Here is a 99,490-nt window from a genome sequence, read left to right on the forward strand (position 1 = left end):
GAAAGTATTCAATGCGGAAGAAGTTATCACTATTGATGAGTTTACCTTTAACGGGGATTCCATCGATATCCGTATGCCTATTTTTGAGGGGCATATTTCGGGTACTTATTCTGCAAATGAGATAACCGGTGAGTTTATTGAAGAGAGTAAAGGGCGAAAGGTCCCTTTTAGGGCCACTTATGGTACTCAGGATCGTTTTGAGGCAGAAAAGGATGCAGCGGTTAATATTTCGGGCATTTGGGAAACTTATTTTAAGGTAAATACTGAAGATGAGTATCCTGCAAAAGGTATTTTTATGCAGAACGGAAACAAGGTTAAAGGAACTTTTAGGACCAAAACAGGGGATTACCGCTATTTGGACGGCGTTGTTACCGGGGACAGTATGAAATTATCCGCTTTTGATGGTTCGCACGTGTTTTTATTTTTGGCCCAAGTGACCGATAGTACTTTGGATGGTAAATTTTATTCGGGCAAACATGCTGTCCAAGAATTTATGGGAGCTAGAAATGAAGCTTTTGAACTTCCAGATTCCGACGACCTCACTTATTTGCGTGAAGGGTATGAGAAGTTCGATTTTTCCTTTCCAAATTCAGACGGAGAGATTGTGAATTTGGACGACCCTATGTTCGATGACAAGGTTGTGCTGGTCCAAATTATGGGAACCTGGTGCACCAATTGTTTGGACGAAACACGGTTTTATGTGGATTTTATCAAAAACAATCCGGATTTGGATTTGCAATTTGTGGGATTGGCGTTCGAATACGCAAAAACCCAGGAGAAAGCCTTTGAGGGCATAAAAAGACTCAAGGAAAGAGAGGAGGTGCCTTATCCAATCCTTTTGGCACAATACGGAACATCTAACAAGCAAAAGGCCAACGAAAAACTGCCGATGCTGAACCATATCCTTTCTTATCCTACTACAATTTATATTGATAAAACCGGGGAAGTCCGCAAAATACACACGGGCTTTAATGGGCCGGCAACGGGTGATAAGTTTGTCGAATTTAAAAAGGAGTTCAATAAAGTAATCAAAGTGTTGACCTCTGAAGCGCCTGAAACTGAGAGCTAGTCAAATAGTGTGGACTGCCACTGCGTTATTCGGTTATTTTGTTGTAAGAAGCCGGAGGTCGGAAGCTTGATGTCCGAAGCACGATGTCTTGACTCTTGAACTTGATACTTGGGTTTGAACTTTTTTGTGCAATTTGAATCCAACCCTTTACCATTCATTTTTCTATCAAACTAGAGATTTTTCACTATCCCCTTCGATTGCGCTCAGGATGACAGTTCGAAATGACACAAAGCTTATTCGCGAAAATCAGTGAAATTAGTGTCAGAGGTTACAGAAGATGCTAGGCCTTTAGAGTTAGAGCTTCAGTTAATGAGTTATTCGGTTACCGCTACGCCTATTATTTTGTTGTCGGAAGTTTTGAGCTTGAGCTTGCACTTGAGAAAGTCAGAAGTCGGAAGCACGAAGTCGGGAGTCTGGAGTTTTGTTGTTTGTTGTTTGGTGTTTGGAATTTGGAATTTGGAATTGGGCACTTGTTATTTGCGTTTGCTCTTGAACTTGACACTTGAGCTTGCGCTTGATAAGGACATTAAATAATCGTGGACTTGCCCAAATCGATGTTCTCATCATTCATAAGGGTATCATCTTCAATATCCACAATATTATGGGCAATAAAGTCCCCAACTTGATTGGTTCCGTATTGACTGTTTTCCCTTAAATCGGGAGTAACGATTCCTTTCTTCAAAGACTTATCCACCGCCTTTTTTACCGCCCAAGCCTCTTCGTTCAGTCCAAAATGCTCCAACAGCATAGCCGCGGAAAGTATAGAGGCAATCGGGTTGGCAATATCTTTACCTTTGGCCTGTGGATAAGAACCGTGAATAGGTTCGAACAACGCATTTTCCTCACCAACAGAAGCTGAAGCCAACAATCCGATAGAACCACCAATAACGCTACCTTCATCAGAAATAATGTCCCCGAACATATTCTCCGTTAAAATAACATCAAACTGTTTGGGGTTGAGTATGATCTGCATGGCAGCATTGTCCACGAACAAAAAATCCAACGCCACTTCCGGATAACTTTCACCGATTCGTGTAACAACTTTGCGCCAAAGCCTTGAAGATTCCAAAACATTGGCCTTATCTACCAAAGTAAGCTTCTTTTTACGACCCTTTGCGGCCTTAAAAGCCAAATGGGCAATACGGCTTATTTCTTCTTCGGAGTATTCACAAAGGTCAGAGGCTTTTGTGCCTTCTTCATTCAATTTTTTCTCCCCAAAATAGATTCCTCCGGTGAGTTCACGGTAGATTACAAAATCAGTTCCATTGATCACTTTCTTTTTTAGAGGGGATTTATCCAACAAAGTTGGATGCGAAAGTATAGGTCTAATGTTGGCAAACAGCCCAAGTGCTTTGCGCAATTGAAGTAAACCTTGTTCGGGCCTAACTTTTGCATCGGGGTCGTTATCGTATTTTGGGTCACCAATAGCGCCAAAAAGCACGGCATCCGACTCTTGACATAATTTTAAGGTAGTATCGGGCAGTGGAGTCCCATTTTTGTCTATAGCAATGGCACCAATAGGAGCTTCTTTAAAAATAAAATGGTGATTAAAGGTCTCTTCAACGGCATTTAGGCATTTTACCGACTGGGCCAACACTTCGGGTCCAACACCATCTCCAGCTAGCAATGCGATTTTCAATATCATATGACAGTTACCATGATTTAAGCCAAGCTCTTCATTCCGATATTGCTGGTTTCAACAATCTCGTGGATGTCCTCATCCAAAATTTCTTTTTTAACGTCGGCGTACTTCAAAAAGTTTTGGTATACCGTATCCAATTGAAGTTTTGTGAGTTCGTAACCTACATTTTTGGCACGGTAAGCCAATGCTGCGCGTCCACTTCTTGCAGTCAATACAATGGAAGATTCGCTGACCCCAACATCTTTAGGATCAATGATCTCGTAGGTTTCCCGGCGTTTGATCACCCCATCTTGGTGAATACCGGAACTGTGTGCAAATGCATTGGAGCCCACAATTGCTTTGTTGGGCTGTACGGGCATGCCCATTTTTTGAGAAACCATGGTACTGGTGTCCCAAAGTAGTTTGCTGTTGATGTTGGTATCCAAATTCAAGTGCGGATGTTGTCTCATTATCATTACAACCTCCTCCAAAGAAGTGTTCCCAGCTCTTTCGCCTATACCATTGATAGTACATTCAATTTGTCGTGCTCCGTTGATTACGCCTGCAATTGAATTTGCTGTGGCCAAACCAAGATCGTTATGGCAGTGACAGGAAAGAATGGCTTTATCAATGCCTGTTACGTTTTCTTTCAAGTATTTCATTTTGGCACCATACTCTTCTGGAAGGCAATATCCTGTAGTATCGGGAATGTTAAGTACGGTTGCTCCGGCTTTAATTACCGCTTCGCAGATTCTCGCTAAAAACTCATTGTCGGTACGGCCGGCATCCTCTGCATAGAACTCAACATCCTCTACAAAGGTTTTGGCATAAGCCACGGCATCAACGGCACGCTCAATAATTTTATCTTGGGTTGAGTTGAATTTATATTTGATATGCGACTCGGAAGTTCCGATTCCCGTGTGTATTCTAGGTCTTTTGGCATCTTTGATGGCTTCGGAGGCTACTTCGATGTCTTTTTTTACGGCACGGGTCAATCCGCAGACCGTTGCATTTTTGACCAATTTGGCAATTTCGTTCACCGATTTGAAATCACCGGGACTGGATATGGGAAACCCTGCTTCGATCACATCAACTCCGAGTTCATCCAATCGTTCGGCAATGATTAATTTTTGCTTGGTATCCAGTTTGCAACCTGGTACCTGTTCCCCATCCCTTAGTGTTGTGTCAAAAATTTCTACCTTATCTTTACCCATTATCTCAACCTGTTTTTTACTATGGCTAACGAAAGTAGTAAAGGAAGGCTGAAGACGAAAAACAGCTGGGAGCATGTTACAACGTTAAACTGCTTTTGGTGTGGTTTAAATAACTGAAAAACAATAGTTTAAACAATATTTTTTACGATGACAAATGCCCACAAGGACGCTTTGTTTGTACTGATAAAATCGCTTTCCAAATCAGAAAAGCGGCAATTTAAACTCTATGTTGGCCGATTGGGGGTCAATACGGACGCTAAATTTTTGGCGCTGTTTAATTTATTGGATAAGATGCGGAAGTACGATGAGCGTCAAATTTTGGACAGTGGCATTGTCAAAAAATCACAGCTTTCCAATCTAAAGGCACATTTATACAAGCAAGTTTTGGTGAGTTTACGCTTGAATCCCGTGAACCAAAATGTCCGGATTCAAATTAGGGAACAACTGGATTTTGCCACCATCCTTTATCAAAAGGGACTTTACAAACAAAGCTTGAAGATTTTGGAGAAGGCGAAAAGCTTCGCCATTGAGAATGAAGAAAAGAATGTGGCGTATGAAATCGTGGAACTGGAAAAGGTGATTGAAACCCAATACATTACCCGAAGTATTCCGGATAGGGCGGATGAACTTGCGGTTGAAGCCAAAGAACTTTCTGCACTAAACGTAATGACAAGCAAGCTTTCCAATCTTTCGTTGCAGCTGTATGGAATGATGTTGAAAGTGGGATATGTGAGAAGTGATGAGGATCTTCAAAAAGTAAAGAGTTATTTTGACGAGCATTTGCCCAAATATGATATTGAAAAGTTGGGTTTCCGTGAAAAATTATGGCTGTACAAAGCACATCTATGGTACAGTCTGTTGATTCAGGACTTTTTGTCAGCCTATAAATACGCCAGTAAATGGGTGGACCTTTTCTACGAAAACAAACATATGATTCCGCTGAACCCTGTGTTCTTTTTAAAGGGCAATCATTACTTGTTGGAGTCGCTTTTCTTTGTAAAATACGCATCGCAGTTTAGGGAAACCTTGGAGCGATTGGAGGATCAGGTGCAAGACCCTAAGTTTCCCAAAAATGACAACATAAGCTCATTGGCCTTTCTGTATATCAACACAAACAAATTGAACCTTCACTTTTTGGAGGGAACTTTTGACAAGGGCATTTATTTGGTGAATATTATCGAGTACGGCATTAAAAAACACCGACAACAAATAGATGAACATCATGTAATGTTGCTCTATTATAAAATTGCTTGTCTATATTTTGGTAACGGTGACAACAAAAATTGTATCGCTTACCTCAAAAAAATTATTTCCAACAAAAAATTAAAGATGCGCGAGGATTTAATGTGTTTTGCAAGGGTGTTGAGCCTTGTGGCACATTATGAAGCGGGAATGGATTATCATTTGGAAGTACAGCTTAAGAGCACGTACAAGTTCTTGCTGAAAATGAACGATTTGCACGAGGTTCAGAAAGAAATGATTAAGTTTCTAAGAAACCTTGGAAACATTTACCCTACCGATTTAAAAGGGGAGTTCCAAAAGTTGTACAATGAGTTAAAGAAATACGAGAACCATCCTTACGAGAAAAGGGCATTCTTGTATTTGGATATTCTTTCGTGGTTGGAAAGCCACTTGCAGAACAAGCCCGTAGGACAGATAATCAGGGAAAAAGCCTTGACAATTACTCGCTAGCACAGGCGCTCCAGACGGGGTCTTCAGGTGGAGGCGCCAAAAATGACATGGGTTCTTTTTGCACGGGGTGTACAATTTCCAAACTTCTAGCATGTAGGTGGATGCCGCCATCCTTGTTACTGCGGTCGGCACCGTATTTTAAATCCCCTTTAATGGTACAACCTATGGCTGCCAATTGCGCCCTAATTTGATGGTGCCTGCCCGTTTTCAAATCAATTTCCAGCAAGAAATAATTATCCAGTTTTTTTATGATTTTGTAGTCCAGCTCGGCCTTTTTGCTATTCGGAACCTCTTTGTTGTGTGCATAGGACTTGTTTTGCTTTGGGTTGCGCACCAACCAATGAACTAAAGTTCCGCTTTCCTGTGGAGGTGCATTTTTAACGACCGCCCAATACATTTTTTTGGTTTCCCCTTGGGCAAACATTTTGTTGAGTCGGGGCAGGGCTTTGGATGTTTTGGCGAAAAGCACAATTCCTGATGTAGGACGGTCCAATCGATGCACTACACCCAAATACACATTTCCAGGCTTGTTGTATTTCTCTTTAAGATATTGTTTTACCACTTCGCTGAGGGGATCGTCGCCTGTTTTATCTCCTTGAACAATATCGCCTACGCGTTTATTGACCACAATTAAGTGGTTGTCCTCATAGAGTACTTGAAGATTCGATGGATTTGAATGTAGGGAATTGGTAATTGACAATTGATTATTGTTAATTAATACGATTCTTCGTCATTGGGGAAATCTTGACTTTTCACATCATCCACATATTGGGAAACGGCTTTGCTCATTTCATCGTACAGATTCAAATATCTTCTCAAGAACCTGGGGTGGAACTCGTGGGTCATCCCCAACATATCGTGGACCACCAGCACCTGTCCGTCCACATGGTTTCCTGCACCGATTCCAATAATGGGAATGGAAACGCTTTCTGCTACCTCTTTGGCCAATTTTGCTGGAATTTTTTCCAAAACAATGGCAAAACAGCCCAATTCTTCCAATAATTTGGCATCAGACTTTAGTTTTTCGGCCTCTTCTTCTTCTTTTGCACGAACCGTATAGGTGCCAAATTTATAGATGGATTGCGGGGTAAGCCCCAAGTGGCCCATCACAGGAATTCCCGCCTCCAAAATTCGGCTGATGGATATTTTAATTTCCTCCCCACCTTCAACTTTTACAGCATGTGCGCCACTTTCTTTCATAATTCGGATGGCGGAGCGCAAAGCTTCCTTAGAGTCACCTTGGTAGCTCCCAAAGGGAATGTCCACCACAACTAAAGCCCTTTTTGCGGCCCTGACTACGGAGGTGGCGTGGTAAATCATTTGATCTAGGGTGATGGGCAAAGTGGTTTCGTGTCCTGCCATTACGTTACTGGCGGAATCTCCCACCAAAATGGCATCCACATTGGCACCATCCACAATTTTGGCCATGGAATAATCGTAAGAGGTGAGCATACTGATTTTCTCACCGGTCTTTTTCATTTCCACCAACGATTTTACCGTTACCCTTTTATATTCTTTTTTAGCTGTAGACATCGTAATTTTATTTGATGGCTAAAAGTAAGCAGATTTGTTTAATTTAGGCTTCAATCAAAAAACTAATACCATGAGAAAACTGTTAAGTTGCGTAGTATTTTTTGCTTTGGGTGTGTTTGGATATGCTCAAGGCCCAAATCCTTCAAATGAAGAAGCCAAAGAACAAGTTAAACAGGTGGTCGAAACTTTTTTTGAAGGTTTCCACAAGCAAGATTCAACCATCATAAAAAGTACCGTGGCCAACGAAATCGTGCTTCAAACCACGGGAAGAAACCCCGAAGGCAAGACACTTTTTAAGACGGAAGAGTTTTCAAAATTTTTAAAATCAATTGTTGGCATACCTGAAACCACCAAGTTTGAGGAAAAACTTACTTCTTTCTCCATTCAGGTGGACAGAACTATGGCCAATGCCTGGGTAGGATACGAATTTTGGTTGAACGGGGAGTTCAGTCACTGTGGCATTAATTCCTTTCAGCTCATCAATTTTGATGGAGAATGGAAAATCATCTACCTGATCGATACCAGGGGCAAGGAAGGTTGTATGGATTAACAATCACTCAAAAATACGCCTACGGCAAGTCCTCCTTCAGAGGTTTCTTTGTATTTGGAGCTCATGTCCTTTGCGGTTTCCCACATGGTGTTTACCACTTTGTCCAACGGTACCTTTACTTCACTTGGGTCGGTATCCAATGCCAGTTCTGCCGCGTTTATGGCTTTAATGGCCCCCATGGCGTTACGTTCTATGCAGGGTACTTGAACCAAACCACCGATAGGGTCACAAGTCAAACCTAAGTGATGCTCCATGGCAATTTCGGCAGCAATCAATACTTGTTCGGGAGAACCACCCATAAGTTCGGTGAGCCCCGCAGCGGCCATGGCCGATGACACACCGATTTCCGCTTGGCAGCCACCCATGGCCGCGGAAATGGTAGCTCCTTTTTTAAAGATGCTTCCCACTTCGCTGGCAACCAACAAAAATTGTTTTACATCATCAAAATTGGCATCGTGGTTTTCAATGACCATATAATACATTAAAACTGCGGGGATAACCCCTGCGCTACCGTTGGTTGGAGCAGTAACCACTCGACCCAAGGAAGCATTCACTTCATTAACGCTGAGTGCAAAACAGCTTACCCATTTAATGATTTGTCGGAATTTAACTTCAGTATCCCGGATGCTCTCCAACCATTCCTGCGGATTGGAGTAGGGGACGTCCCCTTTAAGTTTTTGATGCATTTCAAAAGCCCGCCGCTTTACGTTTAAACCGCCCGGTAGTTTACCTTCGGTGTGGCAGCCAACGTACATGCATTCCAGCATGGTCTTCCAAATGCGGGCAATACCTTCATCAATTTGAGCTTCGGTTCGCAGCGACAGCTCGTTTTCCATCACAATTTGAGAGATGGACTTGTTTTGGGCATTACAGTGTTGAAGTAGTTCATTTCCAGTTCTTACAGGGTGTGGAAATGTTTTAAAGGTCTCTTTGTTTTCTTTGGCATGAACGAGTTCTTCTTTAACCACAAATCCACCACCAATGGAGTAGTAGGTTTCGGAGATTGTTTCTCCGTTGGTCAGTTCGGCTTCAAACCGCATACCGTTGGCATGAAAAGGAAGGAACTCTTTCTTGAACACAATGTCATTCATAAAACTGAACGGAATCTCTCGCTTTCCACCAAAATTGAGTTTGTTTTCGACCTTGACGCCGTCTATTCTTCCTGAAATACTGTCAATGTCAACAGTTTCAGGGTCAGTGCCCAACAATCCCATTACCACTGCAATATCGGTGGCGTGTCCTTTTCCCGTGAGGCAAAGCGACCCGTACAAATACGCCTTAATGGATTGGACATCATCAAAAACCGCTTGTTCCTCAAGCTCAGCTATCCAACGTTCGGCGGCACGCCAAGGGCCCAAGGTGTGGGAGCTGGAAGGCCCAACACCGATCTTAAGCATATCAAACAAACTTATGCACTCCATAAACTCAATTTACAGTCTCAAATATAGGAAGCTAAACGGGATATAATGCGAATATTTATATATCCAAATAGTTTTTTCAAAATTGATTAGAATACCTGCAATTTTTACTGAGATTTTGAAAGGTTTTGATGATTGTATGACAGCTTGTCATATTCTTGGTCGTGGCATAATCATTGACATTTTAAGAGCGAAACGAAAACGAATTTTTAAACAGATATAACTTTAGATACGATGAGCAAGATTATAGGTATAGACTTAGGTACGACCAACTCCTGCGTCTCTGTAATGGAAGGTAACGAACCTGTGGTAATTCCAAATGCCGAGGGTAAACGTACCACTCCATCGATGATTGCATTTGTTGAAGGTGGGGAAATCAAGGTCGGCGACCCTGCAAAAAGACAAGCCGTGACCAACCCTCACAAAACAATTTATTCCATTAAGCGATTTATGGGTAACAAGTACTCGGAATCCAGCAAGGAAGCCAAAAGGGTTCCTTACAAAGTGGTAAAGGGAGACAACGACACTCCTAGAGTGGATGTTGACGGACGTATGTACACACCCCAAGAACTTTCAGCGATGATTCTTCAGAAAATGAAGAAGACTGCTGAGGATTATTTGGGACAAGATGTAACCAGAGCGGTAATTACAGTTCCAGCATATTTTAACGATTCACAAAGACAGGCCACCAAAGAAGCTGGTGAAATTGCAGGTCTAACCGTGGAACGTATCATTAACGAGCCAACAGCCGCATCTTTGGCATATGGACTCGATAAAAAAGATACCGAGCAAAAAATAGTGGTGTTTGACTTTGGTGGCGGTACACACGATGTTTCCATTCTTGAATTGGGTGACGGTGTGTTTGAAGTATTGGCCACAGATGGTGATACCCATTTAGGTGGTGACGATGTTGACCAAAAAATTATTGATTGGTTGGCCGAAGAGTTCAAGAAAGATGAAGATATGGACCTTCGTGAAGACCCAATGGCGCTCCAGCGTTTAAGGGAAGCTGCAGAAAAGGCCAAAATCGAGTTGTCTTCTTCTGGACAGACAGAAATCAATTTGCCTTACGTAACAGCAACGTCTTCAGGACCAAAACACTTGGTAAGGACATTGTCACGCTCCAAATTTGAGCAATTGATTGCCGATTTGGTAAAAAGAACAATCGAGCCTTGTGAAAAGGCATTGAAGTCTGCAGGACTTTCCAAAAGCGATATCGACGAGATTATCTTGGTAGGTGGTTCTACCCGTATCCCTGCGGTACAGGAAGCCGTTGAGAAATTCTTCGGCAAAAAACCATCCAAAGGAGTAAACCCAGATGAGGTTGTGGCCATTGGTGCCGCTATTCAGGGTGGTGTATTGACTGGAGATGTAAAAGACGTGCTCTTGTTGGATGTTACCCCACTTTCTTTGGGTATCGAAACTATGGGAAGCGTGTTCACTAAATTGATTGAGGCGAACACCACCATCCCAACCAAGAAATCACAGGTGTTCTCCACTGCGGCTGACAATCAACCATCGGTTGAAATTCATGTGTTGCAAGGGGAAAGACCTATGGCAGCGGATAACAAGACCATTGGTAGGTTCCACTTAGACGGTATTCCACCAGCACCAAGAGGTACGCCTCAAATTGAAGTAACCTTCGATATTGATGCCAACGGTATCATCAAGGTTTCTGCGACTGATAAAGCCACTGGCAAATCGCAAGACATCCGAATCGAGGCATCTTCTGGATTGACGGAAGAAGAAATCGAAAAGATGAAAGCGGAAGCTGAGGCCAATGCCGAGGCGGATAAGAAAGCCAAGGAAACTGCTGATAAGTTGAACGAGGCCGACGCCATGATCTTCCAAACTGAAAAGCAATTGAGCGAGTTCGGCGATAAATTGTCCGACGACAAGAAAAAGCCGATTGAAGATGCTTTGGAAGAGTTGAAGAAGGCTTTTGAAGGCAAAGACCTAGCGGTTATTGAGCCTGCTTTGGAAAAAATCAACGAAGCTTGGAAAGTAGCTTCCGAAGAAATGTACAAAGCACAAGCTGAAGCACAAGGCGGCGCTGCAGGAGCAGGAGCTGCTGGAGGAGACGCAACCGGTGGCGATAGCGCTGGAAAGGGAGCCTCTGAAGGAGACAACGTGGAAGACGTAGACTTCGAAGAAGTCAAGTAGCTCGTCCAGAGCGAAGTCGAAGGATAGACTTCGAAGAAGTGAAATAAGCTTACATAATTTATATAAATAGAAAAACCCTGACGATTTCGTCAGGGTTTTTTGTTTGTCGAAGTTTCCGGTTTAAGCCGCATTCAATTGCTGCATCTCCATCTCTTTGAGCTTGCGCAAAGCTTCGGATTTTGAATTCACGTTCAGCTTTACATAAATGTTCTGAATGTGGAAGTTGACTGCGCTGGGAGTCACAAAAAGCTTGTCAGCAATCATTTTATAGGTAAACCCTTGGGTAAGGAGTTCAATGATTTCGTTTTCCTTTTTCGAGAACACCTCAAAAGACTTTGTTTGGAAAGAACCGATGATTTTTTTGGCTACATCCAGTTCCAAAGCAATGCCGTGTTGGTTAAGCGTGTCCAAAGCATTGAACAATCTGTCTTTGGTCATTGGTTTAATCAGGTAGCCGCTAGCTCCTTTTTTAAAGGCTTCTTTAATGAGTTTGAAGTCGTTTTTTTGGCTCATAACCAATACCTTTAGGTCTTTGTTTTTACGATAAAAGTACTCAAGACCGTCAATGCCCGAAATTCCATTGAGCATGGCCTCGCAGATGATAATATCCGGATGGGAACGTCCAAAATTGGACAACAAGCCTTGAACCGAACTGAAAGTGCCGAGAAGTTCGTAAATTTCGTTTTCCTCAAAATACTGCTTGTAAATGCCGCCGATAGCATCATCATTGTCGATAATGGCAATTTTTAATGGTTTTTTTTCCATGATAAGAAAGATTAGGGGGATTAATACTGTTACATAATGTATAGTAGGTTAAGTTTTAGGACACAATGTCCTGCTCCACATTATTGAAGTTGGGATAAACAAATGGAAAACCATTGCTTTGCGCCTTGGAGCAAAAACAATCACAGATCCATTCAAGTTTACTTCAAAAACGGGTGTAATCCCTAAAGGGATTGAGTGCTATAATTTGTGTTTAGTTGAGGTGTTGCCTCATCAAAAAAGTAAGGTAAAAAGAGGTTTTGGGACGCCTTTTTTTCGAGTGTTGTAGTTCTTGTTCATGACATAATAGATTTGGGATTGTATTATTTCAAGAGTTAAATTAGAATTTTTTAACAATCGAGAGTAATTTTTGTAGTTATTTTCGTTCAAATGCACTTCCTGAAAATTCGATTTGCTTGAAATTGAGAAGGGTAGGAGCTGCCTTTTAAATTCTAAATAATTGTATTTCAGCTTTTTGCATAAAAAAATAGGATGCCGTCCCATCAGCATCCTATTCTTGGTGTAAATCGGTCAGATTGAAATAATACAACCCGCTTTCTATGATAGTCTGTCAGTTTCCCCCTGTCTTTCTTATCATTGCCATGAGTGTTTCTAAGTTCGGCTATGAAACAACATCATAAGACACTTTTCAGGTTTTTTTGACCGATTCAATAAATAGTTGGTAATCAGTTATTATTCTTCGTCTTGAAAAGAAGTATCCACATATTCGTAAGTAGCTTCATTCATAACGGTTTGGAGTTCTGCATCGTTCTTGGCAACATCGTTATACTGATCCTGCTTCTTTGAACGTCCATAAGCAACAGTATATTGTGATATGGTGTTGTTGAATCCTCTGTTGGATACCACGAAGCCCATTTTTTTCTCTGGACTCAATTGAATGGCGTACTCATCGCTATTGCTGTTGATGTGTGCACCAAGGTTAACAGATGTGGTAAGCGTGTTCTGGACCACTTGAGAAGCATAAAGGTCCAATCCGCCATATCCACCTCTTCCTTCGGAGGCAAAGAACAATAGGGTTTCGTTGTATATGCTAGGGTAAAGCTCGTCTTCTTTGGTGTTTACCTTTGGTCCAAGATTTTTAGATACACCAAGGCTCCCATCTGCAGCGATATCGGCTACATAAATGTCGTATTTTCCAAAAGTTCCCTTCATGTTGGATGCAAAGAACAAGCGAGATCCATCGGCAGTAACTGTTGGGTGTTTGGCCGAATAATATTTTGGACATACATCCAATTTCGTAATATTGGTCCATTCGCCATTTACTTTCTCGGCACGGTAAACATGGTACACCAATTCTTTTTTGGAGAACACACCATAAAGGGGCTTTTCGTAAACACCCTTACTAAAGTATGCCGTTTTTCCGTCTTCGGTAATGGACATGTTTGGTTCGTATCCATCAATAGAGGAAACACTACCATTCATAGTGTCGTTGATTATTTTTTCATTAGCCTGTGCAAAAGTAGGTTGACTGGCTAGTATTGTTCCTGAAACAAGTAGACTGTAAATAATAGATCGTGTCATGATGTATAGATTTGGGGGTTAATACATTACAAAGGTCAAAAACAATTGGAGCGAATACTTATCAATTTTTCACAGGTTTTTACTTTTAACGACGAAAAAGTGTATTTCAACGAATATTTTTTCGACGTTTAACACATCTAAATCATTTAAAATGCGTTTGAACGTTCTTTTGTGTGTTTTAACGGGCTGATTTAATTATTGAAATAAAGGTCAATTTTGTCAGCATAAAGGTTTTGTATATGTATTTTGATGGTATCCACGATATTTTTTGCATTTTAAATCATACAAATTGAATTAACTTCGCTTTTTTTGATAAATACCTTCTATTATTTGGAAGCTATTTTCATAAACTTTTTAAAGTAACCCCAAACCTAGATAGTCCCTCCATTGAATATTACCATTGAAAATATCATCTTAATCGGTTCTGTACTCTTACTGATCAGTATTTTGGCTGGTAAAACGAGTTATCGTTTTGGTGTACCCACCCTTTTGTTGTTTTTGACCATAGGGATGCTTGCGGGGTCGGACGGTATAGGTGGTATTTATTTTGACAACCCAAGAATCGCACAGTTTATCGGCGTGGTCTCCCTAAACTTCATTCTTTTCTCAGGAGGGCTGGACACAAACTGGCAATCGGTAAAACCCGTACTTCGAGAAGGAATTGCACTTTCAACCCTAGGTGTACTGCTTACGGCGGTGGGTCTGGGGTACTTTGTTTATTTGGTTACCGACTTTGGCCTTTATGAAAGTTTGTTGTTAGGTGCCATTGTATCATCTACAGATGCTGCTGCGGTTTTTTCTATTTTAAGGGGTAAGAATCTGGCTTTAAAAAAGAACTTAAGGCCCACCCTGGAACTTGAGAGTGGAAGTAACGACCCCATGGCCTATGTACTTACCATTGCTTTTTTGACGCTTGTGCAGTTCCCCGAAAAAAACATTTTGTCCGTTTTGCCCATGTTTTTTATGCAAATGGCCATTGGCGGGGGTGCCGGTTTTCTTTTCGGAAAGCTGAGTAAGGTCATGATCAATAGAATCAAGCTGGATTTTGAGGGACTTTACCCCGTGCTTACCATAGCCCTAATGTTCATTACCTTTTCCGCAACGGATTTTATAGGAGGCAATGGTTTCTTGGCCATTTATATATGTTCGGTTTACTTGGGCAATCAAAATTTGATTCACAAGAAAACCATTATGCGAATGTTTGATGGCTTGGCTTGGTTAATGCAAATTGTACTTTTCCTAACATTGGGATTGTTGGTATTTCCCACTCAAATTGTTCCTTATATGGGAATAGGTTTGTTAATATCTTTAGTTCTGATTTTTGTCGCCCGTCCGTTGGCGGTTTTTATCTCCCTTATGCCATTTAGGATGAAGCTGAGGCGAAGGTTCTACATTTCCTGGGTAGGTTTGCGTGGAGCAGTACCCATTGTGTTTGCCACCTATCCGCTTTTGGCGGGGATAGAAAAGGCCAACATTATATTCAATATTGTGTTTTTTGTCTCTTTGACCTCGGTACTGATTCAAGGGAGCACGTTGTCCATTGTGGCAAAATGGTTGCATGTTGGGCTGCCCGAAAGTGCCAAGCCCCTTTCACCAACAGACGAACTGTTGTCCGAACATCCCAAAGCGATCATGAAGGAAATTACGATTGGGGAATCGTGCCCGGCCACGGGGGAAAAAATCGTAAACCTGAACTTTCCCAAAAAAGCGATTATTGCCATGATAGTGCGTGATGGCAATTACATTACCCCAAATGGGTTAACAGAGATAAAGGCAAACGATAAATTGGTGGTACTTACGGACAAACCAGAGATCTTGGAGAAAGTTTACGCATCACTCTCATTGTCCAAATCTGAAGCTTTGGATGGCATCGAGGATTGATTTTTTTTTCTTTGCACTGCATAGCATTTATAGTTTTTATTTTGAAGATCTATTAATTGTATTAAATTTGCAGCTTCAAAAAATGGGCAAGACCTCAGTTACATATCATTTTGTATTGCCAGTGGCGACTCCGCCCTAAAGCATCTCCCTTATTGGACATTATCGTCCAAAGCATTTCAGTATAATATTTTTTACCTCATACGGTTTTGACCGTTTGGTCTTGACCATCATCCACAATCATTATGAAACAATATTTAAAACTATTTGATTTTTCACAGAAAGTAAACTATAAGACCGAGGTGCTTTCAGGGCTTACCGTTGCCATAGCCTTGGTTCCCGAAGCTGTAGCCTTTGCCTTAATTGCAGGCTTGTCACCCTTGGTCGGGCTGTACGCCGCTTTTGTCATGGGATTGGTGACCTCTATTTTTGGTGGTAGGCCAGGGATGATCTCTGGGGCAACAGGTGCCGTTGCAGTAGTCATTGTTGCTTTGGCAAGTAGTCACGGAGTAGAATATGTGTTTGCCACAGTGGTACTGGCGGGTATCCTTCAAGTCCTTGCCGGGACTTTGAGGCTGGGTACGTTAATGCGATTGGTGCCATTACCTGTGGTATATGGTTTTGTAAATGGTCTGGCCATCATCATCTTCATGTCACAATTGGATCAGTTCAAGGATCCCTCAGGTAATTGGCTCACAGGCAATGCACTGTACATTATTTTGGGACTTGTGGTTTTGACCATGCTAATCATCTGGGGGCTGCCCAAGATCACGAAGGCATTCCCGGCATCCTTGGCCGCTATTTTGGTGGTTTTTGGTATTGTGGTCGCTTTTGGGATAGATACCAAGACGGTTGGGGACATTGCATCCATAAAAGGTGGATTCCCCCCGTTCCATATCCCTGAAATTCCCTTCACATTGGAAACCTTGACGCTTATTTTTCCCTATGCGGCCATTGTGGCCGGTGTTGGTTTGATAGAAAGTTTGCTGACCTTGGAACTCATCGACGAGATTACCGAGACCAGGGGACGTACCAACAAAGAAGCTGCTGCACAAGGGGTGGCGAATATCGCCTCTGGACTGTTCTCTGGAATGGGCGGATGTGCCATGTTGGGACAAAGTTTGATCAACATATCCAACGGTGCGCGTGCTCGACTATCCGGAATTGTTGCTTCAGTAGCACTGCTTATCTTTATCATGTTCGGCGCACCCTTGATAGAAAAATTGCCCATGGCCGCCTTGACCGGGCTAATGATAATGGTGGCCATCGGAACGTTTGAGTGGGTAAGCTTTAAAGTGCTCGATAAATACCCCAAATCGGATATCATCGTCATGGTCATCGTGATACTTGTAACGGTATTTTTGCACAACTTGGCACTTGCCGTTTTAATCGGGGTCGTGATATCTGCTTTGGTCTATGCCTGGGGCAACGCCAAGCGCATCCGTGCCAGAAAGCGAATCGACGAAAAGGGCATCAAGCATTACGAAATTTATGGACCCCTGTTCTTTGGTTCCATAAAAATGTTCAATGAAAAGTTCGACGTGCTCAACGACCCCAAGGAAATCATCATCGACTTTAGGGAAAGCCGTATTGTGGATATGTCCGCAATCGAGGCGGTGAACAAGCTTACCGAACGGTACCACAAGGTGGACAAAAAGGTATATATTACCAATCTATCGAGCGCGAGCCATAAGCTCTTGATCAAAGCAGACAAGATGATCAATGTCAATGTCTTGGAATAACCCGTGGGTGGATGTTATAAACAATAAGAGTGTGAACGATGCAGCTCTTAGGGAGGCCGAACGTCGCTAAAGAAAGCTGAAATTGGTACTGGGCAAGGTCAACAAAACGGATTTTGGCATTTGCCGTATATGCAGGCGGCCCTCTCCCGATGGCCGCCTTATGATTCGTTCTGAGAATGTACTCTGCGTAAAGTGAGCTGTATAAACTTACCCGATTTTTGTTCCATTTTTCGCTTTCCTTTCCGGTTGGATCAGCGTTACCTCCCCATTTTCGCCAACACCTCCTAAAACAAGACATTCACTCATTATGTTGGCAATTTGTTTAGGGGGAAAGTTGACCACGGCCACTACTTGTTTTCCTATAAGTTCGTCAGGGGTGTATAGCTTTGTGACCTGCGCAGAGGTTTTTCTTTTGCCGATGTCGCCAAAATCGATGATCATTTTATAGGCAGGATTTCTCGCTTCCTGAAAAATTTCAGCTTCAATAATGGTTCCTATTCGCATCTCTACTTTTGTAAAGTCACTCCAAGATAGATTGTAGGGTGTTTTCTTGTCCACTTTCAAATAATTTTATCCCAAAAGTAAAAACGACAGGGTCAAGAGTACTACAAATCAGTATAATTTTTATTGAGAGGAATATGCGAACGGTGCAGCCAAACCAAAATCACACAGCAAACAAAAGTAATCCATGCGAGAAGGAACAATGTGCCTCCATCGTTTTGGACAACCACCCCTAATTTTGTAAAATGCGAAAAAATGGCACCGCCCATAATACCAATACCCAACAACGCGCCCAGCCATGTGGTTTTAGGAACAAGAATAAGAATGGCCACTACAAGTTCCAATATGCCCAAGCCTATTCGTCCCCAAGGCTCTAGTCCCAATGTTTTAAAAATATAAACGGATTCGGGGGCTGCGGAAAACTTATAAAATAAGGTCTGTAATAAGATAACTGCAGGGATAATTCTCAAAATTGTAGTTGCTATGGACTTAATTGTCATAATATTATTGATTGGTTTATTTGATGAATTGGTCGTTGTTTTATCGTTTAAATAACCTTTATCTAAGAAGTATGGGGAAGTGAGGGGCAACTTTTAAAGGCAGGAATTAGAAATACTTTCTTTTAAAAAGTTAATTTTATCGGTATGAAATATTTGCTCAGAGCCTTAATATTGCTCGTATTTTTTTTGATGTCCTGCTCGCAGGAAGCATGGTTGACAGGCACTTTAAACATGACCGATGGAACCGATTGGAAGCCGATGGTGTATTTGGTTCAACCTGAAAAATTTAATGAACTCGCCCAAAGTTTTACAGCCAAAATCTTGGATTCGGCCAAAGTAAATGGCAAAGGCCAATTTCAATTTGTGAATTCGCCTGGATTTCAAGAACCAGTATTGCTGAAAGTCGTGGTCCAAAGAAAAAACGAAAAGTTTCCCAATAGGTTGATCAACCAAAACCCTGAAACAGATAATTATTTTCCATTGGTTTACGAACCCAATGCTAAAATTAAAATAGATGCAGCTATGGCTAGTTTTCAAAGTTCTTTTTCCTTGGAGCAGCCGTCCCAGGCAAATAAAGCCATGCTGCAATTAAGGGACAAGCGAATGGCCGCTTTTAAAAAGTATTTAAAAGGGAAAGCAAGCAAACATAACATTGATGACAATTTATTGGAGCGCGAAAAAAATCTCCGTTCTTATCAAGAAGAGTTAATCCATTTTTCGGATTCCACTGAAGAATTATTACCAGCTTTGATGGCCTTGCGGTGGGCAAGTCCCGAAGGGGATTATGAACGCATTGCTGAATCTGTTTATGCACAGGCCCAAAAATGGAATGTCATATTCCCTGAACATGATTGGGTAAGGGAACTTGTTTCCGTGACCGATAAAGGAGAGCTTCCCATTTTGATCGGAGACACAATTACTGATTTACAATTCCCTATGCATAATGGGGAAAATGTTTCATTGCAAGAACTGATCAATGGTAAGAAATTAATTCTGTTGGATGTTTGGGCATCTTGGTGTGCTCCATGCAGGGTGGAGAACCGAGATATTTTGGTGCCCCTTTGGGAAAGATATAACTCCCAAAATCTTCAGATTGTTGCTTATGCTTTGGAAAGCAGCAAAAAAGCATGGGAAAATGCCATTGAGAAGGACGGAGCCCACCGATGGTTGCATGCTTCTCATTTGGAGGGCGATCAAAATCCTTTTATGGATGCATTGCGTTTAAAAACGATTCCGGCTAATTTTCTACTGGATGAAGAGGGCAGGGTACTGGCAAAAAACCTTCATGGGAAGGATTTGATTGATTTTGTGGACGATTATATGGAGAAGAATTAAACTATCAATCTTTTAGATTGACTTTTTTTAAAATAAAAAACCCCGATAATTATCGGGGCTCTTCTGTAATTAAATCTAGAATTTATTAGTTGCCACCATCGGTAGAACCATCATCAGTATTTTCACCTTCGGTAGCTTCAGGATCCACTTCCAATACAAAATCTTGAGTGGTAATGTTGGCAGCATCAACCTGTACATCCAATGTGTCGCTTGCCAAATAACCATCAAGCTCAGCTACTACTTTGTACATACCGGCCTTAAGTCCAAGGATGGCATAGTTGCCATCTACATCGGTAAAGGAGGTTGTATTCAAGGTATCTGCAGCAATTACAGAGATTTGGGCGCCTTCCAAGGCAACTGACGCTTCTTCTTCAACGGTACTTACATTACCAGAAAGTGTACCCGAAGTAGATAGGTTACTTGCTTTGATCACTGGGGTAAAATTGAATCCGTTGATTCCTGCTGGCGTGCTAATGTCACCTTTGGCAACAAAGGATTGACTTACATCAAAATCCAACAACAAATCGGAAGAAAGGCCACCGGCAACCGTGATAGCTGGGTCAACAAAAACCTTTATTCCAGAGGCGTCACCACTAGGAACTTTTAAATCGTAAACGGTTCCATCGGTCAAAACCACATTTACTCCCTTTACATAAATACGAATTAGGTCGTAGGACCCTGTGGGAACATTTATCTCCGCCAATTTTTCTGTTAATCCATTGGTAAGTTCCAAAAGGTTTACTTCAATTTCTTCTTCCATTAGTGTAATGAAAGGAGAACCATCGTCGTCATCGGCATCATCATCATCATCATCAGAGTTGTCATCATCATCAGAGTTGTCATCTGAGTTATCGTCGGAACTATTGTCTGAATCATCTTCAGAATCATCGTTCATATCATCGGAATCGTCGTCATCGCCGTCCACTAGGCGAGCTTCAACTTTATAAACGGTTACATTGGCCTCGGCCATTAGTTCGTAGGGAAAAGGAGCATCTGTTAATTGTACCGATAATGTACCGGTACTTTCAGCATTTCCTGATCCTTGACCTTCACCATCTGAGCAGCCCATTATAATCAGGGCCAGCGTCATTAGTAAACTAAAAATTAACTTTGTTCTCATAGTATGGGGTTTTTAAATTTTTCAGGGCATAACTATCCCTGTTCTGATTTTATATGTATAAAACAACCAAAGGTTAAAAAACCCTACTTTTTAATGAAAAAAAATTTTTTATCGATAAAAGGCACTTAAAAACCTTATGAGAAATGCTTTATTCTGCAACATTAATTTTTGTAGATAAAGTTGGGAGCTTGTTGATATTGAAAGGTGGTATCGGTCAAAATTTCCATTTCCTTTGTTTCCCAATTCATCAAACCAATATGAAACTGTTGTTCATCATCAAAAAGTTCCATGGCCAGCCATTTACCATCTGGGCTCCAATCATGCCATCCTTCGTTCTCGCTATTTTCTGTCAATTTCCATGTTTTATTGCCATCTAAGCTCACGGCATATAAACTGTACTTTCCGTTTTGCTTGCTTTGATAAGAAATGAAGTTTTCTGTAGGGTGTAATTTTGGGGCTCCCGCTCTGTAATCAAACTTTCCTGCAGTGGTGTCCTTTTGGGGGTAATGGGTCAATTGTTTAAGGTTTTGGCCGTCTTCATCTATAATATATAGTTCCTCATCAAAACCATCAATATGTTTTTCCACAGCTTTGCCGCCCCTAAACACTATTTGCTTTCCATCATTAACGAACAAAGGGTCTGCGGCAAAAGGTAAACCGGTATCCAACCGATTGATGATTTTCCCATTTCTGTCAAGAATATAAAATGTGGATTCGGTAATCAGTTTTGGCTTTACAATGAGTTCATCTCCATCTTTTCTAGAGCTCATCCAGCTATCGGCCAATTCCAAATCACTGACTTTCTTTGGATTTTCTCCTTTAAAATTGCTTTTGTACAAAAAGTAGCAACGCTTGCAGGCGCCTCTATCAGAAATAAAATACAAAGTGTCCTCGTAAGAATAATAGGTCCACTCTACATTATAAAGGTCTGTGATGTTTTTTTTGTTGGAACCATCAAGATTCATCGAGTAAACCTCGTAATTATCAATATCAACATCCCTTAAAACATTGTAAACCAGCCCCAATTCTTGTGGGGAAGTGTCCTTTTTTGAATTACAGGACAGCAGTAACACTAGAATTCCGAGAATAGTAACTCCTTTACCCATGATGAAATTAGTTTGTTTGAAGTTTTTACAGGGTTGAATTTACTAAACTCTTAGAATTTTTAAAATAATGTTTGACCTTATGCTCTAGCGCTACCGTAGTATTTCTTTTTTAACCAGAATGAAACCTTTACCAATAAAATGAGCGCAGGTACCTCTACCAATGGACCGATTACCCCTGCAAAGGCCTGTCCTGAATTTAAACCAAATACGGCAATGGCAACCGCAATGGCCAATTCAAAATTGTTTCCCGCAGCGGTGAACGCCACTGAAGCCGTTTTGTCGTATTCGGCACCCATGGCTTTGGTGGTGAAAAATCCGATAATGAACATCAAGGCAAAATAAATCAATAACGGCACGGCTATGATCAAAACGTCCATGGGGATCTCAACGATCAATTCGCCTTTTAACGAAAACATTACAACAATCGTAAACAATAGGGCAATCAATGTAATAGGAGAAATGGCAGGGATAAACTTTTCCGTATACCAAGCCTCACCTTTTAGCTTCACCAGAATTTGTCGACTCAAAATTCCCATTAAAAATGGAATTCCAAGATAAATAGCTACGCTCTCGGCAATGGTGGCGATGGAAATATCGACTATGGCTCCTTCAAATCCAAAATAGGGTGGGAGTACGGTGATGAAAATCCAAGCGTAAAAGCTATAGGCAAATACTTGAAAAACACTGTTCAACGCCACCAATCCTGCACCATATTCACTGCTGCCTTCGGCCAAATCGTTCCAAACCAAAACCATAGCGATGCATCGAGCCAGACCGATTAAAATAAGCCCAACCATATATTCAGGATAATCCCGTAAAAAGATGATGGCCAGCGCAAACATTAAAATCGGACCTACAATCCAATTCAAAAAGAGAGAAATGGAGAGAATTTTGGTGTTTTTGAACACTTTTGGCAACAGGGAGTATTTCACCTTCGCCAAAGGCGGGTACATCATTAAAATTAATCCAATGGCAATGGGAATATTGGTTGTTCCACTGCTGAAGGAGTTGACAAAATCGGGAAAACTTGGAAAAAAGTAACCGATTCCAACCCCAAATATCATCGCCACAAAAATCCAAAGGGTCAAGTTTCTATCTAAAAAGCTCAATTTTTTGGTTGCCATTACTTTTTTATTTGGGAAAAGACATAAAACATTTCGGTAGCGATTTGTTTGCTTCGCTCGCTGTACTTTTCAGCTTGTTGGGATGTGCCGTCAAACGCTTTGGGGTCTTCGTAAGTGATTGGAATCCGTTTTTCGGCTCCGGGCACAAACGGACACCCTTCGTCAGCCTGAGAGCAGGTCATAATGGCTGCAAAGTCTGATTTTGGGTTGAAATCATCATCCATTCTTTTGGAAAAACCTATTACTGCATGTTCGTTCTCTGAAAATTTAATACTGTATACTGGATTATTTCCTCCGGAAAGTGTTTTCACCTCAAACCCTGTATTTGTTAAGGTTTCCGCCACCATCGGAAATAGGGCCGTAGCTTCTGTTCCGCCAGAATAGCAATTCACGTTTTTCACGTTAAAATGATGTGCCATAGTTTGCGCCCAGATTTGAGATAAATGGCTTCTTCGGGAATTGTGTGTGCAGATAAAGTTGATGTGAATGGATTCGCCATCATTTACCTTGGCCTGAATATAATCAACAAGCTGTGACAAGGTTTGTTTTCGCTCCGCCGTTATGGATTGCGTATCCAAATTGGAGACAAAATCGGTCAATGCTTTAAAAAGTGCCATATTGTTTTGGTTGCTATAAATTTATAGAAGCTCCCCTCTCCAATCTCCCCAAGGGGAGAAGTTTCCCTCCTTTGGAGGGATTAAGGGAGGACTTGATACAGGATGCGACAAAGATTTTTCTTTCTTTAAACCTATGGACCTCAAGTCCAGAGTGTTTTAGTAGGATTAGCAGCATCCGCTACCTGGGGTGCAGCATTCAGAACTTTGTAATTCGGACAATTTTGCTTTGGGCTTTTCGTCCGGCACACCACATTTGTCCTTGGCCAAGCAATCCGTTTGTTTGGTGGTCAATAAAAAGTTGGTTCCGTCAAAATCAAGAGAAAACTTCTCAATCGTCCGCCCTTGGTACTCCACTTCAACTTCTAAATTGTCAATATCCAAGGTTTTTTGGGATAGGTCAATAATGTGCGCCAATTTTTCAGGATGAAGTCTATGGTCGTAATCGTTGGCATTCCAAAGTTGAAAATTCACTACTTCTTCATTACGGACAGTACCACCACAATCAATAAAATGTTTTGTTATTTTACCCACTTCGGTAACATGAAAATGATTGGGGACCAATTCGCCGTTAGGTAATTGAAAGGCGATGGTGTCCAATTGTTGCAAGGCTGATTTTACTTCTTCTAACTTCATGATTATATATATTTATTGTAATATTACGATTAATAGATTCAAATTTTTTTAACAACACGCTTTTGAGGCGAGGTCTTGGTCCAAGAAATCGGATATCACCGATTTCATTTTTTTCCAATTTTCAGCGTCAATACAATAACAAACGCTGGTACCTTCAACATTGCCTTTGATCAACCCCAAATGTTTCAGTTCTTTTAAATGTTGCGAAATGGTAGGCTGGGCCAAACCGATTTCATCCACCAAATCCCCACAAACACAGGCGTTCAGTTTAAACAAGTACTGTAATATGGCGACACGTGCAGGGTGACCAAAAGCTTTGGCGTACAGTGCAATTTGGTTCTGCTTATCGGTGAATATTTCAGTCTTGGTCAATCCCATTTTTAATATTTATTCATTGCAATATTACGATTAATAACTGAAGAGCCAAAAAAAATTGAAATTTATTTCATAATGGTTTGAAAAATGTAATGAATTCACTGTTATTCTTATTAAATTGCGTTATGCATACATGTACATAACGATGATAATTTGTCTCTAAACAAAAAAATATATCTGGATTATAATGCAACTACTCCCACGGCCACGGAGGTAGTGGAGGCCATGCTACCTTATTTCACCGAGGATTTTGGTAATGCAAGTAGCGACCATTCCTTTGGGTGGTGTGCCGATGATGCGGTAGAGACTGCGCGCAACCAAGTGGCAAAACTTGTGAGCTGTAGACCTACAGAGATAACTTTTACTTCGGGCGCAACGGAAGCCGCGAACTTGACCTTGTTTGGGTTTTGCAAGCGGAACAGGGGTAGAGGCAATCATATTATTACATGTAAAACAGAGCACAAAGCCGTACTCGAATGTATGGAAGCGTTGGAAGCCGATAGATTTGAGGTCACCTACCTAGATGTGGACAACAATGGAAATATTGATTTGAACGAGTTGGAAGAATCCATAAAGAAGACCACAATTTTGGCTTGTCTGATGCTGGCCAACAACGAAACAGGCTTGATTCATCCCATAAAAAGTATAACCGAATTAGCGCACTCCAAAGGAGTGGCTGTGATGTCCGATATTACACAAGCCGTTGGTAAAATTCCCGTTGATCTTCAGGATTTGGGAATTGATTTGGCCATTTTTTCGTCTCACAAGCTATATGGCCCTAAAGGGGTCGGAGCACTTTATTTGAACAAAAACAACAATATATCAATTGCGAAACATCTTTTTGGGGGAAATCACGAAAAAGGAGTTCGACCAGGAACTTTGAACGTGCCTGGAATAGTCGGTTTTGGAAAAGCTTGCGCCTTTGCCCAACAAAGCCTTGAAGAAAATCACCAAAAGCAATTAAACTTGCGAAACCAATTGGAGCAAGAGCTTTTGACTATCGAGGGAGCAACAATTAATTGCAATGTAGGGGAACGGTTGCCCAATACAACCAACGTTTCTTTTTCAAATATGGATGGTTCTAAATTGCTGCGGTATCTCAATAAGTTGGCTGTATCTCGCGGTTCTGCCTGTAATGCAAACCTTGTGAAACCATCGCACGTGCTAAAAGCTATGGGGTACGATGATGCAACTGCTTTGGCGAGCTTACGTATCAGTACAGGTCGCAACACAACTTCTGAAGATATTGAACAGGTCGTATCCGAAATCAAAAAAGCCATCAACCAACTAAAAACCGTTAGTCTATGAGAGAGTTGGACGTCATCATATCGCGTTATTCGGAGTTGAAAGCACAGCACATTCGCTGCGTATTGGCCACTGTGGTTCATGTTGATGGTTCATCGTACCGTAGACCGGGCGCACGAATGTTGGTAGACGAATATGGGAATATCACCGGGGCCATCAGCGGCGGCTGTTTGGAGGGCGATGCACTCAGAAAGGCACTTTACGCCTTGGATAGACAAGAAAACAAATTGGTAACCTACGATACCAGCGACGAAGATGATGCGGTAATCGGGGCACAATTAGGTTGCAACGGGATCATTCAGGTGCTTTTTGAGCCCATTGATTATTCCGATCAGCACAATCCCTGTGAACTTTTACGCAAAGTCATTGAAAAGGAAGTTCCCGTGGCAATTTCGGTTGTTTTTGATTTGGAACAGTGTAATAAACAACTCGGAACAGCAATGATTACCAATGAAGAAGGCCATTTGAGCAGTAAAATTTTAAATGCCGATTTGGAAGAAGCATTGCTTTTACAAAGTAAAAAAGTATTGAAGAAAGATAAATCGTGCTTTGGCAAGATGAATGCCCCTGAAGGAGAACATCATGTTTTTATGGAATTACATCGCCCCCCTGTCAACTTGGTTTTGGTTGGAGCGGGCAATGATGCTCAAATCCTTGCCCAACAGGCCGAACTTTTGGGCTGGAAGGTAACCGTAACCGACGGACGCCCCACCCATGCCAACAAAGAAAGGTTTGTGGGCTCGTGCCAAGTCATTGTTGCCAAGCCCGAAGAAACACTGGCAAGCATCAAAATAGACCAGCGCACTTGCTTTGTGTTGATGAGCCACAATTATAACTATGATTTGGCTGTCCTGAAGCTATTGCTGGGCAAAACCGAGATACCTTACATCGGTATTCTTGGGCCTTTAAAAAAATACGAGCGTATGCTCAACGAGTTGGCGGATGAAGGTATTGAAGTATCTAAAGAGGATTTGAACAAAATCCACGCACCCGTAGGGCTGGAAATAGGAGCAGAGACACCTGCAGAGATTGGATTGTCCATTCTGGCAGAAATTCAAAGTGTATTGAAGCATAAAAATGCCCGACCCTTGAAGCAGAAAACAGAACCCATTCACGATACAACAGCAAACCAATTTCAAAAAATAACCCTTTGAGCGCAGAAGAAAACATAGCGGTTGTGGTTTTGGCGGCAGGAGGCTCATCAAGATTGGGCCGACCCAAACAGTTGGTGGAATTCAAAGGAAAGACCCTCTTGGAGCACACGATGGATAAAGTGGATATGTTGGGGTTTCAGACCAAGATTTTGGTGTTGGGTGCCAATCAAGACAAAATTCAGCAAAAGATAAGCTCGGATGGTTTTAAAGTGGTGATTAATCCCGATTGGGGGCAAGGAATGGCCTCTAGTATAAAGATTGGGCTAAAAACTGCATTGGCAGAAGAAAATGGATTGGACCACATACTTTTTTTGGTTTCGGACCAACCCTTTTTGGAACGCGCCAACTTAATCAAGTTGGTGCACACCCAATTGACCAAGAATCCTAAAGCGACGTATTCAAAGTATGGTGATAATATTGGCGTTCCAGCCATTTTTGGTAAAGCAGCATTTCCGCTGTTGTTGAAATTGGAAGGAGACGAAGGAGCCAAGAAGCTAATGCACTTGGAAAATTTTAATTTCTGCACGGAAACTTTCAAAAATGGAGGATTTGATGTGGACACCGAAGAAGATGTACAGCAACTAAAACAAATGGATGTATGAAAGTGACCGTTAAATATTTCGGTTTGGTGGCTGAAGCCGCCGATAAGTCCGAAGAAGTGATGGAACTCAAAGGACAACTTACCGCTTCGGATCTAAAAGCACAGTGCCTGAATGGACTTTCGATTGCGGATAAAGATTCGGTTCAAATCGCGGTAAATCAAAATTTGGATGATAAAATAACCCTAAAAGATGGGGATGAAGTGGCCTTATTGCCACCGTTCGCAGGAGGATGAGCAGATATGATAGACAAATAAAACTCAAGGAAGTTGGCCTAGAAGGTCAGGAAAAGCTTCGCAATGCCAAGGTCTTGATCGTTGGTGTTGGAGGTTTAGGCTGTCCCGCTGCGATGTATTTAACAGGAGCAGGAGTAGGCAAAATTGGTCTGATGGATCACGACAAGGTCGATATGTCCAATTTACACAGGCAAGTGTTGTTCCATGAGTCGGATGTAGGAAAGTCAAAAGCAGTTGTTGCCAAAGAACGTTTGGAAAAACAGAACAGCGAGGTGCAATTTGAGGTTTTTGAAGCCCCCTTGACCGTTGACAATGCCGAGGACATCATCAAGCAATACGATGTTATTTTGGACGGAACCGACAATTTTGAAACCAAGTATTTGCTTAATGATGCCTGTATATTGGCCGATAAACCTTGGGTTTTTGCCTCCATTTACAAAAATGAAGGGCAATTATCGGTCTTCAATTACCAGAATGGGCCTACGTATCGCTGTGTATTCCCGAAAAGTACGAGACAGAACATCAGCTGTGAGGCCACAGGGGTATTGGGCGTGTTGCCTGGTATTTTGGGAACGCTTCAGGCAGCCGAGGTTCTTAAAATGATTCTTGGGGTAGGTGAGGTACTGTCATGTAAGCTAAAGTTGATCAATATGATGCAGGGCAGCGAGCAGACCATCAAAATAAACAAGCGCCCCGAAGAAGTGGAAAAAATTTGCAAGAACGGGATATCCCCTGTTTACATTGATTGCGATTTAAAAAATAAAGAGCAGTGGTATCTCGATGTACGCGAAGTGTTCGAACAGCCCAAACCAAAAGGTAAAAAAGTGCTGAGTATTCCAATGAATGACCTTACATCACGATATCGAGAAATACCTGAAAACCAAGAGGTTTTTGTGTTCTGTCAGTCTGGAAAGCGAAGCAAAAACGCCATAGAAATCCTTAAAAATGAATTTGGCTTTCACAACCTTAAAAATGTGGAAGGCGGCATAGAAACCATAATTGATGGATAAGAAGAAACCAAAAAAAGTATTTGTACAAGGAGCGATTCCTCCCGAAAAAATAGCCAATTCGGTGGCCAACCACCAAAGTAAGACCAATATTGGTGCCCAGAGCATTTTCTTGGGACAAATCAGAGCTGACGAAGTGGATGGAAAAACAGTCGCTGCTATCGATTATACCGCCTATGAAGAAATGGCGGAGAAAGTCTTTCACGAAATACGTGAAGCAGCTTTTGCCAAATTTGATATTACTTGTGCCCATATTTATCACAGTTTGGGCAAAGTGAAGGTAGGAGAGTTATGCCTGTTTGTGTTCACCTCATCGGCTCACCGAAAAATTGCGATAGCCGCCACCAACTTTTTTGTGGAAGAAATCAAGGCGAAAGTGCCCGTATTCGGCAAAGAGATTTTTGAGGACGAAACCCATCAATGGAAAGTAAACAAGTAAATGGTAGACATCATACATAAAATAACCACTTTGCGGGAAGCCACCGCAGAGGCTATCGTAAAAACGAGCAGTCAGGCTACGATAGATGCGATACAAAACAACGAAGTTCCCAAAGGGAATGTGTTTGAAATGGCCAAGGCAGCCGGGTTGTTGGGCGTCAAAAAAACGCCGGACTTGTTGCCCGATTGCCATCCATTGCCCATCGAATTCACTGGAATCGATTATGAAATCGATGGTTTGGACATCATCATTTCGATGAAGGTGAAGACCATTTACAAAACTGGGGTAGAGGTAGAGGCGATGCACGGAGCCAGTGTTGTGGCCCTGACGATGTACGATATGCTCAAACCGATTGATAAAAGCGTTGAAATCGGTACTATTCGCCTCAAATCAAAAAAAGGAGGGAAATCCTCATATAAAATAAATTCAGAAGGACTGACTGCGGATGTAGTCGTTTGTTCCGATACCATTTCCAAAGGAAAAGGCGAGGACAGGGCAGGCGAGGCCATTGTGGAAAAACTGAAAGCATTGGGGGTGGCATCGCAAAAAAGCATAATACCCGATGACGCTGGGGAAATCATCAAAAAAGTGGAGAACACTTCCGCAGACTTGTTGATCTTCACGGGAGGAACGGGCGTGGGGCCGCGAGATGTCACCCCACAGACCTTGGAACCCTTGTTGGACATCAAACTAAAAGGAGTAGAAGAACAAATGCGAAGCTACGGGCAAAATCGAATGCCTTATGCGATGTTCTCGCGTTCCATCGCGGGCATCAAGGATGGTAAACTCATTCTGGCACTGCCGGGTTCCACCAAAGGAGCAGCAGAATCCATGGATGCGATTTTCCCCCACGTACTGCATGCATTTAAAGTGATAGAAGGAAAAAGACATGATTGAAAAGAAACCACAAATAATCGACAATTTCGGTAGGCCACATACCTACCTCCGCATTTCGTTGACGGATAGATGCAATCTTCGATGCTTTTACTGTATGCCCGAAGAAGGCATTGAGTTGATGGAAAAGCCCAGCATTATGACCTTGGAGGAAATCATTGAAATGACGAGAACTTTTAGGGATTTGGGCGTGAACACGGTACGATTGACGGGCGGCGAACCTTTGGTTCGGAAGAATTTCGGCTATTTGGTCGAAGAGCTTGCCAAACTGGGCGTTACCTTAAAATTGACCACCAACGGCATTGTCTTGGACAAATACTTGGACCTGTTCGATAAAATCGGACTTCGCAAAATCAACTTTAGTCTGGATACGCTGGACAAGGCCAAATCCATTTTCATTACCAAGCGTGATTATTACGAGCGCATTATGCGCAACTTGAATATGGCTTTGGATATGGATATGGACCTCAAAATCAATATTGTTCTGATTAAAGGGGTAAACGACAATGAAATCAATGACTTTATTGCCCTGACCAAGGATAAGAAGATTACGCCCAAGTTCATTGAGTTCATGCCTTTTAAGGGCAATAAATGGGACTGGAGCAAGGGAGTCTCCAAGGAAGAAATCTTAAAGACTGTTGGCGACAAATTCGGGGAAATCGAGACCCTTGACAATCCAAAGCACAGTACCTCCACCAATTTTAGGGTGAAGGGCCACAAAGGCAGTTTTGGCATTGTGAGCACGATCACCAATCCGTTTTGCGACGAGTGCAACCGTATTCGTTTAACGGCCGATGGTAAAATGAAGAATTGTCTGTTTGCCACATCAGAAACAGATTTGTTGACACCGATGCGGAATGGGGAAAAGATAGATAAGACCATTTTGGAAGCCATCAAATCCAAGAAACATTCCCGAGATGGTATGGATGTAAAGATGGATGCCGAACACTACGAACAAAACCGTTCCATGATTTCAATAGGAGGCTAATGGTTACGATTGAAGAAGCACTTCGCATTATTGAAGACCAAAAGATTTCTTTAAAAAGTGAGTCAAAATCTTTAGAAGATGCACTTGGTTTTGCACTTTCAAAAAATATCGCTTCTCCTTTTGATGTCCCAGAGTTTGATAATTCCGCTATGGACGGTTATGCCCTTTGCGGATTGTATCAAGAATATAAACTGGTAGGGGAGGTGGCTGCTGGCGATTCCACGGATATTGCGTTGCAAGATGGCGAGGCCGTTCGGATTTTTACAGGTGCGAAGGTGCCAAAGAATACCACGGCGGTGATGATGCAGGAAAAAACCTCCGTAAAAGAAAGCATGCTGTTTCTTGATGAAATGCCCAAAATTGGACAAAACATTCGAAAAAAGGGAGGTCAGTTGACCAAAGGACAACCAGTGTTTGAAAAGGGCCACGTATTAAACCCGCCTTCCTTGGCTTTAATGGGCAGTTTGGGTTTGTCGCAATTGAAAGTCTTTTCCAAACCACAAATCAATATCATCACTACGGGGAATGAGTTGGTGAAACCTGGGGAATCCAAAACCGAGGCACAGATTTACGAATCCAACAGCTACGCGATTTCGGGTGCACTTCAACAATTTGGCTTTGAACACCATCAAAAAACACAAATACAAGATGATTTTGAGGCCACCAAAGCAGGCATTAAAACGGCATTGGAGTCTTGTGATGTGCTAATTATCTCTGGCGGAATTTCGGTCGGCGATTACGATTTTGTAAAACAATCCCTCGAAGAAAATGGAGTTAATGAATTGTTTTACAAGGTGTTTCAAAAACCAGGAAAACCGCTTTATTTTGGAAGAAAGGAAAATCAATTTGTATTTGCCTTGCCCGGTAATCCCGCATCCTCATTGACCTGTTTTTATGTGTATGTACTTCCATTGCTCCAAAAATTCTCAGGTTACGAAACCACAGGTCTGCCCACCTTTCAGTTTCCAATAAAACATGCTTACGAAAACCGTTTTGGACGTCCTTCCTTTTTAAAAGCAGCCGTTATTGATGGAAAAGTAGAGATTCTCGATGGACAGGGGTCTTCTATGATTCAATCCATGGCCAAGGGTAATGCCCTCGCTTTTATAGATGATGGCGAGGTTTTGAAAGAAGGGGATTTGATCAAATGCAAGCTAATTTCTTGATGGATGAGTGTTGACTATTTGCCCATTGTCTTTTTTTTGATTGCACTGTTTTATAGTTCGGTCGGTTTTGGGGGTGGGTCGAGTTATTTGGCCATTTTAAGCCTTTTCTTGACGGATTTTTACGAAATCCGCTCTACTGCGCTCATTTTGAATATTTGCGTGGTTACCATCGGAACCCTAGTTTTTATCCGGAATCGGGTTTTTGATATGAAGTTATTTTGGCCCTTTTTGGTGATGAGTGTTCCGTTTGCCTATCTGGGAGCACAAATTCGATTATCACAAACGGTGTTTTTTTTGGTGCTGGGCGGAGCCTTGATAATGGCGGGTGTTTTTATGCTGCTTCGCTTTGCGAAGAAAAAGCTGGACTCTAGAAAATTTTCCAATCCAAAAAAATTGGTGCTTGGTGGTGGAATCGGTTTGCTTTCGGGAATTTCTGGGATAGGTGGAGGTATCTTCTTATCTCCAGTATTAAATCTTTTAAAGTGGGAAAACCCAAGGGTTGTGGCCTCTTTGGCCTCCGTTTTTATCTTGGTCAATTCCATTTCGGGTTTGATTGGCCTCAATGTGGCAGGAACCTTTAAGTTGAACAATGAATTGATGCTACAACTTATCGTCGCTGTTGTGATTGGAGGAAGTATCGGTTCTTATTTGTCCAATAAAAAGTTTAATCTCAAATTTTTGGGAGTGCTCACCAGTATTTTGGTGCTTTATGTAGGATTCCGGTTGATTTTATTGCACGGTTTTGGGATAAAAATTTAAATCAACCCCAACATTTCTTCGGTATGCTGTTGAACAGTAGCTGTAATTTTATCATTCATTTTAAGGAAGGTGGAAAGGACTTTTTTGCCCGTTTCCGTTAATTCAGCTCCGCCACCTTTTGTGCCGCCTTTATGGAGTTCTACATAAGGTTGTTGCCCTCTTAAATTCATATCCTCTACCATGGACCATGCTTTTCGGTAGGACATACCCATTTCTTTGGCCGCTTTGGATAGGGAACCATTCTTGTCGATCATCATTAAAAGTTGCGCTCGCCCAGGGCCAAAAAACTTTTTCCCGTCAATATCTATCCAGCATCGTATTTTGAGATCTTTTGATGTTCCCATCTCTTAAAATTAGTGGTTCTTGCCTCAAAAAATGGGCGTTTTACGTAAAACTACTAAATAATACTGCATTGTTTTGGGCTTTATTGAAATGTGTAGGAGCTTCTTGAAACCTGTGTTACCCTAAAATATCCGTAGGCAAAATTATCTGGATTGTCTTGGTTGATACAATTCCCTTTAATAGGTGCGGGCACGGCGCCAAATGGATCACCTGCGCTATAATATTGTTCTATCAGCAAGCGTATGTAGTTGTAATATTGTTCCGAAATTCCATATAGATCCACAAAAACCGTATCGCCGGGCTCAAAAGGTTGTTCATTGTTGTCCTCATCATCGTCCTTTTCGTAAAAGTCGTGCTGTTCGTTGCCGTTGGTAAATTCATCAGATTGGTCTTCTAGATCAGGAAACGGATCGCCTTCTTCTTGGTATCTGATCAGATAAAAGTTTTCTTCTTCCTCGGGATCATCAAAATAGAGGTTCAGTTCCAAAAATTCATCATCAAAACCACCGTCGGTAGATTGGTTTAGGGTTTTAATGTCACTAACGGGGTATAAAGTTTCCGTGGCCAAATAGGTTTCATTGTTATAAATGATTTTTAGTTGGTACTGATGATACAAAACTGGAATAAAATTAGAGGTCGTGTACAGGCCATTTCCTTGTCCTTCAAACAGAAATTCATTTCCAGAATCCAAATCGGTCACGCTTACCTCGGCCCCATCCACTGCAGTATCGGAATCCAAATCAAAATAGGGGGTGGAGGTACGCAATTCAATGGATTGAATGTTTCCATCGGTGCCTTTTTCCCAATCCAAGGAGGCTTCGACCACCAATCGTGTATCTGCTGTTGGAACATCAACTTCCACGACATCGCTGCAAGAAGTAAGCACTAACAATGTTGTGATTATGAGGGATGTATGATTTTTCATTGTATTAAAATTTGAAGTTATAAGAAATCGCTGGCATTATACCGAAAATGGCGGTACGGGTTGCTTCATTTTGACCTGTTTGCCAATTTTGTCCAAACGTGATTGATGCGGCATTTCTGCGGTTGTAGGCGTTGTAAATACCAAAAACCCATTCGCCTTTCCATTTTTTATCGGGCTTCCTGTTGGGTGTGTAAATGGCCGATACATCCAATCGGTGATAGGCGGGCAATCTATCTGCATTTCTGTTGGAATAGCTAGCTATGGACAGGTCTTCGTATTCATACTGTCCGTTGGGGTAGGTAACGGGGCGACCTGTTTGGAACACAAAATTGGAACTGAACTTCCACTTTTCATTCAATTTGTAGGTCGCGGTCAAGGAAATATCGTGGGTGCGGTCATAAGGAGCGTTGTACCAATTCCCGTTGTTGATGCCCAACCCTCCTGCACGGCCGCCCAGCGTGCGTTGTTCAGATTTGGATAGGGTATAGCTCAACCAACCTGTTAATTTGCCCGTGTTTTTTCGTAACAACAGTTCCATTCCGTAGGAACGGGCTTCACCGTTAAGGATTTCTGTTTCAATGGTATTGTTTCCAATGAGGTTGGAGCCATCAATATAGTCAATGCGATTGTCAATGTTTTTGTAATACGTTTCTACTTCCATACTGTACTTTTGGTCGTTAAAAGTCCTGTAATAGCCCATGGAGTATTGGTTGGACAGTTGTGGTTTGATGAAAGAGCCGCTAGGTGTCCAGACATCCAAAGGAGTTACCGCGGTTGTATTGGACAATAGGTGAAGGTATTGCGCGGATCGGGTATAACCAGCTTTTACGGATGAAATGTCGTTTAATTGATAGGAGAGTGCCAAACGTGGTTCGAGCTGTGCATAGGTTTTAATGCTCTCGTTTTTACCGTAAGATGTTTCCCCGACCACTTCGCCAGCTTCGTAAATACCGAGTTCCTCGTTGTAGACCACGGGCAGGTCGTTTGCGTATTGATTGATGCTTTGACCGCCCAGCCTTGAAAAATGACTGAGACGCAGTCCGTATTGCACGGTAAGTTTATCGGTAACTTCGTTTTCGGCACCAATGTACGCGGCAGACTCCAATGCCCTTTTTTGATCTAACTTTAAATAGTTGATGGACGAAGTCTCGTTGGAGGGTGTTACCTCGCCAGGATTTAGATCGTACAGAATACTGCTTATTCCAAAGTTGAGCTTGAATTTGTCGTTTACATAGTAGTTGAGTCCGTATTTTAGGTTGTAATTTTCGATATCGGCGACCCAATCCAGACCAATAAAATCCAAAACTATTCTATAATCATATTGGCTATAGATCAGGGAGAGGTTGGTAAAGAGTCGATCATTGAAAATATGATTCCATCTAAGGTTTCCTGTTGCGTTCCCGTAGTTGTTCGTTATTAAGTTGGCCAAAATAAATTCATCCCTTCCAAAGTATCCCGAAAGATAGATTCTGTTGTTTTGATTGATCTCGTAATTGGCTTTAAGGTTAAGATCGTAAAAGGCAAGTTTATCATCCTTCAGATCATCAATGAACTTCATGAACAAATGGGCGTAAGATGTTCTTCCTGCAACTAGAACGGAACCTTTGTTGTTAAAGATCGGCGTTTCTGCCGTTAACCTGCTCGAAACTATGCCGATACCACCGCTAAGGGCAAAGTTTTTACTGTTCCCGTCTTTTTGACGAACATCCAACACAGAAGATACCCTTCCGCCAAATTCGGCAGGCATGTCTCCTTTGTACAACTTTACATCTTTGATGGCATCTGCATTGAATACCGAGAAAAAACCAAAAAAGTGGGAGGTATTGTAGATGATGGCCTCATCCAACAACACCAAATTTTGATCGGCAGCCCCACCCCGAACATGGAAACCTGTACTACCTTCGCCGTTGTTAGATACGCCTGGCAGCATCTGAATGGATTTGATTACATCCACCTCGCCCAAAACGGCAGGTATTTCCTTAATGGTCTGGGTTTTTAGTTGGGCCACGCCCATTTGGGGTGTTTTTAGGTTTATTTTTTCGGTATCGTCAGCCGACACAACAATCTCATCCAAGGCGGTTGCATTTGGGGAGAGTTCCAAATCTATGGTTTGATCGGTATTTAGGTTGATTTCCTGAACGGTTGCCCCATAGCCAATATAAGTAATGGACAAGGTGTAGGTGCCTGCTGGAGCGGTAAGTGAATAAAATCCATATTCGTTGGTTATGGCCCCGTATTCCGTACCCTGCAAATAAACGGAGGCTCCAATAAGGGTTTCTCCATTCTCGTTGTCTTTTACAGTGCCGCGGAGGGTATATTTTTCCTGTGCCATAACCGTAAAACCTAGCAACAGGAGTAAGTAGGTTAGCAATTTGTTTTTCATAGTTGATTGATGACTAATGATATTAAATCTATTTTAGGATAATTCGATTAATTTGTAGGCAAAGAAAACACGGAACTGGTAAAAATGATGGTCTTTATGCCATTTTGGAGTGAATTACGGGCAAAATGGAGTGAAACGTCAAACAATGGAACATAATTTTAGGTTAAATTTTAAACCGATGTCATTTGTTCCTTTTCATATAGGCCAAGTTCAATAAAAAAATAGAGAAACCGTTCAATAGAACGTTCGATTAATACCATGGGTAAAAAAAGAAAGGATAGTACTGCTAAAACATTAAAATGTGGCAATACTATCCTGTTTAAAATCATTTTTTGGATTGAATTAGATGGATATTTTGGCTCCCATCACTTTTAAGAATTCGCGGATAAAGGCCGGGTGCGCAGGCCATGCAGGGGATGTTACCAAGTTGCCATCTACATAAGCGCCATCCACAGGAATATCTTGGTATTCGCCGCCTGCAATGGTTACTTCTGGTCCAACTGCTGGATAAGCGGTAAGTTTTCGACCTTTTACCACTCCTGCTGCGGTAAGTATTTGTATGCCATGGCAAACAGCGGCTACAGGTTTGTTTTCATCAAAAAAGTGCTTTGTTATGTCCAATACTTTCTGATTCAAACGAAGATACTCTGGAGCACGTCCGCCTGCAATGACCAATCCGGCATAATCCGATGGGTCAACATCAGAAAAACTGTAGTTGAGCGCGAAATTATGACCAGGTTTTTCGGTATAGGTCTGGTCGCCTTCAAAATCGTGAATGGCGGTTTTAATGGTATCGCCCTTTTTCTTGTCGGGGCATACGGCATGTACTTCGTAGCCCACCATCAAGAGCATTTGAAAAGGGACCATAGTTTCATAGTCTTCAGCAAAATCGCCTGTTAGGAAAAGAATTTTTTTCATATTTCAAGTATTTTAAGGTTAACAACTAAACAATCTTAAAGATACTGATGGTTCTTGGGAAAAGGAGAAGTGTTTATATTAAATTATTATAAAAATCAAAGAAGGTTTAGGGAGTGTGCGCTTATTTAAATTTCTACAATTGCATACATTCCTTTAAAATTCTATATGCCCTCGAAATGTGCCCTTCCACCGTTTTTAGGGAGATTTGGAACCGCTCTGAAAGTTCTTTGTAGTTCAAGCCTTGAATTTTACTTGCATAAAAAACTTCTTTGCATCTTTCTGGCAGTTCTTCCATACAATTTTCCAACAGCTTCATCTTTTTTTTGGATGTTTCAGAGTCGACATCTGCAGCGAGAATCACGGCAGTATGGTAGTAAGAGGACAGCATGTCGTTCTTGAGCCTCAAGTGCCTGTACTTGTCCATTAATCTATTATATGCCGCCCTGTACAAAAATGCATTTAAGGATGTTTTTATGTGAATGTCCTTGCGTTTCATCCAAAGATTTAAGAACACATCTTGCACTACATCTTCAATAATTGCCCGATTTTGACAATAGTTGAGCAGAAAGGCACATAATTTCTGGTAGTAATCCGAATAGAGGCGTTCAAAGATTTTTTTATCTCCGCTTTTTAAGGAATTTATTATGAATATTTCATTTTTATGCTTCAAAAAGAGGGTGTTTTTTAAAAAAGTGATAAAAAAATAAAACTTTTTGGTTTTTGAAGGGGGGTATCAAAAGCTTCCCGCGTCATAAGATTAAATAATTATTAAATATGAATCAAACTAAGGTTGATAAATTACTTCTAAAATTAATTGAAAATAGAATTTCGGAGGAAGAGTCCGAAGAATTGTTGGATTGGCTAAAATCTGAGGAAAACCTCAAATATTTCAATGATTTTGTTGAGATCAACCATTATGTAAATGCTAAAAAGACCTTTGCGCATAATGATGAATTGTTTGATCAAATCAAAAAAACAGGAAATAGGCACAAGTATCGGACAATTTTAAAATATGCTGCTGTGATTGCTGGTTTGGTAGTGGCAGCATATATTTTCAAGGATAAAGTGTTTATCCCAGAAGAGCCGACCACGCCTATAATTGTAAACAATGAAATAGAACCTGGGCAAAACACAGCAATTCTAACTCTAGAGGATGGCGAGAATGTAACCCTTGGCAAGGACGCCAACTACAAAACACAGAATTTAAGCGCGAAAGAAGACCAAATAGTCTACTCCCCCAAAGAAAACAGCACAAAAGCAGTTCAATACAATTATCTAACTGTTCCAAGAGGAGGGCAATTTTCGCTTACACTCTCGGACGGGACTGTTGTTTGGTTAAACTCAGAATCCAAATTAAAGTACCCCGTGCATTTTATAAAAGGAAAGAGTAGAGTAGTTCATTTGGTTTATGGAGAGGCCTATTTTGATGTTTCATCGAGTACCGAGCACCAAGGAGCGGACTTTAAAGTGTACCATGAGAAACAGGAAATTCAAGTTTTGGGGACACAATTCAATATAAAGGCTTATAAGGACGAGCCGGACGTGCTTACCACTTTGGTGGAAGGGAAAGTAGCGGTAAAACATGAAGAGCAAACCTTGGAAATTGTGCCCGGAGAGCAATCAAGGCTCAATACAAAAACTGGAGCCATTGCCGTATCGGATGTAGATGTTTTTTCCGAGACATCTTGGAAAAGGGGTGTTTTTAGCTTCAAGAAAAAACCATTGAAGGATATTATGAAAACACTTTCCAGATGGTATGATATGGAAGTGGTTTTTGAAAATAAATCCTTGGAAAACAAAAGGTTCAAAGGGGTGTTAAGAAAAAATCAAAGTATTGAAGATGTGCTGTCCGTAATCATGTCCAGCTCTTTGGATAGCTATGAAATAAAAAACAAAACCGTCATATTAAAATAAAATGTAGATGATAACTCAAAAAAACAACCTAAAAATCAAAGCATGCCAATGAATAGAAAAAACTAAAAAGTGGGGATGGGCCATACTCGCCAAAGTTAAATGACACCATCCCCTTTGTACCATTATTAATTAATTGTTTAGAAACTAACTAATAACAATCAAATTTATGAAAACTAAACTAACGAAAGTTGGATTTCTGATCAGGAGCCAGCTTCTACTACTACTTATGAGAACATTCATTTTTTTATGTTGTCTAACTGTTTTTAGCTTCACCCCAAACGACCTCGCTTCGCAGAACTCTAGTATTAAAATAGAGTTTGATAAGTCCATGACGGTGGATGAAGTCTTTGATCTTATAATGAGTCAGACCGATTACAGCTTTATTTACGAGGTGGGCATGTTTGATGACTACCCGACCATTCCTGTAAAAAAGGGAAGGATAAGCACCAACAGACTGCTCAAAAAAAGTCTGGAGCCCGGGAACTTGAATGTTGTTCTGACCACGGACAACACCATAATGGTCAAAAAAAGTTCTCCTAGAAACCGCCAAACCCAGATTGAGGTTTCCGGCACGGTGAGCGATGAGTCGGGTTTTCCATTGGTGAACGCGGTAATATTGATAAAGGGCACCAATAAAGGAACCACGACCGACTTTGACGGTAAGTACAGCATAACCGTACCTTATCCGGAAAATGTGCTTCAATTTACCCACATGGGTTTTGAATCCAAGGATGTTAAGGTGGGCGACCAAACAACCATAAATGTTGTGCTGAAAGAAACGGCACAGGCACTACAAGAGGTTGTGATTACCGCTCAGGGTATAAAAAAATCAAAAAAAGCCTTGGGTTACGCAATTTCCCAGGTAAAGTCCGAAGAGGTAGAGCAACGCCCAGAGGCGGATTTGGCCCGAACCTTACAGGGAAAAATTGCCGGTGTTGTAATTACTCCCGCCGATGGGCAGACCGGTTCGGACTCACCGATCAGAATACGCGGGAATGTATCGATTACCGGTTCCAATAATCCCTTGATTGTGGTAAACGATGTTCCTTTCAATGGATTGCTACGGGATATCAACCCAAATGATATTGAAAGTATGAGCATCTTAAAAGGATTTAATGCTTCGGTACTTTATGGTAGTGAGGGTAGGAACGGGGTTATCTTGATCCAGACCAAAAGTGGCTCTGCCAAAGTGGGGCAAGCCGAAACCACGGCCACATATTCGACCACGGTGTATACCAATACCGTATCCCAGTTGCCTAAATTTCAAAATACTTACTCCAATGGTGGGGAAGGGGAATTTCAGCCAACCTTCTTATCCAATTGGGGACCGGCCTTTTCGGATATAGGCGAAGTGGACCACCCGTATGCCCCTTTGAGCGATATTTTTCCAGAATATGAAGGTGCAACCTTGAACATTGCAGGGAAACCAAACAACGTGCGGAACATTTTTAGAACAGGAATTGGTACAACCCATTCGCTTACAGTTGCCACTTCCCAAGAAAAGGTTGGATTTAACATCTCGGCAGGGTATACGGATGAAAAAGGTATTATTGAGCACAACGACCTAAAAAGATTCAATATAAGCGTTGGAGGTCGGGCACAGGTTTCCGATAGGTTAGATCTGTCCGCCACGCTTAACTATTCTTCACGAAAAGTAAATAGGGTTTATGGTGAAAGTATCTTCAACGTAGTTTATTATCAACCTAGATGGATTGATTTGACCGAACTTCCCTATCAAAACCCATTGACCGGTGAATCCGTGTATTACAGAAATGATACAAATCCGTTGTGGATGTTACACAATACCGGGACCAACGATATTGTCGAACACGTTTACGGCACAGTCAATGCCAATTACAAATTGAACGATGATTTTAACCTGATCTATAGGGCCGGTTATGATAGTGGGCATTTCAGTGGTTTTGAATATTCCAATAAGGGAGGGTATGATGACAATACCTTTAAAATTGGATACTTGCGTTTGGATAGCAACAGGGACGTGGACGTTAACCAGACCATGATTCTTGGTTTCAACAAAAACATTACCGAAGACCTGAATTTGGAGGCTCAGATTGGGGCAAACTCCAGATTTACTCGATACCAAAGTAGATCATCGGATTCCGATGGACAGGTTGTTTATGGCTTTTTAAGGCCAAGTAACTATACGATTACCGAGTCGGACTATACTAGTGAAGATGAAAACATTGCCGGTGTGTTCGGACAGTTTCAGTTTGCGTACAAACGCTATCTGTATGCAACACTTTCTGGAAGAAACGATTGGGGAAGTACCGTAGAAAGGGATAATCAATCTTTGTTTTATCCAGGTGCTTCGGTATCCTTTGTTCCTACTTCTGCTTTTGATTTTGGAGGAAATGTAGTCAACTATCTTAAAATTAGAGGAGCCTACGCAACATCTTCCGGTTATCCCAACCCATATAGGACCAGAAGCACATTAATTATTGATAACCTCAGGTTTGCGGCGGCAGATGGTTCCTATCCTGTAACCAACAGGTATAGTACCAGATATGCCAATCCAGATTTGGCCCCGGAGCTTCATAAGGAATTTGAGATAGGCTTGGAGACCAACATGTTCAACAATAGATTAACATTGGAGACCTCTATTTATAAGAGAATCTCCGAAGACCAAATTGTAGCCTCTCCTTTGGCAGGTTCATCAGGGTTTGATACACAGTTCATTAACCTGGGTAGGGTTGATAACAAAGGAATTGAAGTGGACTTGGGGATTGACCTGATAAAGAACGAAAACTTCCAATGGAACTTCCGAAACATATTCACGGCAGATGAGTCATTGGTAGTTAAAACAACAGATACGGGAGCAAATATCAACCTTATAGAAGACAGATATGCTGTGGAGGGTCAGCCCTTTGGAGTTATTATGGGAGATTATGCCCTTAGAGATGACAATGGGAACCTGCTTATAAGCGGAAACGGCTCCAGTACCAGGGTAGGCGAGGTGATCACTAGCACCGATGTTGGTTTGGACAATAAGGTCATCGGAGATCCCAATGCCGATTGGCGACTCACCAATATAAATTCCTTTAGCTACAAAGGCTTTAGGCTGTCCGCCCAAATTGAGTACAGACATGGAGGCGAAATATATTCAACAGCCGTAAGCAATATGTTACAGCGTGGGGTAACAAAAGATACCGAGGATAGGGATGGTGCTTTTGTAATACCCGGATATTTGGCAGATGATGCTACGGGAGAGCCGCTATTGGATTCCAACGGAGACCAAATACCCAATACATTTCAAATGAACCCGGGTAGAATCTCTTACTCCAATTACTACAATGCCAACGATCTGGCCATGTGGGATACCTCTATTTTTCGTATAAGGGAGGTTTCCTTGGGATATACCTTAACAAAGAAAAAAGGGCAGGCCCTACCCTTTCAAAGAATTGATTTTACCCTTTCGGGAAGAAACCTATGGTACAAAGCACCAAATTTTCCCAAGTATACCAATTACGACCCCGAAAGTGATGGTCTCGAAGGGGATAGTACAGTTCCCTCTACAAGAAGGATCGCTTTAGGAATATCGGCAACATTTTAATCCTACCTAAAAAGAAACAAAATGCAAAAAATAGTAAAATACTTTAGTATAAGCACGCTGGCTTTACTACTCTTTTTGGGTTGTGAAGTCTCAGATTTTGACCTACAGGAAAACCCCAACTATCTAACACCCGATAGTGCAAATCCTGAATATATGCTCAACGAGGTACAATACCTTTTTCAACACTATATGACGTGGATGATCATCAACACCGATGATATTATGCGCTATGAAGCCATGACGGACACGTATGGAGATGTTGTCCCCACAAGTGTAATGGATGGGGGTACAAGTAAAGAATGGGATACCTACTACGAAGCATTGAACAACGTAAGAACCATTGTAACACTGGCAGAAGAGGATGAAACCTTGCTCTTCCATAGTGGTATTGCCAAACTTTTAATGGGATACCTAACCGTTACCATGGTCGACTATCTAGGGGCTATTCCCTATTCCCAGGCCGTGAACAATGCAGAGTACCCCAATCCCGAGCTGGATGGAGGTGCAGCACTATATCAAATGGTGTTGAGCGATATTGATGAGGCCATTGCCGAAATCAACGAAGCCAATTTCGATTTTTCCACAGACCTGTTTTATGGCAGTGATAAGGACAAATGGATTGCCTTTGCAAATTCCTTTAAATTGAGAATCCTCGTACAGGCAAGATTGGCAAGTGCAGATATAGGAGTATCGGATATTCAGGGCGAGATCAATGCGCTGTTGTCCCAAAACCTAATCGATACCCAAGACGAGGACTTTCAATATACCTACAGCACAGTACAAGAGCCCGAAAGTAGGCACCAATATTTTCAAAGAGCTTACGTAAGTGGTTTTGACCAGTACATAGGTAACTACTTTATGAATATGCTCAAGGAATCTAAGAGTAATCCTGATCCCCGCATACGTTATTATCTATACAGGCAATCCAACGAAGACCCTTTTAGTGGCCCCCCTTACTTGCCCTGTCAAGGTGATTCAGATGTAGATTATTGTTACGTAGGTGACCAATATTGGGGGTACGACCACGGGGAAAGCCGTGTAGGCAGAGGAGATAATCTTCTAAGAACCGTATATGGTATTTATCCAGGAGGTGGAACTTTTGATGAAGATCAATTTGTAGATGCTCCCAGCACAACCAATAACTTAGGAGGAGCAGGTATTTTGCCGTTGCTTACCTCATCTTATGTTAGTTTCTTAAGGGCCGAAGCAGCCATTACGCTGGGTACAGATGGAAATCCAGCGAAACTGTTGGAAACAGGGATCAGGGCCTCTATGGACAAAGTATTGGCCTTTGGTGACGTAAATTCCAGTTATGCTGCCACAAGTGCAGATGTGGATGCTTATGTAGATGAGGTGTTGCTTAACTACTCCAATGCAGCCACAGACGAAGAAAGGTTGGACATTATTATGACCGAGTATTATTTGGCAGCTTTTGGAAACTCTGTGGAATCCTATAATTTTTACAGGCGAACCGGATATCCATCAAATATTCAAGTACCCATAGATGATGATGACCCTGTATTTCCTCGAAGCTTCCCGTATTCAAGATTAGAGGTAGAAAGGAACTTGTCCCTTACGCAGAAGAACAATTACGATAAAGTATTCTGGGATACCAATCCTGATGGTTTCATTAAATAATTAGCAAAAGATTTCTATTATGAAAAGAAGTAAAAGCATAACATTTTTATTGGGGCTGTTATTGATGATAGGTTGCTCCAAAGAGAACAATACGCTCGAAGATATTACCGATAGAGGGGGGTTTGTATCGTTCGACGAAACTCCGGAACTCAGCTATAGTGTGTTGAGCTTGGATTCCGATGTGATATCCGCCCAACTGGTAGACTCCAATGGGAATGCAATAAGTTATTCTCTCTCGGTCACCTATGGAGATGTTACAGCAGAGAATATTGTAACCGTTACGCAATTTCCTTATAATTTGGAACTGCCCATTAGCCAAGTTATTGAAGCTTTGGGGCTTACCGAGGAAGATATAGCGTTGGGTTCAACAATGTCTTTTGTTGGAACCGTTACAAGCCCCAACGGAACATATAGTGGTGCCTCTCCAGACTTAAATGATAACAATGAGAACGAAGGGGGCGACACCACGGATAGGTCCAAGCTATATTTTCCGAACCAGGCAATGGAATTTTCCATATCCTTTTTTCAGCCAGCCGGAAAAAAAATTAGAGGTACCTCTTTTGAAGAAGTTCCGGTTGGAGCAGAAGATGCTACTTACAATAGAAATGGCAGTAACGATGAAACCTTGGATCTGATCAATGGAGAAGCACCTCCTTATGTAGATTTTATTGCGGCGGGCAACGGCGTGGACAATGAACTTGGTTTTGATTCGGAATACATTGCCATTACCGATATAAGTAGCAGCAGTTTGGGCTTTTCGGCAGAGCGTATCGGGGTTTTCTCGCTGTTGGAAGACTACGAAGCATACCCAGATGGAACCCAAGGATTCCACTCAGAAGATGCGGATGGGGCCATCCGTATCACTTTTGATACCGTTGAGGTTCCGGAAGGGCAAGAGAACTCAGGGGTTTCTTTTCAGGTGTTTTTTGGAGATTCCAGCTGGGAAGAATTGGACGGCTTACATGCCTATGCCAATATTGTCACAGATTCGGGTACAGAAGTTCTTGAATTGGCTAGCATCTTTAGTGATGATGTTGAAGCTGTAGCTGGTCAGTGGTATGAAATCAATAGTGGCTATCTAAAAGGAGTCCGTTCGTATCAGTTGGTGATTCAAATACAATCTGGAGCAACCCCGGAGTCTTTTGATATTGACAACGTGATTATATACGAATCTGAAGATTAATGCCATTTTTTGATTGATCTTTGGGAATAACTTTGTTCTCATGTGCATTAAAAATGTCAACCCCATTTTTTGGGGTTGACATTCAATAAAGAAAAACATCATTATGGAAAGAAAAATCATAGGTCTCTTTGTACTTGTTGCCCTTTTGGCGGCATGTAACGGCAAAAGCAAAATAGAAGCGGATATTTTGATTGTAAACGGCGAAGTCTACGACGGGGTAGAAACAATGCCCCAATCACTTTCCATAGCCATAAAAGGCGATACAATTGTTTGGGTAGGTGATCAAAATGATAAAGAGGTGGTCGCCACCAAAACAATAGATGCGAAAGGACTTATTGTGTCCCCCGGTTTTATTGATCCACACACGCACGCCACAAATGATTTGGACGACGTGGAGCAATCACATAACAAACCCTTTCTTTTTCAAGGAGTAACCACGGTAACCGTGGGCAACGACGGAAGTAGCCCCTATCCTTTGGCAGAATACCGGGATAAGTGCCAAGAAATTGGTGTAGGCACCAATGTAGTCGCCCTGGTAGGCCATGGAACCATCAGAAAACAAATAATGGGAGAGAGCGATCGCAAAGCCTCTAAAGAAGAACTAGCCCAAATGCAGCAACTTATGCAGCAAGAATTGGATGCGGGAGCATTTGGCATGTCAACCGGATTGTTCTATGCACCGGGAAGCTATGCAACAACCAACGAAGTTGTGGCATTGGCAGGGGTCGTGGCCAAGAACAATGGCATTTATGACACCCACATGAGAGATGAAAGCACCTATTCCATTGGATTGATACCAGCAGTGCAGGAAACCATCGAAATAGGGGAAAGGGCAAATATTCCCGTACACATTTCCCATATCAAATGTTTGGGTGTAGATGTTTGGAAACAAAGCGATTCAATCATCAAAATTGTTGAAGAAGCACAGGACAAAGGAATTCATGTTACAGCCAATCAATACCCGTATGATGCATCCGCCACAAGTTTAAAGGCTGCCGTGGTTCCAAGATGGGCAGAAAGTGGGGGAACGGACTCCTTGTTCATACGTTTTCAAGATGCTGAGCTGAGAAAACAGATTCTGAAACAGACCCAAACCAATATAGCAAGAAGGGGAGGGCCGGAAAAATTACTGATTATACAAGCACCGGACACCTTGCTGCAGGGAAAAAACCTGTTGGAGATAGCCCAAGATTTGAAAAAGAAGCCCGAAGAAGCTGTTTTCGATATTTTAAAACTGGGTTACATTAAAATAGCCTCGTTCAACATGAACCCGTACGATATTGAAAACTTTATGGTCCAACCATGGGTGGTAACAGGTTCGGATGGAGGTTCGGGGCATCCTAGAAAATATGGGACTTTTCCTTATAAATACCGCAAGTTTGTTAAAGAGGACAATGTATTGGATTTAGCTTCTTTTATTAATCAAAGTAGCTCAAAAACAGCCAAAATCCTAAAACTTCCAAAACGGGGAACTCTTCAAGAAGGCAACTACGCCGATATTATAATTTTTGATCCAAATGCCTTTACGGATAAAGCAAACTATTTGGATGCGTTTCAGCTTTCTGAAGGGTTGATATATAGCATCATAAATGGAAAACTATCCATAGAGGAAGGTGAATTCACAGAAAAACTAAACGGAAGAATGTTGAAAAAATAGCCAAGGAAATGAAAAATTCATTGGTGAAAAATCAATGGGTACTTCCAAAAAGAAACAAAAATGAAAACTATAAATTTTATAACAGGTTTTTCCTTCGGAAAGGAAATCATCATCATGGTTTTAATGTTGTTTGTAGCTTGCTCTTCAAGTGAGGGTAGCAACGACGAAACCTCAGTAGAAACGGATGTACAAGCCCCATCGGCCCCTACAGGCTTAACGGGCGATAATATAACACAAACCTCGGTGGAATTGAACTGGGATGCTGCTTCTGATAATGTAGGGGTTAAAAATTATTCTCTTTACCAAAATGGTAGTTATTTGGCAAGTTCCGGTCAAACATCTTACGTGTTGAACAATTTAGAGCCAGGCAAGATGTACGAGTATCAGGTACTGGCAAACGATGCAGCCGGAAACAAATCCTCATTAAGTGAAGCTTTGAAGGTAACAACAGTCAGTGCAATTGAGGCCGAACTACAATATGCATCGGGAAATATTGATACGTACCTGCAAAATTTGATAAATAATGTACCGGGCAGTGGCGAAAACAGTTATGAAATACCCACTGATAATGATTTGGATTTGTGGAACCAGGTCATTGACGATCTGTTGAGCGACAATATTTCAGATGCTGTTTCCAAAGCTGTTGATTTCAATTATCAGATTACGGAATTTACAGATACCACTTTATCACCCAACCAAGTGTTCTATGTATTGGCCGAACACAGTTCGCAATCCAATTATTGGGGCATCTATGTTTTCAGCAAAACACCTAACAAGGAAGATTTGGTATTGATGGCTCCCCACATTAAGTACGATACCAATACGGGTTTTGAGGCCGTATATTCCTTTAGGAACAATGTGGCCAAAGCACTTCTGTTAAGCGGTACGCACAGGTGCAATAGCATCGATAGGTCGGAATGTTCCGGAACAACTTCCGCTTGTGGGTCAAATGGGGCCTACCGTATTTCTGACATGGCACATAATACCAATTCCGCTTTTCAAGAAACGACAGAGGTTATAGCTACAACTTTACCGAATACGGTATTTGTACAATTACATGGTTTTGGCAAGGATGATGGAGACCCCGATGTTATAATGAGCAATGGAACTACGGAAACCCCAGACACAGATTATGCTTCCTTGATCAGGGATGCTCTTTTGGATGAAGATAAAACCTTGACTTTTAAAATTGCCCATATTGATACGGATTGGACTCGATTAAGGGGCTTTACCAATACGCAAGGGAGATTTATCAATAGTTCCCCTGACCCATGCAGCACTTCAGCTAGCAATACAACTGGGAGGTTTATTCATATTGAACAAGCTAAGCCAAAACTGCGCAAAAACGCTTCTGGCTGGGCAAAAATGAGCAATGCATTGGGCAATGTTTTTTAAAAAAAGCATGGTAATAAATAGTTGAGTTCACCAATCTAAACAAAAAAGGTCTAACATGTCGATTTTCTTCATATTAGACCTTTTTTATTGTTTTTAGGGTTGGATTACCCCTCAGTTTTCAGATTGCTCAAATATTCTATTAAATCGCGCAATTCACGTTTACTGATCATTTTGCCCATGGCAGGCATGCCCGACGGCAAATTTCTTCTCTTTTGAATTCGAGAGTGGGCCACTTCTAAAGGTTCAGCATCCGAAGTGCGGAGAACCAGTCCCTCCTCGTTCTCTTCTACCAATAGTCCTGTAACCTCTTGTCCGTTGGTCAAGGTCAACACTACGCTTCCGTAACCTGGAGCAATTCGCTTGGAAGGCTCGATCAAAGATTCCAGGATCTGCTCACGGGTCAATCTGTTGCCAATATCGTCCATGGGAGGACCTACTTGGCCGCCTGAGCCTTTCACTGCATGACAGCGAACACATTGGGCCGTTGGGTTACTTATAAAAACATTTCGACCGGCCCACCAATTGCCACCATATAAGGTTTCTACGTAGGCATCGGTACCATAGCCTTGACTTTTTAATGAGGCAAGTTCGTTTTTAAGCATCTCGGAGGTGTTGTCGGAGGCAGCTTCTATCAAATCGAGCATAACGGCTTCATCAATACCACCACGAGCAGCCTGATTCAACAAGTCGGAAAGCACTACTTCGCTTTTTTCCACGGGCATCTCTGCCAAGACTTCCAAAAGTGCTTGTTGCTCACCAACACCACCTTTGCTGAAGATAGGGTTTACAATGCTTGGCAATTCCTCTTTTGTCAACGAAAGTTCACCTATCAAAGTCACAGCGGTTCGTCTTACCTGTGCGTTTTCATCACTCATGCCCATGCGCATTGCTCGTGCCAACTGTTCATAAGCTGTATTGCCCAATGCGGTTAACGCTTCAGCCCTAGCTTCAGGCGAAGCATGGGTGCGTAGGAGCTGAACCAACCGGTCTTCATGCCCTTTTAAATGCAAGGCGGACAATAGTTTTAGTGCTCCTACCAATACCTCTGGGTTTTCATCAGACAAAAAATCTGACATACTTCCCGTTACTTTATTTTGAATGGGCTCCAAAGGTCTTTCTTTTGCTCCCAAATGATACCCGTCCACACGATCCATTACCGATGGAGAGGACCATGTACTCAGCGCGGCCAAGGCCTCACCGCGTAATTCCGAAGGGGCATTTTCGTTTTTGGCATAATCGATCAAATTATCCAGTTGCTTTTCGCCACCCACTCGAAGCGCGGCATTGATGACACGGCGCATAAGCGGTTCGGAACTGTATTTTGGGTTTTCCAACAGTGCGGCCAAATCTGCAAGCGCTTCTTGAATTCCCTTATCATCGTTTATGGCACGAGCTGCTTCGGTAACAATAAATTCATCGGAGTCTTTCAAAAAGACAGCCACTTCTGGTCTTTTCATTCTTCGCAAAGCCAAAACCGCTGCAATTTTCAAGGAACGGTTTTCGCTATTGGCCAACTCGACCAAAGGTTGGTATTTTCCGATTCTGGATAAGGCCAAAACACCAGCATGGCGTAGATAGATGTCCTTATCGGCATTTTCTTCCAACATATCCAATAGGGGTTGCACAGCATTTTCAGCTTTGATTCGCCCCAATGCCTGAGCGGCAAAAAATTGTACCCGAGGGTTTTCTGTATCGAGTAGCGCTATCATTTTATCACTTCCTTCGGAATGACGAACATCTCCTAAAACCTTTAAACTTTGTGCTACGATTTCTGGATCTTCATCATTTAAAAGTTCCACTAAAAGGTCAGCTTTATCGGTATCTTTTCCAGCTTGTTGACCTATTCCCCAAATAGCATGAATTCTGGCCAATTGATTATCGTCTTCTTGCGCTACCTGCTTTAATTTGCGATGGCCCCAAAAGGTGCTTTTAGCCAATTCAAATTGTGCTTTTTGACGGATGCGCATATCTGGATAGCGTAGCAATTCCACGAGTTCATCATTGTCCAGCCCAGCAAAGTCCGCGGTCATCCATTTTTGGGTTTCAGCCCGTTCTTCAGCCAAATCGTTTTCCGAATCGGTTACATCCAGTTTCCAAACCCGGCCTGAATTTTTTGTGTTCCAACCGTTGATCCAATCGGCAAGATAAAGGGCTCCATCGGGGCCAAATTTTATGGCGGTAGGCAAAATGCCGCTCAACATGTCCACTTCGGAATCGAGCTCGAACGAGGCTCCTTTTGGTTTAAGGTCAAAAGACCAAATATGCGATAGGGATGGGTCGCCCACAAACTCGACCAAAAAGAATTTATCCACCCAATCCGAACCCAAAGCGGTACCTGGATTAAAGAGCATTCCCGTAGGACCGTTGTGATAATTCATGATAGGAGGGATAATATGGGCAGCCTGCCCTTCCCATCTGGGCAAGTATAGTTTTTCGTCCATCCAAACCTTATAGTCGTTGTTTTTTGGGTCGGTGTATTTGCCATATTGCCAGTTGGAGCGCCATCCCGCATCGGAACCTTCAACAATATGAACCAAACGTTCACTTTCACCTTGGTGATCTCCATCATTATCAGAAGAAATAATATTGCCATACTTGTCAAAAACAAACTCATGGGTGTTACGAAGACCATGGGCAAAAACCTCAAAATCGGACCCATCTGGATTGCTACGTACAATAACGCCTTGATTGGAATAGGGATACCGATTCCCCTCTTTGTCGGTAATGTTGGCTCCAATGTCGCCTATGCCCCAATAGAGTTTGCCATCGGGGCCCATTATTGCACCGGACATACCATGGCCACCAAATCCTATATGAACCCCAAACCCAGTAGCTAGGGAGGTTTTGGTGTCAAATACTTCGTCGCCGTTGGTATCTTCCATACGCCACATATCTGGGGCGACCCCTACGAACAAGTTTTCACCATCTACGGCCAAAGCGTTGGCCACATCGGTTACTTCGGTGTGGAAATCGTGTACTACCCGAGTTGCTTTCTCGGCAAGCCCATCATTGTTGGTATCTTCCAAGCGCCATACTTCTTCCTCTTCTACAGCTAAGTCCCTCCAATCGTGACTGCCATCGTTGTTGAGGTCGGCCAGCCATGAATTTTCTTCACTTTTTTCGGGAGCAAAGGTTTCGTGCAAAAATGCCTTTCGGTCGGCTACGGTTTCAAAACTGTTGGAGGCGGTCATCCAATGGCGATATCCCCGAATATCAAATTCTGAGTTTTTTTGACGGTTGGTACGGGTAAAAAAGATACGGCCTTGAGCATCGATATCCATAGCAATAGGGTCGGGGGCAAGGGTATCGGGAGCCCATAGGTTAAGTTGAAGGCCTTCGGCCAATTGTACCGACCCCATATTTTTGGAGTCGGCAACTTTTTGATTGAGGTAAGATGAATCCAACTCAATGGTAATAGGGGTTTCGGTTGGTTTTGATGATTTTTTTTGACAGGAAACGACAAAGAGCAATCCAAGAAGGAAGATTGTTCCTAACGGTTTTATGTGCATGATTTTTTAAGGTTTGATTCAGTTAAGGTTGAAAAGGTATGAAAATAAATTCTCCAACGTTTTGTATTGGCATTAGTTTTTCTCCTTTGAACTTTCCCATTTCTCAATAATGGGTTCCAAAATATCATCTTCAACCCCATATACTTTGCCTTCTTTTGCAAGCGGCATAAATTCATCTATGTATTGTTGGCTCAGTGCTGTGGAATCACCGTATTGTTCGCGTAATGCATCAAGCTTTTGGTGCAAGTCCTTTTGAATTTCGGCATAGGCTGGATCACCGTAATAATTGTGTTGTTCCAGAGGGTCTTTTTTTCTGTCGATCAACTCCCAATAATCAAGGTCAAAATAGTAGTGTATCAATTTATAATCCTTGGTAATGGCGGCATAGTGCCTATTCACATTATGTTCCGATGGATGCTCGTAATAATGATAATATACAGCGTCCCTTTCCCAATTGTCCAAATCGCCGGTTAGTACGGGAACTAAACTTTTTCCTTGCATATCGCTGGGCTGAGGGGCACCTGCTACATCGAGAAATGTTTGTGCAAAATCCAAGTTTTGAACAAGTTCATCGGATACACTCCCTGGTTTAATCCTATCTGGCCATGAAACCAATAGGGGTGTTTTTAAACTTTCGTCGTAAACAAATCTTTTATCGAACCAACCATGCTCCCCTAAATAAAATCCTTGGTCCGAGGTGTACACAATAATGGTGTTTTCCATCATGTCATTGGCTTCCAAATAATCCAGAACACGGCCAACATTCTCATCAACTGATTTTATGGTGCCCAGATAATCTTGCATATAGCGTTGGTAACGCCATTTGGCAAGGTCTTCGTCCGACATGCTAGGGTATTCTTCTACAAATTCTTTGGCTACTTTTTCGTAGGCTGCATCAAAATTGGCTCTTTGGGTGGAATCCATTCTTCCTAAAGCATTTTCGAACCTGAGTTTGTCAAAACCAATTACTTCTTCCAAACCTAATTGATCCATAACTTCGGGGTATAGTTTGCTATCGTTGGCCCAGCCCATATTGCCATCAATTTTCATTTGGGCTACCTTGGCGGCTGGCATCCCTTCATGGTCATCAAACAAGGTTGCGGGTTCTTTAAAGGTTTTTTGAGTGTACTCTTGCATGTGTCTTTCCGCCATAAACCAAGAGCGGTGCGGGGCTTTATGGAGGTACATCAGCATAAAGGGTTTATCCGCTTGGCGTTCGTTGTCCAGCCAATCGAGGGTCATGTCCGTAACTATGTCGGTTACATAACCTTTAACATTGATTTCCCCTTCATTTTTGGTTATAAAATCGGGGTTGTAGTAAGCACCTTGTCCTGGTAGTATTTTAAACTGGTCAAACCCTTTGGGGTTGTTGCCAAAGTGGAGCTTACCGAACATGGCCGTTTGATACCCTGCTTTCTGTAACAGTTGCGGAAAGGTAACGTTGGTGGTGTCGAAAGGAGAAACATTATCCACTTTGCCATTCACATGAGAGTGTTTTCCCGTTAGAATTGTTGCTCTGGATGGGGCACAAATAGAGTTGGTAACACTGGCATTGGTGAACAACATGCCCATGTCGGCAATTCTATCAATATTGGGGGTTTCTATCAAACTGTTGTCATAGGCAGAAATGGCTTGATACGCATGGTCATCCGACATAATGAAAACTATGTTGGGTCGCTTTGATTCTTCTTCTTTGACCTCGGATTTGCACCCGATGAGTAAGGTTAGACAAAAAAAAAGATTTGTGATTGTTAAGATTCTTTTTGTTGTGGTTTTTGGTTGGTTGATTTTGAATGGCATATTAGTTTGTTTAAGCAAATCATTTATTTGGGACAAAAGATAGTCAATTCCGCGGATTTTTGTTGTTGATGTTTTAAAATTGGAGAGGTGGGTTTATCCCATCCTCTGGTAATGATACATTTGAAGTGTTTTATGTGACTGTAGTAAAATCAAGAGACTGAATTCCAAGTTAACAAGCAACAAAAATTTGATTTTGTCAAATTGAAGTAAGATTGGGGACATAACACATTTATTGAGATAATGCCTTTATGGGTGTAAATTTAAATTATCCAATCCAGGTTATAGTTTTAATAACTATTTTCATTTATTGAATCAAAAGAACAACCCTTATGCATCTACCTTTACTACATGACATTCTCATCTTATTGGGGTTTTCAGTCGCTATTGTTTTTATCCTTCAAAAGCTTAAGCTTCCTTCCATAATTGGTTTTTTGATAACCGGTGTAGTCATTGGACCTTATGGTTTTAGCCTTGTAAATGCTGTAGAGCAAGTAGAAATTCTTTCTGAAATAGGGGTGATCCTTTTACTCTTTGTAATTGGAATGGAATTGTCCATAAAGCAATTGATGTCCATTAAAAAAACAGTGTTTATTGGTGGATCCTTACAGGTGGGCATAACAATAGCAGTAGCCTCAGTTGTGTATTATTTTATGGGCAATTCTTGGAATGAGTCGGTTTTTATTGGCTTTCTTTTTTCACTGTCCAGTACGGCCATAGTGCTAAAAACATTGCAGGACAAACAACAGATTACGGCACCGCACGCCAGAAATGTTTTGGCAATTTTAATTTTTCAGGATTTGATCGTGGTTCCCATGATGCTGGTCGTCCCCATGATGGCCGGTGAATCGGAAAATCTCGGGCTGAGTATTCTGTCACTGTTAATAAAGTCCATAATCGTACTTGCAATAACCATTGTCAGTGCACGATATATTGTCCCTCGATTAATGCATGCAGTAGCAAAAACGAATAGCAAAGAGCTTTTTTTATTGGTAACCATAACACTTTGTTTTGCCGTGGCATGGCTAACATCTGAAGCGGGTCTTTCTTTGGCATTGGGCGCTTTTATGGCAGGCTTAATTGTCTCTGAATCCGAATACAGCCATCAAGCCACTAGTATCATACTTCCTTTCAGGGAACTTTTTACAAGTTTCTTTTTCGTTTCGGTCGGGATGTTACTGGATTTACAGTTTTTTATAAATCATGTGCTGCTCATAATGCTTTTTGTGATTATTGTTCTTTTTGTGAAAGCGACCATTGCAGCAATTGCAGTTACGGTTCTCAAGTATCCGACCCGAACGGTTTTGATGACAGGACTGGCCCTATTTCAAGTTGGGGAATTTGCCTTTATTCTTTCCAAGGTAGGGCTAGAGTACAACTTATTGACTGCTGAAACCAACCAGTATTTCTTGTCGATTTCCATCTTATCCATGATATTGACACCCTTTGTGATTATTTATTCAGAATTAATTGCGGATAGATTGATGGGAGTATCCAAAAAGATAGGCCTAAAGGGTGAATTAATTCCCAAAAATGGCAAAGAGGAAACTTCAACCGCCAAATTAGAAAATCATTTAATCATTATAGGGTATGGTGTAAATGGCAGTAATTTGGCCAAAGCAGCTTCTGTAAGTAACATTCCCTATGTTGTGATAGAGATGAATGCGGAAATAGTAAAAAAGGAGAAGGCAAAAGGTGTGCCCATTATTTTTGGAGATGCCACCCAAAACCATATTCTTGAAACAGTAAACCTTTCAAATGCCAGGGTTGCAGTAATTGCAATTTCAGATACGTTGGCCACCCAAAGGGTCATAAAAAATATTCGTTCCTATTCTGATTCCCTTTACCTGGTTGTGAGAACACGATATGTTAAGGAAACATCTGAAATAATCGCCTTGGGAGCTGACGATGTCATTCCTGAAGAATTTGAAACTTCGGTTCAGATCTTCACCAACGTGCTTCAGAACTTTCTTGTGCCGGAAGATGATATAGACCTATTTGTTCAAAAGATTAGATCAGACAATTACCAATTGTTTAAAGGAGAACTAAAGCGTCCCAAAACTTTTCGAGCTAGTGAGCTGGCAGATTTCAATATTACTTGTTTGCGAATGAACACTGATAGTAATAAGTTTCTAGGAAAGTCGTTACGTGAATTGAATTTAAGAGCTGAATTCGGAATAAATGTCTTGGGCATCAAAAGAAAGGATGAAATGTTGGAAAGTGTTCAACCCACTGAAAAATTAAAGCAAGGCGACCTGATCTATGTACAGGGGAATCAAAACAGCATAGAGCGCTTTCATAAATTGATAAAATAAAATGTTTTAATACCTATTGTACATTTTAAAGAATACCGATGTTTAACCTGGAGATCTTCCTGACAAACATGAAGAGGGATTGTATATCCAAATAGAAATCCTGGGCAATCATAAAATCCGAACCAAGCCATGCTTGCTGAATTTTGTGTTTTCTGATGTCCCTTGAAACAAGTTTCTATTACTCCAGAAAAAACAAAACCCACAACTTTCGTTGCGGGTTTTTATTGCGGAGGAAGAGGGTCTTCTTTAAATTGAAAAAACCACTGTTTTTAGGGGTTGTAAAGGGTGGGGAATTGATACTGACACCGAAAGGGACACCTTTTTAATAGTAATTTAACAATTATGGGCTTTTTAAATGCCAAATGGATACAATGAGATTTAAAATAAATTAAAGAGCTTCAAAATGACAGAATTTAAAATTGGGTAATACCAGATAACGAAATCAAAATTTAAAATAGAAAGTCTATTTAACCAGGATGTTAAAAACTTTCAATAGGTCACTTAATGAAATCTCTATCAAAGAAACCTAACTTTCCTGGCAGGCAAGAGGTCACCGGTTCGAATCCGGTATTCTCCACAGTAACAGTAAGGCTTCAAGAGTTTTTAACTTTTGGAGCTTTTTTTATTTGCACGCAATTTGCACGCAAACTTAGGTCAAATTTGTTTTTGATTATTTGTTGCAAATTGGACTATTTCGATGTTTTTTCACTTATTTCTGAGTAATTTGAAAAAGTTATATACCCATTGGATATCTTTGACCTTCTTTTCCTTTTATCAACCAGATTCCCGGCCATAGTAACTTTTGCCAACCAATCCTTACCGTTATTGTACAGATAGCCGAATTCTAAAAAAAATGATTTCACAACTATTAGGGCACGATTCACAACAAAAAAAGATGATTTTATATCATCAGGGTAGGGAATTCGTTAGTATGATTGTTTAACCTATGGAAACTATAAAACAACAATTCTTAATTAATCAATAGTAAAGTATGAAAACCTCAAATCTATTTAAATACTTAATAGCCGGAGTAATGGTCCTTACCGTCATTGCCTGTAGCAAAGATGATGACCCTTTTGCGAGTGTAACGGTCAATGGAACAACATTAAGAACAAGCCCTTCCGACTTTACCGTTGGTGACCGGTCGGATTTCAATGGTGACATCGATGCAAGTTTTACCGGCAACGGTGGTTCTACCACCCGTATATTCAGCTGGAACAACAACCTCAGTACAGCGGATTATAATGCCGATATCACTGCGACTACGGAAGGTACCTTCAATATGGTGGTAACAGATGCAGATGCAAATATCGTGTTGAATAGATCATTGAACGGTGCGGTTGAGCCCGATTCTTTCTCTGGAGTAACCGACGCAGGCACTTCCGGAATATGGACCGTAACGATTACAGTAGAATCTTTTAGTGGTGATGGCAGCTTTTCTTTGAGTGAAGGAAACTAGTCAATTCTCCTACTTGTAAATACATAAAAGCACCTCATAAACGGGGTGCTTTTTTTTGAAGTAAAGTGAACAGGTTTAAAAAGCTAACCCTTTTCGAGACAGTATTCCAGAGCTACCTGAATGTTTTCATCCAATAATCAATCGTTTATTGGTGCCCAAAATTTTATATCTGTTTATTTCAATTGTTGATAACTCAATATCCTTGTATTCTAAGAAAATTCGATTGATGTCATTTGATTTGATTTAGAACAAAATTTTATTTGCCATTTTTCATTTGGTTTGATATGAACTGATATGATGTAAGTGTTTGCACATCAATTTTTTGTGGATAAAATTCAATCCATAAACCTTACTTTCCCTCCGCCCTCTATTATCTTTATCCAAAGAATTCTTCAAAGGAAAACAAAAGCGCTTTTGTTCATTTGTAATCGTTAAAAGGAACAAAATGGACAATTTTTTGATACTCGAACGGCTTGACCGTTTGGAACGACTTATGATAGCCAATAAAGAAGTACTGACCTTTGATGAGACCTGTGATTACACCGGCATATCAAGAAGTTATCTGTACAAGCTTACCGCTGCGGGGCAAATCCCGCACTCCAAGCCCAATGGAAAACTTATATTCTTTGAAAGGGAAAAGATAGTCAGTTGGTTGCTACAGAACCAACGTAAGCCATTGCCGGAAAGCGAAACGATTGTGGATTCAAATCCTTAGCCACGGATTCATCTTTAAATTATTTGTGGATTCACCAAAAATGGAAGTAATCACAAAATTTCAAAAGCACCAATATGGAAACAGTACCATACATAAGGGTCGGGACCACCTTTTACAAGTTGGTAAGGATTCCGACCATTTCTGGACATTTCAACGAGCAGCTGGTCCCTTGGAACGAGCATATCATCAAGCAGGACCATGGCAAGGACTATTTGGGCAAGGTGCCCAAATATGATGGGTTCGCCTGTATTCCCTGTCATGTGGACTTCAAAAAGGAACACCATGGTTTCTACAATACCTATTCCCTTTTGGCACATGAACCCAAAGAGGGAACCATCAAAAGAACACGGGCCTTTTTAGGGCATATCTTCGGCAACCAGCTGGAACTTGGGCTGGACTATCTGAAACTCCTGTACCAAAGACCGGTGCAGGTGCTCCCCATCCTCTGTCTGGTCTCCACCGAAAGGAACACCGGGAAAAGCACCTTCCTCAAATGGCTCAAGGAGATCTTTGGCAACAACCTTACCTATCTGACCAATGACAGCTTTGCAAGCCAGTTCAATGCGGACTGGGCCAACAAGCTGTTGATATGCGTGGACGAGGTGCTGTTCAACAAGGAGGAGCTCACCGAGCGCATCAAATATCTGAGTACCACCAACAGGAACAAGCTGGAGGCCAAGGGCAAGGACAAAAGGGAAGTGGAATTCTTTGGAAAATTTATCCTCTGCAGTAATAACGAGGACAGTTTCATCAAGATCGATGCCCATGAGACCAGGTTCTGGGTTAGAAAGATTCCTTCACTTAAAAGGGAGGACACCGATTTCCTGGACCAGTTGTCCAAGGAAGTGCCCGCTTTTTTGGATTTCCTTTCAAAAAGGGAATACAGCACAAAACAAAGAACCCGAATGTGGTTCACAGCTAAACAGGTTTATACCCCTGCCCTTAAGAAGCTGGTGAACAATAACCGAAATAGGGTGGAGAAGGAACTGGCCAGTCTATTGCTGAGTGCCATGGAAAAGTTCGAGATGGACTCGGTGGACCTTTGTCCCATCGATGCCCTGCACATGCTCAACCGCACACGGGTCAAGACCGACCTGACCCAATTGAGGCGGTTGCTGAAAAAGGATTGGAAACTGGACAACCAGCCAAATTCAAACAAGTACCAAAAAATCACCATTTGGAACAACGGCGAGATCAACACCGAGGACGCCAAGGGAAGGTACTTTACCATAAAAAAGAATTTTTTGGTCCAAAATTTTGATGATTTGATGACAGATTGATATAAGCCCAGTGTTTATAAGGGTTTAGGCTGTCATCACTTTGTCATCATTCTGTCATCAAAATAAAAAATGATGACAGGGACAATGAAGAAAAAAACAAAAGTGATGAAACGATGACAAAATGATGACGGGGGAACAACCAGTATTTATAGGGTCCCCCAGAGGTTTGTCATCAAATCATCAAAAATCGATTAAAAACAGAACCATGAGAGAAAAAAGAATGGACTGCGAAAAAGCCCGCAACATTGACATCGTTTCCACGCTGGCCAAGTCGGGGCACTTTCCAGTCCGGAAAACGGAAAAAGAAGCTTGGTTCCTCAGCCCGTTCCGGAGCGAGACCCAAGCCTCTTTCAAGGTATCATTGAAGGAAAACTACTGGATAGATTTTGGGACCTTTGAAGGTGGCAGTACCATAGACCTGATCATGAAAATGGAAAACTGTTCCGTAAAGGAGGCATTGGAACGATTGTCCGGGAACATGGGCCATTTTTCTTTTCACCGGCGGCCGAATCCAACCAAGAAGGAACATAGGGCCGACCCGATTGAAATCATCCAGGAAAAGGAGATCGAGCACAGGGCCCTGCAAAACTATCTGAGCTCCAGAAAGGTTTCGACCAAGACCGCAAGAAAACTGTGCAAGGAGGTCCATTATAAGATAGGAGAACGGACATACTTTGGCATAGGATTACAGAACAGGTCTGGAGGCTGGGAACTGCGGAACAGCTATTGGAAAGGATCCACATCGCCCAAGGATGTTTCGATGATGGGGAACAGATCAAAGAAATTGGCCATTACCGAAGGCATGTTCGATATGCTCACCCTAATGGAGCTGATGCCGGATATCGTAAACAGCCATGACCTTCTGGTATTGAACACCACGGCCTTCGTAAAACGGATGGTCACAGAGATAGGGGAATATGAAAATGTGGAGCTGTTTCTTGACAGAGACAAAACGGGACTGGGGATGACGGAACTTTTATTGGAAAAGTGCCCGAACAGTAGGGATATGTCCTTCCTCTATGAAGGTTTTAAAGATATAAACGTATGGAAGGTAAAAAACGCAAAGGATGAAGTTCGGAAACGAATTCAAGATGTGTCATTGTCATGACAAATCTTGCTTTTGCTCCCGAAGGTCGCAAAAGTTGATGGGAAAATGAAGAAAGAGTTCGTCCAGTTCCGCTGCTCGGTCTACGAGAAGAAACTGCTGAAGGTAAAGGCCCTGAAGAGCGGTCTTTCCCTCAGCGAGTACTGTCGACGTGCCGCATTCGATGACCGAATCGTGGAGCGGATGACGGACGAACAGATAGAGGCCTACAAGCTATTGGTCAAATACCAACGGAATTTTAGGCTGATCACCAACATGTTCCGGAAGCGGAACACCAGATTGGCCGAGGAAACGGCCCAGCTGGCCAAAGAGATAAGACAACATCTTTTAAACTTTAAAAAATGATAGGAATGGGAAAGTCCATATCGCATACTGCAGCCTCGATGAGCTACGGGATGAACCAGGAGAAAGGATCGGAGATCATCCATAGCCAATATCTGGCCGGGGAGACCCCAAGGGAGATCACCGAGGAGTTCAAGGTCATCCAAGAACAGAACGAGCTGTGCCGGAAGAACACACTGAGCTTTGTGCTCAGTCCCACCATAGAGGACGGGAGGAAACTGGAAAGCGAACGGCTCAAGGAAATGACCGAAAGGTTCCTCAAGGAGATGAACCTCAAGCAGCACCAGGCCGTTGCCTTTATCCATAGGGACAAGGAACATGTACATGTCCATCTGTATGCCAACCGGATAAACTTTCAGGGAAAAGCCTACAATGACAGTTTCATCGGAAAGCGGAGCCAACAAGTGGCGGAACGGGTGGCCAAACAAATGGACCTGACCACGGTAAAGGAGGTACAACAGGAAAAACTGTACCGGATGCAACATGTCCGATCGGAAATACAGAAGATCCATGAAAAGGTCATGGCCAGGGAACGGCCAAGGGACTTTGATCAGTACATCAAGTCGATGGAGCAGAACAATGTAAAGGTCATTCCCAGCATCAATAGGCAGAACCAATTGCAGGGCTTTCGTTTTGAGTACAAGGGAACCAACCTAAAAGGAAGCGAGGTGCACCGGTCCATGTCCATGGGCAGGATCGCCCGTCAAATGAACTTTGAAAAGAACATGGCACAGCGGATAGCCAAGGACAGGAGCATGCAGCTTTTGGGCCGGACTGTGAATATCCCAACAAGCCTGACCCAGACCATCATAAAGAAGACCATCAAACTGGCCATAAAAGTGGTCAGGGACACTGGAATAGGAATCTAAACAGAACATTATGGCAAAACTGGATGAAATAGCGGAACTGTTGACAGAGGAGGTCAACGGGTTTGAGAAGAGTATAGACCGTTTGGAAAAGGTGCATGAAAATTTGCAAAATCTCCCATTGAGGCCAGATACCACTGAGTTAAATAATCTTCTAAAGGAGTATGGCAACAACCAAAAAAACAACATTAAGGAACAACAAAGACTGATGGAAAGGATTCTTCATAAAGTAGAGCGGTCCATTCTCTTGCCCGGTTGGGCCATAAAACTTACTTGGGGGTTGTTGGTCACGGTCTTGTTGGTCTTTGGATTTTCAATCTATCAGGTGTCAAGGATAGCCAAGAAGGAAGAGACAGCATATATAAAAGGTCAGGATGATGCCATTGAACACTATGGGACATTCTTTAAAGAAAGCCCAGAGGCAAAGGAACTCTATCAAAAATGGCTGGAGGTAGAAGGCAAAAAGTAGGACAGCGCCCTATCCTATTTTTGTTATACGCTTTTCTTTCCGAACTGCTACAAAAATAGGATAGGATCCGAGCGCTGAAGTTGGGGTAAGGGATTTGGGGACAAGTGGTCTCCCCATAAACCTTAGTCCCCCTTAATAACTACTTTAATCAGACTTAGAACTGAAATCCAATTTTGTGAATACCTCCGGGGGATGGCTGTTGTTTGGTAATAAAAAATCCTCGGAGCAAGCCCACGAGGTATTCAACGGAACAATATGTTATCATTTTTTAAAAAACCATCCGTTTTTTAAACATTTCCTTTACTACACCCGAGGCAGAGCCTTGGGGAATTCTATTAATTAAAATAGATGCCCTAGTAGGTGTATATAAAAGATTATTTTTACATCAAATCACTGATAATGTCTGAAACAAACAGAATAGAATACAAAGAAAAATTAACCAGAGACCTGGATTTGGAAAAGGAAGTGATTGCTTTCCTCAATTATTTGGAAGGCGGGTTAATTTACTTAGGCATTGATAAGCAAGGGAAAGTACTTGGTGTAGATGATATTGACAGTGATATGCTTAAAATCAAAGACCGTATCAAAAACAATATTGCTCCTTCGGCCATGGGTTTATTTGATGTAGTGGCTGAAGAACGTGACGGTAAAGACATTATCAAGATTATTGTTGCCGGTGGAAGTGAAAAGCCCTATTTCAAAAAGAAATACGGCATGACCGAAAAAGGCTGTTTTATTCGTGTAGGCACAGCGGCCGAACCCATGCCGCAAGCTATGATTGATAAACTTTTCGCCAGCCGTACACGTAATTCAATAGGAAAAATAAAATCGCATCGCCAGGACTTAAGTTTTGAGCAGCTACATATCTATTATCAGGAGAATGGTAAACCTCTTAACAAACAGTTTAAAAAGAATTTAGAACTACTTACCGAAGACGGTTTCCTTAACTATGCAGCCTACCTTTTAGCAGATGTAAACAATGTATCTATTAAAGTTGCTAAATATAAAGGCCTAGATCGGGTAGACCTTCTTGAAAATAATGAATATGGATATTGCTCGCTCATTAAGGCCACAAAAAGTGTACTGGATAAAATTGCAGTAGAAAATACAACTTTTGCGACCATTACATCAAAAGAACGTATTGAGCGAAAGTTATGGAATCCTGTAGCCTTGCGTGAAGCTATATATAATGCCATAGTACATAATGACTACACCCGAGAAGTACCACCTAAGTTTGAAATATTTGACGACAGGATTGAAATAACATCTGCCGGTTCCTTACCGGACGGACTTAGCAAAGAAGATTTTTTTGAAGGCGTTTCTATGCCGAGGAATAAGGAGCTAATGCGTATATACAGGGATTTGGATTTGGTAGAGCAACTGGGCTCTGGCGTTCCACGGATTTTAAAGAGTTACGGAAAGGAATGTTTCCGGTTTATGGATAACTTTACCAGAATGACTTTTCCTTCTTCTGAAAAAATCACCGAACAAGTTACCGAACAAGTTACCGAACAAGTTTCAAAATTACTTTCTGTAATAGGTAGGGATGAAACTACAACGGCAGAATTAATGACAAAGTTAGACATGAGGCATCGTCCAACATTTTTATATAATTATTTACAGCCGGCACTTGATGCAAAATTGATTGAAATGACAATCCCGGATAAACCGAAAAGCAGTAAGCAACGATATAGGTTAACGGAAAAGGGAAAACAGATTAAGTAACTTTAATGGTGATTTTATTAATTTCTATTTGAATATGTCCTATCAGTCAAAAAATGAAAAAGATATTACCGGCTCAAAAAAACAGCACTAATTTTTTGTTTCCCATTTGTACGTCATACCTTGTTAACCCCTGTAAAATAAGGAAATTTACATATTGCATCAGGGTTTTTCCGGAACTCCCTTTGTTAAGGCCATATTTCTTGTGTAGCCCAGATTTTAGGATTTTCCAATCTTTTCCGGCTTCTGGGTCAGCTATGTGGTCGGCCAAACGCTAATTGAGTAATTTTTGGTGCTCTAACGATATTTCTAAATGCTCTTCTTCCTGATATGTTTCTACAAGGGCCAATATCAAGGGGCAAAAGGTTTAAGCGTTTTTTGACTTGATCTTTTCTTGAAAGCTCAATTTCTTTTTTAACAATTGCATATCTTCACTGACCTTTCGGTTCAATATTTTTGCATAATGCTGCGTGGTTCGGAGTGATTTGTGCCCCAGCATCTTGCTTACAGACTCAATGGAGACGCCATTGGAAAGTGTCACGGTAGTCGCAAAAGTATGTCTGGCCAAATGGGTGGTCAGGTGTTTATTGATTCCGCTTAGATCCGCTATTTCCTTTAAATAGGCATTCATTTTTTGATTGGTCAATACGGGTAGCACCTTTTTATCTACAAGTAAGGGGCTATGCTCGTATTTTTCAAGAATCATCAATGCTGTTGGAAGAACGGGAATGTTACTTTTTGTTTTTGTCTTGGTACGTTTGGTGTTGATCCATAAATCCCCGTCAATCCCTATCACAAAATCGTCATGTGTCAATTTTTTCACATCCGCATAGGCCAATCCGGTAAAGCAACAGAAAACAAAACAATCCCTTACATGCTCTAACCGTTCATTTGTAAAAGGATGATTCATTAGTCGTTGAAGCTCTTCATCAGTCAGGAATTCTCGTTCTACAGTTTTTAATCGGGCTTTCCAATTGGCAAAGGGGTCTGTTTTGATCCAGCCATTTGCATAAGCGATCCTTATGATTTTTTTAAAGTTCACCACATATTTGATGGCCGTGTTATGGCTGCACTTTCTTTTTGTCTTTAGATAATATTCAAAACCTGAAATAAATGAATGATCTACATCTACGACAGGAATATCTTTCTTTCGAAGTTCGATCTGTAAATATTCGGCCAGATGACTTTTTGCTGTTTTGTAACGTTCTGCTGTACCAGGAGCAAAATCTTTTCCAACTAATTTTTCAACCCTGTCATTGTGCTCTTGAAAGATTTCCAATAACATTTTTGAGGGCTTATCCGCACCTAGGTAAGAATTTTTAAGTGACACAGCAGTCAATGGTCGGCCCTTGTCTTTCAATTTATCCGCATGCCGAAATAGGTCGGTCCGTATTTTCATTAATTGCGAATTCAGTTGACGTACTTCTTGCGAGAACCCTAACACCTTCCCATTGGTGGCATCCCAAGTGTTGGGATAAATTTTGCGGCCCGTGCTGAATTCGGAACGCTTTCCATTTACCGTGATTCTGATGTATATCATTGCCCGGCCTACTTTGTCGGTTTTGTGCTTTTTGATGTAGAATAAGAGAGATAACATAAAAGGGACACCTATTTTAACATTATTTGCCTTGAAATTAGTAAAAAAATATTAAAAAATAATCCCTGTAATATGTTGATTAATAATATTTTAAATGATATTAGGTGTCCCTTTTTGGTGAGATTGCAGGTGACACCGAATTGGGCACCTATTAGGATGATATTAAATGATATCATTTGATATCAAAAAAAATAAAAACCCTGTAAATCAATAATTTACAGGGTTTCTTGTTTTGAGATGATGTCTCTCAGCGGAGGAAGAGGGATTCGAACCCCCGGAGGTGTGACCCTCAACAGTTTTCAAGACTGCCGCATTCGACCACTCTGCCATTCCTCCTAAGCGGGTGCAAATATATAAAGCTTTTTGTTATCCCAAAAGACCTTTTTGCATTATTGTTTAAATCGGAGGGATAAAACATTTTGTACATCCCCCATTTAAAGTTTGTCAAAATCAGTATGCCGTTCAAAACAATGGTTATACCTTTGTATTATGCTAGAATGGTACCACTATTTGCTCTTGGTGGCTGTAGGTTTTGCAGTAGGATTTATAAATACCGTGGCAGGAGGTGGCTCGTTACTTTCTTTGCCGACTCTCATTTTTTTGGGATTGCCACCAGCTGTTGCCAATGGAACCAACAGAGTGGCCATAGTGGTACAGACCGCGCTGGGAACGGCCGGCTTTAGAAGCAAGGGCGTTACCACCTTTCCCTTTAACCTGTATTTGGGCATCGCTGCCTTTTTGGGTTCCATTATCGGGGCATACATTGCTGTGGACATAGATGGGGAAACCTTTAATAGGATTTTGGCCATTGTAATGTTGGCCGTGGTGCTCATTATCATTTTTAAGCCAAAGATGAGAATAGGAGAAATGCAGGAACGTCTCACAGGTAAATATTTATGGGTGAGTATGATCGTATTTTTCTTTTTTGGGATCTACGGTGGTTTTATCAATGCCGGACTTGGTTTTTTAATGCTGCTATTTTTGCATTATTTTAATCAAATGAACCTCGTGAGGTCCAATGCCACAAAGGTAGCCGTGGTGTTTATTTATATGCTCGCAGCCTTGGCTGTTTTTGCATTTAACGATAAAGTAGATTGGAAACTGGGATTTGTGCTGGCCATAGGAAATGGTTCAGGGGCATGGTTTGCCAGTAGGTTCTCCGTAAAAAAGGGGGACGGATTCATAAAAACATTTTTAGTGATAGCCGTAGTTTTGATGGCCATCAAACTATGGTTTTTTTAAAATAAAATACAAGTATGCCAGGATTTGAACTTTTTGGAGACAAGGAAAGAAAAGAAGTACAGGACGTTATGGACTCCGGAGTGCTAATGCGCTACGGATTCGATGCCATACGAAACGGACATTGGAAAACAAAGGAGTTAGAAATTGGTTTGGCAGAAAGAATGCAGTCCAAACATGCACATGCCGTAAGTAGCGGTACTGCCGCACTAACAGTTGCTTTGGCCAGTGCAGGCGTTGGAGCGGGAGATGAGGTGATTATGCCCACTTTTACTTTTGTGGCCAGTTTTGAATCCATTCTGGCTTTGGGTGCCGTCCCCGTTTTAGTTGACATTGATGATACCCTTACTTTGAAACCAGAAGCGGTGGAAAAGGCCATCACCCCGAGAACCAAAGTGGTAATGCCTGTACATATGTGCGGTTCCATGGCCAATTTAGATGCCTTGAAAGCCATTTGTGACAAACATGGACTTTTATTACTGGAAGATGCATGTCAAGCTATTGGAGGCACCTACAACGGGAAACCTTTGGGAAGCATAGGCGATTTAGGCTGTTTTTCTTTTGATTATGTAAAGACCATTACCTGTGGTGAGGGTGGCGCCGTTATCACCAATAATGAAAATTATTACGAAAACGCCCATAAATATTCAGATCACGGTCACGATCATGTTGGAAATAATCGGGGAGCCGAGGAGCACCCTTTTTTAGGATATAATTTTCGAATTTCCGAGATGAATGCTGCTGTAGGAGTAGCTCAGCTTGCCCGTTTGGATGAGTTTATTGCCATTCAAAAGAGAAATTACACGATTATACGAGAAGCATTGTCAAGCATTCCAGAAGTTGTTTTTAGGACTGTCCCGGATGGGGGAGAGGAGAACTATTCTTTTCTGAACTTCTTTATGCCCACGGAGGAATTGGCTCAGGTGGCTCATCAAGAATTGATTGAAACCGGAGTAGATGGATGTTTTTATTGGTATGACAATAACTGGCATTATTACAAAAAATGGGACCATTTGATCCAGATGAAATCCTTGGGCAAATTACCAAAGGATGTCATTGAGTCATTACCCGATTACGAAAAGGCTGATTTTTCTGAATCCGATAAATGGATGTCCAGAAATATCTCCTGCTTGATCAAATTGGGATGGTCGGAAAAAGAAGTGGCCGAACGTGCCAAAAAAATGGTGACGGCCATAAAATCTTCTATATAAACATAGGGTTACTTGCTAGGATATTGGTATGACCGTTGTCGTCTTTATCAGGCGATATGGAACAATGAAAAGTTTTATTACGTTGGAATCCATTTGTAATGAAATCCTGAAACAAATTCAAGGCGAAGAACAACCCCAAATAGAAAAGAGCCTTGCCGTTATGGTCAAGACTCTTTTACGAGAACACTATATGAAAATGAAAAAATTACTTTCTGATTAATTACAATGTAAATGTACCCCGCAACTCCACAATAGTGAAATTATTGTTGTGAAGTCACGTTTACTTGTTGTGATATGATGTTTTGTTGTAATTATTTAGCTGCTTTTTGCATGAGAACTGTTTATTCTGAAGGAGTGTAACGACTGAAGAATCTGAGTTTCTCGCTATCCCCATTCGACTGCGCTCAGGGTGACAGCTCGAAATGACCTGTAATAGAATTGGTGTGATTCGTGAAATTCGTGTCAGCCAATAAAGAACAATTTAAGAAGATTCTCCTAGCCAAGCAGTTGTCATTCTGTGCGATTGCTGAGCGAAGTACAACACGGAATCCATATGGTGAGACCCTGAAACCAGTTCAGGCTGACGCTTAGAAATGAATGTGGCAATCCTTTTTTTTGATTCTTAAATCAAAATTGAGAATCTTCGCAAAGCTCAGATGACACAGAACTGAATTAGAGTAATTCGTGGAATTTGTGTCAGACTAAAAGTTACGGATAGCCCCAAATAGAAAAGAGCCCTGCCGTTATGGTCAAGACTCTTCTACGAGAACACTATATGAAAATGAAAAAATTACTTTCGTTTTTTATTACATGGTAAAACTACCACGAGCATTCCCGTAAACGAAATTATTGTTGTGAAGTACCTTGATTATGTGGTTTTTTGGGAATTTTAGTATGTCTCATCGATTTAAGGTACTGCTTTTACGATGTTTGACAGCACCCCGTTTACATCAAAATAAGGTTCCTCGGCCAAACCGGTTCGTATAACGACCAAGTCTTTGGAAGGAATAATAAATACATGTTGGCCTTCAAAACCGTTGCAAGAAAACATATCCCTGGGTACATCGGGGTACTTACCTTCGGCGTTAAGCCAAAAATGTGCCCCATAAGTGCCATCAGAGTTTATGGTGGGCTTGGTGATGTAGTCCACCCAAGTAGAATCAAACAATTGTTCTCCGTTCCAATTGCCTTTATCCAAATATAACTGTCCAAAACGGGCCCAATCGCGTGTACTGGCCCATGCGTAGGAAGACCCAACATAGTTTCCTACAATGTCAGCCTCCAAAATCATAGAGTACATTCCAATCTTATCGATCAAGGCGGAGTAGGGAAAGTTCAAATATTCTTGATGGCTTCTAAACTGTTGCCGTAGAATTCCAGATAATAGATTGGTGGTGCCCGAGGAATAGTTCCAAATCTCGGTTGGTTCAGCAACTGCTTTTTTATTACGCTGCGCCTGTGTCATATCACTGTCCAAAAACAACATACGGGTAACATCCGAAATGCCCGTATAATCTTCATCCCATTTTAAACCACTTTGCATACGCAACAAATGGTTCAAAGTAATGTTTTTTCTTTCATCATCTTTCCATTCAGGAATAGGAGCGGGCCAATCCATTTCCAACTTGCCTTGATGTTCCAAAATACCGTAGCAAGTGGCCAACACGCTCTTGGTCATGGACCAGCCCAAAATGGGGGTATCCTTATCAAACCCATCAATATATTTTTCGGCAATCAAATGCCCCTTGTACAAAATGAGCATAGTCCGTGTTTTTTGTGTTTCGGGCTCAGAAAATGCCATCGCCATCGCTTTGTTGATTTGATCCATATCCACTTCCGGCAATACGGTGTCCACTGGAGCTGCTTGCCCGTAGGGATAGGGAATAGTATCTGGAGTTTGGTTTCTTTGTGGTTTGATGGTCAATGCGCTTGGGTCATAATCATCATTGATCAAAACCGCACCCAATCCATCGCGATGTACCGCTGTACGCTTCATCAGACCATAAACGGTTGAAGAGGCGGATTCCTCATTTTTATTTACCTCTGTCGAAGCAATCTCGATCAAAGGAGCACTATTGTCATATTGGTTCATGCTAGCCGCGGAGCGATTGGCCACAAACACACCAGAAGCCACATTTTTGGCGGCATAACCGGAAATAATATTCAATTTGGGGTAATTCAGGTAAACAACTACTCCGATAACAACAAGGAGAAGCAGTAAAACACGCTTAAGTAGTTTCATGGTATAGTATGTATTTGTAACTTTCTGCATCTAAATATAAACAATTATACATGTCCAACATCGGATTGATCATTGAGGAACGTAGTAGGGATATTGGCGACTTTTTAGTGGGAAGACTGATTCCTTTCCGTAAAAAGCGCATGATCGGCCCCTTTATTTTTATAGACCATATGGGTCCCACACAGTTAGGGCCTGAAAAGTATATGGATGTGAATCAGCATCCGCATATGGGTTTATCCACTTTGACATTTATGTTGGAGGGGGAAATTATCCACGAGGACAGTCTTGGCACCCACCAACGGATAAGACCCGGTTCCGTAAACTGGATGACCGCAGGAAAGGGAGTAACCCACACTGAAAGAACCCCACAAGACCTGCGCAATGGTAACACCTTTACAGCCCATGGCTATCAGATTTGGGTAGCCTTGCCAAAGGAACTGGAGGATATGGCCCCCCAATTCCACCATATTGATGAAAAAGACATTCCCAAATGGACCGATGGCAGTACCGAATATAAATTGGTCGCAGGTGAGGGTTATGACAAAGAATCCCCCGTGCCGGTACATTCCAATCTGTTTATGGTCGAGGTAAAGGCCAAGGAATACTACAACCTCAATGTCAATGGAAATTTAAAAGGTGAAATTGGGATCTGCATTGTGGAAGGAAGCATTGAAGCTTGTGGCGAAACGGTAGGAGAAGGGAATATTTTGGTATCCAAAGTGGAGGACACCTGCAACATTAAACTAAAACCAAATACACATTTATTGCTGTTTGGGGGCGAACCTTTTCCCGAGGAACGTTATATTTATTGGAATTTTGTCTCCTCTAGCAAAGAAAAACTGGAACAGGCCAAAAAAGCATGGAGAGATAAAACTTTTCCAATGATGGAAAACGATGATACCTATGTTCCATTGCCCAACTAAAACCCTCAATCCCCGACACCCTGACCAGCCAATGCCAAACAGACCTTTATATTTTTATTCCTTGACTGCCTTTGTGCTCATACTTTTAATGGGTTCTTGCAACAAGGAAAAGCCAAAATCAAAAGAAGCTCAACTCTATTCTAAATACTGTGCCAGTTGTCACCTACCGCCCAAGATTGATGCATTGCCCAAGAATGTTTGGAAAGAATATGTGCTCCCCGCCATGATGGAACGTATGGAAGTGGAAGGCTTGTACCAAGACAACAATGTGGCAGAATATGGTTTTCGACCCAAAATAACACTCAAAGAGTGGGCACAACTGGAAACCTATATCGTATCTAATGCCCCAGAATATTTGGAAGCTATACCCATGCCACAAACCGACACTCTCGTACAATTTAAGACCAAAACTTATTCCTTGGATGATGAAAATGGGGCTATGGTGACCTATCTGGAGTTTTTGGACAAGGATAACGAAGTATATTACGGTGACCTTTCAGGAAATTTGGGTGTTTTTAATTTTAGTGAAGAAAAATCAACCGCTATTTACCAAGGAAAGAGTCCTGTAACATGGTATAGCAAAAAGGATTCCCTAGAAATTATCAGTGAAGTGGGCATTATCCGTCCTTCTGAATTGGTCAAAGGAAAAATGATTGGAAAAGTAGGTGAAGATACCCTTTCAATGAACCACGATTTTCATAGACCGGTCCATACACTTTTGGAAGACCTTAATAATGATGGTGTACATGAACTTATAGTCAGTGAATTTGGTAATGAGACAGGGCAACTGTCCTTGATGGTCAAAAATAAATCAGGAGGGTACGACAAAAAAACATTGCTCAATCTTCCGGGAGCCATTAAAACCGTGATCAAGGACATGAACCAAGATGGCAAAAAAGACATTGTGGCATTAATGACCCAAAGCAGGGAGAGTATTACCGTTTTTTATCAAACAGAAAACCTAGATTTTGAAGCAGAAAACATTCTGGGGTTTAGTCCTGTTTTTGGAACCAGTTGGTTTGAGTTTGTGGATTACAATGGCGATGGTCTGGAAGATATTATTACAGTACAAGGCGATAATGCAGACATTTCCTATGTGCACAAACCCTATCACGGTATGCGAATCTATCTCAATAATGGTAATAGTACCTATTCCGAAGCCTTCTTTTATCCCCTGCACGGCGCAACACGGATACTATCTCGTGATTTTGATCAAGATGGAGACCTTGATTTTGCCCTGATCAGTACATTTCCCAACTATCAAGAGTTTCCCGAGCTTACTTTTGTCTATTTGGAAAACAAGGATTCCGACAGTTTTGAATTTACCACAAACATTTTGCAAGACCCTTCTATGGCACGCTGGTTTTTAATGGATGCCTCGGATATTGATAACGATGGCGACGAGGATATTGTTTTGAGCTCCTTAACTTTAGGCTTTACTCCAGTTCCTAAAGTTTTGACCGAACGTTGGAAGAACGATAATGTGGATATTATGGTATTGGAAAATGTATTGTATTGAAAAGATGGCCCTTTATAGCATTTCTAATTTTGATGGGGTGTGCCCAAAAAAAAGAACCCGTAGAACCCCCTGCAAAATATAAATGGTACGGCCATGAAGTCACCGCATCAGCATACAATTCCGTTTTTTGGCAAACGGATAGCATTAATCCTTCCGTGGCGGCGTGGGGAGACACCTTAAAACCGGGGATGAAAAGCATAGCGGTTTCACGAGATCTAATTAAAATGGGACTCACTCATAACACCATGGTAAAAATAGATACCTTTCCCGACACATTTTATGTAAAGGACAAAATGCATTATCGCTGGCGCAACCGAATAGACATTTACATGGGAAAAGACGTTAAAAAAGCACGCGAATGGGGTAGAAAAAAATTGATTATCTGCTACGCCGTTTCCATTGATTCCATAAATACCACAAATGAAGAAAACTAGTTTAATTCTATGGGCCTTGGCCATGGTGGCATGCTCCACTCAAAAGAAAATTGTGGACATTCCCATTATTTTTGATGAACAACGGGTTGAACTGACCAAGGAATATTTATTAAACAGATATGAAATAGGGCAGGACACTCCCATAATAACCCCAAAAATGGTGGTTTTGCATTGGACAGCCATTCCATCTCTTAAAAAATCATTTGAAGCCTTTAATAGGTCTACCTTGCCCAACTGGCGTCCGGACATAGAAAACGTAAGTGGTCTTAATGTTTCTGCACATTTTTTGGTAGACCAAGATGGAACCATTTATCGTTTAATGCCCGAAACCACCATGGCACGCCATACAATTGGTTTAAACCATTGCGCAATCGGAATAGAAAATGTTGGTGGCACAGAGGGATTTCCCTTGACCAAGCAGCAACTCAAATCCAATATTTATTTGGTCAACTATTTGGCATCAAAATATGATATTGATTATGTAATCGGCCACCAAGAATATACCTTGTTCGAAGGGCATCCACTTTGGTTGGAAGTGGACGATGGCTATCGAACCAAAAAAACAGACCCGGGGATGGATTTTGTGGAAAAGGTAAGAAATGCCACTAAAAAATTTAACTTTAAGCCTGTTCCAACAAAACAATAGAAAATGATAAAGAAACTAATGTCTTTTGCAATCTTGGTATTGTTGGCATCCAGTATGCAGGCACAAGATGAGCTTACACCCCAATTATACGAAACCTATGAGGACTATAAAGAATCGAGCATAGGAAAACGAAGAATAAAACATGCAGATATTCAGCCCTTGATTCAAAAATTTAAGGCCAACCCAAAATTTGAAGTACAAAAAGTAGGGGAGTCCATTCAAGGTCGGGATCTGCATTTGATCAGCATTGGTTCTGGTGACAGTAATATTTTTCTGTGGTCGCAAATGCACGGGGATGAACCAACGGCTACGCAAGCCATTTTTGATATTCTGAATTTTTTGGACGCCCCCGAGTTTAATGAGGAGAAAGAAGCTATCCTATCCAAATTAAAGCTCCATTTTTTGCCCATGCTCAATCCGGATGGGGCAGAAGTGTTCACAAGACGTAATGCCTTGGGTGTGGATATTAATAGAGATGCTTTACGATTACAATCCCCAGAAAGTCAAACATTAAAAAGGCTTAGAGATAGTTTAGATGCAGATTTTGGCTTTAACCTTCATGATCAGAGCAAGTACTATAATGCAGAACGGACCGAAAAGCCTGCGACCATTTCCTATTTGGCCACTGCGTACAACTACGAGAAGGATATCAATGAAGTACGTGCCAATGCAATGAAGGTAATTGTTTACATGAACAAGATCATTCAAAACTATGCCCCAGGACAAGTAGGGCGTTACAGCGATGATTTTGAACCCCGCGCTTTTGGGGACAATATTGCCAAATGGGGCACCAGCTTAATTTTGATTGAATCAGGAGGGTACCCTGATGATCCAGAGAAGCAGGAAATCCGAAAATTAAACTATGTTTCCATTCTTTCGGCATTGTATACCATTGCCAACGAATCTTTTAAAAATATTCCAATCGGAGATTACGAAAAGATACCCCGCAACGACCGTATGTTGTTCGATCTAAAGATAGAGAACGTGACCTACGAGCTTATGGGAGATGATTACATTCTTGATTTGGGCATTTTTAATCACGAGGTAGATTTGGAAGGGCACAACCAATTTTATTACAAAAGTTCAGTCGCCGACCAAGGTGATTTATCTACCTTTTACGGATATAAAACTTTTGATGCCAATGGTTATAAACTTGTTCCACCAAAGGTGGCACAAGTTACCCGTATTGAGGACCCGATGGATTTATTAAAAGACGGTGTGGCCTACGTTAAAACAGAAAAACCGGAAAAAAGTGCATTTGTGCACTTTCCTTTGATCTTGGTAAATGATGCTTTTAAGTTGAAAAACTTTAGACTGCAACCAGGTATTAACCCTACCTTCTTTTTGGAGAAAGAGGGCAAGCTTACGCACGCCGTGATCAATGGTTTTTTTATAGACCTCTCCAAACCTTTGGATCAGCAGAACACGGGCAATGGACTAATCAATGGCAAATAAATTATCATAAATAGCAAACTACCTCGGGACAAGCCCTCGAGGCATTGGTAGGAAAACATATTTTGATTTCGAGGTAAGCCTCGGAGCATTTAAATCTCGATTATTGAGTAAATAACCCTTTAATTTATAACAATGAAAAAACAAATTTTAGTAGGATTATGCCTATTGGCAGCGCAATTTACATTCGCACAAGAACCCATCAATCTTTTTAATGGAGAAAATCTGGACGGTTGGATCAATCATGGAGAAGAAAAATGGTTTGTGGAAGATGGTTTGCTAATCTGTGAGAGTGGCCCCAAAGGCGAATACGGATATTTGTCCACAGAAAAATTCTACAAGGATTTTGAATTGACCTTGGAATTTAAACAAGAGGCCGATGGCAACAGTGGTGTTTTTATCCGCTCTACTTTTGAAGGCACTAAAGTAACAGGATGGCAAGTAGAAGTAGCCCCTCCAGGAAAAGATACGGGTGGAATCTACGAATCCTATGGTCGTGGTTGGTTGATCAAGCCCGACCCGGAAAAGGACAAAGCCCTGAAAATGGGGGAGTGGAACACTATGAAAATCCGTGTGGAGGGTCCCAAGGTCACATCATGGCTGAATGGTGTGCAAATGGTACATCTGGAAGATGAAAAAATAGGTGAAGGCGAAGGAGCCATTGCCCTGCAAATACATGATGGCGGTGGTATTCGCGTCAAATGGCGAAACATTGAACTTGTTCCTTTGGATTAAGAAAAAAGAAAAGCCCGATTGCTATAATCGGGCTTTTTTTATATGAATGTTGAATTCTTAATTCTTTAATGGGGTCACTTCAAAAGCTCTATACTCAATAGGGCCGTGGTCTCCTTGGATCATAAATGGACCGGGTTCTCCTTCTTTACTGTCCAAAGCACCTCCAGTAATTCCTGGAATCGTGGCATCGGAAATCACTGTTTTTCCGTTTAGCGTTATGGTAACCCTTCGTCCAATCAAAGTAATATCATAAGTTTGCCATTCGCCAGCAGGTTTGGAAGCATTTTCATTGGGTTCCAAAAAGCCGTACACACCGCCTAAATAAATGTCCGATGGTTCCAAACCTTCGCTATCCACAATCTGAACTTCGTAGCGCCCGCGCAAGTAGATTCCGCTGTTACTTCCTTTTGGGTAACGAAATTCCACGTGTAGTTTAAAGTCTTGGAATTTTTCATCCGTAATCAGGTTGGAGCCGGATTCTGGACTGGTCAAAATACCGTCCTTAACCACCCATTGGTTCTTTTCGCCATCTACATGCCAACCCGAAAGGTCTTTTCCGTTGAACACATCAATGGTTTTTCCCCATTTTGGATTCTCGGTGTATTCCAATTCCGGTGCTTTTACGCCAGTCCAATCAATTATGGAACCATCTGTATAAATTAATGTGCCTTTTAATGTTTCTCCCTGCAATTCACCATGAAAGATCATGTCGCTTCCCTTGGGCTCCCATTGGTTGGGAATACTAAAGGTAAATTTGTTGTCCCCATAAGTTTCTATTTCGGCAATGGGTCTTGCGCTACCAAAAGCGAAGACAAAACGGCCCAAAAGTGTCGCAGTTCCCGAATGTTTAATTTCCAGCCAAGAAGGGGAGGTCTTCCCCATAAAATCCATTTCCAGGTCCCATCTTCCCTCTAACGGACTGATGTGCTGGGCATAAATACTGCTTGTAAAACCTAAAAGGAAGGTGCAAATAAAAGTGTAAATCGTTTTTCTTTGGGTTATCATATGAATGTTTAGTTTGTTTGCTGAACAAGATACGATTAATCCAAAAATTAACTAGCCGTTATAGTACTAGAACCTATTCGCAACCACCGGTAAAACCATTGGCGCTAAACTTGGTCTGAACAGCTCCTTTTAGGCTGTTGTGCGTTAACTGGATCACTAGGTTACTTTCGCCACTTCCATCACGTTTTGGGGTGCAGTATTCAAAAAGGTAGTAGCTTCCCGCTTGTTCCTCTACACGTTGTGAGATATCGTTGAAGGTATTCTCCAATTCTTCTGAATTACTGGCAAAAACACTGGCTGTTTTCCCGATTTGCTCCAAAACTTCGGTATCTATTTCGGCTCCTAGTCCAATGGTGAAGTAGGAAATATTGCTATCGGCTTCCTCAACTGCACGTAAAGCATCGGATTCTTTGTATCTCGAAGCTTGATCGGTTCCATCGGTGAACAATACCACGGATGCCGCGTTGATTACTTCTGAGTTTTCATCAAGCAAGCCCTCGGCAATGTCTGTTGATTTGATCACGGCGCCGTACAAATCAGTAGATGGGTCGTTGCTGATATCCATTGTGATGCCATCTACGGCCGCTGTCAATTCGGCAGCGGAAGATGTCAAGGGGTTTAATAAATGAAGTTCGTCTTCTCCATCAAACCAATAAATGGCCATTTTAAAGGACTCCGTAGTTGGGGTTGGCATTACATTGTTGATGAAACTGGTGGTTGCCGCCTTTAATTCGTCCAAACTACTTTCCAATACGCTATTGCTCAAATCCAGCACTAAAAGGGTGTTGTTGTTAAATACTTGTGAGTTTGGGGAAATTCGGGCAAAGGATTCCGAAGGGGATATGGGTTCAAAACAATCATCGTTTCGTCCTTGTTCGTATATGGAGAACTGTTCGGCCGATAATCCTGAGATAGGATTCCCCATCAAATCTGAAACTCTGAAGAGCACGGAAACTTTTCCGGGCAAAGTGGTGAATTCATCTTGTATGGACAACAAAAGTTCGTTTTCCCCAAAACCGAGGCAATCATCCGGTTCTTCACCAAGTCCCAGTTCCTTGTCGTTAATATCAAAACTGACATCATCATCTGCATTTCCGCAAGAAAATAAAATAAGGCTAAACAATATTGGGAATGTAAACTGAAGTATGTTTTTCATTTTCATAAAAGTTAAGGTTCTGCATGCACAACGTTGAAATTGACCGAAAAGTATTTATAACCTCAAGAATAAAATTAAAGAAAAGTTAAAAGAAACATGGGCTTGTTAAAATAATAGGGATACAAGCTATTTTTAATATTTTCACGCCAATAAAACCTACCAACCTATCTAACCAACAACAAACAATAACGCTAATAGGTTGATATTATGACTATACTTTTGTTCGGTGCCACCAAAGATATTATTGGAACGCCCACACTATCTGTTCCAACGGCAAGTTTAAGCGGCAGAAAAATTCCAAATACCGTAGGGGAACTCAAAAAATTTCTTGAAAATACATATCCAGAACTTAAATCCATTTCCAAAGTGACCGTTGCAGTAAACCAGAATTACGCTTCGGACAATGAGAGAATAAATTCTTATGATGAAATAGCCCTGATTCCTCCGCCCGAATCCGGTAATTTTTAGGTCAATTATTTTTCAGTTCGTTAATTTTATTTTCCATCTGTTCGTTATAATTCCATTCATTGTTTTTATTCAACAAAATTGCTTTTTGATAGTTTGCAAGTGCGTTTAAAGTATCTTTTCGGTTTTCATAGACCTCCGCTAACCCAGCCAAAGCCACCCACCATTTTGGGTTGGCTTCCGCATTAAATTTGAATACTTCAAGTGCTTTTTCATTATAATTTTCGCTGAACAGGTACGAATTCCCTATGCTGTTAATATTCCATTTTAAGTTATCAAAATTGGAATGCGGGTTTTCTTCCTTAAGTTTTTTGAATGATTCTGCAGCCTTGCCAAATTCACCTTTTAAGGTAAGGCCCATAACATCTTCTTCTAAGGTTGAACCTTTTATTTGTGGAATTACAATTCTTGCAACATCATTTACAATAATGTCATAGGCAGGAATTTCATATCCATTCGATAATAAAATAATTGTTGTTTTATTGTCCGCAAATTTTCTGAAAGCAGCTAAATTTCCACCTGAAAATCCATAAGATTTTAATCCGTTCACTGGGTAATTGCCCCAACCATATAAAAAATTGTCCTTTTGATTTACAAAATTGAACGGTGTCCACATTTTAGATTTGGTTTGTTTATCCAGAAGTAAATTTTTATCCAATCTTTTGTTCCATTCAATGAATCTTTCAAGTGTGATGTTAAGTCCATTTCCGGAATGTCCTCTTATACCATTGTTATTCGTGTCTTTTTCAAATGCTTTTGTTTCATCATTATAAAAATATCTAGTAGCACGATTTGGGATGCTTTCTTGCGAGTTGGAAGAAAATAAAACCCCATTTTTCGGATTTTCAAATTGATTGTCAAGCACATATTCATCAAACGGCAACCCTGTTATTTTCTCAATAATTTGAGCAAGCAACCAATAGTTCGTTTGGTTGTACCTGAATTGATTTCCGGTTACAAAGTCCATTTTATCTTTTGCGAGCTTTTCCATTAACGATTTATCAGATAAAGTGCTTTCGTATTTTATGATGTCCGGTAAGCCGGAAGAATGACTTAAAAGATTTTTAATTTTAATTTCTTGCCATTGTGGTGGCAAATCATCCAGATACTTTGAAATTGCATCATCCAAAGTTAGTTTTCCGTCTTGGATAAGCTGAAATACTCCTGTTGATGTGATAAGTTTTGTTGCCGAAAAAATTCTGAACAATGTATTTTTATCAACTTGAACATTGTTTTCCAAAGAGGCTTTGCCAAAGTAATTTTCATAAACTATGCTATCGCCCTCAACAACCGCTAAAGCCAATCCGGGAATGTTGTGCAATCGCATTGTTTTAGAAAGGTAATTGTCGATTTCGGTTTTTAATTCAGTAGAAGTAGTTTTCTTCTTTTGGTTGGTACAAGATGTAGAAAGAAATAATAGTAGGATAAATAAGATTTTGAATGTCTTCATTGTATTGAACATTGATTTCAACAAAGACGATACTTATTCTTGAATGTGGCAAACCTTTATTTACTCCCAACGATTAAGCTAAACATCGTTTTAATGATGTTTAAGCGACTGATTCTGAACTAAAGTTCGGCACAGCTAATGAAGCTTCACTGAAAATCACCTCGGTTATCTACAAGAAACATCCGGTCACTCTTTTTTATATCCAGGCCCACGAACAACACGCCCTGGCATTTCTCCCGTATGCTCACCATCCTTTAGTACTTGGGTGCCGTTCACAAACACATGTTTTACCCCTTCGGAATATTGGTGGGGGTCTTCAAAAGTGGCTTTGTCGATAATGGTAGCGGGGTCAAACAAAACCACATCGGCATAATTACCTTCGGTAAGGCTGCCCCGTTTTTGTATTTTAAGATGGGTTGCGGGCAATTGAGACAATTTATGTACAGCTTCTTCCAAGGAAATCACCTTTTCATCCCGCACATATTTGCCCAACAAACGAGCCACGTTTCCGTAAGCTCTGGGGTGAGTGCTCGATTTTAGGAAGACACCTTCTGTGGCAGGAGAGCCTGCATCGGAACCAAAACTCATCCAAGGCAGTGCTATTTGCTTTTTCACATTGCCTTCGGACATTAAAAAATAAATGGTTCCTACACGACTTCCATCTTGTACTACCAAGTCCATGGCAGTTTCTTCGGGCGAAGTGCCACGCATTTCCGCCACCTCTTTTAATGTTTTTCCCGTAAGATATTTTAAAGAATCCGCCTTAAAACCTACCAACAGGATTTTACTGGGGTCGCCTGCAGCTTGCATCAAACTTTCCCATTCGTCCGTAGGTGTGGTCATTTCTTCTTTCACTTTTTTACGAATGGCGGGGTCCTGCAAACGTTCTGCCCATTTATCATATCCACCTTCTTGCACCCATGGCGGCATTGAGGCATCCAAACCAGTGGCACCAGCCACATAATTGTACATATTGGCCGTAATATGGAGTCCAGCGGCATTGGCAGAGTCCACTTTGGCCACTACATCATCAAACTTGTGCCAATTTTCCTTGCCGCTTTGTTTTAGGTGATAAATCTCGGCTCTAATACCAGCTTCATCCGCAATCTGAATCAACTCATCCAAACTCTCCAATAAACGAGAACCTTCGCTACGCATGTGGCTGATGTACATGCCATCATACTCGGCGGCGACTTTGCAGAGTTCAATCAATTCTTCGGTGCTGGAATAAAATGCAGGCGCATAGATCAAAGAGGAACCCACGCCGAGGGCACCTTCTTCCATGGCTTGTTTTACCATCAATTTCATGGAATCCAATTCCTGTGGAGTAGGGGCACGGTTTTCATAACCTACAGTGTTTATCCGCAAGGTGGTGGCTCCCACAAAAGAGGCCACGTTCGGAGAAACCCCCTTGGTTGTGAGATATTCCAAATATTCGTTCAAGCTGTTCCACTCAATACCATACTTTATGTCCCCTTGACTTTCCTGTTCCTCTTTTTTCATGGATTCGTTAAGCGGCCCCATGGACCAACCTTCGCCAAACACCTCCAAAGTCACGCCTTGTTTTATATCGGCCATAGACCTACCGTCCTCGATCAAGGATTCCGTGGCCCAACTGAGCATATTTATAAATCCAGGAGAAACTGCCAATCCAGTGGCATCTATCTCCATAGTTCCTGAGGCTTTTCCAATATTTCCGATAGCTGCAATGGTATCGGCATTGATTCCCAAATCCCCTATGTACGAAGGACCCCCAGAGCCATCCACGATTTGTCCGTTTTTAATAAGGACATCAAAGTTTTTGGGTTGGGAACAACTGGCTAGAATAATCAGGGCGAACAGGGAGATGAGAAAAGAAATTGGTTTCATAGTCTGGTTATTTGGTTATGGCAAAACAAGTTAGGTGATTTTTTGTGCACTATCAAATTACCAAAGCATGAAAATTTTGCCTCACCTTTCTTCAAATCCAAGCCCCAACCGATTGATTGGATTAAATCATTTTAAAACCTCCGAAGTATCAAAGCAGGCATGCAAACATGCCTGATGGCAGTCAGGTTTCATTGCAGTTACTTTAGTTTCTATAATTTTTTTGGATGGTCCCCTCTCCAGTCTCCCCAAAGGGGAGAAGTTTCCCTCCTTGGAGAGCCTGTCCCGAATCTGTTTCGGGAGATTAAGGGAGAGTTTGATACTGGATGACAAAGAATTTTATTCTTTTCTTTAAACTATGGTTTTCAAACCCATAGTGGTTTATTTACCATACGGAATATAATTCTCCCACTCCCATGGTGTGTACACGTCTTTCAAGGTGACTTCGAGCAACTCCTTAAAAATGCTGTTGCCACGTTCAAAATTGGTCATGATCATAATTCCTTTTCCTGATTCTGGAAAAAGTACGGAATGGTGTACAAATCCGCTTCCGTGCCCTTCTTTAAAAAAAGCTTTGCCATGCGGTGTTTCAAAATAGCCCCAGCCCAGGCCATACCCCAAACGTATTGAATCATATTTATCCGTAATGGTATTGGCCTTATCTCCAAATTGTTTTTCAGAGCGAATTCTGATGTGCGGACTAAAAATCTCATCGTAAGATTCCTTGCTGATCAATTTTTGATTGAGCACCGCGGTCAAGAATTTGGTATAGTCCTTTGCCGTGGTTTCCAAAGTTCCGCCACCTCTGGGCTCGTTGTCCTTATCTTTTTTGAGGGATTCCCCCTTTTCGTTGTGCCCAAGTGCAAAATCCTTGTCAAATCTCGTTTTCCATTCGTAGGCAGAGTTTTCCATGCCCAAGGGTTCAAAAATGTTTTCTTGGGCAAGCTCTTCCAATCCTTTGCCTGTCAATTTTTCCAAAACTACTTGTAAATAGATAAAGCCCTCCCCACTGTATCCGTATTTTGTTCCGGGAGTATGGTGCACCCTTAATTTGTTGTCTTCCTCAAACCATCTGTAATTTTTGAACCCAGTAGTATGGTCTAGGCACATCCTTGCCGTAATTTTATGGTAAAGTGAATCTTCCTTCAAACTGGAAAAGTCATCGTGCCAACGGGTCTGTGGTTCGTACTCGTATATTTTCTTGGGCAGGTACGACTCCAAGGGTGTGTCCAGATCAATAACACCATCCTCGACCATTTTCATTGTCAAAACCCCAAATACGGCTTTACTGAACGAGGCTCCGTAAATGTTGGTTGAATCTGTCAACACTATTTTATTGGGATAATCCTTATAGCCAAAAACCTTTTGATACACGGGTTGGTTGTCATCAAAAATGGATATGGCCATGCCGTATATTTGGGCATCTGCCATCAACTGGTCAATCTTTTTGGTAATGGAATCTTTAGTGATCAACGAACCGTCCAATCGTTCAATGGTTACCTGTTTTGGATTTGAACAACTATTTAAAATGGATAAACCTATTATGAGCAACAGACCAAGCGTCGTATTCTTTTTCAACCTTAAAAAAGGAATGGAAAAGGGATAGTAGCATTTGTTTTTTTGTACCACGTAAATGATGTTGAAGATGATAATGCCGATGCAAATGGGAATCACGGAAATAAAAATGATAAAACCCCATTTCTCGATGGTCAGTAAGCCAACAAACGACAAGATGGCCAAAATCAGTACGGTGATTTGAAAATTGATAACCTTAATACCATGCTCGTTATACATTGGGTTGTCTTCCCGTTTATGAATCCACAGAAAAAGTGGGATAAGCACATTGAGTAAGGGAAGAAACAATCCGGCCAGGGGAGTAGCGTGTATTAGGAGCAACCATTTCTTTTTAATCGTTTCCTCTTTTGGATTTTCCAATGGAACGAGCTCATCTACTTCTATCTCCAAGGCTACTGCCAAGAGTTTAACGGTATTTAGGTGTGGGGAGACCTCTTCTTTTTCGATGCGTTGAATGGTGCGTACCGTAACATTGGTTCTGTGGGCCAATTCTTCTTGTGAATACCCCTTAATTTTTCGTTGATACTTGAGTCGTTCCCCAATTGATGAATTCTTCATAATTTTTGGTTTTAAATTCTGGAACAAAGGTATCTGCGGAGGCACGACAGTACCACGACATTTGTATGTCACCTTTATGTCAACACCGGTAAAACCATCTGTTTTGCGATAAAACTAAGGATTATAGGGGCCAAAACCTTTAAATAGATCCAAGTTAGGGTCAACCATATAGAAAAGCATCAACTATTTCTTCCTGCCCAAAAATCGGATTACGGAACCTGTTCCCACATGGCCATCGCCTTCGTTGAGCTCTACGGTGGTTTGTTTGAGTTCCAAGATTTCGTAGTTGGGAAAATCGGCTTGCAGTTCTTCGATGGAAAATAAGGCATCCAGATTACTAGGGCCACCTACGCTTGGATTTTTCTTTTTATATGCCAAATGCGCCTTGCTGAATGCTTCAAAAATGATGGTCCCGCCTTTTTTTAAGTAACTGTGCAGCAATTTATGGTAGCCCGAACGGATGTTGGGAGGGAAGTGGGCATAGATTAAGGCGATGGCATCGAACTGTTCTTCGCGGTAGCCCAATTTGGGGAGTTCTCCAACCTGATAGTCAATGGAAACCTTGTTTTTCTCAGCCAGTTTCAATGCTTTTTGTTGTCCTACTTCGCTGATGTCGAAAGCGGAGACTTCCCAGCCCAATCGAGCGGCATGTACGGCATTGCGCCCCTCGCCCTCGGCACCAAAAAGAATAGAGCCTGTTGGTAGGGTAGCCAGTTTTTCTTTTAAATAGGCATTGGGTCGGGTGCCGTATGCATATTTGGTTTGCCCAAATTTGGTGTTCCACTTTTTAAGCCAATCAGTTGCCATAGGTATTGTATACAGTTATTATTGTCCAAAATAATTTTCGCCATAGAAGATTAAGTCGATGTGACATATTGCTTTTCTAATGAAAGATTTTGTCGTTGCGGATTGATTAAAATGGTTATCATAAATATCTTTTAAAACACTCATTATGTAATCCTTGTTAATTTCTTCTTTTTTCAAATGAGTAATGGCTTGAATATAGTATCTCAATTCTCTTGTATCGACTGTTTTAAAGTCAATTTTTTTATCAGATTTTAGTTCCCTGATTGCATTGGTTATTTTTTTTGCAGCCTCTGTGCCTGTAGAAATATTACCAATTTTGAATTTTGTTAAATTGTTCTTTTCAATTTTAAATCTTTTCTTTATATCATTGACTTTGTTACCTTTCGAATTCTTTAAAAGATCAAGAACTTGTTTCTTGCTTAATTTTGATTGTTCTATATAAAAATAGATTGGGTAATAAACGGTGTTTTCGTGTACTACTTTACGAAAGAATTCACTTGCGCTATCAGAGTCTAATTTTTGCTCGAAAAATGAATTGAATAATTCAAAATGTGTAATGATGTGATACTTGTTTTCTACAAGTTGTACAATTTTATTACTATCTATCGGCTGAACATCTCCAATTAATTTCAGTGTTGGTGCTCCATCTTTTTCCACGAATTTCCCCTCATTAATGAATGACACTTTTTTTAATAGTTCTTCGGGAATCAAAAGTTTATTTTTTGAACCGATAAGCTCACCATTCATTACATTTAGCAATCCGATATTTTCAACTCCAATAGTAGCTACATTGTTCATTAAGTTAAGCCAATTATCATTTAGCTTCTTCTCTCTTTCCTCGATCATGTTTCTTAAATCGCCATAAGAAATTCGTCTACTTTGTCCAGGATATCTATAAAATATGTCACTTTCTTGAATGTTATTATTTGCGGTTTTAATCGCGACAATAGGTTTATTTTGTGATTTGTAGATATATAAAAATCCTATTTTTAAACCGTCAATTTCTTTAATGAATAGCTCAAAATGTATTTCAGGCGCAAAATAAGACAATAGCTCTTGAGATAAATCTTTATTGTCGAACTGTTCTAATTTATCATTTTTTAATCCAACTAATTCTCCATTATTTTTTACTCCATATAAAATCAGGCCCCCATTAGCATTTGAAAAACTTGCAATCCATTTTAGTAATTTTTTGTCTTTGTGTTTTGGACTGTGAAAACTTTCCTTAAACTCTATTTCCGAATGCTCTTTTTGTCGGACAAAGTTTTCCGAAACAATGAAGTATTGTTTCCAATCAAATTCTTTTTCAAATGACTTTTTCAATTTTGAGTTTTAGTTGTACACACGGTTAAGCTAAACATCGTTTCAATATTTTTTAACGACAGATACTGAACCAAGCTTAGTATAAGAACCGAAGTTCGCAGAATTTTAAGTTACTGGCAAAAAGACTTATTAAGCGTTATCAACACTAAAGTGTTGTAGGATAAAGGGTTATATGTTAAATAGCCCTTCGACTCCGCTCAGGCTGACATTGTCACTTATAATTTTACTCCTTGATCATTTCCAAATCATCATTGGAGCCCGTCATCTGCCAATGCGCCAGTGAAATAGGGATATTTCCGATACTGTTCAGGGTATCAAAAAAATCTTTTACCACAAATGGCTTGCCTTGTGATTCTTTAAGTTTAGCATAATCGGCCAATGCGTTTTCCAATAAATATTTACCGGTAATATAACTGGTTCCATAGCCCGGTTGGCGTAAATACAGGTGTTGTTCAAAAATAAGCAGATCTTTTTCCGTTTTCATCCATCCGCGGGGCGTGTACTCACTGTGAACCCCTCCAGCTTCCTCCATGGTCATTTCATTGGCGTGGGCGTACAACGACCCTAAACCCCGTGCAGCGCGCTGTGCAATCATGATATATACAATCTCTTTGGTTCTTGGGCTATCATCATACAAACCAGCTTGCATAAACATTTCTTCGACCGCGGTGGCCGTCCCCTCATTTCTTGAATCCCAAATGTTATATAACAAAGGGCCTTTGCGTATTTCACTTGTATGGGGTTCGGTATCCATGCGCGCTAGTTCAAACCAATGGTAAAAATGGGAATATAGTGGCCTTGGGTCGTAATGCTCGCCAATCGCAAAAAAGTTGCGGGTCTCCTTGGGTATAAATTCGCCCAAATGTTCGCGTAGGGCGGGTTCAAAATAGGGTTTTACGGTAACAATGTCCTGTTCGTCCAAAAAATTGATCAAACTGTTTGCGGCTTCGTCGGCCATTTTATTGTAGGCTTCGGGGGAGTCCGCCTCAACCAATGCTGGCAGATTTCTATTTCGGTGTTCTTCTAGCTTTAACGAAGTCCAAGCACGGGCAAGTTCACGTTTTAGGATCATCACCTCATCCTCCCAAGTTAGTGGTACCAAGTGTACATTCTGCAAATACCAGGTATAATTGTCTTTGCCAATGCCCGAAGGCCCGGTTTTTGATTCGGATTCAGCCTGCAACCAAGAAACAAGGTCATTGGTAGAAGCTATGGCATCGTCGATAACGGAAACCAATTCCGAGTCATCTTTAACGGAAGTTCTCTTTTTTAATTCGGTTAGCAAGCTACTCTGATTTTGAATATCCCTAATCCCGGTAACCCATAAATCCCTTGCGTTTCCTGTCAAATTCTTCTTGGCCTGTGTATTGAATGGTGCAATTATCTTTAGGTCGGACAAGAGTTTAGACCTTTCTTCTGATGATAGGGGGAATGTGTAGGTCCATAATTCTGTTGTACCATGATTGGTTGGCCCCTCGTGAGCAGGAACATCGCTTCTATTGGCCCAAACCGTTTTATAAAAAGCAGGATCTCGGCTCCAAGGCTTTAAAATGCGATGATTAAAGTCGTAACCGTTCATTTCGGCCCAAACAATCATCCAATCCACTTGGTTTTCTACGGGCCAATTTGTTGTGTCGATAGATTGCAGTTTTGACTGTAATTCTTTGAACCTTGGCCAACGTTTTTCAAAAGTTTCTACCGTATAATCAGGTGCCCCGTCAAGTAACGGTGGTTTTTCGAAGGTTCTCCATGCTTTAAATAAGGTAACTAAATCTTGATAATCGTTAGAGGTGAAATTTTTAGTCTGGGTTTGATTGACTGCGGTTGCTTCTTTCTTTTCAGTTTGACAACTAATAATACATAACATCAACAAAAAAGAAAGAAGGAAATAGGTTGTTTTCAAATGACTACGGTTTTTTTATTCAGAAAAGTTTTAACAATCCAGGCAATTTCGTTGATTTTTCTTTTACAAACAATAATTGTACAAATGTGTTATCAACACTAAGTTGTTGGAAGATATAGGGCTGTATTCGCTGTACCCACTACAATTAATGAAGATAAATATTAAATATATTGATTATCAATTAGATACATCCTATTTTTTTGATGCTTCCGGATTGTTTGGACGCCCTCTTTTTGTTTTCACAGTAAATAAAGTTTACAAAGCCAAGCAATTGTTATTCATCTTTGTACTTCTCAAACCAAGCAAGAACAGCAGCTATTTTTGCAACCAAATTACTCGGTTTGTTGGCAATACCATGTCCGGCCCCAGGAATACGTACCATTGCTGTTTCAACGTTCTCCAATTTTAGAGCGGCATAAAACTGCTCCGATTCTGCAATAGGGGTACGGTAATCTTCTTCGCCCGTTAACAGCATTGTGGGTGTGGTTACATTGCCCACATAGGTAAGGGGAGAGCGTCTCCTATAGTTTTCTGGATCTTCCCAAGGTTTTTTTCCGAACCAATATTTGGAGAAAAACTGTACACCATCTGCATAGAGCACAAAACTTGTCCAGTTAATCACGGGTTTTGCCACAACGGCAGCCTTAAAACGGTCAGTTTTGCCCACAATCCAAGCAGTAAGTACACCACCACCAGAACCACCGGTCACAAACAGATTTTCTTCGTCCACGTAGCCTTTTTCCAAAACGGCATCCACGCCCGACATTAAATCCTCATAATCATGGTTGGGATAATCGTGGTGTATCAGGTTTCCAAATTCTTCGCCATAGCTTGTACTTCCACGTGGGTTGGTATAGAGAACCACATAACCTTCAGCGGCGTAGGCCTGAATTTCGGCAGAATATACTTCGCCGTAACTGGTAAAAGGACCCCCGTGTATTTCCAAGATCATTGGATATTTTTTGGAGGGGTCAAAATCGGGAGGGGTTACGACCCAACCTTGAATTTTGCGTTGATCATAGGAGGACTCCCACCAGATTTCTTCCACATTACCTAATTTTTTAAAGGAAAACAGGTCATCATTAACTTGGGTCAAACGCTTTGTGTTTCGGGTATCAGCTACGCCCAAATCCGAAGGGTGGGATGTATCGCCCAGGGTGTAAGCAAATTTGTTGTTGGTGGAAGCAGAAAAACTGGCCGCGTTATAAGGTCTGCCCAACGAAAGACCGCCCAATCCGTCCGTAATAGTATCCACCTTGCCCGATAGGCTCATGGAAGCCAATTTGCCCATTCCTTGATCGGTGTAGCTAAAATACAGACCATTGCCCTTGCTGTTCCATGCCATATCTTCCACATCACGATCAAAATCACCAGAAATTAATTGGGAGTCTGTCCCATCGGTGTTCATTACGTACAATTGGGTAAGCTGATATCCCTGCAAACGGTCATCGTACCCCAAATAAGCAATTTTAGAACCATCTGGCGACAATACCGGATTACCGTCAGGACCGTAGCGGTCGGTTAATGGATTGATTTCTCCATTATTTACATTAATACTATAAATTTCGCTGTCTGCAGGTTCAAACTCTTCATCTTTATGGAAATTGGCGCTAAAAAATAGGTTTTTGCCGTCCTTACTCCAGATAGGACTGCCATGGTCAAATTCCGAAAATGTAAGTTGTTTTGGCGTTCCCCCGCTAATGGGCAAGGTAAACAATTGTGAATTGCCACCTTTGTAATACCCTGCACCATCGCCACGGTAATTCATTTTATCAATGTATTTCGGCGGTTCGTTCCATTTGGCGCCCTCGGGCTTTTCTGGCATTTTAATAATGGATTTGTTGGCTTCGGGCACGAACATATTAAACGCCAAGTGTTTGTCATCATAAGACCATGAAACTGTCCCCGGTGATTGTGGTGTATTGGTAAGGGCCATAGTTTCCTTGGTATCCAGCCACATGAGGTAGAGTTTCATTTTGTCATCCGCCATATTTGACTTGAAAACAATTTTTGTTCCATCGTGCGACCATTTGGGGGCAAAATCGTTATGGTTTCCTGAGGTTAACGGACGATTGTTGGAGCCATCAAAATTGATGATCCAAAGATTGGAAAGATTGCGGTCCGTCATCACATCCTTAAAATTCCGAACATAAATGATTTTAGATCCATCCGGGGAAATTTGAGGATCGGAAACATATTCCATATTGAAGATGTCCAATAGCTCCAAATTGGATTGTACTTGGCTAAAACCTAAAGGAATGATGGCCACAAAAAGTAACAGGGCAACTAGTAATTTTTTCATGAGGAAGCGTTTAGTTAGTTTCGATTCTTAAAAATAGGGAATTTATCTCCTTATTTTTTGGTACAAGCGTATAAAAGTGGTGTTGGATGGATTAATATGTAGTGGTCATGTTTTGATCTACACAGATAATGAAATCAGCCAAATTCTTGTTTTCTTCCTCCAGTTTATGCACATTTTCTTGTGTTACGGTGGATAGGGTACCGTAATCCAAATCAGGCCACTCCAATTGCAAATACCACAGGATGCCCTCGTAGTTGTTGGAGTGGTAGGCACCGTTGTAATGCAAAAACAAAGTACCCTCCTTGTAATTTTGAAGAATAAAATGGGCCATGGTCGCATCTTTGATGGCTTGAGCCATAACTAGAGTAGGACTACCGTGGTCGCCCATCATTTTTAGGATGTTTTGATACCCCGGCAACTTGGGGTCGTAAGCAATGGGCAAGGGGGCAATCCATTCTTTTTCTTGGGCAGGGAGTGAGTCCAAGGCTTCAAAACCGCCCTTGTACACCATACTGGCATAACGTCTAGGCACGTTGGATGCGACAAAAACCAAATCGTTGTCCTTCGCAAAATCCACCAACGGCGCATAATCGGTTTTATGGTTGTTCCACAGTCGTGCGGTGGAATCCAATGTTTTGTCGTCTATTTTCCCCGATAAATAATCGTTGAGCTCGTCTTGATTATCGGATTCGATCATTTCCGCACCAAGAATGAGCTGTCTTTTGGAATGAAGGTCAGCGGTAAGCTCGTATTGCAGCCAATGTGCAATAGGGTTGTTGTGCAGCTCCCCGAACAAGACCATATCTTTTTTCTCCAAGGTCTTGAGCATTTTTTTGTAGGAGACCTTTTTGCCCTTGGCATTGTAGATAACGTAGGGTTTCTTCTGCCCATAACCAAAGGTTATGAGTAGGGTGAGGGTTAGAAGGAGGGGAAGATTTTTCATTTGATTAGATTCAATCCTCCCACTCCGTATGGAAAATACCTTCGCGGTCCAAGCGCTCGTAGGTGTGCGAACCAAAATAGTCCCGTTGGGCCTGAATCAGGTTCAATGGCAAACGGCTACTGGTGTAAGCATCAAAATAGGTGAGTGCATTGGAAAGGCCCGGTAATGGAATGCCATTTATGGCTCCATAGCTCACCAATTCGCGTGCTGCATCTACTGTGCTTTGTACTTTTTCCACGAAAGAAGGGGAGAGCAAGAGGTTTTGTAAATCCTTATCCGCTTGGTAGGCTTCGGTTATATCGGCCAATAAGGCAGCACGGATTATACAACCAGCACGCCAAATTTTGGCAATTTCGCCCAGTTCAAGTTCGTAACCGTATTCTTTGGAGGCATCTGCCAATTGGTGCATACCCTGCGTATAGGTAATAATGAAAGCAAAATATAGGGCCTGCTCCGCTTTTGTGGTAAAGTCATCTTTGTCCACCGCTTTTGGCGTAGGACGGCCATATAATTTGTCCGCTTTAATGCGTTCCGCTTTTAAAGCGGATATTTCACGCATGCTCACTGCAATATCAATGGTAGGCACGGGGATTCCCAAATCCATGGCATTCTGGGAGGTCCATTTTCCAGTTCCTTTTTGTTTAGCCTTGTCCAAAATCATATCCACAAGGTCATTATCCGTCAAATCATCTTTTTGTTCAAAGATTTCCGAAGTGATTTCCACCAAAAAGGACTGCAAACGACCATCATTCCAACGAGCGTAGGTTCGGTGAAGCTCATCGTTGGTAAGTCCACCCGCTTTTTTGAGCAGATCGTAAATCTCGGAAGTCAACTGCATCAAACCATATTCGATACCGTTGTGTACCATTTTTACATAGTTTCCTGCGGATTTCGGACCCAGATACGCAACGCAAGGTTCTCCTTTGTATTTGGCCGAAACGGCTTCAAAAATAGGTTTTACGTGTTGGTAGGCTTCTTTGGAACCACCGGGCATAATGCTTGGTCCTTTTCGGGCACCCTCGGCACCACCGGAAACCCCAGCGCCAAAAAAGTTGATGCCTTTTTCTTTTAAATAAGCCTCGCGACGGTCGGTATCGGTATAAAAGGAGTTTCCTCCATCAATAATAATATCACCTTTATCCAAATGGGGCAGCAAACCATCGATCACGCTGTCCACTATTTTTCCGGCAGGTACCAATAACATAATTTTTCGAGGAGTGGTCAGCGACTGTACAAAGGTTTTTACATCGGTGGAGGCATTCACTTTTGCGGTATCACCACCTTCATTGATCAAAGCATCCACTTTTTCTTTGTCCAAATCATTTCCAAATGCAGTAAAACCATTATCAGCTACATTTAAAATAAAATTACGTCCCATTACTCCAAGGCCCACAAGGCCAAAATCATACGTATCTGTCATTATATATTTTTCTTCTTCTTTGGTGTTGATACAACCTTGAGGTTGCGATTTCTTGAATTACGAACCTAAAATAAACCTTATATTCGTGATGCTCAAAGATAATGACTCCTTATTAAAAATGAATGGTGTCAAGAAGAGCACAATCTGCCAGAAACCGAAAATACTATGAAAAAGACAGATAATCAGATGCTCGTGATTTTTGGAGCATCGGGTGATTTGACAGCAAGAAAATTAATGCCATCCTTGTTCAACCTTTATTTGGCCGACCAGTTACCCGAAAATTTTGTGGTGCTAGGGGTGAGCCGCAGCAATCTGACCGATGAGGCATTTCGGGACCGTGTAGTGTATGAAAGTGATTATTTAAAAGAAAAAACGAAGGACCTGAAAGCAGGCAAGGTAAAAAGCTTTGCTAACAAGCTTTATTACGAGGACTTGGGCGATAGCTACGATACCGATTATGGCGGCCTGCGTAAGCGGGTGGAAGCCCTAAAAGAAGAGTACAACACTTCTGGAAACATTATTTATTACCTATCCACACCGCCCACACTTTACGAAACAATATCGCAAAACCTGTCCAACGCGGGCATGAACACCCAAAACAACGGCTGGAAACGCTTGATTGTGGAAAAACCTTTTGGTTACAGTCTGGAGACGGCAAAAGAGTTGAACAAAGGGCTTCACAAGTACTTTAAAGAGCATCAGATATACCGAATCGACCATTATTTGGGCAAGGAAACCGTTCAAAATCTTTTGGTGACCCGTTTCTCCAACAGCATTTTTGAACCCCTTTGGAACCGTAATTACATTCAGCATGTGGAAATTACCAACGCGGAAAGTGTAGGTGTTGAAAAGCGTGGAGGATATTACGATAAGTCGGGAGCCCTTCGGGATATGTTCCAGAACCACTTGTTGCAAATTGTTTCGTTGGTAGTGATGGAGCCACCGATCGGTGCAGATGCAGAGGAAATCCGAAATGAGAAAGTAAAGGCGTTAAAGTCGTTGCGTATAATGACGGACGAAAAGGAACTGTTTGAAAACACCATTAGGGCCCAATATGTGGCTTCCAGAGTAGATGGGAAAGACGTAAAAGGGTACCGGGAAGAAGATGGGGTAGACCCGAATTCCACTACGGAGACCTATGCCGCCATCAAATTTTATGTGGACAACTGGCGTTGGCACGGGGTTCCTTTTTATGTGAGGACCGCTAAGCGAATGCCCACCAAAGTGACCGAAATTGTGATTCACTTTAAAAAGCCGCACCACCAAATTTTTAAGGGTTCCGAAATGCAAGAAATGGATAACAAGTTGATTATCCGCATACAACCCGATGAAGGAATCTTGATCAAGTTTGGAGTAAAGGTTCCAGGTCAAGGATTTAAAGTGGAGCGTGCCAATTTGGATTTTTATTACGCCAATTTGGCCGAAACCTATGTAATGGAGGCCTACGAGCGCTTGTTGTTGGACGCGATGCAAGGAGATGCCACACTATATGCCCGTGCCGATGAGGTTGAAGCGGCTTGGGAATTCGTGGATCCTATTTTGAATTACTGGAAAAGTGGTAAAGATGTTCGCATGTATGGTTATGCGGCTGGTGCTTGGGGACCGGAAAATGCAGATGACTTGATTGATGATGAGGGCTACTGGCGTAACCCAACAGAAAACTTGGCGGACGATCCAGGGTATTGTGTGATTTGTTAATTTGTCGGATGTCGGATGTCGAGAGTTGAGAACAGAAAATAAAATTTACAATGGATTTAAAAATATATAAAGATAAACAGCAGGTTGCGGAACAGTTTTCCAGCTATTTTACGGATAAACTAAAAGATAAGGATGCTTTTTATGTAGCATTGTCCGGGGGTAGTACCCCTAAAATTGTTTTTGATGTATTGGCAGAAAAGTTTTCAGACAAAGTAGATTGGAGCAAGGTGCATTTTTATTGGGGAGATGAACGCTGTGTACTCCCAACCGATGATGAAAGCAATTATAAAATGACGGTAGAGCATCTTTTTTCCAAAATTGAAGTGCCCAAAGAAAACATCAATCGAATATTGGGCGAAAAGGACCCTGAAGGTGAAGCTTTGCGCTATGCCAATTTGTTGGAAATGGATTTGGATAGGGTAGAGGAGGTGCCTCAGTTCGATTTGGTAATTTTGGGTATGGGCGATGACGGTCACACCGCATCTATTTTTCCACATGAAATTGAATTGTGGGATTCGGAAGATCATTGTGTGGTAGCTACGCATCCAGATTCAGGCCAGAAACGGGTTTCCATAAACGGGAAGGTTATCAATACCGCCAAAGAAGTAGCTTTTTTGGTCACCGGTGCATCCAAAGCCGAAAAGGTGAAGGCCGTGGTAGAAAAAACGGAAGGTTCCGAGGCTTACCCGGCATCCTTGGTTAATCCAGCTTTGGGGAATTTGTTGTGGTTTTTGGATGAGGCTGCTGCTGCACGGCTCAATCAAAATCCATCTTAACGTTTTCGCCATCTAAAAACTCCAAATATTCGTTCACTTTAAAGTTGTTGGATTCGTATTTGCTATCTCGTTTAAAAGCAGATTGTTTACGTTCCTTGCTGCGTGCAAATCGACGAATATCTTGCTTGGTTTTTAAAATAAGACCGGGAACTAACTTATTTTTACCATCCTTGCCCTTGGCCACCATGGTAAAATAGGACGAATTGCAATGTTTTACTTCTCCCGTGGTCACATTTTCCGATTCTACCCGTACCCCGACCACCATGGAAGTTTTTCCTGTGTAGTTGATGGAAGCTTTTAACGTGGCCAGTTCCCCAACTTCAATTGGATTTAGGAAATCCACTCGATTCACCGAAGCGGTGACGCAATAACTTTGTGAATGTTTGGATGCGCAGGCAAAAGCAATTTGGTCCATAAGGTTGAGGATATGCCCCCCATGTACCTTGCCGCCAAAATTGGAATGGGAAGGGAGCATAAGTTCGGTGATGGAAACTCTACTTTCTCTGGATGATTTGAATTTCTTCATATTTTGTTGGGGTTTTAATCGAATCCTTTTTTTAATTCGATTATACACGACTGTACCAGTGGTCAATCCAAATGTCACATCGAGCGCAGTCGAGATGTCTTTGTCAGCCTTTCGACTGCGCTCAAGAAGACAAAGACAAAAATATTGACAAAAACTATCAATACCATTGGTACAATTGCGGATATACAATTTTTTAAAAAAGTAAATAACAGCAATGTAAAATGATTATCAAATATAATCCAAAGCTAAAAGAGTTGGCCAGGCAATTACGAAATAATGCTACAAAAGCCGAAGTTGCTCTGTGGCAGAAACTAAAGCGGAATCAAATGCACGGATTATATTTTTCAGTTTGAAGCGAAGGGGAATACACCTCCCTCAATCCCTCTTTCTTAGGAGGGAAGTTATTGAACTCAAGACGAGTTCATTTCAAGACGAGTTCATTTCCCCTTTAAAAAGAGAGGTTAGGGGTCTGTGGTTTAATTTCTAAAAATCGGCGATTTCTCGGAGTTTACTTCCGTGATAAAATACTTGGTGTCGCCCAGCCAGAAAAAGGTGGCGTAGCGCTCCTTGTAGGTGACCTTGATGTACTGCCCTTGGAACTTTTTCATCTTTTCAATGATTTCCTCTTCCTTGTCCTCTACAGAAAACGAAAATACATTTGTGCCTGACAAACCTTGACTGATCTGTCCTTCCCAAGTTTTGACCATCACGCCTTTTCTACTGAATTTGATGAGTTCCCCCGAACGATAACCCTCACTGTAGGGCACATAATAGATAAAAGCAAAATAGCCCACAACACCAACTATAATGGCGATGATGAAAATGGTCAAGAATTTTTTCATGGTTCGTGTTTTAGTTCATTTCTTCAAAATCGTCCTCATGGGCACGTTTTAAAATAGGTTCGGGCAAGGATTTTTTTGCTTTGGCCCCCATTTTCTTCAATTTTTCGATTGAGGTGACAATGTTTCCCCGTCCTTCGACCAACTTGTTCATGGCACCGCGATACTCGCTTTTCGCTTCATCCATTTTTTTGCCCACTTTGGTAAGGTCGGAGACAAAGCCTTCGAATTTATCGTAAAGCGCTCCAGCCTGGCGGGCAATTTCAATGGCATTTCGTTGCTGTTTTTCGTTGCTCCACATACTGTCAATGGTGCGTAACGTGGCCAAAAGCGTAGATGGGGTAACAATAACGATGTTTTGCTCAAAAGCTTTGTTGTACAGTGATACATCTTCATTTATGGCTACGGCAAATGCAGGCTCAATGGGCACGAACATCAGTACAAAATCTGGACTCTCCATTTCGTAGAGGTCCTCATATTTTTTGGAGGAAAGCTGTTCCACGTGCCTGCGTAAGGAGTTGATGTGATCTTTTAGGAATTTGGGTCTATCCTCTTCTTCGGCATTGGTGTAACGTTCATAATCCGTTAACGACACCTTGGAATCCACCACCATTTTTTTGCCGTCGGGCAAGTGAATAATAACATCGGGCAACACTCTTGTGCCATCTGCACGCTTAAAGCTTTGTTGTACACTGTACTCTCTATCTTTCTCTAAACCAGATTTTTCCAAAACACGTTCCAAAACCAGTTCCCCCCAATTCCCCTGCATTTTACTGTCCCCTTTCAGGGCTTTGGTCAGGTTTTCGGCCTCTTGGGTTATTTTCAGGTTTTGGGTCTGTAAATTGAGCAATTGCTCTTTTAAAGCAGCGTGAATACTAATGTTTTCCTTTTGTGATTTCTCTACCTTTTCTTCAAACTCCTTAATTTTTTTGTTGAGGGGCGTCAGGATATTTTCGATGTTCTCCTTGTTGCTTTTGGTGAATTTTTCGCTTTTTTCATCCAAAATTTTGTTGGCCAAGTTTTCAAATTCCTTCGTGAACTTTTCCTGTAGCTTTTCAACCTCTTCCTTTTGCTCTTTGTTTTTGAGCTGAAGATTCTCCAAATCGGCTTGGTACCGCACAATTTGGTTGCTTTGTTGTTCTTTTTCGCGCTGAAGTTGTTTTTGTTCCTCGTCGCTTAGCAATAATTTATCGTTCAAGGATTTGATGGTGGTGTTCAGTTGTTGTTCCCGCTCGCCCCAAACGCTTTCGGTGGATTTGATCTTTAGTTTTTGGATGTACATGCCCACAAAAAGCCCAACGACCAATGTGATAATGCCAATTATGATAAAGGTAAGTTCTGTGCTCATTAAAAAATTTCTGAAGGATAAAGATAACGGATTACAAAGATAAAATGTCATTTCTTCCAAAGCAGAAATCCACAAAATGAGTTCGTAGTCAGAAGTCGGTTTGCAGTAAGCAGTATGCAGTTGGCAGTTTGCAGTTGGCAGTAAGCAGTTGGCAGTTGGCAGTAACTCAATGACCTAATAACTTAGTCCGAAATGTCACGTTGAGCCCTTCGGCTATGCTCAGGATAAACTAAAGTCGAAACGTCCGAAATCGGAAGTATGCAGTACGCAGTCTGCAGTAACTCAATAACCCAATAACTCATAACTCCTAACTCTGAACTTGCTCTTGAACTTGATGCTTGAACTTGAACTTGAACCTGAAACCTGAAACTTGACACTCAAGTCTGAACTGTTTTGACTGCCCACTGCATACTGCAAACTTCCCCATCAACCCAACCCATGCATCCATCAATCCAAACGGGGCATCGGTAAGATCGTGCCCAAAATTCTCCCGTGAACATCGCATCTTGTCCCAATTTATAATCAAAAACTTAATATGTTATGAAACACATTGCAAAGAAATTAGGTGTTGCACTCATGGCCACCATCATGATTTGGAGCTGCGGGAAGGACGACGGCCCCGAGCCGCCCAAGAACACCGCACCGGTGATCAAGGCGCACACCTTTACGGTAGCGGAGACCATTGCGGACACCGAGACCATAGGTACGGTGACCGCCACCGATAAGGACGGTGATGCCCTTGCCTTTAACATCAAGACCAACGACGGCAACCTTTTTGAGCTCACCAAGGAGGGCACACTGAGCCTGGCCGCGGGCAAGGCACTGGATGCAGCGAGCAGCGACAAGCACAGCATAACCGTGAGCGTTACCGATGGCACGGCCAAAGTAGATGCCACGGTGACCATAAAAGTGACAGCGGTCGACCCAGATAATCAGTCCCCGGTGATCGAGGCACAGGAATTTACAGTGTCCGAAGCGATCACCG

Annotated in this window: 83 protein-coding genes and 1 tRNA gene (1 of these 84 running past the window's edge); 45 read left to right on the forward strand and 39 right to left on the reverse strand. The window is 41.5% G+C overall.

All coding sequences use genetic code 11. The features are described from left to right. Positions 1-1,069: the 3' portion of a TlpA disulfide reductase family protein gene (locus AC13CS_RS01370; protein ID WP_293163762.1), read on the forward strand. Its footprint begins 176 nt before the window's first position; the window shows 1,069 of its 1,245 coding nt (coding positions 177-1,245); the start codon falls outside the window, past its left edge; the stop codon is at positions 1,067-1,069. 526 nt (positions 1,070-1,595) lie between these two features. On the opposite strand, the gene leuB is transcribed toward AC13CS_RS01370, so the two are convergent. Beyond that, complete coding sequence (gene leuB, locus AC13CS_RS01375) at positions 1,596-2,714, reverse strand: 3-isopropylmalate dehydrogenase (protein WP_293163759.1); 1,119 nt, start codon at positions 2,712-2,714, stop codon at positions 1,596-1,598. A 17-nt stretch (positions 2,715-2,731) separates the two neighbouring features. Then, positions 2,732-3,904 (reverse strand): 2-isopropylmalate synthase, encoded by a 1,173-nt coding sequence (locus AC13CS_RS01380; protein ID WP_293163756.1) that lies wholly within the window; start codon positions 3,902-3,904, stop codon positions 2,732-2,734. Between the two features lie 147 nt (positions 3,905-4,051). Between AC13CS_RS01380 and AC13CS_RS01385 the strand changes: the two genes are divergently transcribed. Next, positions 4,052-5,596, forward strand: a complete 1,545-nt coding sequence (locus tag AC13CS_RS01385) for a hypothetical protein (RefSeq protein ID WP_293163753.1) — start codon at positions 4,052-4,054, stop codon at positions 5,594-5,596. Here the strand turns inward: AC13CS_RS01385 and AC13CS_RS01390 are convergent. Further along, a complete protein-coding gene (locus tag AC13CS_RS01390; protein WP_293165242.1) occupies positions 5,586-6,290 on the reverse strand; it encodes an RluA family pseudouridine synthase in 705 nt (234 codons plus the stop codon). The two genes, AC13CS_RS01385 and AC13CS_RS01390, sit on opposite strands and share 11 nt — an antisense overlap. 20 nt (positions 6,291-6,310) lie before the next feature. After that, positions 6,311-7,129 carry a 3-methyl-2-oxobutanoate hydroxymethyltransferase gene (gene panB / locus AC13CS_RS01395; protein WP_293163750.1) on the reverse strand — a complete coding sequence of 273 codons (819 nt, stop codon included), beginning with the start codon at positions 7,127-7,129 and terminating at the stop codon, positions 6,311-6,313. Between the two features lie 70 nt (positions 7,130-7,199). Between panB and AC13CS_RS01400 the strand changes: the two genes are divergently transcribed. Continuing rightward, positions 7,200-7,679 (forward strand): nuclear transport factor 2 family protein, encoded by a 480-nt coding sequence (locus tag AC13CS_RS01400; protein ID WP_163626323.1) that lies wholly within the window; start codon positions 7,200-7,202, stop codon positions 7,677-7,679. Here the strand turns inward: AC13CS_RS01400 and AC13CS_RS01405 are convergent. After that, the gene (locus AC13CS_RS01405) at positions 7,676-9,100 is read right to left on the reverse strand and encodes an L-serine ammonia-lyase (RefSeq protein ID WP_293163746.1); all 1,425 of its coding nucleotides are present in this window, start codon (positions 9,098-9,100) and stop codon (positions 7,676-7,678) included. The two genes, AC13CS_RS01400 and AC13CS_RS01405, sit on opposite strands and share 4 nt — an antisense overlap. Before the next feature lie 231 nt (positions 9,101-9,331). Between AC13CS_RS01405 and dnaK the strand changes: the two genes are divergently transcribed. Continuing rightward, on the forward strand, positions 9,332-11,260 hold the full coding sequence (gene dnaK, locus AC13CS_RS01410; RefSeq protein WP_293163743.1) for a molecular chaperone DnaK: 1,929 nt from the start codon (positions 9,332-9,334) through the stop codon (positions 11,258-11,260). Between the two features lie 120 nt (positions 11,261-11,380). Here the strand turns inward: dnaK and AC13CS_RS01415 are convergent, their stop codons facing one another. Then, on the reverse strand, positions 11,381-12,025 hold the full coding sequence (locus AC13CS_RS01415; protein WP_293163740.1) for a response regulator transcription factor: 645 nt from the start codon (positions 12,023-12,025) through the stop codon (positions 11,381-11,383). A 690-nt stretch (positions 12,026-12,715) separates the two neighbouring features. Continuing rightward, complete coding sequence (locus tag AC13CS_RS01420; RefSeq protein WP_293163738.1) at positions 12,716-13,564, reverse strand: hypothetical protein; 849 nt, start codon at positions 13,562-13,564, stop codon at positions 12,716-12,718. Between the two features lie 387 nt (positions 13,565-13,951). On the opposite strand from AC13CS_RS01420, the gene AC13CS_RS01425 reads away from it, so the two are divergent. Then, the gene (locus tag AC13CS_RS01425) at positions 13,952-15,445 is read left to right on the forward strand and encodes a potassium/proton antiporter (protein ID WP_293163735.1); all 1,494 of its coding nucleotides are present in this window, start codon (positions 13,952-13,954) and stop codon (positions 15,443-15,445) included. 242 nt (positions 15,446-15,687) lie between these two features. Beyond that, positions 15,688-17,184, forward strand: coding sequence for a SulP family inorganic anion transporter (locus AC13CS_RS01430; RefSeq protein ID WP_293163732.1), 1,497 nt, complete (start codon positions 15,688-15,690; stop codon positions 17,182-17,184). A 207-nt stretch (positions 17,185-17,391) separates the two neighbouring features. Here AC13CS_RS01430 and AC13CS_RS01435 read toward each other — a convergent pair whose 3' ends face one another. Together AC13CS_RS01435 and AC13CS_RS01440 are read right to left on the reverse strand one after the other, a co-directional pair. Next, the gene (locus AC13CS_RS01435; protein WP_293163729.1) at positions 17,392-17,742 is read right to left on the reverse strand and encodes a tRNA-binding protein; all 351 of its coding nucleotides are present in this window, start codon (positions 17,740-17,742) and stop codon (positions 17,392-17,394) included. Between the two features lie 47 nt (positions 17,743-17,789). Continuing rightward, positions 17,790-18,185 carry a DoxX family protein gene (locus AC13CS_RS01440; protein ID WP_293163726.1) on the reverse strand — a complete coding sequence of 132 codons (396 nt, stop codon included), beginning with the start codon at positions 18,183-18,185 and terminating at the stop codon, positions 17,790-17,792. Positions 18,186-18,329: 144 nt separating this feature from the next. Between AC13CS_RS01440 and AC13CS_RS01445 the strand changes: the two genes are divergently transcribed. Next, entirely contained in the window at positions 18,330-19,520 is a 1,191-nt protein-coding gene (locus AC13CS_RS01445; protein WP_293163723.1) for a TlpA disulfide reductase family protein, read from the forward strand. Between the two features lie 85 nt (positions 19,521-19,605). Here the strand turns inward: AC13CS_RS01445 and AC13CS_RS01450 are convergent, their stop codons facing one another. The 6 genes from AC13CS_RS01450 to AC13CS_RS01475 all read right to left on the reverse strand — a co-directional run bounded on the left by AC13CS_RS01450 (position 19,606) and on the right by AC13CS_RS01475 (position 24,498). Further along, positions 19,606-20,640, reverse strand: a complete 1,035-nt coding sequence (locus AC13CS_RS01450; protein ID WP_293163720.1) for a DUF4382 domain-containing protein — start codon at positions 20,638-20,640, stop codon at positions 19,606-19,608. A gap of 161 nt (positions 20,641-20,801) precedes the next feature. Beyond that, complete coding sequence (locus AC13CS_RS01455) at positions 20,802-21,746, reverse strand: TolB family protein (RefSeq protein ID WP_293163717.1); 945 nt, start codon at positions 21,744-21,746, stop codon at positions 20,802-20,804. 77 nt (positions 21,747-21,823) lie between these two features. Beyond that, positions 21,824-22,870: an ACR3 family arsenite efflux transporter gene (arsB, locus tag AC13CS_RS01460; protein ID WP_293163714.1), complete on the reverse strand. Its 1,047-nt coding sequence runs from the start codon at positions 22,868-22,870 to the stop codon at positions 21,824-21,826. Then, the gene (locus AC13CS_RS01465) at positions 22,870-23,487 is read right to left on the reverse strand and encodes a low molecular weight phosphatase family protein (RefSeq protein WP_293163712.1); all 618 of its coding nucleotides are present in this window, start codon (positions 23,485-23,487) and stop codon (positions 22,870-22,872) included. The genes arsB and AC13CS_RS01465 overlap by 1 nt, the downstream gene beginning before the upstream one ends. Before the next feature lie 165 nt (positions 23,488-23,652). Beyond that, a complete protein-coding gene (locus tag AC13CS_RS01470) occupies positions 23,653-24,120 on the reverse strand; it encodes a DUF6428 family protein (protein ID WP_293163709.1) in 468 nt (155 codons plus the stop codon). 48 nt (positions 24,121-24,168) lie between these two features. Continuing rightward, positions 24,169-24,498: an ArsR/SmtB family transcription factor gene (locus tag AC13CS_RS01475; protein ID WP_293163707.1), complete on the reverse strand. Its 330-nt coding sequence runs from the start codon at positions 24,496-24,498 to the stop codon at positions 24,169-24,171. A gap of 150 nt (positions 24,499-24,648) precedes the next feature. Between AC13CS_RS01475 and AC13CS_RS01480 the strand changes: the two genes are divergently transcribed. The 10 genes from AC13CS_RS01480 to AC13CS_RS01525 are packed head-to-tail and all read left to right on the forward strand — an operon-like array spanning position 24,649 to position 33,042. Beyond that, positions 24,649-25,803, forward strand: coding sequence for a cysteine desulfurase family protein (locus AC13CS_RS01480; protein WP_293163704.1), 1,155 nt, complete (start codon positions 24,649-24,651; stop codon positions 25,801-25,803). After that, positions 25,800-26,954: an XdhC/CoxI family protein gene (locus tag AC13CS_RS01485; RefSeq protein ID WP_293163701.1), complete on the forward strand. Its 1,155-nt coding sequence runs from the start codon at positions 25,800-25,802 to the stop codon at positions 26,952-26,954. Before AC13CS_RS01480 ends, AC13CS_RS01485 begins: the two co-directional genes overlap by 4 nt. Then, a complete protein-coding gene (locus tag AC13CS_RS01490; protein ID WP_293163698.1) occupies positions 26,951-27,556 on the forward strand; it encodes a nucleotidyltransferase family protein in 606 nt (201 codons plus the stop codon). The genes AC13CS_RS01485 and AC13CS_RS01490 overlap by 4 nt, the downstream gene beginning before the upstream one ends. After that, the gene (locus AC13CS_RS01495; protein WP_293163695.1) at positions 27,553-27,789 is read left to right on the forward strand and encodes a MoaD/ThiS family protein; all 237 of its coding nucleotides are present in this window, start codon (positions 27,553-27,555) and stop codon (positions 27,787-27,789) included. The genes AC13CS_RS01490 and AC13CS_RS01495 overlap by 4 nt, the downstream gene beginning before the upstream one ends. Then, complete coding sequence (locus AC13CS_RS01500; protein ID WP_293163691.1) at positions 27,786-28,799, forward strand: HesA/MoeB/ThiF family protein; 1,014 nt, start codon at positions 27,786-27,788, stop codon at positions 28,797-28,799. Before AC13CS_RS01495 ends, AC13CS_RS01500 begins: the two co-directional genes overlap by 4 nt. Beyond that, on the forward strand, positions 28,792-29,235 hold the full coding sequence (locus AC13CS_RS01505; protein ID WP_293163688.1) for a molybdopterin synthase catalytic subunit: 444 nt from the start codon (positions 28,792-28,794) through the stop codon (positions 29,233-29,235). Before AC13CS_RS01500 ends, AC13CS_RS01505 begins: the two co-directional genes overlap by 8 nt. Beyond that, the gene (moaCB, locus tag AC13CS_RS01510) at positions 29,236-30,132 is read left to right on the forward strand and encodes a bifunctional molybdenum cofactor biosynthesis protein MoaC/MoaB (RefSeq protein ID WP_293163685.1); all 897 of its coding nucleotides are present in this window, start codon (positions 29,236-29,238) and stop codon (positions 30,130-30,132) included. Then, a complete protein-coding gene (moaA, locus tag AC13CS_RS01515) occupies positions 30,125-31,117 on the forward strand; it encodes a GTP 3',8-cyclase MoaA (RefSeq protein ID WP_293163682.1) in 993 nt (330 codons plus the stop codon). The genes moaCB and moaA overlap by 8 nt, the downstream gene beginning before the upstream one ends. Further along, positions 31,117-32,283, forward strand: coding sequence for a molybdopterin molybdotransferase MoeA (locus tag AC13CS_RS01520; protein WP_293163679.1), 1,167 nt, complete (start codon positions 31,117-31,119; stop codon positions 32,281-32,283). Before moaA ends, AC13CS_RS01520 begins: the two co-directional genes overlap by 1 nt. Before the next feature lie 3 nt (positions 32,284-32,286). Beyond that, on the forward strand, positions 32,287-33,042 hold the full coding sequence (locus tag AC13CS_RS01525) for a sulfite exporter TauE/SafE family protein (protein ID WP_293163676.1): 756 nt from the start codon (positions 32,287-32,289) through the stop codon (positions 33,040-33,042). Here AC13CS_RS01525 and AC13CS_RS01530 read toward each other — a convergent pair. The 5 genes from AC13CS_RS01530 to AC13CS_RS01550 all read right to left on the reverse strand — a co-directional run bounded on the left by AC13CS_RS01530 (position 33,039) and on the right by AC13CS_RS01550 (position 38,280). Beyond that, positions 33,039-33,386 (reverse strand): winged helix-turn-helix domain-containing protein, encoded by a 348-nt coding sequence (locus tag AC13CS_RS01530; RefSeq protein ID WP_293163673.1) that lies wholly within the window; start codon positions 33,384-33,386, stop codon positions 33,039-33,041. The two genes, AC13CS_RS01525 and AC13CS_RS01530, sit on opposite strands and share 4 nt — an antisense overlap. An 80-nt stretch (positions 33,387-33,466) precedes the next feature. Then, on the reverse strand, positions 33,467-34,309 hold the full coding sequence (locus AC13CS_RS01535; protein ID WP_293163670.1) for a DUF4249 family protein: 843 nt from the start codon (positions 34,307-34,309) through the stop codon (positions 33,467-33,469). A gap of 4 nt (positions 34,310-34,313) precedes the next feature. Next, the gene (locus AC13CS_RS01540; protein WP_293163667.1) at positions 34,314-36,692 is read right to left on the reverse strand and encodes a TonB-dependent receptor; all 2,379 of its coding nucleotides are present in this window, start codon (positions 36,690-36,692) and stop codon (positions 34,314-34,316) included. Positions 36,693-37,034: 342 nt separating this feature from the next. Next, the gene (locus tag AC13CS_RS01545; protein WP_014034659.1) at positions 37,035-37,610 is read right to left on the reverse strand and encodes a DJ-1/PfpI family protein; all 576 of its coding nucleotides are present in this window, start codon (positions 37,608-37,610) and stop codon (positions 37,035-37,037) included. A 133-nt stretch (positions 37,611-37,743) separates the two neighbouring features. After that, the gene (locus AC13CS_RS01550; RefSeq protein ID WP_293163662.1) at positions 37,744-38,280 is read right to left on the reverse strand and encodes an RNA polymerase sigma-70 factor; all 537 of its coding nucleotides are present in this window, start codon (positions 38,278-38,280) and stop codon (positions 37,744-37,746) included. A gap of 104 nt (positions 38,281-38,384) precedes the next feature. Between AC13CS_RS01550 and AC13CS_RS01555 the strand changes: the two genes are divergently transcribed. From AC13CS_RS01555 to AC13CS_RS01580, 6 genes are all read left to right on the forward strand, one after another. Further along, entirely contained in the window at positions 38,385-39,524 is a 1,140-nt protein-coding gene (locus tag AC13CS_RS01555; protein WP_293163659.1) for a FecR family protein, read from the forward strand. 226 nt (positions 39,525-39,750) lie between these two features. Continuing rightward, positions 39,751-43,095, forward strand: coding sequence for a SusC/RagA family TonB-linked outer membrane protein (locus AC13CS_RS01560; protein WP_293163656.1), 3,345 nt, complete (start codon positions 39,751-39,753; stop codon positions 43,093-43,095). Positions 43,096-43,116: 21 nt separating this feature from the next. Next, positions 43,117-44,733 (forward strand): SusD/RagB family nutrient-binding outer membrane lipoprotein, encoded by a 1,617-nt coding sequence (locus tag AC13CS_RS01565; protein ID WP_293163653.1) that lies wholly within the window; start codon positions 43,117-43,119, stop codon positions 44,731-44,733. A gap of 19 nt (positions 44,734-44,752) precedes the next feature. Continuing rightward, on the forward strand, positions 44,753-45,916 hold the full coding sequence (locus tag AC13CS_RS01570; protein WP_293163651.1) for a hypothetical protein: 1,164 nt from the start codon (positions 44,753-44,755) through the stop codon (positions 45,914-45,916). A 103-nt stretch (positions 45,917-46,019) separates the two neighbouring features. Next, positions 46,020-47,573, forward strand: a complete 1,554-nt coding sequence (locus tag AC13CS_RS01575; protein ID WP_293163648.1) for an amidohydrolase family protein — start codon at positions 46,020-46,022, stop codon at positions 47,571-47,573. 60 nt (positions 47,574-47,633) lie between these two features. Beyond that, the gene (locus AC13CS_RS01580) at positions 47,634-48,968 is read left to right on the forward strand and encodes a fibronectin type III domain-containing protein (RefSeq protein ID WP_293163646.1); all 1,335 of its coding nucleotides are present in this window, start codon (positions 47,634-47,636) and stop codon (positions 48,966-48,968) included. A 104-nt stretch (positions 48,969-49,072) separates the two neighbouring features. On the opposite strand, the gene AC13CS_RS01585 is transcribed toward AC13CS_RS01580, so the two are convergent. Then, positions 49,073-52,477: a DUF7133 domain-containing protein gene (locus AC13CS_RS01585; RefSeq protein WP_293163643.1), complete on the reverse strand. Its 3,405-nt coding sequence runs from the start codon at positions 52,475-52,477 to the stop codon at positions 49,073-49,075. Between the two features lie 72 nt (positions 52,478-52,549). Beyond that, entirely contained in the window at positions 52,550-54,277 is a 1,728-nt protein-coding gene (locus AC13CS_RS01590) for a sulfatase family protein (RefSeq protein ID WP_482888332.1), read from the reverse strand. Between the two features lie 329 nt (positions 54,278-54,606). Here AC13CS_RS01590 and AC13CS_RS01595 point away from each other — a divergent pair, with 329 nt between their 5' ends. From AC13CS_RS01595 to AC13CS_RS01635, 9 genes are all read left to right on the forward strand, one after another. Continuing rightward, positions 54,607-56,589 carry a monovalent cation:proton antiporter family protein gene (locus tag AC13CS_RS01595; protein WP_293163640.1) on the forward strand — a complete coding sequence of 661 codons (1,983 nt, stop codon included), beginning with the start codon at positions 54,607-54,609 and terminating at the stop codon, positions 56,587-56,589. A gap of 991 nt (positions 56,590-57,580) precedes the next feature. Beyond that, on the forward strand, positions 57,581-58,048 hold the full coding sequence (locus tag AC13CS_RS01600; protein ID WP_163624464.1) for a hypothetical protein: 468 nt from the start codon (positions 57,581-57,583) through the stop codon (positions 58,046-58,048). A gap of 445 nt (positions 58,049-58,493) precedes the next feature. After that, positions 58,494-58,763 (forward strand): helix-turn-helix transcriptional regulator, encoded by a 270-nt coding sequence (locus tag AC13CS_RS01605; RefSeq protein WP_163624465.1) that lies wholly within the window; start codon positions 58,494-58,496, stop codon positions 58,761-58,763. Between the two features lie 74 nt (positions 58,764-58,837). Continuing rightward, positions 58,838-60,043 carry a primase-helicase family protein gene (locus AC13CS_RS01610; RefSeq protein WP_163624466.1) on the forward strand — a complete coding sequence of 402 codons (1,206 nt, stop codon included), beginning with the start codon at positions 58,838-58,840 and terminating at the stop codon, positions 60,041-60,043. 205 nt (positions 60,044-60,248) lie between these two features. Continuing rightward, the gene (locus AC13CS_RS01615) at positions 60,249-61,151 is read left to right on the forward strand and encodes a CHC2 zinc finger domain-containing protein (protein ID WP_163624467.1); all 903 of its coding nucleotides are present in this window, start codon (positions 60,249-60,251) and stop codon (positions 61,149-61,151) included. A 45-nt stretch (positions 61,152-61,196) separates the two neighbouring features. After that, on the forward strand, positions 61,197-61,493 hold the full coding sequence (gene mbpA, locus AC13CS_RS01620) for a mobilization protein MbpA (RefSeq protein WP_163624468.1): 297 nt from the start codon (positions 61,197-61,199) through the stop codon (positions 61,491-61,493). A 5-nt stretch (positions 61,494-61,498) separates the two neighbouring features. Continuing rightward, the gene (locus tag AC13CS_RS01625) at positions 61,499-62,359 is read left to right on the forward strand and encodes a relaxase/mobilization nuclease domain-containing protein (protein WP_239057367.1); all 861 of its coding nucleotides are present in this window, start codon (positions 61,499-61,501) and stop codon (positions 62,357-62,359) included. Between the two features lie 10 nt (positions 62,360-62,369). After that, positions 62,370-62,825 carry a DUF6730 family protein gene (locus AC13CS_RS01630; RefSeq protein WP_163624470.1) on the forward strand — a complete coding sequence of 152 codons (456 nt, stop codon included), beginning with the start codon at positions 62,370-62,372 and terminating at the stop codon, positions 62,823-62,825. Positions 62,826-63,224: 399 nt separating this feature from the next. Continuing rightward, positions 63,225-64,550: a Fic family protein gene (locus AC13CS_RS01635; protein WP_482888333.1), complete on the forward strand. Its 1,326-nt coding sequence runs from the start codon at positions 63,225-63,227 to the stop codon at positions 64,548-64,550. A 364-nt stretch (positions 64,551-64,914) separates the two neighbouring features. Here AC13CS_RS01635 and AC13CS_RS01640 read toward each other — a convergent pair whose 3' ends face one another. Both AC13CS_RS01640 and AC13CS_RS01645 read right to left on the reverse strand, forming a co-directional pair. Further along, positions 64,915-66,144, reverse strand: a complete 1,230-nt coding sequence (locus AC13CS_RS01640; protein WP_163624472.1) for a site-specific integrase — start codon at positions 66,142-66,144, stop codon at positions 64,915-64,917. A gap of 251 nt (positions 66,145-66,395) precedes the next feature. After that, a tRNA-Ser gene (locus AC13CS_RS01645) sits at positions 66,396-66,480 on the reverse strand. A 153-nt stretch (positions 66,481-66,633) separates the two neighbouring features. Between AC13CS_RS01645 and AC13CS_RS01650 the strand changes: the two genes are divergently transcribed. Both AC13CS_RS01650 and AC13CS_RS01655 read left to right on the forward strand, forming a co-directional pair. Further along, positions 66,634-67,386: a sulfite exporter TauE/SafE family protein gene (locus tag AC13CS_RS01650; protein ID WP_293163615.1), complete on the forward strand. Its 753-nt coding sequence runs from the start codon at positions 66,634-66,636 to the stop codon at positions 67,384-67,386. Positions 67,387-67,400: 14 nt separating this feature from the next. Continuing rightward, positions 67,401-68,594 (forward strand): DegT/DnrJ/EryC1/StrS aminotransferase family protein, encoded by a 1,194-nt coding sequence (locus AC13CS_RS01655; protein ID WP_293163612.1) that lies wholly within the window; start codon positions 67,401-67,403, stop codon positions 68,592-68,594. A 907-nt stretch (positions 68,595-69,501) separates the two neighbouring features. Here the strand turns inward: AC13CS_RS01655 and AC13CS_RS01660 are convergent. Then, positions 69,502-70,836, reverse strand: coding sequence for a serine hydrolase domain-containing protein (locus AC13CS_RS01660; protein WP_293163609.1), 1,335 nt, complete (start codon positions 70,834-70,836; stop codon positions 69,502-69,504). 50 nt (positions 70,837-70,886) lie between these two features. Here AC13CS_RS01660 and AC13CS_RS01665 point away from each other — a divergent pair, with 50 nt between their 5' ends. The 6 genes from AC13CS_RS01665 to AC13CS_RS01690 all read left to right on the forward strand — a co-directional run bounded on the left by AC13CS_RS01665 (position 70,887) and on the right by AC13CS_RS01690 (position 76,545). Then, positions 70,887-71,759: a pirin family protein gene (locus AC13CS_RS01665; protein ID WP_293163606.1), complete on the forward strand. Its 873-nt coding sequence runs from the start codon at positions 70,887-70,889 to the stop codon at positions 71,757-71,759. 31 nt (positions 71,760-71,790) lie between these two features. Continuing rightward, positions 71,791-73,278 (forward strand): FG-GAP repeat domain-containing protein, encoded by a 1,488-nt coding sequence (locus AC13CS_RS01670; RefSeq protein WP_293163603.1) that lies wholly within the window; start codon positions 71,791-71,793, stop codon positions 73,276-73,278. Positions 73,279-73,310: 32 nt separating this feature from the next. After that, positions 73,311-73,712, forward strand: coding sequence for an RlpA-like double-psi beta-barrel domain-containing protein (locus AC13CS_RS01675; RefSeq protein WP_293165238.1), 402 nt, complete (start codon positions 73,311-73,313; stop codon positions 73,710-73,712). Continuing rightward, a complete protein-coding gene (locus tag AC13CS_RS01680; protein WP_293163600.1) occupies positions 73,699-74,358 on the forward strand; it encodes a peptidoglycan recognition protein family protein in 660 nt (219 codons plus the stop codon). The genes AC13CS_RS01675 and AC13CS_RS01680 overlap by 14 nt, the downstream gene beginning before the upstream one ends. Before the next feature lie 3 nt (positions 74,359-74,361). Then, the gene (locus AC13CS_RS01685; protein ID WP_293163597.1) at positions 74,362-75,813 is read left to right on the forward strand and encodes a M14 family zinc carboxypeptidase; all 1,452 of its coding nucleotides are present in this window, start codon (positions 74,362-74,364) and stop codon (positions 75,811-75,813) included. Between the two features lie 132 nt (positions 75,814-75,945). Further along, positions 75,946-76,545 (forward strand): 3-keto-disaccharide hydrolase, encoded by a 600-nt coding sequence (locus AC13CS_RS01690; protein WP_163624480.1) that lies wholly within the window; start codon positions 75,946-75,948, stop codon positions 76,543-76,545. A 57-nt stretch (positions 76,546-76,602) separates the two neighbouring features. Here AC13CS_RS01690 and AC13CS_RS01695 read toward each other — a convergent pair whose 3' ends face one another. Both AC13CS_RS01695 and AC13CS_RS01700 read right to left on the reverse strand, forming a co-directional pair. Then, on the reverse strand, positions 76,603-77,550 hold the full coding sequence (locus AC13CS_RS01695) for a 3-keto-disaccharide hydrolase (RefSeq protein ID WP_293163590.1): 948 nt from the start codon (positions 77,548-77,550) through the stop codon (positions 76,603-76,605). A gap of 73 nt (positions 77,551-77,623) precedes the next feature. Further along, positions 77,624-78,706 carry a VWA domain-containing protein gene (locus tag AC13CS_RS01700; RefSeq protein ID WP_293163587.1) on the reverse strand — a complete coding sequence of 361 codons (1,083 nt, stop codon included), beginning with the start codon at positions 78,704-78,706 and terminating at the stop codon, positions 77,624-77,626. Positions 78,707-78,913: 207 nt separating this feature from the next. On the opposite strand from AC13CS_RS01700, the gene AC13CS_RS01705 reads away from it, so the two are divergent. Beyond that, a complete protein-coding gene (locus tag AC13CS_RS01705) occupies positions 78,914-79,174 on the forward strand; it encodes a MoaD/ThiS family protein (protein ID WP_293163584.1) in 261 nt (86 codons plus the stop codon). Position 79,175: 1 nt separating this feature from the next. Here the strand turns inward: AC13CS_RS01705 and AC13CS_RS01710 are convergent, their stop codons facing one another. The 9 genes from AC13CS_RS01710 to gndA all read right to left on the reverse strand — a co-directional run bounded on the left by AC13CS_RS01710 (position 79,176) and on the right by gndA (position 93,318). After that, positions 79,176-80,621, reverse strand: a complete 1,446-nt coding sequence (locus AC13CS_RS01710; protein ID WP_293163581.1) for a serine hydrolase domain-containing protein — start codon at positions 80,619-80,621, stop codon at positions 79,176-79,178. Between the two features lie 186 nt (positions 80,622-80,807). Next, complete coding sequence (locus AC13CS_RS01715) at positions 80,808-82,490, reverse strand: D-aminoacylase (protein ID WP_293163578.1); 1,683 nt, start codon at positions 82,488-82,490, stop codon at positions 80,808-80,810. 378 nt (positions 82,491-82,868) lie between these two features. Then, positions 82,869-84,620: a serine hydrolase gene (locus AC13CS_RS01720; RefSeq protein ID WP_293163575.1), complete on the reverse strand. Its 1,752-nt coding sequence runs from the start codon at positions 84,618-84,620 to the stop codon at positions 82,869-82,871. 183 nt (positions 84,621-84,803) lie between these two features. Continuing rightward, positions 84,804-85,427 carry a class I SAM-dependent methyltransferase gene (locus tag AC13CS_RS01725; RefSeq protein WP_293163572.1) on the reverse strand — a complete coding sequence of 208 codons (624 nt, stop codon included), beginning with the start codon at positions 85,425-85,427 and terminating at the stop codon, positions 84,804-84,806. A gap of 18 nt (positions 85,428-85,445) precedes the next feature. Next, on the reverse strand, positions 85,446-86,750 hold the full coding sequence (locus tag AC13CS_RS01730) for an ATP-binding protein (protein ID WP_293163569.1): 1,305 nt from the start codon (positions 86,748-86,750) through the stop codon (positions 85,446-85,448). Positions 86,751-86,973: 223 nt separating this feature from the next. Beyond that, positions 86,974-88,653 (reverse strand): hypothetical protein, encoded by a 1,680-nt coding sequence (locus AC13CS_RS01735; protein ID WP_293163566.1) that lies wholly within the window; start codon positions 88,651-88,653, stop codon positions 86,974-86,976. Positions 88,654-88,927: 274 nt separating this feature from the next. Beyond that, positions 88,928-90,955 (reverse strand): alpha/beta hydrolase family protein, encoded by a 2,028-nt coding sequence (locus AC13CS_RS01740; protein ID WP_293163563.1) that lies wholly within the window; start codon positions 90,953-90,955, stop codon positions 88,928-88,930. Positions 90,956-91,046: 91 nt separating this feature from the next. Continuing rightward, positions 91,047-91,898 (reverse strand): ChaN family lipoprotein, encoded by an 852-nt coding sequence (locus AC13CS_RS01745; RefSeq protein ID WP_293163561.1) that lies wholly within the window; start codon positions 91,896-91,898, stop codon positions 91,047-91,049. A gap of 10 nt (positions 91,899-91,908) precedes the next feature. Further along, positions 91,909-93,318: an NADP-dependent phosphogluconate dehydrogenase gene (gndA, locus tag AC13CS_RS01750; protein WP_293163558.1), complete on the reverse strand. Its 1,410-nt coding sequence runs from the start codon at positions 93,316-93,318 to the stop codon at positions 91,909-91,911. A gap of 165 nt (positions 93,319-93,483) precedes the next feature. Between gndA and zwf the strand changes: the two genes are divergently transcribed. Together zwf and pgl are read left to right on the forward strand one after the other, a co-directional pair. Then, a complete protein-coding gene (zwf, locus tag AC13CS_RS01755) occupies positions 93,484-95,016 on the forward strand; it encodes a glucose-6-phosphate dehydrogenase (RefSeq protein WP_293163555.1) in 1,533 nt (510 codons plus the stop codon). A 50-nt stretch (positions 95,017-95,066) separates the two neighbouring features. Further along, entirely contained in the window at positions 95,067-95,792 is a 726-nt protein-coding gene (gene pgl, locus AC13CS_RS01760; protein WP_293163552.1) for a 6-phosphogluconolactonase, read from the forward strand. Here the strand turns inward: pgl and AC13CS_RS01765 are convergent. Next, the gene (locus AC13CS_RS01765; RefSeq protein WP_293163549.1) at positions 95,773-96,318 is read right to left on the reverse strand and encodes an acyl-CoA thioesterase; all 546 of its coding nucleotides are present in this window, start codon (positions 96,316-96,318) and stop codon (positions 95,773-95,775) included. The two genes, pgl and AC13CS_RS01765, sit on opposite strands and share 20 nt — an antisense overlap. Positions 96,319-96,539: 221 nt before the next feature. Between AC13CS_RS01765 and AC13CS_RS01770 the strand changes: the two genes are divergently transcribed. Further along, positions 96,540-96,671, forward strand: a complete 132-nt coding sequence (locus tag AC13CS_RS01770) for a DUF559 domain-containing protein (RefSeq protein ID WP_293163546.1) — start codon at positions 96,540-96,542, stop codon at positions 96,669-96,671. Between the two features lie 123 nt (positions 96,672-96,794). On the opposite strand, the gene AC13CS_RS01775 is transcribed toward AC13CS_RS01770, so the two are convergent. Then, on the reverse strand, positions 96,795-97,160 hold the full coding sequence (locus AC13CS_RS01775) for a 6-phosphogluconate dehydrogenase (RefSeq protein WP_293163543.1): 366 nt from the start codon (positions 97,158-97,160) through the stop codon (positions 96,795-96,797). Between the two features lie 10 nt (positions 97,161-97,170). Next, on the reverse strand, positions 97,171-98,505 hold the full coding sequence (locus AC13CS_RS01780; protein WP_293163540.1) for a DNA recombination protein RmuC: 1,335 nt from the start codon (positions 98,503-98,505) through the stop codon (positions 97,171-97,173). Positions 98,506-99,150: 645 nt separating this feature from the next. On the opposite strand from AC13CS_RS01780, the gene AC13CS_RS01785 reads away from it, so the two are divergent. Then, positions 99,151-99,490: cadherin repeat domain-containing protein (locus AC13CS_RS01785; RefSeq protein WP_482888334.1), on the forward strand; the 340-nt coding region annotated here is incomplete at its 3' end.

The sequence above is a fragment of the Flagellimonas sp. B-3 genome (assembly GCF_056857835.1).

Coding starts and splice junctions, on each gene's coding strand:
- leuB (WP_293163759.1), bottom strand. CDS start 2,714: ATGATATTGAAAATCGCATTGCTAGCTGGAGATGGTGTTGGACCCGAA.
- AC13CS_RS01380 (WP_293163756.1), bottom strand. CDS start 3,904: ATGGGTAAAGATAAGGTAGAAATTTTTGACACAACACTAAGGGATGGG.
- AC13CS_RS01385 (WP_293163753.1), top strand. CDS start 4,052: ATGACAAATGCCCACAAGGACGCTTTGTTTGTACTGATAAAATCGCTT.
- panB (WP_293163750.1), bottom strand. CDS start 7,129: ATGTCTACAGCTAAAAAAGAATATAAAAGGGTAACGGTAAAATCGTTG.
- AC13CS_RS01400 (WP_163626323.1), top strand. CDS start 7,200: ATGAGAAAACTGTTAAGTTGCGTAGTATTTTTTGCTTTGGGTGTGTTT.
- AC13CS_RS01405 (WP_293163746.1), bottom strand. CDS start 9,100: ATGGAGTGCATAAGTTTGTTTGATATGCTTAAGATCGGTGTTGGGCCT.
- dnaK (WP_293163743.1), top strand. CDS start 9,332: ATGAGCAAGATTATAGGTATAGACTTAGGTACGACCAACTCCTGCGTC.
- AC13CS_RS01415 (WP_293163740.1), bottom strand. CDS start 12,025: ATGGAAAAAAAACCATTAAAAATTGCCATTATCGACAATGATGATGCT.
- AC13CS_RS01420 (WP_293163738.1), bottom strand. CDS start 13,564: ATGACACGATCTATTATTTACAGTCTACTTGTTTCAGGAACAATACTA.
- AC13CS_RS01430 (WP_293163732.1), top strand. CDS start 15,688: ATGAAACAATATTTAAAACTATTTGATTTTTCACAGAAAGTAAACTAT.
- AC13CS_RS01440 (WP_293163726.1), bottom strand. CDS start 18,185: ATGACAATTAAGTCCATAGCAACTACAATTTTGAGAATTATCCCTGCA.
- AC13CS_RS01445 (WP_293163723.1), top strand. CDS start 18,330: ATGAAATATTTGCTCAGAGCCTTAATATTGCTCGTATTTTTTTTGATG.
- AC13CS_RS01450 (WP_293163720.1), bottom strand. CDS start 20,640: ATGAGAACAAAGTTAATTTTTAGTTTACTAATGACGCTGGCCCTGATT.
- AC13CS_RS01455 (WP_293163717.1), bottom strand. CDS start 21,746: ATGGGTAAAGGAGTTACTATTCTCGGAATTCTAGTGTTACTGCTGTCC.
- arsB (WP_293163714.1), bottom strand. CDS start 22,870: ATGGCAACCAAAAAATTGAGCTTTTTAGATAGAAACTTGACCCTTTGG.
- AC13CS_RS01465 (WP_293163712.1), bottom strand. CDS start 23,487: ATGGCACTTTTTAAAGCATTGACCGATTTTGTCTCCAATTTGGATACG.
- AC13CS_RS01470 (WP_293163709.1), bottom strand. CDS start 24,120: ATGAAGTTAGAAGAAGTAAAATCAGCCTTGCAACAATTGGACACCATC.
- AC13CS_RS01475 (WP_293163707.1), bottom strand. CDS start 24,498: ATGGGATTGACCAAGACTGAAATATTCACCGATAAGCAGAACCAAATT.
- AC13CS_RS01485 (WP_293163701.1), top strand. CDS start 25,800: ATGAGAGAGTTGGACGTCATCATATCGCGTTATTCGGAGTTGAAAGCA.
- AC13CS_RS01495 (WP_293163695.1), top strand. CDS start 27,553: ATGAAAGTGACCGTTAAATATTTCGGTTTGGTGGCTGAAGCCGCCGAT.
- AC13CS_RS01500 (WP_293163691.1), top strand. CDS start 27,786: ATGAGCAGATATGATAGACAAATAAAACTCAAGGAAGTTGGCCTAGAA.
- AC13CS_RS01505 (WP_293163688.1), top strand. CDS start 28,792: ATGGATAAGAAGAAACCAAAAAAAGTATTTGTACAAGGAGCGATTCCT.
- moaCB (WP_293163685.1), top strand. CDS start 29,236: ATGGTAGACATCATACATAAAATAACCACTTTGCGGGAAGCCACCGCA.
- moaA (WP_293163682.1), top strand. CDS start 30,125: ATGATTGAAAAGAAACCACAAATAATCGACAATTTCGGTAGGCCACAT.
- AC13CS_RS01520 (WP_293163679.1), top strand. CDS start 31,117: ATGGTTACGATTGAAGAAGCACTTCGCATTATTGAAGACCAAAAGATT.
- AC13CS_RS01525 (WP_293163676.1), top strand. CDS start 32,287: ATGAGTGTTGACTATTTGCCCATTGTCTTTTTTTTGATTGCACTGTTT.
- AC13CS_RS01530 (WP_293163673.1), bottom strand. CDS start 33,386: ATGGGAACATCAAAAGATCTCAAAATACGATGCTGGATAGATATTGAC.
- AC13CS_RS01535 (WP_293163670.1), bottom strand. CDS start 34,309: ATGAAAAATCATACATCCCTCATAATCACAACATTGTTAGTGCTTACT.
- AC13CS_RS01540 (WP_293163667.1), bottom strand. CDS start 36,692: ATGAAAAACAAATTGCTAACCTACTTACTCCTGTTGCTAGGTTTTACG.
- AC13CS_RS01545 (WP_014034659.1), bottom strand. CDS start 37,610: ATGAAAAAAATTCTTTTCCTAACAGGCGATTTTGCTGAAGACTATGAA.
- AC13CS_RS01555 (WP_293163659.1), top strand. CDS start 38,385: ATGAATCAAACTAAGGTTGATAAATTACTTCTAAAATTAATTGAAAAT.
- AC13CS_RS01560 (WP_293163656.1), top strand. CDS start 39,751: ATGAGAACATTCATTTTTTTATGTTGTCTAACTGTTTTTAGCTTCACC.
- AC13CS_RS01565 (WP_293163653.1), top strand. CDS start 43,117: ATGCAAAAAATAGTAAAATACTTTAGTATAAGCACGCTGGCTTTACTA.
- AC13CS_RS01570 (WP_293163651.1), top strand. CDS start 44,753: ATGAAAAGAAGTAAAAGCATAACATTTTTATTGGGGCTGTTATTGATG.
- AC13CS_RS01575 (WP_293163648.1), top strand. CDS start 46,020: ATGGAAAGAAAAATCATAGGTCTCTTTGTACTTGTTGCCCTTTTGGCG.
- AC13CS_RS01580 (WP_293163646.1), top strand. CDS start 47,634: ATGAAAACTATAAATTTTATAACAGGTTTTTCCTTCGGAAAGGAAATC.
- AC13CS_RS01585 (WP_293163643.1), bottom strand. CDS start 52,477: ATGCACATAAAACCGTTAGGAACAATCTTCCTTCTTGGATTGCTCTTT.
- AC13CS_RS01590 (WP_482888332.1), bottom strand. CDS start 54,277: ATGCCATTCAAAATCAACCAACCAAAAACCACAACAAAAAGAATCTTA.
- AC13CS_RS01595 (WP_293163640.1), top strand. CDS start 54,607: ATGCATCTACCTTTACTACATGACATTCTCATCTTATTGGGGTTTTCA.
- AC13CS_RS01600 (WP_163624464.1), top strand. CDS start 57,581: ATGAAAACCTCAAATCTATTTAAATACTTAATAGCCGGAGTAATGGTC.
- AC13CS_RS01605 (WP_163624465.1), top strand. CDS start 58,494: ATGGACAATTTTTTGATACTCGAACGGCTTGACCGTTTGGAACGACTT.
- AC13CS_RS01610 (WP_163624466.1), top strand. CDS start 58,838: ATGGAAACAGTACCATACATAAGGGTCGGGACCACCTTTTACAAGTTG.
- AC13CS_RS01615 (WP_163624467.1), top strand. CDS start 60,249: ATGAGAGAAAAAAGAATGGACTGCGAAAAAGCCCGCAACATTGACATC.
- mbpA (WP_163624468.1), top strand. CDS start 61,197: ATGAAGAAAGAGTTCGTCCAGTTCCGCTGCTCGGTCTACGAGAAGAAA.
- AC13CS_RS01625 (WP_239057367.1), top strand. CDS start 61,499: ATGGGAAAGTCCATATCGCATACTGCAGCCTCGATGAGCTACGGGATG.
- AC13CS_RS01630 (WP_163624470.1), top strand. CDS start 62,370: ATGGCAAAACTGGATGAAATAGCGGAACTGTTGACAGAGGAGGTCAAC.
- AC13CS_RS01635 (WP_482888333.1), top strand. CDS start 63,225: ATGTCTGAAACAAACAGAATAGAATACAAAGAAAAATTAACCAGAGAC.
- AC13CS_RS01640 (WP_163624472.1), bottom strand. CDS start 66,144: ATGTTATCTCTCTTATTCTACATCAAAAAGCACAAAACCGACAAAGTA.
- AC13CS_RS01650 (WP_293163615.1), top strand. CDS start 66,634: ATGCTAGAATGGTACCACTATTTGCTCTTGGTGGCTGTAGGTTTTGCA.
- AC13CS_RS01655 (WP_293163612.1), top strand. CDS start 67,401: ATGCCAGGATTTGAACTTTTTGGAGACAAGGAAAGAAAAGAAGTACAG.
- AC13CS_RS01660 (WP_293163609.1), bottom strand. CDS start 70,836: ATGAAACTACTTAAGCGTGTTTTACTGCTTCTCCTTGTTGTTATCGGA.
- AC13CS_RS01665 (WP_293163606.1), top strand. CDS start 70,887: ATGTCCAACATCGGATTGATCATTGAGGAACGTAGTAGGGATATTGGC.
- AC13CS_RS01670 (WP_293163603.1), top strand. CDS start 71,791: ATGCCAAACAGACCTTTATATTTTTATTCCTTGACTGCCTTTGTGCTC.
- AC13CS_RS01675 (WP_293165238.1), top strand. CDS start 73,311: ATGGGGTGTGCCCAAAAAAAAGAACCCGTAGAACCCCCTGCAAAATAT.
- AC13CS_RS01680 (WP_293163600.1), top strand. CDS start 73,699: ATGAAGAAAACTAGTTTAATTCTATGGGCCTTGGCCATGGTGGCATGC.
- AC13CS_RS01685 (WP_293163597.1), top strand. CDS start 74,362: ATGATAAAGAAACTAATGTCTTTTGCAATCTTGGTATTGTTGGCATCC.
- AC13CS_RS01690 (WP_163624480.1), top strand. CDS start 75,946: ATGAAAAAACAAATTTTAGTAGGATTATGCCTATTGGCAGCGCAATTT.
- AC13CS_RS01695 (WP_293163590.1), bottom strand. CDS start 77,550: ATGATAACCCAAAGAAAAACGATTTACACTTTTATTTGCACCTTCCTT.
- AC13CS_RS01700 (WP_293163587.1), bottom strand. CDS start 78,706: ATGAAAAACATACTTCAGTTTACATTCCCAATATTGTTTAGCCTTATT.
- AC13CS_RS01705 (WP_293163584.1), top strand. CDS start 78,914: ATGACTATACTTTTGTTCGGTGCCACCAAAGATATTATTGGAACGCCC.
- AC13CS_RS01710 (WP_293163581.1), bottom strand. CDS start 80,621: ATGAAGACATTCAAAATCTTATTTATCCTACTATTATTTCTTTCTACA.
- AC13CS_RS01715 (WP_293163578.1), bottom strand. CDS start 82,490: ATGAAACCAATTTCTTTTCTCATCTCCCTGTTCGCCCTGATTATTCTA.
- AC13CS_RS01720 (WP_293163575.1), bottom strand. CDS start 84,620: ATGAAGAATTCATCAATTGGGGAACGACTCAAGTATCAACGAAAAATT.
- AC13CS_RS01725 (WP_293163572.1), bottom strand. CDS start 85,427: ATGGCAACTGATTGGCTTAAAAAGTGGAACACCAAATTTGGGCAAACC.
- AC13CS_RS01740 (WP_293163563.1), bottom strand. CDS start 90,955: ATGAAAAAATTACTAGTTGCCCTGTTACTTTTTGTGGCCATCATTCCT.
- AC13CS_RS01745 (WP_293163561.1), bottom strand. CDS start 91,898: ATGAAAAATCTTCCCCTCCTTCTAACCCTCACCCTACTCATAACCTTT.
- gndA (WP_293163558.1), bottom strand. CDS start 93,318: ATGACAGATACGTATGATTTTGGCCTTGTGGGCCTTGGAGTAATGGGA.
- zwf (WP_293163555.1), top strand. CDS start 93,484: ATGAAAAAGACAGATAATCAGATGCTCGTGATTTTTGGAGCATCGGGT.
- pgl (WP_293163552.1), top strand. CDS start 95,067: ATGGATTTAAAAATATATAAAGATAAACAGCAGGTTGCGGAACAGTTT.
- AC13CS_RS01765 (WP_293163549.1), bottom strand. CDS start 96,318: ATGAAGAAATTCAAATCATCCAGAGAAAGTAGAGTTTCCATCACCGAA.
- AC13CS_RS01770 (WP_293163546.1), top strand. CDS start 96,540: ATGATTATCAAATATAATCCAAAGCTAAAAGAGTTGGCCAGGCAATTA.
- AC13CS_RS01775 (WP_293163543.1), bottom strand. CDS start 97,160: ATGAAAAAATTCTTGACCATTTTCATCATCGCCATTATAGTTGGTGTT.
- AC13CS_RS01780 (WP_293163540.1), bottom strand. CDS start 98,505: ATGAGCACAGAACTTACCTTTATCATAATTGGCATTATCACATTGGTC.